This is a genomic window from Marinomonas sp. TW1 (assembly GCF_001625355.1).
Classification (GTDB): Bacteria; Pseudomonadota; Gammaproteobacteria; order Pseudomonadales; family Marinomonadaceae; genus Marinomonas.
In genome coordinates this window covers 1-115,343 of record NZ_JSEE01000001.1, presented here as the reverse complement: position 1 = coordinate 115,343, position 115,343 = coordinate 1, and the positions used below count along the sequence as shown (strand labels likewise).

At 44.6% G+C, this 115,343-nt stretch carries 102 protein-coding genes and 1 other RNA gene (1 of these 103 running past the window's edge); 57 read left to right on the top strand and 46 right to left on the bottom strand.

Annotation, left to right across the window (positions count from 1 at the left end; genetic code table 11):
- Positions 1–207, bottom strand: partial view of a hypothetical protein gene (locus tag OA79_RS00515; RefSeq protein ID WP_063331279.1) — the 5' portion only. The gene continues 378 nt to the left of window position 1, outside the view; the window shows 207 of its 585 coding nt (coding positions 1–207); its start codon is at positions 205–207; its stop codon lies off the left edge, out of view.
- A gap of 406 nt (positions 208–613) precedes the next feature.
- Between OA79_RS00515 and OA79_RS00510 the strand changes: the two genes are divergently transcribed.
- Positions 614–1,744, top strand: a complete 1,131-nt coding sequence (locus tag OA79_RS00510; RefSeq protein WP_063331463.1) for an NAD(P)/FAD-dependent oxidoreductase — start codon at positions 614–616, stop codon at positions 1,742–1,744.
- A 103-nt stretch (positions 1,745–1,847) separates the two neighbouring features.
- Here the strand turns inward: OA79_RS00510 and OA79_RS00505 are convergent, their stop codons facing one another.
- The 3 genes from OA79_RS00505 to OA79_RS00495 are packed head-to-tail and all read right to left on the bottom strand — an operon-like array spanning position 1,848 to position 6,703.
- Positions 1,848–3,206: an McrC family protein gene (locus OA79_RS00505; RefSeq protein ID WP_063331278.1), complete on the bottom strand. Its 1,359-nt coding sequence runs from the start codon at positions 3,204–3,206 to the stop codon at positions 1,848–1,850.
- A 10-nt stretch (positions 3,207–3,216) separates the two neighbouring features.
- A complete protein-coding gene (locus OA79_RS18400; protein WP_063331277.1) occupies positions 3,217–5,460 on the bottom strand; it encodes an McrB family protein in 2,244 nt (747 codons plus the stop codon).
- A gap of 10 nt (positions 5,461–5,470) precedes the next feature.
- A complete protein-coding gene (locus tag OA79_RS00495) occupies positions 5,471–6,703 on the bottom strand; it encodes a DUF6161 domain-containing protein (protein ID WP_063331276.1) in 1,233 nt (410 codons plus the stop codon).
- Positions 6,704–7,574: 871 nt separating this feature from the next.
- On the opposite strand from OA79_RS00495, the gene dld reads away from it, so the two are divergent.
- Complete coding sequence (gene dld / locus OA79_RS00490; RefSeq protein ID WP_063331275.1) at positions 7,575–9,290, top strand: D-lactate dehydrogenase; 1,716 nt, start codon at positions 7,575–7,577, stop codon at positions 9,288–9,290.
- A 225-nt stretch (positions 9,291–9,515) separates the two neighbouring features.
- Here dld and csrA (OA79_RS00485) read toward each other — a convergent pair whose 3' ends face one another.
- Positions 9,516–9,719 (bottom strand): carbon storage regulator CsrA, encoded by a 204-nt coding sequence (csrA, locus tag OA79_RS00485; protein WP_063331274.1) that lies wholly within the window; start codon positions 9,717–9,719, stop codon positions 9,516–9,518.
- A gap of 101 nt (positions 9,720–9,820) precedes the next feature.
- The gene (locus OA79_RS00480; protein WP_063331273.1) at positions 9,821–10,441 is read right to left on the bottom strand and encodes a LexA family protein; all 621 of its coding nucleotides are present in this window, start codon (positions 10,439–10,441) and stop codon (positions 9,821–9,823) included.
- Between the two features lie 86 nt (positions 10,442–10,527).
- Here OA79_RS00480 and OA79_RS00475 point away from each other — a divergent pair, with 86 nt between their 5' ends.
- Positions 10,528–10,734 carry a YdaS family helix-turn-helix protein gene (locus OA79_RS00475; protein ID WP_063331272.1) on the top strand — a complete coding sequence of 69 codons (207 nt, stop codon included), beginning with the start codon at positions 10,528–10,530 and terminating at the stop codon, positions 10,732–10,734.
- Between the two features lie 93 nt (positions 10,735–10,827).
- On the opposite strand, the gene OA79_RS00470 is transcribed toward OA79_RS00475, so the two are convergent.
- Complete coding sequence (locus tag OA79_RS00470) at positions 10,828–11,043, bottom strand: hypothetical protein (RefSeq protein WP_063331271.1); 216 nt, start codon at positions 11,041–11,043, stop codon at positions 10,828–10,830.
- Between the two features lie 390 nt (positions 11,044–11,433).
- On the opposite strand from OA79_RS00470, the gene OA79_RS00465 reads away from it, so the two are divergent.
- The gene (locus tag OA79_RS00465) at positions 11,434–11,988 is read left to right on the top strand and encodes a YaeQ family protein (RefSeq protein ID WP_063331270.1); all 555 of its coding nucleotides are present in this window, start codon (positions 11,434–11,436) and stop codon (positions 11,986–11,988) included.
- 19 nt (positions 11,989–12,007) lie between these two features.
- Here OA79_RS00465 and OA79_RS00460 read toward each other — a convergent pair whose 3' ends face one another.
- Positions 12,008–12,754 (bottom strand): dienelactone hydrolase family protein, encoded by a 747-nt coding sequence (locus OA79_RS00460; RefSeq protein WP_063331269.1) that lies wholly within the window; start codon positions 12,752–12,754, stop codon positions 12,008–12,010.
- 122 nt (positions 12,755–12,876) lie between these two features.
- On the opposite strand from OA79_RS00460, the gene OA79_RS00455 reads away from it, so the two are divergent.
- Together OA79_RS00455 and OA79_RS00450 are read left to right on the top strand one after the other, a co-directional pair.
- Positions 12,877–13,998 carry a tRNA-queuosine alpha-mannosyltransferase domain-containing protein gene (locus OA79_RS00455; RefSeq protein ID WP_063331268.1) on the top strand — a complete coding sequence of 374 codons (1,122 nt, stop codon included), beginning with the start codon at positions 12,877–12,879 and terminating at the stop codon, positions 13,996–13,998.
- Positions 13,999–14,286: 288 nt separating this feature from the next.
- Complete coding sequence (locus OA79_RS00450) at positions 14,287–15,606, top strand: YjiH family protein (RefSeq protein WP_063331267.1); 1,320 nt, start codon at positions 14,287–14,289, stop codon at positions 15,604–15,606.
- Positions 15,607–15,704: 98 nt separating this feature from the next.
- Here the strand turns inward: OA79_RS00450 and OA79_RS00445 are convergent, their stop codons facing one another.
- The 4 genes from OA79_RS00445 to OA79_RS00430 all read right to left on the bottom strand — a co-directional run bounded on the left by OA79_RS00445 (position 15,705) and on the right by OA79_RS00430 (position 20,001).
- Entirely contained in the window at positions 15,705–16,238 is a 534-nt protein-coding gene (locus OA79_RS00445; RefSeq protein WP_063331266.1) for a glutathione peroxidase, read from the bottom strand.
- A gap of 110 nt (positions 16,239–16,348) precedes the next feature.
- Positions 16,349–16,984, bottom strand: a complete 636-nt coding sequence (locus OA79_RS00440) for an ATP-binding cassette domain-containing protein (RefSeq protein ID WP_063331265.1) — start codon at positions 16,982–16,984, stop codon at positions 16,349–16,351.
- A complete protein-coding gene (locus OA79_RS00435; protein WP_063331264.1) occupies positions 16,977–18,710 on the bottom strand; it encodes an ABC transporter permease in 1,734 nt (577 codons plus the stop codon). The genes OA79_RS00440 and OA79_RS00435 overlap by 8 nt, the downstream gene beginning before the upstream one ends.
- A 91-nt stretch (positions 18,711–18,801) precedes the next feature.
- The gene (locus OA79_RS00430) at positions 18,802–20,001 is read right to left on the bottom strand and encodes an ABC transporter substrate-binding protein (protein WP_063331263.1); all 1,200 of its coding nucleotides are present in this window, start codon (positions 19,999–20,001) and stop codon (positions 18,802–18,804) included.
- A 196-nt stretch (positions 20,002–20,197) separates the two neighbouring features.
- Here OA79_RS00430 and OA79_RS00425 point away from each other — a divergent pair, with 196 nt between their 5' ends.
- From OA79_RS00425 to OA79_RS00415, 3 genes are read left to right on the top strand one after another with little or no spacing between them, the layout of a single operon-like run.
- Entirely contained in the window at positions 20,198–21,340 is a 1,143-nt protein-coding gene (locus OA79_RS00425; RefSeq protein ID WP_063331262.1) for a succinylglutamate desuccinylase/aspartoacylase family protein, read from the top strand.
- A gap of 10 nt (positions 21,341–21,350) precedes the next feature.
- Complete coding sequence (locus OA79_RS00420) at positions 21,351–23,651, top strand: ATP-dependent helicase (RefSeq protein ID WP_063331462.1); 2,301 nt, start codon at positions 21,351–21,353, stop codon at positions 23,649–23,651.
- Positions 23,652–23,671: 20 nt separating this feature from the next.
- Positions 23,672–24,625 (top strand): isopenicillin N synthase family dioxygenase, encoded by a 954-nt coding sequence (locus OA79_RS00415; protein WP_063331261.1) that lies wholly within the window; start codon positions 23,672–23,674, stop codon positions 24,623–24,625.
- 49 nt (positions 24,626–24,674) lie between these two features.
- Here OA79_RS00415 and OA79_RS00410 read toward each other — a convergent pair whose 3' ends face one another.
- The 4 genes from OA79_RS00410 to OA79_RS00395 form a co-directional block, all read right to left on the bottom strand.
- Entirely contained in the window at positions 24,675–25,460 is a 786-nt protein-coding gene (locus tag OA79_RS00410) for a class II glutamine amidotransferase (protein WP_063331260.1), read from the bottom strand.
- A gap of 90 nt (positions 25,461–25,550) precedes the next feature.
- Entirely contained in the window at positions 25,551–27,218 is a 1,668-nt protein-coding gene (locus OA79_RS00405; RefSeq protein ID WP_063331259.1) for a methyl-accepting chemotaxis protein, read from the bottom strand.
- 346 nt (positions 27,219–27,564) lie between these two features.
- Positions 27,565–27,972, bottom strand: a complete 408-nt coding sequence (gene hisI, locus OA79_RS00400) for a phosphoribosyl-AMP cyclohydrolase (protein ID WP_063331258.1) — start codon at positions 27,970–27,972, stop codon at positions 27,565–27,567.
- On the bottom strand, positions 27,969–28,832 hold the full coding sequence (locus tag OA79_RS00395; protein WP_063331257.1) for a 6-carboxytetrahydropterin synthase: 864 nt from the start codon (positions 28,830–28,832) through the stop codon (positions 27,969–27,971). The genes hisI and OA79_RS00395 overlap by 4 nt, the downstream gene beginning before the upstream one ends.
- A 323-nt stretch (positions 28,833–29,155) precedes the next feature.
- On the opposite strand from OA79_RS00395, the gene ffs reads away from it, so the two are divergent.
- An RNA gene (gene ffs / locus OA79_RS00390) (signal recognition particle sRNA small type) lies at positions 29,156–29,252 on the top strand.
- Between the two features lie 94 nt (positions 29,253–29,346).
- On the opposite strand, the gene OA79_RS00385 is transcribed toward ffs, so the two are convergent.
- Positions 29,347–29,904, bottom strand: a complete 558-nt coding sequence (locus tag OA79_RS00385) for a hypothetical protein (RefSeq protein ID WP_063331256.1) — start codon at positions 29,902–29,904, stop codon at positions 29,347–29,349.
- Positions 29,905–30,366: 462 nt separating this feature from the next.
- The gene (locus OA79_RS00380) at positions 30,367–32,061 is read right to left on the bottom strand and encodes a methyl-accepting chemotaxis protein (protein ID WP_063331255.1); all 1,695 of its coding nucleotides are present in this window, start codon (positions 32,059–32,061) and stop codon (positions 30,367–30,369) included.
- 422 nt (positions 32,062–32,483) lie between these two features.
- Between OA79_RS00380 and umuD the strand changes: the two genes are divergently transcribed.
- The gene (gene umuD, locus OA79_RS00375; protein ID WP_063331254.1) at positions 32,484–32,933 is read left to right on the top strand and encodes a translesion error-prone DNA polymerase V autoproteolytic subunit; all 450 of its coding nucleotides are present in this window, start codon (positions 32,484–32,486) and stop codon (positions 32,931–32,933) included.
- Positions 32,930–34,201, top strand: a complete 1,272-nt coding sequence (gene umuC, locus OA79_RS00370; protein ID WP_063331253.1) for a translesion error-prone DNA polymerase V subunit UmuC — start codon at positions 32,930–32,932, stop codon at positions 34,199–34,201. The genes umuD and umuC overlap by 4 nt, the downstream gene beginning before the upstream one ends.
- On the opposite strand, the gene csrA (OA79_RS00365) is transcribed toward umuC, so the two are convergent.
- Both csrA (OA79_RS00365) and OA79_RS00360 read right to left on the bottom strand, forming a co-directional pair.
- A complete protein-coding gene (gene csrA, locus OA79_RS00365) occupies positions 34,202–34,399 on the bottom strand; it encodes a carbon storage regulator CsrA (protein ID WP_063331252.1) in 198 nt (65 codons plus the stop codon). It lies immediately after the preceding gene.
- A 151-nt stretch (positions 34,400–34,550) separates the two neighbouring features.
- Positions 34,551–35,207 (bottom strand): S24 family peptidase, encoded by a 657-nt coding sequence (locus OA79_RS00360; RefSeq protein WP_063331251.1) that lies wholly within the window; start codon positions 35,205–35,207, stop codon positions 34,551–34,553.
- 87 nt (positions 35,208–35,294) lie between these two features.
- Between OA79_RS00360 and OA79_RS00355 the strand changes: the two genes are divergently transcribed.
- Positions 35,295–35,474: a Cro/CI family transcriptional regulator gene (locus tag OA79_RS00355; protein WP_063331250.1), complete on the top strand. Its 180-nt coding sequence runs from the start codon at positions 35,295–35,297 to the stop codon at positions 35,472–35,474.
- 37 nt (positions 35,475–35,511) lie between these two features.
- The gene (locus OA79_RS00350) at positions 35,512–35,907 is read left to right on the top strand and encodes a hypothetical protein (protein ID WP_063331249.1); all 396 of its coding nucleotides are present in this window, start codon (positions 35,512–35,514) and stop codon (positions 35,905–35,907) included.
- A 62-nt stretch (positions 35,908–35,969) separates the two neighbouring features.
- Here OA79_RS00350 and leuA read toward each other — a convergent pair whose 3' ends face one another.
- Positions 35,970–37,643 (bottom strand): 2-isopropylmalate synthase, encoded by a 1,674-nt coding sequence (gene leuA / locus OA79_RS00345; protein ID WP_063331248.1) that lies wholly within the window; start codon positions 37,641–37,643, stop codon positions 35,970–35,972.
- A gap of 212 nt (positions 37,644–37,855) precedes the next feature.
- On the opposite strand from leuA, the gene OA79_RS00340 reads away from it, so the two are divergent.
- Positions 37,856–38,329 carry an Lrp/AsnC family transcriptional regulator gene (locus tag OA79_RS00340; RefSeq protein ID WP_063331247.1) on the top strand — a complete coding sequence of 158 codons (474 nt, stop codon included), beginning with the start codon at positions 37,856–37,858 and terminating at the stop codon, positions 38,327–38,329.
- Between the two features lie 135 nt (positions 38,330–38,464).
- The gene (ribA, locus tag OA79_RS00335; protein ID WP_063331246.1) at positions 38,465–39,079 is read left to right on the top strand and encodes a GTP cyclohydrolase II; all 615 of its coding nucleotides are present in this window, start codon (positions 38,465–38,467) and stop codon (positions 39,077–39,079) included.
- Between the two features lie 256 nt (positions 39,080–39,335).
- Here the strand turns inward: ribA and OA79_RS00330 are convergent, their stop codons facing one another.
- Complete coding sequence (locus OA79_RS00330; RefSeq protein ID WP_063331245.1) at positions 39,336–40,529, bottom strand: DEAD/DEAH box helicase; 1,194 nt, start codon at positions 40,527–40,529, stop codon at positions 39,336–39,338.
- Positions 40,530–40,708: 179 nt separating this feature from the next.
- Between OA79_RS00330 and OA79_RS00325 the strand changes: the two genes are divergently transcribed.
- Positions 40,709–41,263, top strand: coding sequence for a DUF1415 domain-containing protein (locus OA79_RS00325; protein ID WP_063331461.1), 555 nt, complete (start codon positions 40,709–40,711; stop codon positions 41,261–41,263).
- Positions 41,264–41,321: 58 nt separating this feature from the next.
- The gene (locus tag OA79_RS00320) at positions 41,322–42,155 is read left to right on the top strand and encodes a CvfB family protein (protein WP_063331244.1); all 834 of its coding nucleotides are present in this window, start codon (positions 41,322–41,324) and stop codon (positions 42,153–42,155) included.
- 33 nt (positions 42,156–42,188) lie between these two features.
- On the opposite strand, the gene OA79_RS00315 is transcribed toward OA79_RS00320, so the two are convergent.
- Positions 42,189–43,136, bottom strand: a complete 948-nt coding sequence (locus tag OA79_RS00315; protein ID WP_063331243.1) for a ketopantoate reductase family protein — start codon at positions 43,134–43,136, stop codon at positions 42,189–42,191.
- Positions 43,137–43,218: 82 nt separating this feature from the next.
- On the opposite strand from OA79_RS00315, the gene OA79_RS00310 reads away from it, so the two are divergent.
- Positions 43,219–43,704 (top strand): YajQ family cyclic di-GMP-binding protein, encoded by a 486-nt coding sequence (locus tag OA79_RS00310; protein ID WP_063331242.1) that lies wholly within the window; start codon positions 43,219–43,221, stop codon positions 43,702–43,704.
- 97 nt (positions 43,705–43,801) lie between these two features.
- Here OA79_RS00310 and OA79_RS00305 read toward each other — a convergent pair whose 3' ends face one another.
- Positions 43,802–45,538, bottom strand: a complete 1,737-nt coding sequence (locus OA79_RS00305; RefSeq protein ID WP_063331241.1) for a BCCT family transporter — start codon at positions 45,536–45,538, stop codon at positions 43,802–43,804.
- A 234-nt stretch (positions 45,539–45,772) separates the two neighbouring features.
- Positions 45,773–46,084 carry an MGMT family protein gene (locus OA79_RS00300; RefSeq protein WP_269447806.1) on the bottom strand — a complete coding sequence of 104 codons (312 nt, stop codon included), beginning with the start codon at positions 46,082–46,084 and terminating at the stop codon, positions 45,773–45,775.
- A gap of 48 nt (positions 46,085–46,132) precedes the next feature.
- Between OA79_RS00300 and OA79_RS00295 the strand changes: the two genes are divergently transcribed.
- From OA79_RS00295 to OA79_RS00225, 15 genes are all read left to right on the top strand, one after another.
- Entirely contained in the window at positions 46,133–46,603 is a 471-nt protein-coding gene (locus tag OA79_RS00295) for an FxsA family protein (protein ID WP_063331240.1), read from the top strand.
- 126 nt (positions 46,604–46,729) lie between these two features.
- Positions 46,730–47,020: a co-chaperone GroES gene (locus OA79_RS00290; protein WP_013796108.1), complete on the top strand. Its 291-nt coding sequence runs from the start codon at positions 46,730–46,732 to the stop codon at positions 47,018–47,020.
- Positions 47,021–47,079: 59 nt separating this feature from the next.
- Complete coding sequence (gene groL, locus OA79_RS00285; protein WP_063331239.1) at positions 47,080–48,726, top strand: chaperonin GroEL; 1,647 nt, start codon at positions 47,080–47,082, stop codon at positions 48,724–48,726.
- A 375-nt stretch (positions 48,727–49,101) separates the two neighbouring features.
- Positions 49,102–49,824, top strand: a complete 723-nt coding sequence (locus tag OA79_RS00280; RefSeq protein WP_063331238.1) for an EAL domain-containing protein — start codon at positions 49,102–49,104, stop codon at positions 49,822–49,824.
- A gap of 190 nt (positions 49,825–50,014) precedes the next feature.
- Positions 50,015–52,270 carry a FimV/HubP family polar landmark protein gene (locus tag OA79_RS00275; protein ID WP_063331237.1) on the top strand — a complete coding sequence of 752 codons (2,256 nt, stop codon included), beginning with the start codon at positions 50,015–50,017 and terminating at the stop codon, positions 52,268–52,270.
- Positions 52,263–53,087 carry a tRNA pseudouridine(38-40) synthase TruA gene (truA, locus tag OA79_RS00270; RefSeq protein ID WP_063331236.1) on the top strand — a complete coding sequence of 275 codons (825 nt, stop codon included), beginning with the start codon at positions 52,263–52,265 and terminating at the stop codon, positions 53,085–53,087. The genes OA79_RS00275 and truA overlap by 8 nt, the downstream gene beginning before the upstream one ends.
- Positions 53,071–53,688 carry a phosphoribosylanthranilate isomerase gene (locus OA79_RS00265; protein WP_063331235.1) on the top strand — a complete coding sequence of 206 codons (618 nt, stop codon included), beginning with the start codon at positions 53,071–53,073 and terminating at the stop codon, positions 53,686–53,688. Before truA ends, OA79_RS00265 begins: the two co-directional genes overlap by 17 nt.
- Positions 53,681–54,892 (top strand): tryptophan synthase subunit beta, encoded by a 1,212-nt coding sequence (gene trpB / locus OA79_RS00260; RefSeq protein WP_063331234.1) that lies wholly within the window; start codon positions 53,681–53,683, stop codon positions 54,890–54,892. The genes OA79_RS00265 and trpB overlap by 8 nt, the downstream gene beginning before the upstream one ends.
- Positions 54,889–55,695: a tryptophan synthase subunit alpha gene (trpA, locus tag OA79_RS00255; protein WP_063331233.1), complete on the top strand. Its 807-nt coding sequence runs from the start codon at positions 54,889–54,891 to the stop codon at positions 55,693–55,695. Before trpB ends, trpA begins: the two co-directional genes overlap by 4 nt.
- Positions 55,696–55,727: 32 nt before the next feature.
- Positions 55,728–56,597, top strand: coding sequence for an acetyl-CoA carboxylase, carboxyltransferase subunit beta (accD, locus tag OA79_RS00250; protein WP_063331232.1), 870 nt, complete (start codon positions 55,728–55,730; stop codon positions 56,595–56,597).
- Positions 56,598–56,601: 4 nt separating this feature from the next.
- Positions 56,602–57,852, top strand: coding sequence for a bifunctional tetrahydrofolate synthase/dihydrofolate synthase (gene folC / locus OA79_RS00245; RefSeq protein WP_063331231.1), 1,251 nt, complete (start codon positions 56,602–56,604; stop codon positions 57,850–57,852).
- Positions 57,849–58,412, top strand: a complete 564-nt coding sequence (locus OA79_RS00240; RefSeq protein ID WP_063331230.1) for an SPOR domain-containing protein — start codon at positions 57,849–57,851, stop codon at positions 58,410–58,412. The genes folC and OA79_RS00240 overlap by 4 nt, the downstream gene beginning before the upstream one ends.
- Before the next feature lie 89 nt (positions 58,413–58,501).
- Positions 58,502–59,017 carry a CvpA family protein gene (locus OA79_RS00235; RefSeq protein ID WP_063331229.1) on the top strand — a complete coding sequence of 172 codons (516 nt, stop codon included), beginning with the start codon at positions 58,502–58,504 and terminating at the stop codon, positions 59,015–59,017.
- Between the two features lie 81 nt (positions 59,018–59,098).
- Positions 59,099–60,607 (top strand): amidophosphoribosyltransferase, encoded by a 1,509-nt coding sequence (gene purF / locus OA79_RS00230; RefSeq protein ID WP_063331228.1) that lies wholly within the window; start codon positions 59,099–59,101, stop codon positions 60,605–60,607.
- Between the two features lie 106 nt (positions 60,608–60,713).
- A complete protein-coding gene (locus OA79_RS00225; protein ID WP_063331227.1) occupies positions 60,714–61,889 on the top strand; it encodes an O-succinylhomoserine sulfhydrylase in 1,176 nt (391 codons plus the stop codon).
- A 109-nt stretch (positions 61,890–61,998) separates the two neighbouring features.
- Here the strand turns inward: OA79_RS00225 and OA79_RS00220 are convergent, their stop codons facing one another.
- The gene (locus OA79_RS00220; protein ID WP_063331226.1) at positions 61,999–65,193 is read right to left on the bottom strand and encodes an efflux RND transporter permease subunit; all 3,195 of its coding nucleotides are present in this window, start codon (positions 65,191–65,193) and stop codon (positions 61,999–62,001) included.
- 15 nt (positions 65,194–65,208) lie between these two features.
- Entirely contained in the window at positions 65,209–66,309 is a 1,101-nt protein-coding gene (locus OA79_RS00215) for an efflux RND transporter periplasmic adaptor subunit (RefSeq protein WP_063331225.1), read from the bottom strand.
- A 269-nt stretch (positions 66,310–66,578) separates the two neighbouring features.
- On the opposite strand from OA79_RS00215, the gene OA79_RS00210 reads away from it, so the two are divergent.
- Genes OA79_RS00210 through OA79_RS00195 form a run of 4 tightly spaced genes read left to right on the top strand, consistent with a single transcriptional unit; the run spans position 66,579 to position 73,539 of the window.
- On the top strand, positions 66,579–68,495 hold the full coding sequence (locus tag OA79_RS00210; RefSeq protein ID WP_063331224.1) for an ATP-binding cassette domain-containing protein: 1,917 nt from the start codon (positions 66,579–66,581) through the stop codon (positions 68,493–68,495).
- A gap of 3 nt (positions 68,496–68,498) precedes the next feature.
- The gene (locus OA79_RS00205) at positions 68,499–69,092 is read left to right on the top strand and encodes a DUF2760 domain-containing protein (protein WP_063331223.1); all 594 of its coding nucleotides are present in this window, start codon (positions 68,499–68,501) and stop codon (positions 69,090–69,092) included.
- Positions 69,093–69,094: 2 nt separating this feature from the next.
- Complete coding sequence (locus OA79_RS00200) at positions 69,095–70,840, top strand: Hsp70 family protein (protein ID WP_063331222.1); 1,746 nt, start codon at positions 69,095–69,097, stop codon at positions 70,838–70,840.
- Positions 70,840–73,539, top strand: coding sequence for a hsp70 family protein (locus tag OA79_RS00195; protein ID WP_063331221.1), 2,700 nt, complete (start codon positions 70,840–70,842; stop codon positions 73,537–73,539). The genes OA79_RS00200 and OA79_RS00195 overlap by 1 nt, the downstream gene beginning before the upstream one ends.
- Here the strand turns inward: OA79_RS00195 and OA79_RS00190 are convergent.
- On the bottom strand, positions 73,536–74,420 hold the full coding sequence (locus tag OA79_RS00190) for a lipase family protein (protein ID WP_063331220.1): 885 nt from the start codon (positions 74,418–74,420) through the stop codon (positions 73,536–73,538). The two genes, OA79_RS00195 and OA79_RS00190, sit on opposite strands and share 4 nt — an antisense overlap.
- Before the next feature lie 91 nt (positions 74,421–74,511).
- On the bottom strand, positions 74,512–75,012 hold the full coding sequence (locus OA79_RS00185; protein ID WP_063331219.1) for a lactoylglutathione lyase family protein: 501 nt from the start codon (positions 75,010–75,012) through the stop codon (positions 74,512–74,514).
- Positions 75,013–75,104: 92 nt separating this feature from the next.
- Between OA79_RS00185 and OA79_RS00180 the strand changes: the two genes are divergently transcribed.
- The 4 genes from OA79_RS00180 (at position 75,105) to OA79_RS00165 (ending at position 78,148) form a co-directional block, all read left to right on the top strand.
- Complete coding sequence (locus OA79_RS00180) at positions 75,105–75,995, top strand: LysR family transcriptional regulator (protein ID WP_063331218.1); 891 nt, start codon at positions 75,105–75,107, stop codon at positions 75,993–75,995.
- Positions 75,996–76,252: 257 nt separating this feature from the next.
- Positions 76,253–76,435, top strand: a complete 183-nt coding sequence (locus OA79_RS00175; protein WP_063331217.1) for a DUF1127 domain-containing protein — start codon at positions 76,253–76,255, stop codon at positions 76,433–76,435.
- Between the two features lie 162 nt (positions 76,436–76,597).
- Positions 76,598–77,437: a DNA ligase gene (locus tag OA79_RS00170; RefSeq protein ID WP_063331216.1), complete on the top strand. Its 840-nt coding sequence runs from the start codon at positions 76,598–76,600 to the stop codon at positions 77,435–77,437.
- A gap of 18 nt (positions 77,438–77,455) precedes the next feature.
- Positions 77,456–78,148 carry an alpha/beta fold hydrolase gene (locus tag OA79_RS00165; protein ID WP_082825320.1) on the top strand — a complete coding sequence of 231 codons (693 nt, stop codon included), beginning with the start codon at positions 77,456–77,458 and terminating at the stop codon, positions 78,146–78,148.
- Between the two features lie 47 nt (positions 78,149–78,195).
- Here OA79_RS00165 and OA79_RS00160 read toward each other — a convergent pair whose 3' ends face one another.
- Entirely contained in the window at positions 78,196–78,510 is a 315-nt protein-coding gene (locus OA79_RS00160; protein ID WP_197465326.1) for an ArsR/SmtB family transcription factor, read from the bottom strand.
- A gap of 172 nt (positions 78,511–78,682) precedes the next feature.
- Positions 78,683–79,495: an exodeoxyribonuclease III gene (xthA, locus tag OA79_RS00155; protein WP_063331215.1), complete on the bottom strand. Its 813-nt coding sequence runs from the start codon at positions 79,493–79,495 to the stop codon at positions 78,683–78,685.
- Between the two features lie 184 nt (positions 79,496–79,679).
- Here xthA and gorA point away from each other — a divergent pair, with 184 nt between their 5' ends.
- On the top strand, positions 79,680–81,056 hold the full coding sequence (gene gorA, locus OA79_RS00150; protein ID WP_063331214.1) for a glutathione-disulfide reductase: 1,377 nt from the start codon (positions 79,680–79,682) through the stop codon (positions 81,054–81,056).
- 40 nt (positions 81,057–81,096) lie between these two features.
- Here gorA and OA79_RS00145 read toward each other — a convergent pair whose 3' ends face one another.
- Positions 81,097–82,755, bottom strand: a complete 1,659-nt coding sequence (locus OA79_RS00145) for a pectate lyase (protein WP_063331213.1) — start codon at positions 82,753–82,755, stop codon at positions 81,097–81,099.
- 236 nt (positions 82,756–82,991) lie between these two features.
- Here OA79_RS00145 and OA79_RS00140 point away from each other — a divergent pair, with 236 nt between their 5' ends.
- Positions 82,992–84,464, top strand: coding sequence for an aminoacyl-histidine dipeptidase (locus OA79_RS00140; RefSeq protein ID WP_063331212.1), 1,473 nt, complete (start codon positions 82,992–82,994; stop codon positions 84,462–84,464).
- Between the two features lie 79 nt (positions 84,465–84,543).
- On the opposite strand, the gene OA79_RS00135 is transcribed toward OA79_RS00140, so the two are convergent.
- From OA79_RS00135 to OA79_RS00125, 3 genes are all read right to left on the bottom strand, one after another.
- Positions 84,544–84,849 (bottom strand): hypothetical protein, encoded by a 306-nt coding sequence (locus tag OA79_RS00135; RefSeq protein ID WP_063331211.1) that lies wholly within the window; start codon positions 84,847–84,849, stop codon positions 84,544–84,546.
- Between the two features lie 37 nt (positions 84,850–84,886).
- Positions 84,887–85,531, bottom strand: coding sequence for a hypothetical protein (locus tag OA79_RS00130; RefSeq protein WP_156486191.1), 645 nt, complete (start codon positions 85,529–85,531; stop codon positions 84,887–84,889).
- Between the two features lie 110 nt (positions 85,532–85,641).
- The gene (locus OA79_RS00125) at positions 85,642–86,145 is read right to left on the bottom strand and encodes a hypothetical protein (protein ID WP_063331209.1); all 504 of its coding nucleotides are present in this window, start codon (positions 86,143–86,145) and stop codon (positions 85,642–85,644) included.
- A 214-nt stretch (positions 86,146–86,359) separates the two neighbouring features.
- Here OA79_RS00125 and OA79_RS00120 point away from each other — a divergent pair, with 214 nt between their 5' ends.
- From OA79_RS00120 to OA79_RS00085, 8 genes are all read left to right on the top strand, one after another.
- Entirely contained in the window at positions 86,360–87,190 is an 831-nt protein-coding gene (locus OA79_RS00120; protein ID WP_063331208.1) for a 2Fe-2S iron-sulfur cluster-binding protein, read from the top strand.
- A gap of 21 nt (positions 87,191–87,211) precedes the next feature.
- Positions 87,212–88,519: an exonuclease subunit SbcD gene (gene sbcD / locus OA79_RS00115; protein WP_063331207.1), complete on the top strand. Its 1,308-nt coding sequence runs from the start codon at positions 87,212–87,214 to the stop codon at positions 88,517–88,519.
- On the top strand, positions 88,516–92,232 hold the full coding sequence (locus tag OA79_RS00110; RefSeq protein WP_063331206.1) for an AAA family ATPase: 3,717 nt from the start codon (positions 88,516–88,518) through the stop codon (positions 92,230–92,232). Before sbcD ends, OA79_RS00110 begins: the two co-directional genes overlap by 4 nt.
- Before the next feature lie 282 nt (positions 92,233–92,514).
- Complete coding sequence (gene minC / locus OA79_RS00105; protein WP_063331205.1) at positions 92,515–93,240, top strand: septum site-determining protein MinC; 726 nt, start codon at positions 92,515–92,517, stop codon at positions 93,238–93,240.
- Between the two features lie 51 nt (positions 93,241–93,291).
- The gene (minD, locus tag OA79_RS00100) at positions 93,292–94,101 is read left to right on the top strand and encodes a septum site-determining protein MinD (RefSeq protein WP_063331457.1); all 810 of its coding nucleotides are present in this window, start codon (positions 93,292–93,294) and stop codon (positions 94,099–94,101) included.
- Position 94,102: 1 nt separating this feature from the next.
- Entirely contained in the window at positions 94,103–94,357 is a 255-nt protein-coding gene (gene minE / locus OA79_RS00095; RefSeq protein WP_063331204.1) for a cell division topological specificity factor MinE, read from the top strand.
- A 169-nt stretch (positions 94,358–94,526) separates the two neighbouring features.
- Positions 94,527–95,750, top strand: a complete 1,224-nt coding sequence (locus OA79_RS00090) for a cytochrome-c peroxidase (RefSeq protein WP_063331203.1) — start codon at positions 94,527–94,529, stop codon at positions 95,748–95,750.
- Positions 95,751–95,849: 99 nt separating this feature from the next.
- The gene (locus OA79_RS00085) at positions 95,850–96,905 is read left to right on the top strand and encodes an aldo/keto reductase (RefSeq protein ID WP_231908769.1); all 1,056 of its coding nucleotides are present in this window, start codon (positions 95,850–95,852) and stop codon (positions 96,903–96,905) included.
- A 145-nt stretch (positions 96,906–97,050) separates the two neighbouring features.
- On the opposite strand, the gene fusA is transcribed toward OA79_RS00085, so the two are convergent.
- The 5 genes from fusA to OA79_RS00060 all read right to left on the bottom strand — a co-directional run bounded on the left by fusA (position 97,051) and on the right by OA79_RS00060 (position 103,408).
- Positions 97,051–99,135, bottom strand: coding sequence for an elongation factor G (gene fusA / locus OA79_RS00080; RefSeq protein WP_063331201.1), 2,085 nt, complete (start codon positions 99,133–99,135; stop codon positions 97,051–97,053).
- 181 nt (positions 99,136–99,316) lie between these two features.
- Positions 99,317–100,489 (bottom strand): cation:proton antiporter domain-containing protein, encoded by a 1,173-nt coding sequence (locus OA79_RS00075; protein ID WP_063331200.1) that lies wholly within the window; start codon positions 100,487–100,489, stop codon positions 99,317–99,319.
- 14 nt (positions 100,490–100,503) lie between these two features.
- The gene (locus OA79_RS00070; RefSeq protein ID WP_231908774.1) at positions 100,504–101,160 is read right to left on the bottom strand and encodes a TIGR04211 family SH3 domain-containing protein; all 657 of its coding nucleotides are present in this window, start codon (positions 101,158–101,160) and stop codon (positions 100,504–100,506) included.
- 126 nt (positions 101,161–101,286) lie between these two features.
- Positions 101,287–101,763 carry a DUF934 domain-containing protein gene (locus OA79_RS00065; protein ID WP_063331198.1) on the bottom strand — a complete coding sequence of 159 codons (477 nt, stop codon included), beginning with the start codon at positions 101,761–101,763 and terminating at the stop codon, positions 101,287–101,289.
- Complete coding sequence (locus tag OA79_RS00060) at positions 101,747–103,408, bottom strand: nitrite/sulfite reductase (protein WP_063331456.1); 1,662 nt, start codon at positions 103,406–103,408, stop codon at positions 101,747–101,749. Before OA79_RS00060 ends, OA79_RS00065 begins: the two co-directional genes overlap by 17 nt.
- A gap of 269 nt (positions 103,409–103,677) precedes the next feature.
- Here OA79_RS00060 and nfuA point away from each other — a divergent pair, with 269 nt between their 5' ends.
- Positions 103,678–104,259: a Fe-S biogenesis protein NfuA gene (gene nfuA / locus OA79_RS00055; protein ID WP_063331197.1), complete on the top strand. Its 582-nt coding sequence runs from the start codon at positions 103,678–103,680 to the stop codon at positions 104,257–104,259.
- A gap of 109 nt (positions 104,260–104,368) precedes the next feature.
- Here nfuA and OA79_RS00050 read toward each other — a convergent pair whose 3' ends face one another.
- Complete coding sequence (locus OA79_RS00050; RefSeq protein ID WP_063331196.1) at positions 104,369–105,445, bottom strand: 3-deoxy-7-phosphoheptulonate synthase; 1,077 nt, start codon at positions 105,443–105,445, stop codon at positions 104,369–104,371.
- Between the two features lie 107 nt (positions 105,446–105,552).
- Positions 105,553–106,314, bottom strand: a complete 762-nt coding sequence (locus tag OA79_RS00045; RefSeq protein WP_063331195.1) for a sulfite exporter TauE/SafE family protein — start codon at positions 106,312–106,314, stop codon at positions 105,553–105,555.
- Between the two features lie 108 nt (positions 106,315–106,422).
- On the opposite strand from OA79_RS00045, the gene cysB reads away from it, so the two are divergent.
- A complete protein-coding gene (gene cysB, locus OA79_RS00040) occupies positions 106,423–107,397 on the top strand; it encodes an HTH-type transcriptional regulator CysB (RefSeq protein WP_063331194.1) in 975 nt (324 codons plus the stop codon).
- Positions 107,398–107,478: 81 nt separating this feature from the next.
- On the opposite strand, the gene wrbA is transcribed toward cysB, so the two are convergent.
- From wrbA to OA79_RS00020, 4 genes are all read right to left on the bottom strand, one after another.
- A complete protein-coding gene (gene wrbA / locus OA79_RS00035) occupies positions 107,479–108,078 on the bottom strand; it encodes an NAD(P)H:quinone oxidoreductase (RefSeq protein WP_063331193.1) in 600 nt (199 codons plus the stop codon).
- Positions 108,078–108,419 (bottom strand): arsenate reductase (glutaredoxin), encoded by a 342-nt coding sequence (arsC, locus tag OA79_RS00030; protein ID WP_063331192.1) that lies wholly within the window; start codon positions 108,417–108,419, stop codon positions 108,078–108,080. Before arsC ends, wrbA begins: the two co-directional genes overlap by 1 nt.
- 62 nt (positions 108,420–108,481) lie before the next feature.
- The gene (locus OA79_RS00025; protein WP_063331191.1) at positions 108,482–110,209 is read right to left on the bottom strand and encodes a proline--tRNA ligase; all 1,728 of its coding nucleotides are present in this window, start codon (positions 110,207–110,209) and stop codon (positions 108,482–108,484) included.
- A gap of 36 nt (positions 110,210–110,245) precedes the next feature.
- Positions 110,246–111,115, bottom strand: coding sequence for an SMP-30/gluconolactonase/LRE family protein (locus tag OA79_RS00020; protein WP_063331190.1), 870 nt, complete (start codon positions 111,113–111,115; stop codon positions 110,246–110,248).
- Between the two features lie 84 nt (positions 111,116–111,199).
- On the opposite strand from OA79_RS00020, the gene OA79_RS00015 reads away from it, so the two are divergent.
- From OA79_RS00015 to OA79_RS00005, 3 genes are all read left to right on the top strand, one after another.
- Positions 111,200–111,643, top strand: a complete 444-nt coding sequence (locus OA79_RS00015; protein ID WP_063331189.1) for an HIT domain-containing protein — start codon at positions 111,200–111,202, stop codon at positions 111,641–111,643.
- A gap of 61 nt (positions 111,644–111,704) precedes the next feature.
- A complete protein-coding gene (locus OA79_RS00010) occupies positions 111,705–113,366 on the top strand; it encodes a DUF2786 domain-containing protein (protein ID WP_063331188.1) in 1,662 nt (553 codons plus the stop codon).
- A gap of 144 nt (positions 113,367–113,510) precedes the next feature.
- Positions 113,511–115,028: a fumarate hydratase gene (locus tag OA79_RS00005; protein WP_063331187.1), complete on the top strand. Its 1,518-nt coding sequence runs from the start codon at positions 113,511–113,513 to the stop codon at positions 115,026–115,028.
- Positions 115,029–115,343: the final 315 nt, after the last annotated feature.

Sequence of the window (115,343 nt, the reverse complement as noted above, 5' to 3'; positions counted from 1 at the left end):
GTTACTGACATTTAAATAACGCCCCTGACTTTTTTGCCATGGCATGTTCGCACCAAATGAGACATCGACTATCTGGATGTTTTGTTTAGCAAACAAGGTGCCCGTGTAATCGATAAGATCTTTTACTGGGGCGTACAGAGCGAGGACAGCAACTCCTAATAGAGCCAATTTTTGAAGGCTAGGGGCAGAAGCAAAGCGCTTGATCATAACCAAATCCTTATTTTCGTGTTAAGAATATGAATGTTTACTGTTTGTTTGTACAGTACTGTATAAGTATACAGTTTATTTGTAAAGCCTCAGAATGAGGGAATTTTAATTTTTTTAAAAAAACACTTGCTTTTGTCTTATTGCCTTTTTTGTAAAGAAAAAATAAAAAAGGTTTGATTTTGTGTAATTGATTGAAAAATATAGAAAAAAACAATCTTCCCACAAGCTTCTTCACGGATTCTGTGGAAAATAAAAAGCACAATAAAATTTTGTCTATTTTTTAACGAGGGACTGAGTAAGCAATGAAAAAATATGGCTAAGGCTCTATAATGCAGCCAAAATTAACGTGAGGTAGGTTGTGGATAAGCGAGATGTGATCATAATTGGAGCAGGCGCGTCAGGTTTAATGTGCGCCGCGACGGCGGCGTATCGAGGCCGAAATGTTTTGGTACTTGATCACGCGAATAAACCAGGAAAGAAAATCCTCATGTCAGGAGGAGGCCGCTGTAATTTTACTAACATGGATGCCGCGCCTAAGCATTTTTTATCGGATAACCCTCATTTTTGCATCTCAGCATTGCGTCGTTACACTCCGCAGGATTTTGTCGATTTAGTGGATCGCCACGGTTTAGATTATGTTGAAAAAACGCCAGGTCAGTTATTTTGTGAGCATTCTGCAAAAGACTTACTGACTATTCTGCTGACGGAATTGGAATGGTCTGGTGCAGAAGTGAAGTTGAATACGCGTATTTTAAGCGTTGATTATCAAGATGACATGACGGTAGTGACGACCAATCAAGGTGTGTTCTCTTGTGCTTCATTAGTGGTGGCTACGGGTGGTTTGTCGATTCCAACCATGGGGGCGACGGGGTTCGGTTATGAGATGGCGAAACAAGTTGGTCACGATGTTTTACCAACCCGGGCAAGCCTAGTACCGATTACGGTTCAACCAGAACGTAAAGAACAGCTTGCTGCTTTATCTGGTGTTGCTTGCGACATTACAGCGTCGTCTAATAATATGGCGTTTCAAGAGCCTATGCTCTTTACCCATCGCGGTGTCAGTGGCCCCGCAATATTACAAATTACCAATTTTTGGCAGCCTGGCGAAGACTTGCAAATTCACATCGCACCACACCTCAGCCTAGACACCTTGGTTAGAGAGCGGGATCAACAACCAAAAAAGACAGTGGAAAACTACCTGACTAACGAATTGCCAAAACGATTGGTCGACTTAATAAAAGCAGCATTCCCTTGGTTAGACCAAAAGTTTGCTCAAGTGTCTAATGAGCAAATCGAGCAACTGTTCCAATACTTGAGCCATTTTGATGTGGCGCCCAATGGTACAGAAGGCTATCGCACTGCAGAGGTCACATTAGGTGGCGTCAATACCAACGAAGTGTCTTCCAAAACCTTTGAATCGCAAAAGCAAAAAGGTCTCTACTTAATTGGTGAAGTCCTTGATGTGACCGGTTGGCTGGGCGGCTACAACTTCCAGTGGGCTTGGAGTAGTGGCTTCGCTGCTGGGCAGTATGTTTAGATGGATTGTTGGAATTAAAGTGTTAATTTTTTGGTTTGCACATAGTTGATGCGATAACTCCTTGTATACAGATTGGTCCTGTTCTTTAACTGATGGAAGCAAATTAAATAGTCAATCCAACATTAGTAACGCCTAATAAATTTAACTCAATTCGTTCATTACTATTACTTTCTCGGTATGGACTAACGTCAAAAGGTACAACCTTTAATTTCAGTCTGTTTTCATTGTCGTAATTGAAGCTATGCTCAAAAGGTTTATTAAAAATATCCGTTTTCGGATAGATCAATACCAAGTTACCTTCACCGTTAAGATACTTATAGCCATAACCGAGCATTTGGTAAAAATCATCTTGGGATAAACCAAACTTATCTTTACCCGTTTTTTTATTTTGATTGATTAACTTCCACTTGGTATCTAATACCGTATCCATACCCATGAGATCTTTAAGATATAAATCAGGCTTGAGGCGGAAATAGCTCTTATCACCATAAGTTACCAGTGATTTGCTTTGTACTTGAGAAGATAATTTTTGAGGGCTAGTCACTCGTTGCTTAAGGTATTTAGCAACAAAGTTTTCAAACACGGCTTCCATTGGAAATAACAAGGAATAAGCGTTGTTTTCACCTAACATTGACTGAGGTGAGTAGCCTTCCAGTATAAGCTGTGCCCAACTAAGCGGCACGTCATAGTGCTGCATGCCTCTTTGGAGTTTTACACTGGAAAAGTCGTTCTTGTAGTTTGTACTGAGAGGCACCTCGTCAAAAGCAAACAGCAGCTCTTGAGATAGCTTCTTATTCTTGTTCACATTGGTATAAGAGGCGACCGATTTAAGTGCTGAATGAATAAGTCGGTTTTCAGCTTTATCCATCAAATAAGCATCGTATTCGACGTAAAACTTGTGGCGATTAATAAAGTTGTGTTTAAGTTGCTGGCTGTGTAGTAACTTGCCTTTTAGATAAGCACTATTAGTCTGCTCTCGAACATAGTCACTTTTAATGCCCTTCTTAATAAGAACATTTACCGCATTTAAAAACTGCGCGATGAATATTTCCATCAACGGCATTTTTTGTTTTTTAATGCTCGCAACCTCAGTCTCAATGTGGCGGAACTGCTTTAACGATTTGAGCATCATTAACAAAGACTTTTGTGCTTCTGTGGCTGCACTTTCCTGATTATTAGCTTTAGCAATTTTAGGGAGTATTTCTATTTGCGTTCCATCAGGACAAAGAACCACACCAGCGTAATTTTGCACTTGCAGAACTTCCATGCCATGCGCAATTTTCAGCTTTAAAAAACGTGATTCCGACTCATCACATAAACAACACTTTTTAAGATATTCAAAAGCACCTTCCGATATTGATTCCACATTATCTTTTTCTGCCGCTTTAGAACTAGCACTTAAGAGTCCATACTCAAATACGGTAACGTTAGTCGTTTGTCGTCGTTTTAATCCCTTAATCATGTTGAACGATTTAACCTTCACCCTTTGGTAAATTATCAGCGCTATATATGCCTATATAGGTCAAAGGATTAGCCCAAAGCTTAGAATCAGCTTCAATCAACCTATAGTCCTGAACGTTATCGGCAACGTCACCAACATCCTCAGTATCACCAAAGAGTACCTCGTAATCGACATCTGACTGTTTAATAAGTTGATAAGCGTCTGGCTTTTGGTTGTCACCAAGAACCAAACGGATCTTTTGCCAATCTTCAAAAAAGTACTCAGCCAGTAATGGAATAACTTTATTTTGAAAGCTGTTCTTCAGCTCGTTGAGCGCTTTACCATAATCACCATCACGGACCGAGTTAACAGCGGGCATTAAAAACGCATGACCTAGCTGATGTTCCCTATCATAAAGTGCTGTTATTCTTTTGTTCAGTGTTTGCAATAGCAACGTTAAATCTATTTCAAAATCTTCACTTTCAATGCTAAATGACAATCTTTCTTCATCACGTAGAACATTGTAATCAGGCATCATCTCAACAAAGTCAAAACGGCGGCGAAGTGCAGTATCCATAAGGGCCAAAGATCTATCAGCGGTATTCATCGTGCCAATAATGTAGAAGTTATCGGGTACTGAAAACTTATCCCCTGAATACGGCAAGGTCACTTCGATAGCTTCCGACTGCCCCAAACGTTTTGATGGTTCAATTAGTGTGATTAGCTCACCAAATATTTTTGATATATTGCCTCTATTGATTTCATCGATGATTAATACAAAGTTTTTACGCTCTTTTTTAGAAGCATCATTTTGTGTTTTGAATCTATTAAGGTACTCAATAACAGCACCATAATAAGGTTGCAATCCACCTATAATTTCTTTTTCACCGTTATGAACAGCGCGTAGAGTCTTAACACTTAAAGAATGAACTGATGCGCCTTTGCTTTTATCAAATCGAATGGTGTTATTCGTTATATCTGTAATGGTAAAGTATGTTTTCTTACTTAAAGTATCTATATTAATTCCGTCATCAGCCTCAGCTAACTCTTCAGAAAACCCCTGCCATTTATCTTCAAAGGTGCTTGCAACCGTTTTTGTTTTTGCAATTTGGTGCTCTTTGGCATCTAAACATAACGACTTAAACACACCATCTTTTTCAAAGTAACTAAGTTGATCACCTTCAGTTTTAGCGCTTAAACCCTCAACGAACTCCTCATAACCATAACTTTGATGGAAAGTAACAAACTTTATGCGACCTGTATTATAGAGTTCCTTGTAAAGACGAGTTAATTCCGCTCGCTGTTCAGGAGTTGCACCTGTTCTTTCATCAATACCAAGAGCACTAAATATTTCAGGTTCCGCCGCTTTTACTGCCGCTTGAATTGAGTGATAGGTTTTTCCTGTGCCTGGTGGACCATATAAAATAGTGTTTAAAGACAAATCTGCGGAAGACGAAGGCATAGAGACACCATCGAATTCATCATCTGAATTCACAAATATTGAGAAGTCCTGTCTCGCACCGTTAAATGTAAAATCAACTAAAGCTTTTCTCTCTTTGTTATTAGGGATAACTTTCCAAATTCGAGGCTGGTATATGTACCAAGTAAGCTTTTTAAAGTCGGTTTGCCAATCTACTTTTAATGTCTTTCCATCATTCAAGTTTTCAGTGACTACACCTACCGCTTTAATATCCATCACAGATGAAATTTTACCTTTGTTATCAAATGGCAAACCATGAGTTTGTGTATAGGCAGATTTAATGGCGATTTTGTCTCCTCTTCTTATTTCTTTTACTTTATCAGTGAATTTTCCATCAGTTCCATTCTGCCAAATCCCATCTCTCAAAAACCTTTCTGTTTGATCATCGTCACCACCATATGAAGCACCTAAAAACCAGTATACATCGTCGTAACTATTTGTAGATTCACTAATATCAAAACCAAGGCTCTTTGCTTTTTTGATAAACCGAGCAATATTATCCACTCCCCATTGAGTCGTTACTAAAACATCTCTATCTGCAAGTGCGATAACCTCATCAACTTTTTTAAAATAGCGATTTTGTTTTTTATCATCTGCATCTTCAGGCAATGCGTCATACTTAGACTTCTCAATAAAAAGTCCTCGTGAACCTTGTATGTCAGCAGAAAATGTATCCAAAAGCTCCTTATAAGTAGGATTTTGATCGTCTACGTATTGCTTTATAACCTCAAGAACCAATCTATTTTTGCCTAATTTCTGTCCGTTAAATTGATATTTTGAATAGTCTCTTGCCATTGAAGTTTCCTTACTGCTTTGGTGATAGGCGGTTGATTAAATCAACGAGCTGCGTTGGACCTTGGTCATTTTTAACCATATTGGTTGTACTCGGCCTAAATAGGGTTTGAAGAATAAGTTGTCGATCTTCTTCTTTGGGTCCTTGGCCTTTTCGCGTTAGTGCAAGATAGGTGTGGATCATTGTTCTGCGCTCTTGCGCGTCAGTCGCCAAGTGCAGGTGAGACATAAATATATTGCCCACTACTTTAATTATCCAAATGCCAAACGTTGTTATCGCTGCTGCGGTTACTAAGCGGCTAACAGCCACTTCCTTGAATGGCTTATCTAAGCCATATATTGCAAATAATATAATGGTTAGCAGAACAACAGCTGTCGTTACGCCTAAAGCCTTAGCGTATAACTTAGCTTTGTCATTATGGCTATCTTGTTGAATACCCCAGTATTTGACTGCTGCGTGCAGCGCTAACTTGTCATCGTAGGTTTGTGTGAGATTCTCTAAATCAGTTTTTGCGTTTGCGAGTTCTTCTTTAAAATTTTTCTTAAACTCTTCTTTATACGTTTCTAAATCTGCCGTTTGCGTTTCAGTTTTTTCTTGCCATTCACTGATTAAGCCATCAACTTTTGAGTTTTGACGTGTAGCTTCATCAATTTTTAATTGATACTCGTTAATCCAATTGTCTCGCTGATTGGTTTGCTCTTCATCCCAACGCTCTTTTAATTGTTGCAATGAGTCAGCTTCATCTTTACTTCGATCATCACTACCCGCGAAATACTTGTCTGCTTGCTGTAAACCTTGATACATTTTGCGATCAACAGGCGACACATTAGCATCAAAAGCCACGGCTAATGCAGCGAGTCCCAATTCAGCACTTTTTTCAGCTTGGCGTTTCACGAATGGTGCAAACGTGGCTTCCTCGGTAAAGAGTTGCTTGTTGGTTAGATAAGAAGAAAAGCTATTACTAAATTGCTCTACCCGATTGTTATAGTTATCAGGGGCGTTTTTAAATCGACGCAAGCCATCGGTGATTTGCTTTTGTAAATTATTCCAACTTTGATCAAACGTATTAAATAACGGCTGCATTTGATAACGCTGGCTGACATTACCATGAAAACCATACAGCTGACGTTGTTGTTGCACCCAAGCCAACAACTTATCAGGCTCATCAAACCACTTGCTGCCTGTTTCGGTTTTGATGGTGATGCGCTTTAATTTTGTTTCTTCTTGTTCAATTTCTTCTGACATATCAACGTCCTTGGTATTCTTGTTTTAGGCTGAGAGCTATAGTTCACCAGCGAAAGCCTTTGACTCAGTGAGTTAAACTCTGAATCAATTAACTCATAGGAGCTTTAAATTTTCATTTTTAGTTGTTCTACTTTGCTTACCAACGAAATATACTGCTGCTTTTCTATTGTTAGAACAATAAAGTCAAATTCCTTAAACGTACTCATTGGTGGAAAGTTTGGTACACCGCTTCCTCTATAAACACCAAAGAACTCCCTTTTAAAATTAGGGCATTAGCCACAGGGTACTAAGGAAGGTGCGAACAAGTCCACCGGTTTCAGCGTGCGGATAACTATCTATTATTCTAGGCAAATTTCGCTGTCCAATATTGAGCATATTGGCAAGATAGTCCATACCACAGTACTTGAAGTTTATGATGCTAGTGTGAGCAAGAACGTGGTTAAGACTCGAAGGCTTAAAATAGTTTTGTCTCATGACAGGGACTTATTCTCATATTCAATAGCAAAAGGCGATGAAGTTGCGATTCCTGTTATTGCTAGTGATCTTAGGCAGTAACTAGATCGCCGAACTACTCACAAAGTAGGTTCGTTTGAACTTGTCCCATGGTATGACGAGGCCATTCTTCGATCACCACTTATTTCTGAGGCCGTTTGAAGCGGCCAAAGATTGACTGATATTGGCTTCGCTTTTACGTTGATTTCCAATCACTTTCTGGTTCTTGTGATTGCCTTGTATCCAATAAGGCGCTGCATTATTCTTACCGCATCCATTGACATACTGTTATCACCAACAAAATATTTAGAATATACGGATAGTTGGTTCCTTACTTTTGTTTTTCCATGAAATCTCGCGTTTATATATGGGCAGCCCAATGAAAAAGATGAGTTTTGATTCAAAGGATTTTTTAGTCAATCAGCGAAGAATTGTCGGTGATAAAAACGTTATTACCGATGCCAAAAAATCGGCGGCTTATGCGACCGGTTTTCGTTTTGGAAACGGAAAAGTCTTAGCGGTTATTACCCCTAGCACGCTCATCGAGCTTTGGCGTGTTGCAAAAATCTGTGTTGAGGCTGATGTGATTATGATCATGCAAGCTGCGAATACGGGTTTAACCGGTGGATCAACACCGAACGGAGAGTATGATCGAGATGTGGTGATTATTAGCACCATTCAGTTACAGTCCCTGCATTTAATTAATGAGGGAAAGCAGGTTGTCTCCTTTCCAGGCAGTCGTTTATATGAATTAGAGAAAGCGTTGGAAGAATATGATCGCGAACCGCATTCTGTTATCGGATCTTCGTGTATTGGAGCATCGATTGTGGGCGGCGTTTGCAATAACTCGGGAGGCGCTTTGCTTCAACGCGGCCCAGCTTATACGGAATTAGCTTTGTATGCCCGTATTGATGAAAATCAGCAGCTAACCTTAGTGAATCATCTAGGCATTGAATTGGGTGAGGAACCAGAAGAGATACTGAGTAAGTTAGAAAACAGGCGTTATACAGAAAGCGATATAGAATATCCTGAGCGCTTGGCCAGTGACCAAGAGTATCAAGAGCGTGTACGAGATGTCGATGCCGATACGCCGTCGCGTTTTAACAATGACAGCCGTCGATTATACGAGACTTCGGGCTGTGCCGGTAAGCTTATTGTGTTTGCCGTTCGTTTGGATACCTTCCCTAAAGTGAAGAAAGAAAAGGTATTTTATATCGGCGTCAATAACACCGATACACTCACGAGTTTAAGACGAGATATTTTAAGCGGTTTTAAGCATCTTCCCGTTGCGGGGGAGTATGTTCATCGTAGTTATTTTGACGTTTGTGAAAAGTATGGCAAAGACTCCTTTATCGTTATTCAAAAGTTGGGCAGTGAAAATATGCCCAAGCTATTTTCACTGAAAAATAAAGTCGATCGCTTTTTCAATAAGCTGCCGATGTTGCCAGACAACTTGTCCGATAAAATGCTGCAAGCGATTGCTGGGCTCTTCCCAGATCATATCCCGAAGAAGATGCGTGTTTATCGTGATGAATATGAGCATCACTTAATGCTGCAAATGTCTGATGAAGGGATAGAGGAAGCGAAAGAATACCTTAGTCAGTTCTTTGATCAGCATGAGGGGGAGTATTTCGAGTGCTCCGATGACGAAGGGAAGCGTGCGTTCTTGAATCGCTTTGTCGCAGGTGGCGCTTCGAAACGTTATTATGCGTTAAATCCGACCTTTGGGGAATTGTTGTCCCTTGATATTGCATTGCGTCGTAATGAAACCGATTGGTTTGAAACATTGCCACCTGAAATCGATAATTTGATCGAGACAAAGTTATACACGGGGCATTTCATGTGTCACGTTATGCATCAAGATTATTTCCTTAAAAAAGGGGTCGATGCGGAAAAAGTGAAGGCGCAGTTGTTGGCCTTTTTAGACCAAAAAGGGGCGGAGTATCCCGCTGAACATAATGTAGGTCAGTTGTATAAAGCTAAAGAACCACTTAAAAAGTTTTATCAAGAGAGCGACCCGACGAACAGCTTAAATCCAGGGATTGGGAAAACAGAAAAAGGAAAGTACTGGAATAATTCGAATAGTCCATTGTGATTCAATATCAAGCCTCTATAAAAAGGCGGGGAAGACAAGGGAACATACGAATAAGTCCCCGTCATGTTGTTGCTCTTGCAAATGTGTTTCGAGCTGACCAAATGATCTGCGCGGCAAAGGGTTAATCCGCTTAACAACCACTAAACGAGGTTCAATTATCTTGTTTAGTGGTAGAAAAGTGATAAACCAAACTCATTACTGACTGCAATTGGACGTTTCAGAAAATTAGGTCATGCTGCTCGACTTGATCGCATGTTCCTTCGCTTTATCGGCTTGTATACGCTTATAAATTTCGTGACGGTGCACGCTGATTTTGCGCGGCGCTTTGACCCCAATTCGGACATAGTTGCCTTGTACGCCGAGTACGGTGACTTCCATATCGTCGCCAATATTAATGGTTTCACCTGGACGTCGAGTGACTACGAGCATAATGATATTCCTTTATTTATGAGTACTGTTTAAAAATACAGTTAAAGCTGTATTTTGGTCAACAGTTTTTGTTGTTTATTTTTGTTCATTCTCATAGAGGCTTAGCGAAGTGGTCGTTTGGCTTCGGTTGCCACACCGATAATTTCCATGTCAGCGCCCAGTTGCACAGGAAGGTAGCTGGCATTAAGGGGCTTTAAATAGCGATTTCCAGCATCCATGACCAGTTGCTTAAACGTAATGTCTTGTGAGGTATGCAATTTGACCAGTACTAGGTCACCATGTGTTGGTTGGGTTTCTGGTTCAACTAAAATGAGGTAGTTTTCAGGAATGCTTAAGCCAGACAAGCTACTCATACTGTCGCCAGTTACCTTAAACCAAAACGCGTTCGGTGATACATTGCTTGGGGCTTCGAGCATGCTTTTTTCAGTTGTCGGGTCTTGTTTGCCAAACAGTGTGTCTTGATTTAACAGCGGACGCATTTGCGCAGTCGTTTGTTGATACTGGGTTTGCTTTTCACGGATCTCGTCAACATGGCCTGATAGCAGCCACTCTGGATCACAATGAAGTTGTTTGGCAAGGGACAGTAACTTACGCGGGTTTTGCGTTCGACCATCTTCGATTTTCTGCAATGATTGCTGTGTAATGCCAACACGTTTGGCTAACTCTACTTGAGTGAGTGCCAACTCCATTCGTTTTTCTTTTACGCGCTTTGAAATACTCATCTGATGATAGTTACAACTTTATCTGTATTTGACAAACAATATAAGTTGTTTTTAGATACAGCAAAGGTTGTATATAAGGAGGTAGTATGTCAGCAATAGAAAAAGCAATCGAAGTCGTCGGGAGTCAGACTGGGTTGGCTAAAATATTAGGCGTTAAGCAATCTCATGTCTGGAATTGGCTACACGTTCATCACAGGTGTCCGGCAAAGTATATCCGCTTAACCGCGTTGGCCACGAAGGGAGAAGTGAGTGAGACTGAGTTATTAATTGACCATGAAAGGCGGAATCAATAAAAACGCCTTTCGCTGCGTTGAGGGAAAGGCGTTTTATGCCGTCATGGCTTGGTGTTTACCGTCGCATCAGATCATTCTAATGCGACGGTCTGACTAGCTGTCGCTCGGTTGTTCTCCCGGCGGTATGATGTTTTTTTGCTGCAATTCATTTTCATCATGGCTTGCACCAGTAATAGGGCGAATACGGCCATTATCGCGATAAAAACCAATGTCTTTTAAGTAATGGTCATCTAGATGACGGAATACTTGGTTTGTACGACGAGCTTCGAAGTAGTCTTTAGCGGCGTTGAATAAGGCAATGATACTCATAAGTTTTCTCCAAAATAATGAAATTTAAGGCGGAACTTACGAGGTTTTTAGTAGGAATGACCGCGTAAATTCCGCGGTCAATGAGGTAAAATTACACAGACATTGAACGCGAACAGATTGAGGTTGATCGAACTTGTTTATTACAAGTTGCCATAGAAGAAGTTCGGTGAATATTCACAATAAGTGTGGTCATCTTGCTTCTCCTGATATCTGTTGGTCCATTTTGGTAATTTTGCTCGTTGAGCCTCTTGATTGAGCCCTATTATTTACCTTATGTCAAACCATTATATCGAAATAACGTATTTTATCTTTTTGCGATAAAAAGGTGTGGTTAGCATTTTTACTGTACAATGCACCGCAATTTTTCCTGTTCCTATTTGAGAAGTAATTATGGCGATTAAAGCAACGGTATATAAAGCCTCGGTACAGGTGTCTGATATGGATAGACATCATTATCAAGGATATGACTTAACCTTGGCATTGCATCCGTCTGAAACCGAAGAGCGGATGATGGTTCGACTCGCTGCTTTTGCCTTGTTGGCCGATGAAAAAGAGGGCGATGAGCAATTAAGTTTTACCAAAGGCATCAGCACAGAAGAAGAGCCTGATTTGTGGCAGAAAAATTTTTCCGATGAAATTTTGCTTTGGGTGGAATTGGGTCAGCCTGATGAAAAGCGTTTACGTAAAGCTTGCGGTCGTGCTCAGCAGGTTGTGGTGGTGAATTACAATGACAAATCAGACATTTGGTGGGAGCAAAATCGAGGCAAAAACAGCCGCTTTGATAACCTACGTGTGTTGCAATTTCCTGAGCATCAAGTGCTAGAGCTGGCCAAAATATGTGCGCGTTCAATGCAATTAAATGTGACCATTCAGGATGGTGAGATGTGGGTTTCTGGTGAGCTTGGGGAATGTGCGTTAACACCAACATGGCGTGGCGAGCAATAAGCTCACCACGTCCTTTCTGTTATACCGCTTTATTTAAGGCGCGCTGAAATAGCGCCACAGCTTTACCATAATATTCTAGAGCCAATGCCGGATCGTATCGATCTCCTTCGTCGCGCATAAAGGCATGTTGACCATTGACTTCGTACCAAGTGAATAATCGGTCTGTGTCGATCAATTGCTGATAAATTTTCTTGCGACCCTCGGTGGGCACATGCGGGTCTTGTTTCCCCCAAACCATGACTAATTCGGCCTGTATTTCGTTCGTACGGGTAAAGGAGTCGTTGCCTTCTTGGCAGGGAATGGTGTTGGAATGAATGTCGGTGGCGTACAGACAAAAAGCCGCTTGGATACGAGGGTTTAAAGCCGCTCGATACGCTAAGTGGCCACCTAGACACACCCCCATGCTGCCAAATTGACCGCTGCAATAATCTTGTTGTTCAAAGTAAGTTAGCATGGCGACAGTGTCAGAGTCGTGTGATTCCAGAGGCTTAGTGAATTTATCGTTATTGCCTTTGTCTTTACCTTCGTCATCGTAACCAAGCACAGTGCCGATCGGATTCAGTTCATGGAACACCTCCGGTACGATGACGACAAAGCCGTGTCCGGCTATGATGGCGGCGGAGCGAGCAATGGGGGCTGTTTGTTGGAAAATTTCAGAATAAAAAAAGACACAAGGAAAGCGACCTTCCGCTTGAGGGCGATAGACAGTACAACGCATTGTACCGGTCGGCGTGGTAATATCTTGGTCGTGGCGCTGAATGATCATGTGAGTCCTTAAAGGCGTTGTTGCTTTCTTACATGATAAGCGACCAGACTTCATTGAGCTAGATGCAAAGCGTGCTGTCTTGCTCAGTGTTTTCTTTTAACTGAGTAAATAATGGTCCCGTTGTGCGAATTTTAATCATCAGTGCTTACGAAGCAAACAGTCATAAAGCTTGGGCCAATGCGTTAATGAGTGGCTTAGAGCAACATGATTGGCAATATATCTCGCTGCCGGCTCGTCACTTTGCTTGGCGTATCCGTGGTAATGCCATGAGTTTCGCTTTCGATCCCAAGTTTAAAGACGCATTGCAAAAGCCGTATGATTTGGTCATTGCGACCTCCATGACCGATTGTGTCGGGCTAAAGGCCTTTTGTCCTGATCTGCAAAACATTCCTTGGATTCTTTATTTCCATGAAAATCAGTTTGCTTATCCAGCGGGTGATAACCAGCAAGGTTTGATCGAGATGCAAATGGTGACCTTGTACAGTGCTTTGGCCGCGGATCTTTGTGTGTTTAATAGTGCCTTCAATCAAACGTCTTTTTTTCAGGGAGCGAAGGCGCTGCTGAAGAAACTGCCGGACTATGTGTCACCAGATTGGTTGATGACGACAGAAACGAATTCACAGGTCATACCAGTGCCAATTGAGTGGCCGAGTCGCACTCTGCTGCAAAGGTCGTTTGGTGTAGATCGCCAAGCTGACATTTCAATAGAGGCTAGTAAGCTCAAAATAGCTTGGTCAGCGCGTTGGGAATTTGATAAAGGCCCTGAGCGGTTGTTTGCAATTCTACAAGCATTGGAAGCAACGGATCTGGAATATGAAATAGCCATCATGGGGGAGCAGTTTCGGACTGTGCCAGAGGTGTTTTCACAGATTAAGCTTCAGTTTTCACATCGTATTACTCAGTTTGGTTACGCCGAAAGTCGAGATCAATACTTTGCTATCTTGGCGTCATCAGACCTTTTTCTCTCCACCGCTTTACACGAATTTCAAGGGCTATCTGTACTGGAAGCCGTGGCCGTCGGTTGTGTTCCTGTTTTGCCTAATCGCCAAGTGTATCCTGAGTTATTTGATGAGGAATGTTTGTATCAAAGTCATCTTAATGATCTTGAAAAAGAGGCCAGTAGTGCGACTAAGCTAATACAATCCTATGCTCAATATCCGATTAAACCACCTTCAGTAACACGTTTTTGCCTAGAAAACGTGCTGGCAGGTTATCGGGAAATAATTCAAAAATTTGAATCTTAATGTATATACATTAACTTCCTTTCTAAATTTCTATCTGATCTTCTACTCATAGGGTTCTGTCATTACCTTAAGCTTAGTAAAGGTAGAAAATAGTGCGGATTTGTCTTTTTGCCCTTTATTGATGCGCTTGATCTGTGTTAAAAACCAAATTGAAAGTCAAAAACAAAAATAAATACGATCGTAAGATTAAGACATAAGGCAAAAAACTACCTTTTTTAGTTGTATATACAAATTGGTATGTTTGTTGCTTTTCTTGATGTGAACGATCACTTTTAAAGGAAATCCGTTATGAATACGAGCGATCTTAAAGCGAAAGAATTGTCTTGGTCCTCATTGATTAAGTTGGTGGTGTTTAGTGCTATTGGCTTGTTCTTCTTTTTTGTTCCTATCCAAATAGCAGGAAAAGAAACCATTCCGTTAGATCACATCGTCTCTTGGATACGTGGTCATCATCTAGAGTTGGCTAAGTTCTACGCGTTGGCTGCGGTCATTGCTGGTGGACTTTACCCTTTCTTTAAAGGGACTTGGCGAACGTCTACCACACAGACGGTGTTGTCTGTATTGAAATTGCTGGGTGTGGTGACGGCTTTCATGGCGTTTTTGTCTATGGGGCCGGATTTCTTGTTCGAGAAAGACATGTTGCCATTTTTGTTCGACAAATTGGTGGTGCCTGTGGGGCTTATTGTGCCGATTGGTGCGGTATTTTTGGCTTTCTTAATTGGCTACGGATTGTTGGAATTTATCGGTGTGTTGCTGCAGCCTATTATGAAACCGTTGTTTAAAACCCCGGGTAAATCTGCCATTGATGCGGTAGCGTCCTTTGTGGGCAGTTATTCGATTGGTTTATTAATCACCAATCGTGTTTATAAATCCGGACAATATTCGGCTAAAGAAGCCGCTATCATCGCAACCGGTTTTTCGACTGTATCAGCCACTTTTATGGTGATTGTCGCGAAAACATTGGGGTTGATGTCGGTTTGGAATGTGTTTTTCTGGGCGATCTTAATCATTACCTTTGTGGTAACCGCTATCACCGTACGAATCTTTCCTCTTAGTAGAATGGATGATACCGCCGCCAATCGAGAAACCGAAAATTTTCAACACTCACGCTTTAAGCAAGCGTTAATTGAAGGGGTGGAGGTGGCCAAGCAAGCGGATAATATTGGTCAAAACATTTTTAAAAACTTGAAAGAAGGCATGGTGATGGCAATGAGTATTTTGCCTTCTATTATGTCCGTTGGTTTATTGGGGTTGTTGTTGGCCAAATACACGCCGATTTTCGAGTGGTTGGGTTACTTGCTGTATCCGTTTGCATGGATTGCGCAATTGCCTGATCCTATGATGGTGGCGTCCGCTTCCGCAACCGGTTTGGCTGAGATGTTTTTGCCGGCTTTAATCGCGGCGAAAAGCGTTTTTGTGGTGAAATTCGTCGTGGGCGTGGTATCGATTTCATCGATTCTATTCTTCTCCGCTTCCATTCCTTGTATTTTGTCGACAGACATTCCGCTCAACATTAAACAAATGTTAATCGTATGGTATCAGCGAGCAGCATTGACCATATTAATTGCCTCTCCTGTCGCCTTTTGGGCAGAGCAATTTGTCGGCTAGAGTGTCTTCTAATGCTCTTTTGTCGAGTATTTTGATGGCGCAAGTAAAAAGCAGGAAGACGTGTATTCCTGCTTTTTTAGTGGAAGAGACGAGGGCTTCTATAAATCTACTTCGATGGCACTGACCAGTGTTTCATTGTCTGGTGTGGTATCCGGTGCAAAACGGGTTATGTCGCCATTTTTAGTGATGAGGAATTTTTCAAAATTCCAAACCACTTCTGGAGCAGCAGTTGGCTCAATTTGATGCTGTTTAAGCATACTTTCCATGGCTTCACGGTTTGGTGTGACAGGGACGGCTTTGATTAAGTCTTGGTATAAAGGGTGCTTGTCTTCACCGGTGACAACCAGTTTGCTGAACATGGGGAAGGTAACATCATAGGTAAGGCGGCAAAATTGTTGAATCTCTTCATCGGAACCGGGTTCTTGTCCTGCGAAGTCATTGGCAGGAAAGCCTAAAATTTCAAAACCTTGTTGGTGATATTTTTTATAAAGTGCTTCTAAGCCTTCGTATTGAGGGGTTAAGCCACACTTAGAGGCTACATTGACCAACAATAGAGTTTTGCCTTGGTACTGGGATAAATCGATCGGCTCGCCTTGAATGTTGTTTACGGTGTGATTCAGTACGGTGCTCATTCTGCTCTCCTTCGTGGTGGCCCTATGATATCGGGCAAATAGGATGTTTGTTAGCGTATCTTACTATCGCATCACGATGAGGTCATCAATGCGTAAACAATGCTAATTTTCTATTTTAAAGGGTCTAAGTCTAAACAGGGTCCTTGCATGGCTTTGGCGTCTTCTGGGTCATGTGTGACCAATAAGGCTGGAATATTCGACTGGCGAATTTGCTCTAGTACAAAGGCTCTCACGTCACGACGCAGGGCTGGGTCGAGTTTGCTAAAGGGTTCATCTAAGAGTAGGTAGTCTGGTTCGGCTAACAAGGTGCGCAGTAACGCCACGCGAGCTTGTTGTCCGCCAGACAGTTCTGATGGCAAGGCATTGGCTTTGTCAGGAATGCTCAGCTTTTCTAACGCTTGTAGTGCCTTTTGTTGGCGAGTTTTGCTCGGCATATGCTCAGGTATGGCGAAGAGCAAATTCTCTATGATGCTCATATGGGGGAACAGCAGTGGCATTTGTTGCAATAATCCCACTTTGCGTTTATTGGTTGGGCGATCTTGTAAGGCTTGCTTGTCCAAATACACTTGACCGCTGGCGTTAAGCGAGCGGTTTAAGGTACCGCTTAAAAAGTGCAATAGGCTGGATTTTCCTATGCCACTGGGGCCCATGATCGACAAGACTTCCCCAGGCTGGATCTGAAAGCTTAGGCCTTGAATCAGTGTTTGCTGACCTAGGGTTAATGAGAACTGATTTACACTAAGCACGAGTCGTCCTTATAAAGAGAGATTTAAAGGCCAGTCGCCATTTCGTCCAGCGTGGTGGCACCACCAACGCAAGCCAAAAGACGAAAATAGGAAACAGAGTTTGTAACAACGCCATGCTGCCCACTTGCTTTCTGTCACCGGATGCGGCCCGTGTTACTGCTTCGGTGGTTAAGGTGCTGTAACGTCCTTCGCCGGCAATCAGGGTGGGAAGGTACTGTGCCACACTGACCGAAAAGCCAATGGCGAAAGCGGTGAACAAGGCGGGTTTAAGCATGGCCAGTTTAACCGTCAGGTAATTACGCCAAACACAGGGTTTGAGTCGATTTGCTTGTTCGAGATAGGCCTGATGGTAGGCCAGATACGGGTTTTTTAAAGTGAGATAGACATAAGGTAACACGTATAAAAAATGCAGCATCATCACGGCGATGAGGTCGCCGTTTAAGTTCAGATGGATTAACAGCACATGAAGCCCAAATAGAAAACCAATTTGTGGCAACAAGATCGGCACGTAGATAAGCCAATCAAAAACATGTGATGGTCGGTTTGAGGTGTATTGTGATGAGCCATGACTGACGCGTTTGATTTCTAACATGATAAGGCTAATCACGCTCGCCAGTAACGTGCTAACCAGTGCAATGAGCAGTGTGTTGTTGGTGAGTTCCATTAACAAGGGTGTGGCGCGTTCTAAATTGTCCAATGTCCATGTGGCGGGGAAAACATCAGGAAAGCGCCAGCGTTTGGTCAGAGACCAGATGGGCAAGATGACCAGAGCCAGCAGACCAATCAGCAAACTGAAACACGCCAACATGGCGCCAAGGGACAACAGATGATCAGACAACCCTCGTCGTTTGCCATTACTTCGCTCAGCACGAGTCAGTTTCGCTAAGAAACGATGACTTAACTCCCAGCCGGCGAGCACGAAGACAATGACCAGCATTAAGCTGATGGCGCCTGCACTGGCGTTAAATCGCATCGCCAGGTCTGGATCGTTAAACCAGCGAAACAAGGTTACGGCTAAGGTAGAAGGGGTGTTCGGGCCAATAATCAACGCCAAATCCACCACCGTCAGACTAAAGCTAATGACGATAAACAAGGGCAAACGGATCAAAGGATAAAGCTGAGGAATCAGCACCTTACGCCAAGCTGTAAAACGACCATAGCCTAGTGATTGGCAAGCTTGCAAGCTGTCGCGTGCTTGAATGCTTTTCATGCTGGCCAGCATCACGAAGAGTAAGTAGGGCATCTCTTTTATGACTAAGGCAAATATTAGAGAAAGCCCATAAGGGTCTTGCACACTGATCCAATTCGGTGGTCGTTCAAAACCGGTGAGCCATGGGCTGAATAAGCGTACTAGCCAGCCAGATGGGCTGAGGAGAAACACTAAGCCGATTGCGATAGCGGCATGAGGAATGGCCAAAATAGGCGCGAGAAGGTTTTCAATGGGTCTAAAAAACGCCTTTTCATACCCCCAAGCTAATAAGGCTAGAGCCAGCCAAAGAGCAATAATAGACGCTAGAATGCCAGTGATCAGGGTGAGTTTTAAGCTGGCGAAAAATTCGGTGTTACTGAACAGATTCTGCCACGCGGCGAAAGAAAATTTGTTTTCCCCAAGTGGCGGAAAATAGTGAAAAGCAGGCAGTAAGGTGCCAACCAGTCCGGCTAAAATGGGCAGAAGTAATAACGCGCAAATCAGCCCAGTGGTCATTCGACGGTATTTGGTTGGCATAAAACAGTGACATTCCAGAGCAAAAATTGAAAAAAGCGTGTTGATGAAATGACATTCTTCAACACACGAGTTCGTTTATTCGTAAGCGGTGTTAATGTGCATAACGCTTGCGCCATTCTGTCTCGAGCGCGCTCACCCAGCTGCTGTGTGGTTCTGGCAGGGTTTGGCCAAGTTCTTCGATTGATAACGTGGCGATGCCGCGTGGTAAATCATCAAACTTTTGTTGATCTGATGCACTGAGTTTGTCATACGACAATACACTTAAATCCCCCCAGACCGTCGGGGTTTGTTTGTGGATCTGAGCTTCTGGTGACAGTAAAAAATTGGCCACAACTTGCGCCCCAGCGGTGGCGCTACTGTTATAGGGAATGGCTAAGAAATGAGTGTTGCCTATGGTGCCGTTTTGGAACACATATGAGCGAACCGTATCAGGCAAATTGCCTTGATCAATTTGCACCGAAGCGGCAGAGACATCAAAACTCAGTGCCACATCGATTTCTTGATCGTCGAGCAAGCGCATCATTTCTTCAGCACCGGAAGGGAAGTTTTGTCCACTGCGCCAAGCGACAGGGTGGAGTTGGTCTAAGTAGGCCCAGAGTGGCGCGGTGACTTTTTTGAAGTCAACTTGATCAACCGGTTGCGATAAGACTTTGCGATGCGGAGATAATTCGTAAAGCGCTTGTTTCAAAAAAGTCGAACCCAAAAATTGTGGTGGCTCAGGGTAAGTGATGCGTCCTGGATTGGCCTGTGCGTAAGCCAATAATTGAGCCATGGATTTGGGCGGTGTCGACAGGGTCTCAGTGTCATACATGAAAATGACTTGCGCCATGCCCCATGGGGATTCCATGCCGTCGACCTTAGTACCAAAATCCTGAGTCAAACTCTGACGGGCATTTTCGTCAACGTAGCGTTGGTAATTTGGTAAAGTTTGGCTAAAGGGCCCAAACAAGAGTTGATTGTCTTTCATGGCACGAAAATTTTCGCCATTTAACCAGATAAGATCAATAGAGCCTTGTTTGTCTTGTCCTGCCGCTTTTTCGGCTAATACACGGTTCACTGCATCGGCCGTGTCGGTAAGCTTTACTTGTTTTAAGGTGACTTGATATTGGTCTTCAATGCGATCAGCGGCCCATTGAATGTATTGATTAATGTTGTCTGCACCGCCCCAAGCATTAAAGTAGACGGTTTGACCTTGAGCGGCTTGCAGGGTGTCTTGCCAATCCGCTTTTGAGATTGGAGAAGTAAATATTAAGGCGCTGCTGATGGCAACGGCTAGGGTGGACTTGATCACTCTGTGCTCCTGATGTTTAAGGTCAATGTAGCATGTTCAACTTGGTATTAGGTTTTAGACGTAACACAAGAGTCATTTATTACACTGATTTTATTATAGTATTTGGTTTTTATTAACACGACGATTTAGCGTAACATGGGCAAGTTTATTTTGAGCGAAAGTTGTCATTATTACGCTCCGTCAAGTTCGAGGTTGTATGTCTTACCAAATTTATTCTCACGTCTTACCCAGTGCTTCTCCTGGCACCCAAAGAGTACTGAAAGCGCATCATTTCGGCGCGGCGGGCGCTCGCCCTAAAGTGTACCTTCAAGCAGGGCTTCATGCCGATGAATGGCCTGGGTTTTTAGTGCTGAATAAGCTGATCGCCATGTTGAAAAAAGCGGAGCAAGCTGGGCAGATTAAAGGTGAAGTGATTATTGTCCCTGTGGCGAATCCAATTGGTTTGGCGCAGAATTTCCACGGCTATATTCCTGGGCGTTTTGCTTTTTCCGATGGCGGTGGCAACTTTAACCGTAACTGGCCTCGGTTAGGGGAAAAAGTCGAGCAGCGTATTAAGGGGGATGTGGCGGCGGACACGCAAGCGAATGTATCCGTGGTACGTCAGGCGATTCGTGAAGAGTTGGCCTTGTTGCCTGACATGACGGAGTTGCAAGGGATGAAAAAAACCTTGTTGGCCTTGTCGATGGACGCAGACGAAGTGATTGACCTGCATTGTTCTGGTGAAGCTTGTATGCATGCTTATGTGCCGCAAGAATTTGAAGACTATTTTAAACCGCTATTAGGGCTTTTAAATTCGACAGTGGGTCTGTCTGAATTGGAAACTGGCGCGGCGTCGTTTGATGAAACCAATGTCAGTGTTTGGCGCTCATTAAAAGCCCATTATGCGCACTTAATTCCCTGGGGATGTCGTTCTTTGACCGTGGAATTACGAGGGGAAAATGACATTAGTCATGAGTTTGCAGACCAAGATGCGCAGGCTTTGTACGATTACCTGATATATCGAGGTGTCATACAAGGCGTTGTTGCAGAACCCGATGTGTCGGCCGTTAATTATTACCCATTGGATGCCATGGATTTGGTAAAAGCCCCTTGTGCTGGGGTGGTTTGTTATCACAAAGCCATCGGTGAGCCTGTGGAAGCAGGCGAAGTGATCGGTGAAGTGGTGAACTTGCTGGACGATGATGTGGAAGCGTCGCATTATCCATTAGTCTCTCGTGCCAACGGCGTGTTGTTTGCCAGAGTGCAACGCCGTTTGGTGATGTGTGGCGAATCGATTGCTAAGATCGCGGGTAAAGAACATCTCGCTCACCGTGAAATCGGTCATTTATTTGAAGACTAGGCCTGTTATTTTGACCGATACTCCATTTTCTACCCAGTCACTGAATTTAACCTCTGAACAATTGGCGGTGGTTCATCATGATTTGCAGCAGCCTGCGAAGGTCATTGCGGTGGCGGGCGCAGGTAAAACCACGACACTCATCTCACGTATTGAGTATTTATTATCACAAGGCATAGACGCGTCACAAATTGGCGTGTTTATGTTTAACAAAAGTGCGCAAGAAGAGTTTTCCCAACGCCTGAGTCAGCGTCTTCTGCCACAAGGGATTCGTTCGCCCAGTGTGATGACCTTTCACGCTTTTGGTATGCGCTTTTGTCGTCGCTTAGAGCAGCAAGATTGGTTGGCATCCGCTAAATTGCTGACAGACGATTTTAGCTTAATTAAGTTGTTGCGAGAGGCCATGTCACGCCTCTTGAAGCGTGGTGAAAAAGTCACCATACAAGACGAGAAAGAGTGGTTGGAAGATGTGCTGCTGTTTATCGATCAAGTAAAGGCGTCGAACTTGTCAGCAAACGATGTGTTTGAACAGCTGGGTTGGTCGAAGGAGCGACACTTTTTTGTGGCTCTGTTTGACGAATTAGACGGGCTGCGTCAGCGCCAGAATATACGTTTTTTTGCCGATTTGTTAAGCGACCCTTATCAATTGGTTAGTGATTTATCCGAAGCCGATTTACAGCGCGTACGCGCCTTAGTCCCCAATTTTCAATATTTATTGATTGACGAATTTCAAGACATCAATCCTTGTCAGTATGAATTGTTAAAACGACTTTACCCAATGCCTTGTCAATGGATGATTGTGGGTGATGTGCAGCAATGCATTTATGAATGGCGTGGCGCCAGCCCTGATATTATGGCGCGTCAATTTGATGCGGAATTTGCCAGCACCATAACCTACCCATTGAGTACCAGTTTTCGCTTTGGTCATGCCATTGGGTTAATGGCGTCAAGTGTCATCAGTGAGAACGATCCCGAGGCTTTAGTAGTGGGGCTTGGTGAACGGACACGAGTGTCTTTTGCGAAATCGCCAAAAACCGGAAAAGCCTTGTTAGGAGAGCTAAAAGCCTGGGTCGAAGAGGGCAAGGCCTTAACTGACTGTGCTGTTTTAGTGCGTTTATACAGTGATATGGTGCCAGTGCAATTGGCGCTGATGCACAAAGCCGTGCCGTATCAGTTACATGGTGATTCGCCCTTATTAGAGAACCGCCAAATCCGTATGTTAATGGCGTATCTCGCTGTGATGGCGGGCGGTCTTGAAGTGCCAAGTCACTTTTTTCATACTGACGATGTTGAGTATTTGTTAACGGTACCCAGTTTGGGTGGTGCGGTGGCGCAACGACGGCTGCTGATTCAGCAAGCGAAGCAGTCACCGCATTTGTTGCCGCAGATTGTTGAAAACATGGCCGATGCGAGTGATGGTTGGCGTGCGAAGAAGCTGTATGAAAGAGCGGATTGGTTGCGCAGTTTGAGTGCATATCGCAAGGATCCTGCGCAAGGTTTGGTGCATACGCTGGAAAAATTGGGAATTTATCGCTATTTCGAAAGTACCAGTAGTAAAGACATACAAGCACAGGAAAAAATCGCTACCTGCGAGGCGTTTATTGCTTACGTGCGAGGGGTTGGCGGCGATGCTGCGAGCATTTTACAACAACTTGCCAGCCTCAACGAAAGCCAGTCTGATGTGGCACAAGGTGTGCATCTGATGACGATCCATAAATCCAAAGGCTTGGAGTTTGGGCAAGTACTTTTGTGTGGATTGCAGGAAGGTCGGTTTCCGTATTATGAAGAAGACTTGAGTGCGATCGACAAGCAAGCAGCCAATGAATTGGCGGCTGAGCGGCGTTTGTTTTATGTGGCCATGACGCGAGCACGTCAGAAACTGGTGCTATTGGAAACGCCGAGTGCGGAAGAGAACAAACAAATGAAGCTGGGGAGCATTCCCCGAGCCGGTTTAAAATCGTTGTCATTATCCCGTTTTATATTTGAGGCTCAGCCTCATGCGGTCAGCCAGATTTGCGAAGCTTGGTATCAGGCACGCAATGGTGATGTGATTGATACGGAAAAAGGCTCTGTTTTTCAGCGCTACTTGGCGTTTGTTCAGCCTTCTCCTGATGTCACTTTCCGTCATAAAGTGGTTGGTAATGGGCGACTCAAGCCGGGGGACAAGGTACGTCATGATCAGTTTGGTCAAGGGGTGGTTGTCCGACAAGAAGAAGACGATAGGCAGATGATTATTGTTGATTTTGGCGAAGCCGGGTTGAAGCGATTTAACCCAAAACATACGAAATTAGTGAAGCTTTCTTCACGGAGTTAATCCGTAACAGGAGACGTTATATGTCCATTCCACTCATCGATTTAGCCAAATTAACTCATCAAAGCGATTCAGTACGCTTAGCAGAAGTGACCGCCTTAGATAAGGCTTGTCGTGAAATTGGCTTTTTCTATCTAACCAACACCGGAGTGCCTGCGTCCTTGACGAAGGCGTTGATGCGCGAGGCAAAGCGTTTTTTCAACCAGCCTCAAGAGGTTAAAAATGCCATTGATATCAAAAACAGCCCCAATCACAGAGGCTATGGCAACATTGGCGAAGAACAGCTTGATGAAGTGACCCATGCGGACTGGAAAGAAACCTTTGATATGGCGTTGGATTTTCCTGCGGATCATCCTTTGGTATCGAAATACCCGACCATGTATGGGCCAAACCAAAACCCAAGTGATCCTGCCACGGTTGAAGTTTTGCAAGAGTATTACGTAGAGACGTTCCAAGTGGCGCAAAAATTATTGACGGCCATGGCACAAGCCTTGTCTCTAGAAGACGATTTCTTTACTCGTTGCTTTACTGACCATGTCACTGTGTTGCGCATGATCCATTATCCGCCACGCCCTGAAGCGGCTCATGACAATGGTGCTGGAGCGCATACAGATTACGGTTGTGTGACCTTGTTGCTACAAGATCACATTGGCGGTTTACAAGTCAAAAATCGCCACGGTGAGTGGGTAGATGCGACGCCAATAGAGAATGCGCTTGTGGTCAACATTGGCGACTTAATGCAGCACTGGACAAACGACGAATATGTCTCGACGGCGCATCGTGTGCGGGCTTCTTTAGCGGATGTGCACCGTTATTCTTTTCCATTCTTTGTTGAGCCTGACTATGAAACGGAAGTGAGTTGTGTGCCAAGTTGTCAGTCTGAAAGCAAACCTGCTAAGTATGAAAAAGTCTTAGCAGGGGATTGGATTCAATCTCGATTTGACGCCACTTATGCGTATCGAGAAGATAAGCATTAAATGGTTGTTAAGAAGCGTTGACGGACGGTCAGCAATGAAATTGAGCGCGCTACGCGCTCAATTTCATTAGATCGGGTAGCGCTTGAATCTGATATTGATTGCCTTTGATTTTCGCAAGATGTCCTGCTGGCACCAATGTCCAACCTTGATTGGACAGTTCTAACGGTTCGGAACCAATGACAATGTGATTTTCAAATGCTTTGCAGTAGAGGCTAGGGGCTTGCTCGTCACTGGAAAAGCGCACGGCAATCATTTCATCACCGTTGGATACCACAGAGGTAAATCGTAAGGGTTCTTGAATGTTTTTTTGCTTCATGATGTCGAGGATCTGCGCCAAGGTATCGGCAATGGCTTGTTCAGGAGTGTGTTCTAAGCCATTGGCAATCATCAATAGAAAAATCACTTCAGAGTCTGTCGCACCTTGGCGTTCGCCATAGAGGGATTCTGGAATCAGTCGATCCAATTGATAACGAATGGATTCATAACCGCCAATTTGTCCATTGTGCATGAACAACCAATTTTTATAGCTGAACGGATGGCAGTTAGAACGGCTGGTGGCCGTGCCAGTAGAGGCACGAACATGAGCAAAAAAGAGACCGCTCTTGATGTGTCTTGCGAGACTTTTTAGGTTGCTGTCGCTCCATGCTGGCAGTATTTCATGATACAAGCCTGGTTCACTGCGCTCATCATACCAACCTAAACCAAAGCCATCGGCATTGACGGTTACTTCGGATTTTTTCGCGCTCAGACTTTGGTGAACGAGTGAATGCTCCTGTTCAAATAACAATGACTCAAGGTACACCTCGTTCCCTTGATAGGCCATCCAACGACACATATTGCTCTCCTGACTGCAAGAAGCCGATAAGGCTAGAAAGATAAAAGGGAAACGATATGTTTCCCTTTTGCTCTGCAGGTATCTTAATGATTAGACATTAAAGTAACTGATTTTGTTTGAAAGTTGTTTTGCCAAATTGGCCAGCTGCCCAGCCGACTGGCTGATTGAGTGAATCGAATTGGTGGTTTTTTCTGTAATGCTTGTGATATTCGACACATTTCGGTTCACCTCGGCAGTCACTGAGGCTTGCTCTTCCGCCGTGGCTGAAATGCGGTCGTTCATTTCTCGAATCTTAGACACAGATTGATTGATGTTTAATAACGATTCTTCTTCGTGTTTCACTTGCTCTACGGCATTGGTTGAGCGTTGATGACTTGACGTCATCGCGGCAACGGCAGAAGAGGTGCCGGATTGCAGCAGAGTAATCATCTTTTCAATCTGTTGAGTGGCATCCTGAGTATTCTGCGCGAGATGACGAACTTCGTCGGCCACCACGGCAAAGCCTCGACCTTGTTCGCCCGCTCGTGCGGCTTCAATTGCCGCGTTTAAGGCCAGTAGGTTGGTTTGTTCTGCAATGCCTAAAATCACATTAAGAATGTTGCTGATTTCATTGGTGTTCACTTGTAATTCATTGATTGTCTTGGCTGATTCGGCGATTTCTTCTGCCAATTCTTGAATGCTGTTAATGGTTCTGGTGACAATTTCTGCCCCTTCATTGGCCGCGGTTTCTGCATCATGAGCTGCGTTGCTGGCATCCGTCGTGGATTCCGAAACATGGACAGCGGTGGCCTGAATTTCGCTGATGGCTTGAGAAATCAATTGCGTTTCTTCTTGTTGACGATCCACCATGTCGGAAGATTCATCGGTAATGCGGTTCAGGTCGTTGGCGGCATTGGTCAGCATGTCACTGGACTTGGCCACATCGTGAAGAATGCTACTGAGTTGAACAACCAGTTTGTCCATAGCGGTTTCTAACAGGCCGATTTCGTCTTTACGTTTGCTGTTAACCGGTTCCTGCGATAAATCCCCAGAGGCAATGCCTTCTGCGCGACGAACCGCTTTAATAAGAGGACGACAGATACCATTGACGATTAATAAGCTGATGGTGACACCGATCATGATGAGTAATGCGGCTAAACCACCACTTGCATAAATGGTTTGGTCCAATTTACTGTTTTGATTATCAGCCACTTGGTTGCTGTATTCATTAATGGAACGGATGATGGTTTCCATCTGAGCATTCACGCTTTCAAGGCTAGCGTCAGCGATCCGACGAGCTTTATTGGCCTGTAGCGTTTTCAGTTTAATCCACCAACTGTAGGTTTCGGTACTGGCTTTTAAGAAGGTCGCTTGTTGCTCTTCTAATAGATCAATGTGCCCTAATAGGGTCGTCAGTCCATCATTTTTTGGCATCTCGTTTAGAATGCTTTTGACGCTGTCAATGCTGGTCAGTAGCTCATCTGTATAGGTCTTGAATTTTTCTTCCGATTCGGCGATCAGCTCCGTGCCATAGCCACCCATGGATTTGGCAATGGATACTTGGAAATAGCCTCGTTCAAACTCGACTGATTGTTGTAATAGTAATTGTCGGCTTTTCTCCAGGTGTTTTACCAGTTGCAAACTTTGCGATGAAAGACTTTGCAACTCAGAAGAAACGGATTTACTGGACAGTGCCGAGCTGATGCTCAAACCAATGATGACAATGGAGAAAAGGGCAATAAGTGAAAGAATTTTGGTGCGTACGGACAAATTTAGCATGTTAGCTCCTGAGTTGTCTTTGTTATGAGGTGAGCAATCCTTATGCCAGTTAAAGTTACATCCAGATACAAATGTTGTCTGTTGTTCACTGTATTTTCTTCTCCTTGTGGGAGTGGTGAAGGGCGGAAAGCCTTTTGGTTAAGGCTTTTATCTTATAATTTTTCATTATTATTACGTGTAGAGATACGATAGGCAAGGTTGTAAGAGTATGTAAACAAAAACAATGTTAGAAGATGGGAGATTCGGACGATTTTTGAAAAAAGACTGGCTTAAAAATGGGGCATGACGTAGTGCGTGTTCGCTGTCGCGCCCCATTTCTGTGCGGTCTGTCTGGCCGGTGCTCAGATCATTTTTCTGGTGCAGAGTCGATGACGACGTGATCACCTTCTACTTTGAAAAAGAAGCAATCTCGGCGATTGGTATGACAAGCCGCGCCTTTTTGCTCGACCTGCAATAAAATGCAGTCACCATCGCAATCAAAAGACATGGAAACCAGCGTTTGGCGGTGGCCTGAACTTTCACCTTTGCGCCAATAGGTTTGGCGAGAGCGTGACCAGTAGCAGACTTGCCCTGTTTCTAGTGTTTCACGAATCGATTTCTCGTTCATGTAAGCGAGCATCAAGACTTCACCTGTATCGTGTTGCTGTGCAATGGCCGCAATTAGTCCCGCATCGTCTGTTTTTAAATTGGCTAAAATAGTGTCCAGTGGCAATTGCTCACCTTTCGCCAAATTTTCATACGCTTTTAAACTCATTTTGTTACCTTATATTCAGAAATGGCGCCTTTTCCAATACCCTCAAACCCATGTGCTTCAATGAGGCTACCAACATGTTCATGGGCTAATACATAAGCGACGTGAGCCGATAAAGACTCTACTGTGGTATCGCAATCTAGCATATAGACTTGCTGACTATCTATTGTCAGTTCAAATAAGCCTTGTTGACTGGTGTAGCGGAAATAATGATGTGGGCGACCATTAATGTCGACGATTTTTTGCAAATCTTCCTGGGTGCCCAAATAAATGTCTTGCCAGCGTTTTGCCCAATCATGTTCTAATGCTGAATCAGCTTTGCCATCGCGATAGATTTCAATGGTGGATCGATGGCCGTGAGCGATACGCTGACAATTGCCGGCGTGTTTCTTTAAACCATGACTATATTGGTATTGAGCACCCGCTATCGGCTCTGGTGTGAAACGTATGCTGACCGCGTCTAATTCTGCCGGTAACAAATCGAGAATTTGTTGTTCAACCCAACGTGCCGCAAGTGAGGGGGTAATCTGCTGACAAGGTAAGGAGCAGATTGCTTGTGACGGTGCATCACACTGGAAATGTCGCCCGTCTTCATGATCGAACTGAAAAGACACGCGATCATGGTCGAGTTCAATGAGTTGGCTGCTTGGGTGTTCTGCAGGAATGGCGAGCATGTGGTCGATGTTGTCATCCAACCACTTTTTAATTTGCTTTTTTACGATACTGAAATCGCAAATCATGCTTTCATCGTTTAATTTACCAGTCAGAACAATGTCTGTCTGCCAGCTTTCACCCAACAATCCACGTTCAGCATCGTAGTAGGAAAAATCCACATGCGTTAGGTTTTTTACAAATAGCTTCAACGTGCTACTCCTTAAATTTGATGGCGCGTATCTTACCCTAAATGCCATGACGGATATAGACGAGCCTGACCCTTTAGGCGAAGAGTGGATTGTTTGAATGGTCGCCTGAAAAGATCATGAATCTAAAGGTGAAAATAAGGAGAGTAGGAAAAGCAGCCTTCGAAGAACGCGAGAGAAGGGAGGCATTGATCAAGATGAAAATCAACAAATGAGCTTGGCCGATCATTTTAACTATTTGAAAATACATAAGAATGCGGTTGATATTTCAAATTGGCTGCGTATAATCTCGCCCCAAGGTCAACAGGCCTCCTTTATGGTGTCTCTGCTGGTCCCCTCGCAACAATAAATCGTTAATCTGGTCAGGTCCGGAAGGAAGCAGCCACAGCGATGGACTTGTGTGCCGAGGTGCGGCTGGTAGAGATGCCACCTAATCTTTTCTATCCATTCTTAATCTCAGTAAAGCTTAATCAAGCCGTATTCTTTCTTCATTATCAGACTAAGCTTTTGTTGATCGTCAATACATATCATTACTTATTGATTTTAGGCACCAACCATGACTTTGAGCTTTTTTAAGCGAACGCCTTTGAAGGTCGTCACATTGGCCTGCCCAACTGGAAGCGTTAGAGCATTTCATACCGCATTGAGGGCAAATGTGATTTAGTGCTTCATTCACGATAGATCTGACCTCAAATACTTGAACACCTAATTCCAATCCAGTTAGCGCAAAGACATGATGAAGTAAATAAATGACTCTTTTACCTTGCATGCTTTCAGGTAAATTAATGTCTCCATAGCCTATGGATGACACGCTTATGAGTCTGTTTTCCCAAACCAGTTCGCTCTCGTTTTCAATTATGACGGTGACAGTCGTTCGAATATTCGTTTTCTTTTTCTTTTTCTTTTTTTCTTCCTCCTCCAATGTAGAGAGCTCGACGGTAAAGTAGATTTCTCTGTTATCCCTTTCTTTTGTGTTTCTTATGATTTTTAACTCTCCATGATCTTCATGCATAAAAAAATACATCATTTGCTGATGTTCTTGACCTTCGAAATCAATATGGTTGTTTTGATCCATCTCAGATAGTCTCCGTAAAATAAGAAAATGACGACATCACGCTGTGGTGTATTTTGGTCCGAATGCAGACATTTTTTCGCGGTCATGACGATGCATTTATAGGGGAGAATTCTGGTCGGTATGTTTATACGCTCAATTTGGAAAATGGTCTGTTGGCGGCTTTTAAATCCTTTTTGGGTTAGGTAGTGATCTATTTTGTTGGGTTCATCGTTTAATTTACGTCATGTCGAAATCACCCTTATAAGGCGATCATTATGTTAAATGCACATTTACCCGCCTTGGCCTTGGTATTGTTAGGCGGTGTGTCGTTCAGTTATGCGGATGTTGAGGTCGTATTTTTTCGATAAACGATGTGCCGGCATTGTCCACTTGGTGGAAGCCATCGCCTTGATTGTTTAGGTGATCTTAATGAGGAATACCCATGAGTCTGCCGTGGGAGACTCATGGGGGATGACGCTGGGGTTATATTTTAAATTGAGATAGTCGCTTTTTAAGGCTTTCGGCTTCTTCGGCCATGCTGAAGTTGACGGTGGCGACCTTACCTGTGTCTCGGCTGGTGGTTTGAGAAATCTCACTAATGTTTTTAACACTGTCGAGAATTTGAGTTGCTACGGTGGATTGTTCCTCGGTTGCGGCGGCAATTTGCTGGTTTAAATCGGCGATGTTATTGACGGCACTGACCACTTCTTCAAAATGTTCCGCTGTTTTTTTGCCGATAATGGTGCAGTGCTCTGTGACTTCGATGCCTTTATTCATACTGTCCATGGCTTCTTTTGCGCCTGCCTGAAGATTTTCCACCAGTTTCTGAATGTCGATTGTTGAGGTTTGGGTTTTTTGCGCTAATGAACGTACTTCATCGGCAACAACCGCGAACCCTCGGCCGGATTCCCCTGCGCGTGCGGCCTCTATGGCGGCATTCAATGCCAGTAAGTTAGTCTGTTCTGCAATGCCTTGGATTGTGTCTAAGACCACGCCGATGTTGTCTGTTTCTTTGGCTAAGTTATCAATGCTGTGGGACGTAGCTTGTACGTCTCGTGATAGTTGAGAGGTAATTCTTTGGTTTTCTTCTGCGGTAGATTTGCCTTTTTCAACGAGTTCTAGCACTTGAGTGGCCACGTCCGATGCGGAAATGGTATTTCTGGCGACTTCTTCGGTTGCGTCACTCATTTCGCTTACCGCTTCAGCGACAAGGCTGGTTTCGGTTTCTTGCTTGTCGACTGAGGAGAGGGTGTTCTGTACTATGATTGACGCTTTGGCTGAATTGTCGTCTAAGCGTGTTGAGGATTCTGCAATACCAGTGATGGTGGTTTGGAGTTTGCTAATGAAGTGATCCAGTTTACTCGCTACCTCGCCCACTTCATCTTTACGTTTGAAGTGCATTCTAAGGGTTAAGTCCCCATCCCCATTAACCAAATCGTCCAAGCGAGTTAACAGGTTTCTCAATGGTCCAATGATAGAGCGACCAATTAGGATTGGAATGATGATCCCTACCAGTATGGCAACCGCTAGGACGGTCGTAATGATATTGACAGCATGTTGTTCGTCGTCGAAAGCAATGTTGGCCGAATCTAATGCAAACTGCTGAGACTCATTCAAAATAGAAATAATGTGTTCGTCCAGCTTCTCATTTGCATGCTCGATCTCAGTGATAGAATCAAGAGCGCTTTTGATGCCGTTGTTCTTAATCGTGTCTAAAAAATTCAGAAGAATGTTTTCCAATTCAAAAAATTCAGCTTCAACATTGATAAATTCTTCTAAAATGAGGTCGTATTTTTGCTTTGCTTCAGCGCTTTCGAGACTGGCTTGTAACGTTTTTATGGTTTCTTCAACGGTGACGATTTCGCCATGTAGCTTTTTAATATTGGTTTCTAAATCGGTAATTAATGTCGTTGATTCTGGTGAGACGCCTTTGCCTTTAATGTCATCTAATAATGCGTGAGAAATGACTTTTTCGACCGCAATGGCTTGTTGTAGCTGATGTTCAGTAATGAGAGTTAAAGCTTTTGTTAAAGGGAGGTGATCGTGTGCGATTTCTTCAATTTCGTGACCGATTTTTGTAAATTGATTAATCGAAAAGCCGCCAACAACCATAATTAAAAGCAATTGTATGGTGCTCATTATGAAGAATTTATGAGAGATTTTTAGCTTAGATAACATGCAATTTTCCTCTTAATTTAGAACTACTTAATCATGAATTTCATATTCATATTGTCGAGGTCATGCTTTATGTAAGCGTTCATCATAACGTTATGAAAGTCAGAAACGACAATGGCGTGTGCGTCGAGATAACCGTTAAACCTTGTACACACATATCCTTTTTTTATTATGCGTAGTGGCTGGTTTTATTCTATTGGTGTTTGTTTTCGTTTTGTAAGTTTTGGTGTTTGATTTTTGGCTTATTGTTATTGGCCCTAATTGATGAGTGGTGGAAAGGTCATCGAATAGGTGATTTTCGATAGTTGCTTGTCGGTATCTTTCTTAATTTTTGGGCTGAAATCTGCCTTTTCACAAAAATACACTTGGTCAGTTTGAATATTGAAACTAAACTGTATGTTTATACAGTATTTTAGGTGTCGTGTATGCGTTTGACTTATCTTGGAGTGTCTGGCTCTGCTTCCTATATCGCTGAAAACAGCATTTTGATTCCCTTCTATGGTGAGGCGGTATCAGCGGGTTTTCCTTCTCCTGCTCAGGACTTTGTTGAGAAAACATTGGATTTGAATGAGTTGTGTATCCCTCATCCAGCAGCGACATTTTTTGTTCGTGCGCAAGGGGATTCTATGATCGAAGCGGGTATTCATAGTGGCGATGTATTAGTGGTGGATCGTTCATTAACAGCATGTCATCGTGACACCATTATTGCTTGCTTACACGGAGAAATGACGGTCAAGGTATTGGAGTTAAAGCCAGATGTATTGCTAAGACCGAAAAACAAAGCCTATAAAGCGATCCCCATTACTGAGGAGTCAGAATTCGAAGTGTTTGGTGTCGTTACCAGTGTGATTCGTAGGCTAGAGCGCGGGGCATGAAACGCGTGTTTGCTCTGGTGGACTGCAATAATTTTTATGCCAGTTGTGAAAAATTGTTTCGTCCAGATCTGAAAGACAGGCCTGTGGTGGTTTTATCGAATAATGATGGCTGCATTGTTGCTCGTTCGAAGGAGGCTAAAGCGTTGGGCATAAAAATGGGGGTGCCCATGTTTCAGGTGCAAGCAGATATTGAGCGGTATGGCGTGGTGTGTTTTTCATCGAACTATGCCTTATACGCGGATATGTCGAGTCGAGTGATGAGCTTGCTGGAGCAAGAGGCTCCACAAGTCGAAGAGTACTCTATTGATGAAGCGTTTTTGGACTTGAGTGGTGTCGCAGCGGCAGAAGGTCTGTTGTCGTTTGGTCAGCGCGTGAAGGCGAAAGTAGACAAATGGACAGGGATTAGCGTTGGTATCGGCATTGCTCCTAGTAAAACACTGGCTAAGTTGGCTAATTACGCGGCAAAAAAATACCCGGCGACAGGAGCCGTGGTGGATTTGATGGCCCCTGATCGACAGCGGCGTTTACTTGCTTTAGTCGGGGTTGATGAGGTCTGGGGTGTCGGACGACGTTTGAGTGGACGTTTGCGCGCACAGGGGATTCATACCGCCTTAGATCTGGCGCAAGTCGATCCTAAGCTGGTTCGTCGTGAGTTTTCTGTAGTATTGGAGCGTACGGTGCGAGAACTTAATGGTGTGTCTTGTCTGACCCTGGAGTCTGTTCGGCCCGTCAAGCAGCAAATTATCTGCAGTCGTTCTTTCGGCTACAAAATTACCGAGCAACGAGAATTGCGAGAAGCTGTGTCTAAATACGCTTGCCGTGCGGCCGAAAAATTACGTGCTGAGAGGCGTTGTTGTCGGGTGGTCAGTGTGTCTATTCGTACCAGTCCACACATTCCGAATGAGCCTTTTTATGCCAAAACCTTATCCGTTGAATTGCCTAATCCTACTGACGATACGCGAGATTTATTAGACGTCGCCAATGTTATTTTTAATCGTATTTGGCGGTCAGGGTTTCGTTATATGAAGGCCGGTGTGATGTTGTCTGATTTTTATGAACACGGAGCCTTGCCAACCGACCTTTTTGACTCTGCTACTCATAACACCAAATCAAAGCAATTGATGACAGTGGTTGACCACATTAACCAGAGTGGCTTGGGGAATCTATTTTTTGCTGCTCAGGGGGTGACTCCACAATGGTCCATGAAACGCAAGCATTTATCTCCTTGCTATACCACGCAATGGAAAGATTTGCCTTTAGTACGATGATTAAGGCCAATAGGATAGGTTATCTTCTTTTACCTTTTCCGCTTCAATGCGTTTGAAAATTTCTTCTCTGTGTACGGTGACATCTTTTGGAGCGCTGACGCCAACACGAACATGTTTCCCCTTAATGCCTAATATGGTGACTTGAATATTCGAGTCAATGTTGATGGTTTGATTGATTCGTCGGGTTAAAATCAGCATGGGGTCCTCAATATGGATGACAATGAATGGGAAGAAGTTTATAAAAATGACCCATTTAAAGTCAATAAAAATAAACTTTTAATTTATTGAAGATCCAGAACGGAAAAAAGCGAGACAGGCTCGCTTTTTTCATTAGTGGTGCAGGTGATGTTTACAGTTTCAATCTTGCTTCTCTGACAACGCCAATCACTCGACATTTATCGGTCACTTCAATGGGGCGGTAGTTTGGGTTTAGAGGCTTGAGATAGGTTTGGCCTGCATCAATGATGAGTTTTTTGAAAGTGATTTCTTTTGTCGCATCCACCTTTGCCACCACTAAGTCGCCGTTTTGAGCTTGCATACACGGGTCTACTAAGATGATGTGGGCTTCACTAATGCTGTGTCCCACAGGGGAGACCATGCTGTCACCTATGACTTTTAGCCAAAAAGCCTGATGGCTTATGGCCGCAGGCGCGTATTCCCACTCTAATTGGTCTTTCAGGCTGGCTTTATCAGTAAAGTCTCGCCAGGTCTCAGCTTGTTCGTGGCTGATGATAGGGACTTGCTTGCTGATAAAGCATGGGTTAAAGGACGTATCCTGCTGTGGGTGCGATGAGGTATGTGGCTGGGCTGATACGCCACCAAACAACCAGTTAGCATCACACTGCAACGCTTTTGTGAGCGGGATGATGTATTTACCACCAGGCGATGAAATACCGTTAAGCCATTGGCTGACCGATCCTTTCGTTGCGCCTGTCATCTTTGTTAGGTCGACAGCTCTAAGGTGATGTTCGGTCATTTTTTGTCGAATGCGATCTGAAATATCCATGTTAAGAATACTAAACTAACTTGAGTTTATTTTTATTCACTTGTATTGTTTAAAAAAACAAACTTTTAACTTTATGGTTTGGTGAAGATGCACAAGGAAAAAGTCATTCGTTATTTTGGCACTCAGCAGCAGCTTGCGGGCACGTTGAGTATCTCTAAAAGTTCGGTTTCTCAATGGGGTAATGTGATTCCAGAAAAGCAAGCGTTGCGTCTCGAGAAACTCACTAACGGTGTATTGAAATACGATCCTAAGCTATACATTCGCTAATTTGTACAAGCGTTCTGTGAAGTTTATGGAGCGTTTTGTGTTTTCAGGAGAGGAAACGGTGAACGACCAAAAGAAAAAAACACATCAAAATGCTAGAGCGAGTCATTTTTCACTGGCAAGGGCCTTGTCTGTATTAAGTGGCCAATGTTCAAGCACACTTGCTTGTTTTTATCGTTATGGTTTGGAAGATACCGATGCTTGTCAGCATCTACTGGAAACACAAAAGGCGATTGATGATGCCTTAAGAGACTCTTTGATATTGACGCCGATAGGGTCTTATGAAGCCACCTTAATCGGTGTGATGAATCACGTGAATTTCTCTGCTGAGCCTTTTTATGCGAATGTCAATTTGGCTGCGTCCAGTGTAGAGGTTGCGCGTCACCGTCATCAGAAAAAAGAGAGGAAGAGCCAAAATAAAAGCCAACCTGTTTAACCGGTTGGCTTTTGATTGGTGTCATCAGCGTCTCGAGCAACGCTGATGGGAAGCGTGTTCAGTTAGGCGACATCGGCATTCGTATTTTGTAATACTTTTTGGTTTACCGTTGCCATCAAGGCCTGCACAGAGGCCGATACGATGTCGCTGTCAATGGCAACGCCATTGAAGCGATCGCCGTCAATGTTCGCTTGTACATAAGCGATGGCTTGGGAGTCGCTGCCAACGGTTAGAGCGTGCTCTTGGTATTGAATAATGTCCACACGCATACCGAAGTGTTTGCCCAAGGCTTCGCTGAAAGCCGATAGCGCGCCATTGCCTGTACCGGTGATGCTCACTGAGCCTGATTCACTGTTTAGCTCAGCGTGGACTGTATCTACGTCGTCTTTGGCGTGATCGTATTTGCCAAGCTGGTATGGTTTATTGCCCGTCATGAAGCAGGACTCGAACAGAGCTTTCATGGATTCTGCATTCACCACGCCGCCGTCTTGCTCTGCAAATTGCTGCACGATTGGGCTGAACTCTACTTGCAACCAACGTGGTAATGCTAAGCCGTACTCTTGCTCAAGCGTATAAGCCACACCGCCTTTACCAGATTGGCTGTTAACACGAATGACTTCTTGATAACTGCGACCAACATCGCGAGGATCAATTGGCAAGTAGGCCACATCCCAAGGTTTGTCGTCGGTCTGATTCGCCAAGCACTTCTTGATCGCGTCTTGGTGAGAGCCAGAGAAAGCGGTAAACACCAATTCACCTGCGTAAGGATGGCGCGGATGAACTTGTAATAGGGTGCAAGCTTGAACCACACTTATGATGCGGTCCATGTCGCCCAACGCTAACTCTGGATCAATGCCTTGGCTGTACATGTTCATGGCCATTGTCACCACGTCCATGTTGCCGGTTCGTTCACCATTGCCTAGCAAGGTACCTTCGATACGGTCAGCCCCTGCCATAAGACCAAGCTCTGCCGCTGCTACACCGCAGCCACGGTCATTGTGGGTGTGTAGGCTGATGATCATGCTGTCACGCTGTTTTACTTGGCGACAGAAGTATTCGATCTGATCAGCAAAACGGTTTGGTGTCGCCACTTCGACCGTTGCTGGCAAGTTAATGATGATTTTGTTGTCTGGGGTTGGTTGCCATACGTCGGCAACGGCATCCACCACTTCGACGGCGAAGTCAGTTTCAGTGCCTGTGAAGCTTTCTGGTGAATATTGGAATACCCACTCTGTTTCAGGGTGTTTCGCAGCATGTTCTTTAACGCACTGAGCGCCTTTTACGGCAATCTCTTTGATGCCGTCTTTGCCTAAACGGAAGACTTGTTCACGCTGGGTTTTAGAGGTTGAGTTGTAAACGTGAACGATGGCTTTTTTTGCACCTTTAAGAGACTCATATGTGCGTTCAATCAATTCAGGGCGCGCTTGTGTTAACACTTGAATGTACACATCGTCAGGTACTTGGTTTTCTTCTATCAACCAACGCACAAAGTCGAAGTCTAATTGTGACGCGGCTGGGAAGCCAACTTCGATCTCTTTAAAGCCCACGTCCACAAGTAGGGCGAAAAACTGCTTCTTTTGTTCCACTGTCATAGGTTCAACCAGTGCTTGGTTACCATCGCGCAGATCAACACTTGACCAAATCGGAGCTTGAGTGATTTCTTGGTCAGGCCAAGTGCGGTTTTCAATGGCGACAGGCTGGAATGGGCTGTACTTAGTGTGATCAAAAGAGGTCATGATCTTTCCCTTCTTATGTTAAGGAGCGGATAAGCTCCGATGGTAAACAGTTTGCATGGTAAGGAAGCGTGGTAACTTCCTCTATGATTTCGCTATGACTATATAATAGCGAATTTTCTAGGGTAAAAGATTGCGTTTTTTATGGAAATTTCAATCTAAATAGCATTATATTGCGTACATAAAGAATAAATTGGCAATATGAGGCTTATGTTTTGGGTTTTGATAAGATTGATTTGAATATTTTGCGTGAGTTACAGCAAGATTCTAGCTTGACGAATCAAGAGCTGGCTGATCGCGTGGGATTATCGGCTTCGCCTTGCTTACGTCGCGTGAAAGCGTTAGAAGAGACCGGTGTGATTGATTGCAGTGTGACTTTATTAGATCAAAAGAAGCTGGGGCTAAAACTCACCGCTTTTATCCAGATCAGCATGGACAGGCACACACCGGAGCGGTTTGAAGTCTTTGAATCCTTAGTAGAATCCTATCCAGAAGTTAAATCCTGTAATTTGGTAACCGGTCAATCTGCAGACTATTTATTAGAAGTTGTGGTGGAAGACATGGATAAGTATCAGGAGTTTCTGCTGGGGAAATTAACGCGCATCGCGGGCGTCACAGGTGTGCATTCCAGCTTTTTATTGAGGCGTATTATTAACCGAACCGCATTGCCGTTAGATCATTTAGCGTAATCTGGTGAGCCCGCAATCAGTGAATCAAGTAGAAAAGAATGAAAGAAACAACGGATTAATATTGATTTTTTCATATTTGACCAAATGTAAGGGCGTTATACTTTGTGTCATAAATCATCCCTAGAGAGAGCAGTAATGACAGATTTGACCATTAAGCGTCGAGTAATGATTCCGGTGCGCGCCGGTGACGTGACCGCTGAGTTTATTTCCTTTAATGGTGATGACTCGGGTAAAGAGCACATAGGGATATATTTTGCAGGCAACCCTGACGAAACGAAACAAGCGGACCATGTGCCACTGGTTCGTCTGCATTCAGAGTGTTTAACCGGAGACGTCTTTGGTTCCGGTCGTTGTGATTGTGGTGAGCAGCTTGATGAAGCGATTGATCGTATTAATGAAGAAGGTGGCTACATTCTGTATTTACGCCAAGAAGGGCGTGGTATTGGTTTGTATGCCAAGCTAGAAGCCTATGCTTTGCAAGACCAAGGCTATGACACTTATCAAGCCAACGAAATGTTGCACTTACCAGACGATGGTCGTGATTTTGGGATTGCGGCGGATATGCTACTGGCGTTGGGCGTGAGCAAGGTAAGATTGCTCACCAACAATCCAGACAAGGCTCAACAGCTTAAAGAGCACGGCATTGATGTGGCTGAATTGGTGCCAACCAAGGTGCATGTAAATCAGCATAACCGTCAGTATTTAGAAACCAAAGCTAAGCGCAAACAGCATACTTTGAAGTTTGATTAATGAGCGCTTAGCGAGAAAATTAAATTTTGTGACAGAAGCCCCGAAAGGGGCTTTTTTAGGTCTTGGTGAAATGGACTCGGGACATTTTTTTTAGGTGTTTTGACCAATAGATGACCGAAAAAGCCAGATGGATCAAAAAATTGCTTTTATAAAGTGGCGTCGTAATAGAGTTATTAAAAAGGGGAAGTTAATACAAAAAGCGCCGCTTCATTGAGCGGCGTTTTTGTGTTTATCGGCTTCAGTGAGCTTAAATAGCTTACTTGGTTTTTTTCTTTTTCTTTTTGCTGCGTGGAGATCTAGCCTTAGTTTTGGCTTCGAGTCCTTCAATGCGGCCAAATTTAACGTTGGTTTGCATAAAGCGCTGAATTTTTTCAATCATCGGCAAATCATTAATGTCGATCAAAGAGATGCATTCGCCTGGAGCGCCTTCTCGTGAAGCGCGACCGGCACGATGAATATAAGAGTCTGCTTTGCGTGGCAAGCGTAGGTTGATCACTGTGTTGATTTCTGGCAAATCAATACCACGAGAGGCCACATCGGTGGCGACTAATACTTGCAGACGACCCCGTTTCATTTGTTTTAAATGCTCGCTGCGATCGCCTTGTTTCATCTCTCCGTGTAAGCCATCACACATGATGTTCATGTTGCGGATTTTTTGTACCCACACATCCACATGGTCACGATTGGAGACAAAAACCACGGTTTGTTGTACCCCTTCCTTATTGAGTAGATGCTTTAGCATGGCTTCTTTGTGCGCGTCATCGTCAACTCGATAGGCCACTTGGCGAATCTGCTCCGGAACCATACGTGATGATTCACCAAGACGAATTTGCTCTGTTTCAGCGCTTAATAAGGCGCTGGCAAAGCGGCCCATTTTTTCACCTTCTAAGGTGGCTGAGAACATTAAGGTTTGGTGTTCCTGCGGAAGCTCTTTGGCAATCTTGTTGATGGCATTAACAAAGCCCATGTCCAACATGCGATCGGCTTCATCAATGACGAAGTAGCTGACATCCGTTAAGTCTAGCCATTGCTTTTCATCAAGCTCTACCAAGCGGCCTGGTGTCGCAACTAGAATGTCACAAGGTTCGCTAAGTTGCTGTTGTTGCATCCCGTATGGCGTACCGCCAATGATCAACTGCGATTGAATGCGTGTGTGCTGTGTTAGGCCGCCAATGACATTGAAAATTTGTCGGGCAAGTTCACGACTAGGCGCTAAAATAAGGACTTTAGGGGCCGTTGTAGAGGTTTCATCACGGTCTAAAACATGTTGCACGGCGGGGGCGCAAAACGCGATGGTTTTACCTGTACCAGTGGGGGCGGTCGCCAATAGGTCGGAGCCCTCTAAAATAACAGGGATGGCTTGCTGTTGAATTTCGGTAGGTGTTTCAAAACCTAGGCTATTGATTGCTTCTTCGATCGTGTAATCTAGGTCTAATTCAGCAAATGACATGTAATCTCTCTGTTGCAATAAAAAAAGTGCCTAGCATCGGTAAACACGACAAAAGGCTAATACACAGAATGATACCTTGTTTTATGTTGTTTCGAAATCAAAAGCCATTTTAAAACAGGTGTGTTTGATTGCTTGTATTTAATCTGGTGGTTAATGTCACTATGAAAGAAGAATGTCGTATGTTGTTATCAGATGATTTGGTGGTCGGCCAGACAATGAATTGGGTGAAAGACTTTATTGTGGGCCACAATGTCTGTCCTTTTGCCAAGCGAGAAGTGGAAAAAGACAGTGTGCGCCTTGTTGTATTGCGTTCGAAAAAAACCGATGTCGCCTTAGAAGAATTGATGTCTGAAATTCAGTGGCTAGATGAGCAGGCTGAAACCGAAACCACGCTGCTCATTTTCCCCACTTTGTTTAAAGATTTTCAGCGTTACTTGGATTTTGTGGAAATGTCTGAGAACCTTATGTTTGATCAAGGGTGTGAAGGCGTTTACCAATTGGCCACCTTCCATCCAGATTATTGCTTTGCCGGTGCAGAAGAAGAGGATGTGTCTAATTACACTAACCGTTCTCCTTACCCTATGCTGCATATATTACGAGAGGCCAGCTTGGATAAAGCCATTGAGTTTTATGGTGATACGGCTCAAATACCGGATGAAAACATTGCCAAGATGGAAGCCTTAGGGCGAAATAAATTGGAAGACATTTTTAAAGCTTGTATGAATGCAAACTAATCTTGCGCTCGACTGATAAGTCAGTATAGTGCGTGAAAAATTCCTTGCCGGAGAAACCATGGCTACACAAATTGGACGCTTAAATACCTTAAGAGTCGTTAAAGAAAAAGAGTTTGGCGTCTATTTGGATGCTGATACATTAGGTGAAATTTTACTGCCAAAGCGCTACGTGCCGAAGCAGGTGGAAATTGGCCAAGAAATTGAAGTGTTTGTTTACCTTGATTCTGAAGATAAGTTGATTGCCACCACTGACTTTCCAAAAGCACAGGTTGGTGAGTTTGCGGCGTTGAAATCGGTTGCGGTCAATCAAGTCGGCGCGTTTTTTGATTGGGGATTGCCGAAAGATTTATTGGTGCCTTTTAGCCAACAAAAAAATCGTGTCGAAGAAGGTGAAACACATTTATTGTTCATTTACCTTGATCAAATTACCAATCGTATCGTGGCGACGACAAAGGTTGACCCTTTGTTGAATCGAGAAGAAGCGCCTTATCGTGTTGGTGATAAAGTCTCTGTGGTGATTGGTGATAAGACCAATATTGGCTTCAAATGCGTCATTGATAATCGTTTTTGGGGTGTGCTGTTTTTTGAAGACGCTTTTCGACAGTTGTATAAAGGCGAGAAAGCCACCGCGTATATTAAGCAGATGCGTGAAGACGGGAAAATCGATTTGAGTCTTCAGGAGGTCGGCTACAAAAAAGTACGTAACATTCTGGATGATGTATTGGACTATTTGGACTCACAAGGTGGGGAATCGGATTTGACTGATAAAGCGTCTCCGGAAGCCATCTATAAAGTATTTAAAGTGAGTAAAGCGACGTATAAAAAAGCACTCGGTGCTTTGTATAAAGATAAGAAAATCGCCCTGAGCAAAGAGAAAGTGACTAAGCTGTAATTTTCACGTTAACGGTATGTTTATCAAAAGCTGCTAAGTAAGACTTAGCAGCTTTTTTTGTACCTCAGGGCGAGAATCTGGCTGGTTGATGCCTTCGTACAGGAGGGGCTGTACGGTCAATTTGATCGGGCTATTTTTCAGTAAGAACCCTGAAATGAAATCGTTTTCGGTTTGTCTTTGCAGGCGTATGTCTTCAAACATAGAGGAACGGTTCAAGCGAGTGAGCTTGGCGATCGTGCTGACACGATTTTTTAAGTTGTCGAAAGAAAGATGCTGACTGTGCTTAGCATAAGTAAATTTAGGGTGCGTAAAGACACTTTCCAATTCTGCGAGGGTGGCGTGCATTAAGGTTTGATATTCGTCATTTAAAATATCCCCATTGTGCAGGTTGAAGATGGCGGTAATTGGATTGATAACGGCATTGACGGCCAGCTTTTCGATGATTCTTTGGTGAATGTTACGCACCCCAAACCCTTCTAGCGGAAAATCTGCGGTCGCCTCTGAGGGCAGCCAAGGGCCAAAATAGGTGTCGCCTAATCCGGTGTGTTTGATGTGATTGTGCTCGATTTTAAGCACCCCTTCACTGGTTACGCCGGCCCAGAGGGTCTGCTTAGGCTTTATTTGCTTTTGTAATTGATCCTGTGCGCCTAAACCATTGCACAGACAAATGATGTCAGCGTCATCGCTGAGGTGTTCTGACACTTGCTGATACGCTTCGACAAGGTCAAATGACTTGGTGCACAAGAGTACTTTTTGATATTGCTTTTCGAGAGTGTTGGCGGTGAACGTCTTTATTTTATAAGTGTGTGTTTCGGCTTGTTGTTGTCCGCTTTCATCCACTAAGGAATCTAGGGTGATTTTTTTTCCGGGGTCGGTGCTTCGGTAAACCAGATGCACTTTGTGGTCGAGGCTTTTAAGTTTGCATGCCCAAAATAGGCCGATGGCACCAGAGCCAACCACTAACCAAGGAGATTGTTTCATAACTTGATCCATTAGGTGTTTTATTTCAATTCTTGCTATTATCGCGCCAAACGAACTGATTGAAAATGCAAAGGAGCAGAAAATGCCATCATTTGATGTAGTCTCTGAACTGGACTGGCACGAAGTAAGTAACGCCGTAGACCAAGCAAACCGAGAAATTACAACACGTTATGACTTTAAAGGTGTCAAAGCCAGCTTTGAAATAAAAGATAAATCCAGCGTGGTTATGCAAGCCGAAGCCGAGCCTCAGCTTCGTCAATTGTCGGATATTTTAAATCAAAAGCTCGTTAATCGTGGTATTGACCTGAAAAGTCTAGAAAAAGAAGACATTGAAAAAGGCAATATGCGTGTATCGCAAGCGGTCAAAATGAAAGAAGGGCTTGAGACAGCGGAAGCGAAAAAAATTGTCAAAATGATCAAAGACAGCAAGATCAAAGTGCAGGCGCAAATCCAAGGTGACCAATTGCGTGTCACAGGTAAAAAGCGTGATGACTTACAGCAGGTGATGACCTTGCTGCGCGGTGCCGATTTGTCACAGCCAGTGCAGTTTAATAATTTTAGAGATTAAACGAGACCTTATTAAACGGTTTCAAATAAAGCCCCCCAGTCGTTGCTTAGCCAGCATTGGGGGGCTTTTTATTGGTCTGATGATGGCGGTTCCTTTGTTAGGGGGAATCGGCCATTTCTTTTGCGATCATCTTTTTAACGGTTTCTTTATCGACGATCAACAGTTCACTGTCTTTTCGCAGTGATTTTATTAGGCCTGCCATCATGGCAATAATGACGATTGAAAAAGGTAACGCCCCTGCGATAGAGGCGGCTTGGAGTCCTTGCATCGCTTCCGTTCCCCCCATTAACAAGACGATCAACGTCACCGTACCGAGTACACCACCCCAAATAACCAATTGCTGTTTTGGCGGCCGGCGTCCAAAGGCTAATAAGCGCCCTAATACTAGGGTGCCTGAGTCGGCGGCGGTGATGAAAAAAATGATCACGGCTACCAACGCGAAGGCTTTCGCAATGATGGCGATTACGCCAGGTGTTAAAACATCAAAGGAGCGATACAGGCTGCCAGCATAATCCCAATTGGTCACCGCGGCTTGATAAATGCTGATATCAGCCCCGTAGATTGATTCATAAATGCCGGCAGAACCAATGATGCTGAACCACGCCATAGCGGCTAATGAGGGCGTTAGAATCACACCAAGTATAAATTCCCGAATGGTTCGGCCTCGGGAGATTCGAGCAATAAATAAGCCCACGAATGCTGACCAAGCAATCCACCAGCCCCAATAAAAAATAGTCCAGCTGCCTTGCCAAGTACGTTCTAATGGGCTGCGAGCTGTCCAAAGGCTCATTGACATGGCATTGGAGATAAAGTCTCCCAATGTGGTCAGTGAGTTGGCAATGATGTAGTTCGTGCCGGAGCTGGCAAATAAGAAGTAAGCCAAAAGAATAAGGCAGATGTAGGTGTTCAAGGTGGATAAGGATTTAATGCCTCGCCCCACGCCGCTGGTGGCAGAAAGTGTGGCTAGGGCGGTGACCAGAACGATGGAGCAAACCGTGATGGTCTGAGAAGATTGTTCGATAAAGCCGAGGGCGACTAAGCCTGCGCCAATCTGTTGAGTGCCTAAGCCTAATGTGGTGGAAATGCCAAAGATGGTGCCGAGCACCGCCAATATATCGGCGGCATTGCCAATGGGGCCATAAATACGATTACCAATCAAAGGGTAAAGGGCTGAGCGTATTGATAAAGGTAGTCCTTTACGAAAAGAGAAATAGGCGAGAGAAAGGCCAACGAAACCATACATCCCCCACGCCACGGTTCCCCAATGGAAAAACGTCAGTGTTAGGCCTGCGGCAGCGGCATCAGAGACTAAGTCATTGGGCATCGGAAACTGAGCATCGCCAGGCATTAATCCCGCGTCCAAGGCGGCTTGCTTTGCGGTAAAGAAATCGCTTACGGCAAGTTTCGTTTCCGCGTTCATAAAAGGGTTTCCGCCGCTCCACTGACTGGCGAAATGTATCATTGGCTCGGACATAGAGAAAAACAGCATGCCAGCTCCTGTGCCACAACTAAATAGCATTGAGAACCAAGCAAAATTGGAAAATTCTGGCCGTTCATGGTCTTGCCCTAAGCGGATTTTTCCAATCTTAGAAAACATAAAATACAGACAGATGAGAAAGGCAGCGAGCATGAGGGCAATGTAATACCAGCCCAAGGTTTGCTCGATCCAGGTTTTGATGTTCAGAAATTGCGTGCTAGCTGTTTTGCCCAGCAAGATCGCATAGAGCACAAAGACAATCACTAGGCTGATGCTGGTGATTCCGAGGGTGGAATTGAGTCCTTTTAAAATGCCACGGGTCTCAATTAAATCGTCTAATTTTTGATCGCTCATCATACATTAAAGTCCTTTTGCTTATTGATGAATATTGATTTCTGTTCGTCCTTTGAATGTCATAATGCCCTGATTGAGAGGTTAATACGAACCTTTTTCAGTTGCAGGGGTGTGATGGTGAGTGAGTTGGGAAAGGGGGCACGGTTTTTTCAGAACAAAAGCGCATAGAGGTATTAAGTCGTTGATTGGGGCGAGATGTCTATTGACTCTTGTTAGCGTGCTTTTTTGCTCGAGAGGCTACGTGGGATCATTGAGAGTCAGTTTATTTCCGTTCACGACCCAGCCTTCGCTTTCTAACTTTTCTTTTTGTCGAATGTAGGCGTCCGTTCCTTCGGCAAAGCTGATGCGCTTTTGAGCATTGACGACTCGATACCAAGGTAGCTTAGTGTCTTTGGGCAATTTTTTAAGTAATTGACCAACTTGCCTGGCGTAACCTGGGAAGCCTGCCAATTTGGCGATTTCTCCGTAGCTGAAACATTCACCCGTTTGTGACTGGTGCAAGATTAGAAATACTTGAGATTTAAAATGCGTCATTGCTTGATTAGTCACGGTATTGCCCATAGTTATAGAGTAAGTCAAAAACAAAAGAAGGTAATCATGAGATTTGCGTTGTTACTATTTATCCTTGTGCCCATTATCGAAATGACCGTGTTGATTCAAGTTGGCAGTGAAATCGGTAGCTTGGCGACAGTGGGCTTGGTCTTTCTAACCGCTATTGTAGGGGTGAGTCTGATTCGTAAGCAAGGTTTAGAGACCTCTTTAAAGGCCCAAGAAAAAATGCGTCGTGGTGAACTGCCAGCATCTGAAGTCGCTGAAGGTGTGATGTTGCTGTTTGCGGGTTTGTGTTTGTTGATCCCTGGTTTTGTTACCGATGCCATTGGTGGCTTGTTGCTGATTCCGGTGCTACGTAAGTTGTTCGCAGCTGGGTTAGTGGTTAAGTTGATGAGCTCTGTTATGGCGCGAGGTACTCAGTGGCGCAGTCGTGGTTACTCTGAATCCACCAAAGAAGGTGACATCATCGAAGGTGAGTACGCCAACGAAGATAATGATTTAATTGATAAAAAATAATTTATTAGATGGGTTGAAAAATAAATTAGCAACCGTATATAAACGTTCGATAGAGATTCTCGCAACTAAGCGAGATAAGTCCTGCCAGGGGAGTCCTGGTATTGTTTTAATTGGAGAAAATGATTGATGAATATTCGTCCTTTGCACGATCGTGTCGTTGTTCGCCGTAAAGAAGAAGAAACAACAACCGCATCTGGTATCGTCCTACCTGGATCTGCTACAGAAAAACCAACACAAGGTGAGGTTTTGGCTGTGGGCACTGGCCGTATTCAGTCTAATGGCGATGTAAGTGCGCTTGCTGTTAGTGTTGGTGACACTGTACTTTTTGGTCAATACTCAGGCCAAACAGTGAAGATCAACGGTGAGGAACTGCTTATCATGAAAGAAGATGAAATTTACGGCGTTATTGAAGCCTAATTCGTCTTATCCTTCCTATTTATTTTTGTAACATTAAAACAGTTAAAAGGTATTAGAGCATGTCAGCTAAAGAAGTTAAATTTGGAGACAGTGCACGTCAGCAAATGCTGAAAGGCGTTAACGTACTAGCCGATGCGGTGAAAGTAACGTTAGGACCTAAGGGTCGTAATGTTGTCATCGAAAAATCTTTCGGCGCGCCATTAGTGACAAAAGACGGTGTGACCGTGGCGAAAGAAATCGAATTGGAAAATAAATTCGAGAACATGGGCGCACAAATGGTCAAAGAAGTGGCGTCGCAAGCAAACGACGTAGCGGGTGACGGTACAACGACGGCGACAGTATTGGCGCAAGCTTTTGTAACGGAAGGACTTAAATCCGTTGCAGCGGGTCGTAACCCAATGGATCTTAAGCGCGGTATCGACAAAGCGGCTGAAGCCGTTGTTGCTGAAATCGCAGCCTTGTCTACACCTTGTGCTGATACACGTGCAGTTGAGCAAGTAGGTACTATCTCTGCGAACTCTGACGCGTCTGTTGGTAAAATCATTGCTGAAGCAATGGAGCGTGTTGGTAAAGAAGGTGTTATCACCGTAGAAGAAGGTTCTGGCTTTGAAGATGAGCTGGCCGTAGTAGAAGGTATGCAGTTCGATCGCGGTTACCTATCGCCTTACTTCATCAACAACCAAGAAAGCATGAGTGCGGAACTTGAAAACCCATTCATCCTATTGGTTGACAAGAAAATCTCTAACATCCGTGATTTGCTACCAGTATTGGAAGGCGTTGCAAAAGCGTCTCGTCCACTATTGATCGTTGCGGAAGACGTTGAAGGCGAAGCGTTGGCGACTTTGGTTGTGAACAGCATGCGCGGTATCGTGAAAGTGGCGGCAACCAAAGCACCTGGTTTCGGTGACCGTCGTAAAGCGATGTTAGAAGACATTGCGATCCTAACGGGCGCAACTGTGATCTCTGAAGAAGTTGGTCTAAGCCTAGAAGGTACAACGCTAGAGCAATTAGGTACAGCGAAGCGTGTTACGTTGACAAAAGAAAGCACAACCATTGTAGACGGTGCTGGCCAAGCGGCGAACATCACGTCTCGTGTTGAGCAAATTCGTGCAGAAATCGCGAACTCTTCTTCTGATTACGACAAAGAAAAATTGCAAGAGCGCGTAGCGAAATTGGCTGGCGGCGTTGCGGTTATCAAGATCGGTGCTGCAACAGAAGTAGCGATGAAAGAGAAGAAAGCACGTGTTGATGATGCACTTCACGCGACTCGCGCAGCCGTTGAAGAAGGTGTTGTTGCGGGCGGTGGTGTTGCTTTGGTTCGTGCATTGACCAAAGTGGTTAGCCTAGAAGGTGACAACGAAGATCAGAACGTTGGTATTGCACTAGCACTTCGTGCTATGGAAGCGCCAATGCGTCAGATCGTGACTAACGCAGGTGACGAAGCGTCTGTTGTGGTAGACAAAGTGAAGCAAGGCGAAGGTAACTACGGTTACAACGCGGCCACTGCTGTTTACGGCGACATGTTGGAAATGGGTATCCTAGATCCAGCCAAAGTAACTCGTTCTGCGCTACAAGCCGCAGCGTCTGTTGCAGGTCTAATGATCACCACTGAAGCGATGATTGCTGATCTTCCAAAAGAAGACGCGCCAGCGATGCCAGATATGGGTGGCATGGGCGGAATGGGTGGCATGGGCGGCATGATGTAAATCAGCCCCTAACACCTCAGCCTAGCTGAAAATGAAGCCCCGCTGCCGGAAGGTAGCGGGGCTTTTTTGTGTTCGTGTCATTAATGAAGTCTGCTAGGTATTTAAATGTCTCTTGGGTGAGTTGATTCAATTTTATACCCTGGTGTTTTGCTGATTTCGAGGGAAAAGTGAAGGGATGCATTTTTCATGCTAGGTCGATAATCGGAATGCTTGATTCTGAAGGGTGAAGTGCTGCTGATTTGAACGTCTTTTTTTTTGCTAACATTTTGAAAATACTTATAAAAATATGGTTTTTGGTCGGATTGGCTTGCCTTTTTTCTATGTGAGTATCATTATCATTGGCCTTTTTTAGTGGTTAGATATGGCTTGTTTAGAATGTTATCCAATAGAAAGTTATTAGAATTAATTGAGTCACAGCGCTTTGGCTGCGAGTTTCAGCCTATTGTGGAATTAAAGAGCGGTGATGTGTACGCCTATGAAGCATTGTCGCGTTTTAAAATGGCGGATGGCAGTTTGATTCGCCCTGATTTCGTTTATGCCGCTTTGCATGACAACCCCTTGTTATTATTGCAAGTGGAATTGGCGCAAAAGCGCATTCAACTAGAAGGGTTGTCTCGTCAGCAAAGGGTGTTTGTGAATCTGGATCAGGATGCCTTTTATGCGTGTGGCACAGACGTTGAAGAGAATCCTTTCATAGAGTTGATCCAAGATCATGACCGCGATCGGGTAATTGTTGAGTTAATTGAAAACTCTGAAATGAGCGATGCTTTGATGAGTTTGTCCATGATTGAAGTATTCAATAAGCTTGGCGTTAGAACGGCTTTGGATGATTTATGTAACCCCAAATCCATGTTGTCGGTCGCGGTACTGCAATTGGTTGAGTGGGTTAAATTGGATAAATGTGTGCTGGAACAAAGATTAGATGCTAATTTTATGGTGTTCGTCGAGAAAATGATCGACTTTGCTAAGGTGACTGGTAAAAAAGTAGTATTGGAAGGGGTGGAGAAAGAATCAGACTTGGCGTTTGCTCGTCAGATTGGCGTGGATTATGTGCAAGGTTTTTATTTTAAAGAGCGTTTTATATCGGAGTGGACTTAGCGTTTTAACGGGGGATTCGAGAGAGGCAGTGCGTGTTTTAAGAATGCGTCTTTTGTGTAAATATTGAACGAAAAAGTCAGCCTAACTCATTTAGTCCAAACCATTGATTCTAAAGCTATTGATAAATACTCACCTGTGTAAGATACTTGTTTAATATTTGTGTCCGTTATTTGTAAATAAAGGGAAGCTTATGCTCAGAAAAACCCTCGTCAGTATTGCTGTGTCTGGAGCTTTGTATGTCTCCAGCAGTTACGCGCTAGAGTTGGGTGAGTTAACCTCGCAGTCAAGCTTAAATGAGCCATACCGCGGGAAAATTGAGCTTTCTGATGTGGGCGCATTAACCAGTGACGATATTTTGGTGCGCTTAGGCAGCGAAAGTGAATTCCGTCAGGCTGGCTTTTTGCCGACGCGTGTTTTATCTCAATTGACGTTTGAAGTAGAACAGGAAAGTGGTGACTTTGTTGTTTCTGTTTCCTCTGATCGTCCTTTGATGGTGGATGAGTTGCATTTTGTGCTGGCCGCACGTTGGCCGAGCGGTCAGGTGGTACGAGAATACCAAGTGCCGCTTAATCAAACCGCCTTGGTGGATAAAGCACAAAGTGAAGTGGTGCAAGCGGCACCTGTGACATCGGCGCCTACGACAAACCAAACCACAGATACATCCGCGTTTGCTGAGGCCACCGCAGCGGCTGAAAACATGCCTATGCAAGCGGAATTAGATGTCGTCAAAGGGAATACCCTTTGGTCTATTGCTGGTCGTAATCGCCCGTCTAATCAATTGACCATTTATCAAACGATGATGGCAATCCAAGCGTTGAATAAAGACGCGTTCTATTCTGAAAACATCAACTTGCTCAAAGAAGGCGCGGTATTGCGCCTGCCAACACAAGAGCAAATTGCCCTGTTTAATAACAATGTTTCCAAAGCCGAATTTCAGCGTCAGCATGATGCTTGGATGGCTTTAAAGGCCGCGAAAGGTGATCAAGGGAACGTTGAACAAGCACAACTTAATACTCAAGCCGAAGCCAAGCCTGCAGCGACTGCTGCTGATAAGACGGGTGATCAACTCACCTTGGCATCCGGCCAAAGTGTGTTGCCAGAAAAAGAATCCAGTTCGAACGCAGGTGACAGCAACAGTGCGATGGTAAACTCATTGAAGAGTGAGTTGTCTGCGTCGCAAGAAATGCTAGACAAAGAGCAGCGTGAGAAAGGTGAGTTATCTGACAAGCTAACAGACTTAAATAAACAGTTAGAAACCCTTGAAAAGCTGATCAGTCTGAAAGATAAACAAATGGCGGAATTGCAGCAGCAATTCGCCAGTGCTCAACAGGCTCTACAAGAGCAAAAAAATACGGTTGATCAGCTTTTAGAGGCGGACCAAATTCGCCGTGAGAAAGAGCAGGCGGAAGCGGACTCCCTGATGAATACCATTTTTGGTAATCCGATTATTTTATCAATCGGGGCGGGTGTCTTACTGCTTTTAGGTTTCTTGATTGGCTTAATCATGCGTCGCTCAGGAAAAAAGCAAAATGAGGATGTCGACAGCGCAAAAAAGGATGAATTTGATTTGTCTACTGCAGCAGCGGTAGCCACACCGGTTGCGGCGGCAGTGGCGTTAGATGAATCAATGGATGAGGCAGAAGCAAACGAAGAGTTAGCGGAAGAAGACCCTTTTGCATTCGACTTTGATACGCCAGAAGAAGAGCCTGAGGATTTTAATGCTTTTGACGAAGAGGTTGCTTCAACTGATTTCCCAGAAGTGGCCGATGACATGGATATGGGCTTTGAGGACGAGACAGCAGCCGAAGACATTCTTGAAAATGCTGATGAGCCAGAAGAAGAGTTCCCAGGTTTCGAAGACATAGACGATTTGCCTGATCCTGTATTGGATTTGGCCGATGAAGAGAGTGCTGCTGAAGAAGCGTTTGATGATATTCCAACCATGGAGCCTGAACTGGATGAGTTTGATGCGTTAGATGAACCAGAGGCAGAAGCGGAAGACGATTTATCTGAATTCACGGCACCAGACGATCTGCAAATTGACAGTGAAGAAGAATCGTTTGTTTCAAATTTGTTAGAAGACACTGAGCAAGAAGATGTCGATGAATCTGCGATCTTTAATGGTGTGCCAGACGACAGTGTTGAAAATTCGATTGAAGAAACGCTGGCTGAAATGCAGGACGATGTCGAAGAGATCGATGTGCCCGCATTTGGCGAGGCCGAAGCGGCTTCGGATGAAGAAATCAGTGATGACGAAGAGGAATTTGATTTCTTTGATGCCAGTGGTGATGAAGTTGCGACCAAGCTTGACCTAGCCAGAGCCTATATGGATATGGGTGACGAAGAGGGTGCTCGTGTGATTTTAGAAGATGTGGTTGAATCCGGTAATGAACAGCAAATTGCCGAAGCGCAAAGTATGATGGAGCGGATGTTCCCAAGTGACTAAGAAAGTGGTATTGGTCGTTGAGTATAACGGCTCAGCGTATAAGGGCTGGCAAGCCCAAAAGTTTGATGTTCCAAGTGTTCAAGAAAAATTAGAAAAAGCCTTGTCTGTGATCGCCAATCATACGGTAAAAGTAGTATGTGCAGGGCGCACAGACTCGGGTGTTCATGCTAGTGCACAAGTTGTGCATTTTGAGACCCAAGCAGAGCGAAATGAGCGATCTTGGACTCTGGGTGTTAACACCTACCTTCCTGAAGATATTAGCGTTGTGGCAGCTCGTCACGTAGACGATGACTTTCATGCTCGATTCAGTGCATTAAGTCGTCGCTATCGTTATGTAATTTATCAAGCGGATTTTTGTCCCGCTATTTTGGCGAAAGGTGTTACTTGGAGTTACAAGTCACTTGATGTCAATGTCATGCGGCAAGCCGCTGCGACCTTTATTGGTACTCATGATTTTACGTCTTTTCGTGCGGTTGGTTGCCAAGCCAAAACGCCAGTTCGAACTATTTTAAATTTTGATGTTCATCAACTCGGTCAGTACATCGTTTTGGATGTACGAGCGAATGCGTTTCTGCATCACATGATACGAAATTTTGCTGGCGTGTTGATGACGATTGGTGCTGGTGAGCAGCCGTTGGAATGGGCGCAACAAGTATTGGACGCTAAAGACAGGACAAAAGGTGGCATTACTGCATCGCCTTATGGTTTGTATTTTGTCGATGCGGAATACCCAAAACATTTTAATGTGCCTGTGTGCAAATTAGGCCCTCATTTTTTACCCTTTGTAGACGAGTCCTGTTATGAGTTGTCGAGTTAAAATCTGTGGAATAACCAATTTAGCGGATGCGCTGTCGGCTTGCGAAGCGGGTGCGGATGCTTTGGGCTTTGTGTTTTATGAAAAAAGTCCACGTTATGTGAGTCCTGATGTGGCGAACGACATTGTTGCTCAGTTGCCGCCATTCGTGGTGCCAGTGGCGTTGTTCGTTGACGCTGAAAAAAGTTTGATTGAGTCGGTTATTAGCGCCAGTGCTCGTTGGATGATTCAGTTTCATGGTAATGAATCTGAGGCGGAATGTGTGTCTTATCAGCGTCACTATATGAAAGCCTTACGGGTGAAAGAGGGTGATGACATTGCCCACAGTGTGTCACAATACCCCAGTGCAAGTGCCATTCTGTTGGATGCTTATAAGAAAGGGGTTCCAGGTGGCACAGGTGAAACCTTTAATTGGTCTTTGATACCAAGTGATTTGCCTAAACCTATTGTATTAGCGGGTGGCTTAACACCGGATAACGTTACTCAAGCGGTGGCCCAAGTGGTGCCTTATGCAGTTGATGTGAGTGGTGGTGTTGAGCAATCAAAAGGCATCAAAAATAATATGAAAGTGACAGAGTTTATAACGGGAGCAAAACGTGGATAGCAAGAAAGATCATATCAATTTGCCAGATGAGCACGGGCGTTTTGGTGATTATGGTGGTGTGTTTGTTTCCGAAACACTGATGTCGGCATTGGATGATTTGTCAGAAATGTATGAAACCTTATCAAAGGATGCGGCTTTCCAAGCCGCGTTTGATTACGATTTGGCTCATTACGTGGGGCGGCCTTCTCCTTTGTACTTTGCTGAGCGTCTGACACAAAAAGCCGGTGGCGCGAAAATTTATTTAAAACGTGAAGACTTGAACCACACAGGTGCGCACAAAATTAACAACACCATAGGTCAAGCCTTGTTGGCGAAACATATGGGTAAGCCCAATATTATTGCAGAAACTGGGGCTGGGCAGCATGGTGTCGCTTCGGCAACGGTTGCTGCTCGTCTTGGCTTAAAATGTAAGGTGTTTATGGGGGCCGAGGACATTCGTCGTCAGTCGCTAAACGTCTATCGTATGAAACTATTGGGCGCAGAGGTGATTTCGGTTGAATCTGGTACGCAAACGCTGAAAGATGCTTTGAATGAAGCCATGCGTTACTGGGTTGGTAATGTGGATGATACCTTTTACATCATAGGTACGGCCGCTGGCCCTCACCCTTATCCTAAGTTGGTGCGCGATTTTCAGGCCATTATTGGTCGTGAGACAAAACAGCAATGTATTGAGCATGAAGGGCGTTTACCAGATGCGCTTGTCGCCTGTGTCGGTGGCGGTTCCAATGCAATCGGTATGTTTCATCCTTTCATTGAGGATGAGTCTGTGGCCATGTACGGTGTTGAAGCTGGCGGAGATGGTCTTGAGACGGGGCGTCACGCTGCGCCGCTATCTGCTGGTCGTCCTGGTGTCCTGCATGGTAATCGAACTTATGTCATGGCGGATGATGATGGGCAAATTATCGGTACCCACTCTATCTCGGCTGGATTGGATTACCCTGGCGTAGGGCCTGAACATGCCTGGTTGAAAGACGTAGGGCGTGCCAATTATGTGGCCATTAATGATGATGAAGCCATGGACGCGTTCCGTGATTTAACGCGCCTTGAAGGCATTATGCCAGCATTAGAGTCCAGTCATGCCGTGGCTTATGGTATGAAACTCGCGGCAACCATGTCTGCAGATCAAGTGGTCGTTGTGAATTTGTCTGGGCGTGGCGATAAAGATATTTTGACGGTTGCTGAATTGGATGGAATTGAAGTATGAGTCGCATAAAGCAATGTTTTGAAAATTTAGAAAAATCTGGTAAAAAGGCGCTCATTCCATACATCACGGCAGGCGATCCATCTCCTAAGCACACAGTAACCATTATGAATGCTTTGGTGGATGCGGGTGCAGATGTGATCGAGATTGGTATGCCATTCTCTGATCCGATGGCGGATGGTCCTGTTATCCAGCTGGCTTGTGAGCGCAGCTTGGCAGCGGGTACCAGCGTTCGAAAAGTATTGGACATCATTGCTGAGTTTAGACAAGGCAATAGCACGACACCCATTGTTTTGATGGGGTATTTAAACCCAATTGAGTTTTTTGGTTATCAAAAATTTGCCGATGCAGCAAAAGAAGCTGGGGTAGATGGCGTTTTATTAGTAGATCTGACTCCAGAAGAGGCGACAGATGTAGTAGAATGCTTCCGACAAAATGAGATTGATCTAATTTACTTATTGTCACCGACCACCACACTTGAACGAGCAAAGAAAATTTGTGACTTAGCGTCTGGCTATGTGTATTACGTTTCAGTAAAAGGCGTAACAGGTTCTAGTGAATTGGATGTAGACAGTGTTAAACAGCATGTGGATACCCTACGTACTGTGACATCTTTACCCATCGGGGTAGGTTTTGGTATTCGTGATGCCAAAACCGCAGCGGCCGTAAGTCGTTGCTCTGATGGTGTCATTGTTGGCAGCGTATTAGTGAATTGCATTGCTGAAAATAAAGATCAACCAAAAGAATATATAGCTGACGCTCTGGGGGGTATTTTGACTCCCATGCGTAGTGAAATGGACGCCTGAGTGGCAGCAAATACAGAAGTATGGAGAAGTAAATGAGTAGCTGGTTAGATAAGTTTGTACCTTCTATTGTGCGTAGTGAATCACGACGTACATCATCTGGTTCTGTGCCAGAAGGTCTTTGGAAGAAGTGCCCAAAATGTGAAAACGTTTTGTATCGCCCAGAGTTAGAGAAAAATTTGGATGTTTGCCCTAAGTGTAATCATCATTTGCGTGTCAATGCGCGTCGTCGTTTGGACATCTTTTTAGATAAAGAAGGTCGTACTGAAATTGGTGCGCACCTAGAGCCAGAAGATAAATTGAAATTCAAGGACTCTAAGCGCTACAAAGATCGTATCGCTGATGCTCAAAAAGCAACGGGCGAAAAAGACGCTTTGGTCGCGATGCAAGGTGAATTGAACGGCATGCCTGTTGTGGCGGTGGCGTTTGAATTCAGTTTCCTTGGCGGCTCCATGGGCGCCATCGTGGGCGAGCGCTTTATTCAAGCGGTAAATGTTTGTCTTGAAAAGCGTATTCCATTGGTGTGTTTTTCTGCCAGTGGTGGTGCACGTATGCAAGAAGCCTTGATTTCTTTGATGCAGATGGCCAAAACCAGTGCTGGTCTTGAGCGCATGAAGCAAGAAGGTATCCCTTACATTTCTGTGATGACAGACCCTGTATTCGGTGGTGTATCGGCTTCGTTGGCCATGTTGGGTGATTTGAACGTGGCTGAACCCAATGCCTTGATCGGCTTTGCTGGTCCTCGCGTTATCGAACAAACGGTTCGTGAGAAGTTGCCAGAAGGTTTCCAGCGCAGTGAATTCCTATTGGACAAAGGGGCGTTGGATACCATCATCAAGCGTGAGGAAATGCGTGATCGCCTGTTTAATGTATTGTCGTTGTTGACCAAACACAAGGTTGCATAATTAAATGACGCCAACGTCATTAGCGGATTGGCTCTCATACATTGAGAGCCAACACCCCTCTGAGATCGAATTGGGTCTAGAAAGAGGGAATAAAGTCTTAGCAAAACTGGGCTTAAAACGTCCTAAGCATAATGTTATTACCGTTGCTGGCACCAATGGCAAAGGTTCCACTTGTGCCATGCTGACCCAGTATTTGGTGTCTCAAGGGCATTCTGTCGGTACTTATACTTCCCCGCACTTTCTGCATTTCAATGAGCGTATCGCTCTGAACAACCAGCCTTGTGAAGACGCTTTGATTTGCCAAGCGTTTGAGTTGATCGAGCAGGTGCGTGCTGATATTCCCTTAACCTATTTTGAGTTTAGTACGTTAGCTGCCCTTTGGGTGTTTGACCAATCTGAACTGGATTACTGGGTATTGGAAGTGGGCTTAGGTGGACGACTGGATTCGGTAAACATGATTGATGCGGATGTGGCGGTGGTGACCTCCATTGCACTAGATCATGTTGATTGGCTGGGGGATGATATTAATGTCATTGCTTGCGAAAAAACAGGCATCGCACGTGAAGGGAAATTGTTAGTCAGTGGTGTCGTGAACCCACCTCAGGGGATTGCAGATACCGCCGCTGATATAGGTGCTGTGCTAAAGCAAAAAGGCGTTGATTTCCAATTTTCAGCTCAGCAAAAGACATGGTCTTGGCAGAATGAAGAGCATCGATTTGAAGCCTTACCGATTCCATCATTACCTTTGCAGAATGCCGCGACCGTCGTGGCTGTGTTGACCTACATGGGATTAGAACCCCAAACATCCGCTTTAATTGAGTTGTTTGCCAGCGCAGAGTTGACGGGGCGTTTTCAAAAAGTGTCTCAGCAGCCTGATGTGTATATTGATGTGGCCCATAATCCAGAGGCCGCTATTGAGTTACAACAACGATTGGCAGTGTTGGATGCGCAGCCCATTGCGGTGTGTGGTATGTTGCATGACAAAGACATCGGCTCCGTGATGTCTATTCTTGCGGATTCTTTTGAGACTTGGCATTGTGCCGACTTAGCCGGACCTAGAGGGGCGAAAGCGCAAGACTTAGTGGCATATTTAGCCCCGCTTGATATCAACACTCAGTGTTACTCTAGTATTGCCCTGGCTTTGCTTGGTGCGATTGAGCAAGCAAAGCAAGAAGGGCGTCCGTTAGTCGTATTTGGGTCTTTTGTAACGGTTTCTGACTATCTGCAATTCGCCAAGGGAAAGAATGATTTATGATTGACAGACGTTTAACTTATCGTTTGATTGGCGCAGGCTTGATGGTAGTGTCTGCTGCCATCGTGTTGCCATTAGTCTTGGATGGCGAGCGACCACCTGAGCTGGATATGCAAGTGGCGGTTTCTGAACCTCCGGCGTTTGAAGTGGTAGAGATTGCGCCAGTTAAGTCGGCTCAAGAGATTGCTGCAGAAGAAGCCGAAAAAGCCCCGCAAGACATTCAGCTTATTCCTCTGGCTAAGTCGGTTTCGTCTTCAACGACTCAGCCTAAACAAGAAGTGAAAGCCCCCGTGCCGGTGAAAAAAGCGGCAAAGGTTGAGCCTAAAAAAGTCGCGGATCGATGGGCGGTTCAAATTGCCACCTTTAAAAGTAAAAGTAATGCGACGCGTTTGGTTGAGAAGTTAAAAAAAGCTAATTATGACGCCTACAGTATGACGACTAACGCCTTATACAAGGTCTTTGTAGGGCCTGAGTTCAAACGAGATACGTCGAAAAAAATTCGTGATGACATCAAAAAAGAATTTGGTTTAGCCGGTCTTGTGGTGAAGTATTCAGTGAATTAATGTCACTTGTCTTTAACGGTATTTGGAATCAAGTGATCATCTGATACACTCCCTCGCGATTTAAGCATGTTCATGGAGCAAGGTAATTAATGGCAACAGTTGATTGGTTGATCATTGCAGTAGTGGTGATGTCTTCTTTGTTAAGTTTGAAAAGAGGCTTTGTCAAAGAGGTGTTGTCCTTATTAACTTGGGTGATTGCCTTTGTGGTGGCCGTGAAGTTTTCGGATCAGATGCAATCTCTGCTGGTTGAGCAGGTACAAAATGATCAGATTCGGTATATCGTCGCCTTTGTTTCTTTGTTCGTCGCTTCCTTAGTGGTTGGTGCTTTGGTGAGCTTTTTATTAGGCTCATTGATTCAGGTGACGGGATTATCCAGTACCGATCGAGTCATGGGTATGTTGTTTGGTTTTGCGCGCGGTAGTTTAATTGTCGTGGCGTTTGTCTCCTTGTTCAGTTTGAGTCCAGCCATTCAAGAAACAGATTTTTGGAAAACATCGCAATTGATCCCTCAATTAGGGCAGTTGAATGATTGGACGCGTGATATGTTAGGCAAGAGTTCGGAACTGATTGATCCGGCTCTCATTGAGCGCGCCCTAGGTAATTGATCGCTTAATAAGTGATTAAAAATTAGAGAGAAAATCGTGCGGCTTATCAAGCCGCAATTCCCCAACACGAGGATCTAGATAATGTGTGGTATCGTTGGTGTCGTAGGCACGTCGGTGGTTAACCAGTCAATTTTTGATGCGTTAACTCTTCTTCAGCATCGTGGGCAGGATGCTGCAGGTATGGTGACTAGCCATAATGGACGTTTATGTTTGCGCAAAGACAATGGTCCGGTGAGTGAAGTATTTCGCACTCGTCATATGAAAAAATTATTGGGTAACATTGGTATTGGCCATGTGCGTTACCCAACCGCTGGTACCTCTAGTTCAGCAGAAGCTCAGCCATTCTATGTAAACTCACCTTACGGTATTTCGTTGGCGCACAACGGTAATTTAACCAATACGGCTAAGTTGAAGCAGGAAGTGTTTGAGTCTGATTTGCGTCATATCAACACGACGTCGGATTCAGAAGTTTTGGTCAATGTTCTTGCTCATGAACTTCATGAAGAAGGCAAGTTAGTGCCCAAACCTGATGATATTTTTAATGCTTTGGAGCGTGTTTATCATCGTATTGAAGGCGGTTATGCAGTCGTCGCATTGATTACTGGCTATGGTATTCTCGCTTTCCGTGACCCAGACGGCATCCGTCCTTTGATTTATGGTTCACGCCAGACGGAGAATGGTATCGAATACATGGTGGCGTCTGAAAGTGTGGCGCTGGACGCGGCTGGTTTCAAGCTAGAGCGTGACATAGAGCCAGGCGAAGCCATCTTTTTTGATGTTAATCATAATGTGCATGTTCGTCAGTGCACACCGAAAAAAGCGCCACGTCCTTGTTTGTTTGAATACGTCTATTTTGCTCGCCCCGACACGGTGATTGATCGTATTTCGGTTTACAAAGCACGCATGAACATGGGGGATCGTTTGGCTGAAAAGATCCGTCGCGAGTGGCTGGATCACGACATTGATGTGGTGATTCCGATTCCAGACACCAGTCGCACCGCTGCGTTACAAATTGCGCAGACATTGAATATCCCATTTCGTGAAGGCTTGGTGAAGAACCGTTATATTGGTCGTACTTTTATTATGCCGGGTCAATCGGTTCGTAAAAAATCGGTTCGTCAGAAATTGAACCCAGTGCCATTTGAATTCAAAGACAAAACGGTTCTATTGGTCGACGATTCCATTGTGCGTGGTACCACTAGTAAAGAAATCATCGAGATGGCAAGGGAAGCCGGAGCGAAAAAAGTTTACATCGCCTCGGCAGCCCCGGAAGTCCGTTACCCGAATGTGTACGGTATCGATATGCCCGCGGCGAAAGAGCTGATTGCTCACAACCGTAATGTCGATGAGATTTGTGAGTTAATTGGCGCGGATAAATTGATTTTCCAAGACTTACAGGATTTGATCGAAGCGTGCATCGATGAGAAGCATTCAGACGTAAGAGAGTTTGATACCTCGGTATTTGACGCGACTTACATTACCGGCGACATTGACTTAGAGTATTTGGCTAAGTTAGAAGGTAGCCGTAATGATGAAAACAAGGCTTCTGTTGAAACTGTGCAAGCTAATGATATGATGCATCCTATGTAATAGTCATTGGGCCAATTAGTGTACATTCTAAGCCAGGTCTAACCTGGCTTAGTTTTTTTGAAAGCGTTATTAATAAAGTGTTTTAGATTGTTTGGTGGAGAACAAAATGTCGGCTTATAAAGACGCAACGAATGCGATTCATGCGGCTACGCGTCAAACTCAAGAGCAAGAAAACAGTGAGGCCATTTTTGTCACTTCCAGTTTTGCTTATGCCAGTGCAGAAGAAGCGGCAGGCAAATTTTCGGGTGATGAGGACGGTAATGTTTATTCACGTTTTACCAACCCAACGGTAGAGCTGTTTGAGAAGCGTTTAGCAACGTTAGAGAAGGGCGAAGCAGCGATTGCCACCAGTTCTGGTATGGCGGCGTTAATGACCTTGGCATACAGTTTGTTGAGCGCGGGCGATAGAGTGGTTTGCTCCCGTAACATTTTTGGCTCTACTGTGAAGTTCTTTAACACTTACACGACCAAGTTCGGAGTGGAAGTGGTGTATGTTGACGCCACAGATTATGACGCATGGCAAGCAGCGATCAATGACAAAACTCGCTTATGTTATTTTGAGACACCATCGAACCCATTGTATGAGGTTGTTGATGTGGCCAAGGTGGCGGAATTTGCTCATGCGAAAAATGCTTTGCTGTGTGTCGATACTGTGTTGGCCACGCCTGCGTTGCAAAATCCGTTGACGCAGGGTGCGGATATTGTCATGCAGTCAGCGACAAAATTTATTGATGGACAAGGTCGTTGCTTAGGTGGCGCGTTAATTGCCAGCCAAGAGATTGTGGATGTCTTCACTGCCTTTATGCGCAGTGCTGGGCCTTGTATGAGCCCTTTTAATGCTTGGGTGTTGCTGAATGGTCTTGAAACCTTATCTTTGCGAATGAAAGCCCATTCCGCCAGTGCGTTACAATTGGCGGAATACCTTGAAGCGCATCCTAAAGTACTCAAGGTAAATTATGGCGGTTTGCCCAGCCATAAATATCATGAGCTGGCGAAGCAGCAACAAAAAGACTTTGGCGGTTTGTTGTCTTTTGAATTAGACGGTGGGCGTGATTCTGCTTGGGCATTTATTAATGGCACCAAGTTAATGTCAATCACAGGCAACCTAGGTGACAGTAAGACGCTGGTAACGCATCCGGCGACGACCACTCATGGTCGTCTAAGCGATGAGGAAAAGGCCAAAGCAGGCATTGCTGAAGGTCTGGTTCGTGTTTCGGTGGGACTGGAAGACATAGAAGACATTATTGCCGATGTTGAAGCCGCATTATCACAACTGGCTTAATGGCATAAAGTAAAAAAAACGGGCTTAGAATTTTCTAAGCCCGTTTTTTTTGTGTCTGTCCTGTGGGTTTCAATCGCCGTGATTGAAACCCACACAGTAAGGACCATGGTTAAGTTGACTGAGGTGTGGTCGACTCAGTGGGTGTCATGTCTATGTCTATGTCGCTGTTGTCAGCTTCGTCTGCCGCTTGCAAGGCTTCAAGCTGTTTGCGTTCCTTACGGCGATAGCCTAATACCAAAAGACAAGGTGTCAGGATCAAAGTCAGCGGTGTCGCGAACGTTAAGCCGCCAGCAATGGCTGTCGACAGTTGTGTCCACCATTGAGCGGAAGGTGCGCCAACACTCAGTGACTGATGAACCAAATCGATGTTTAATTGGAATACCATAGGTACTAAACCAAGAATGGTAGTAATGGTCGTCAAAATGACAGGGCGCAAACGCTGAACACCTGTGCGAATGGCGGCTTCTCTTACCTTCATGCCTTGTTTGCGTAAGCCATTGAAGGTGTCGATCAGGACAATGTTATTGTTCACCACAATGCCGGCTAAGGCAATGACGCCAACGCCACTCATCACCACGCCGAAAGGTTGCCCTTTCACCATTAAGCCGATGAAAACCCCCATGGTTGAAAACACCACCGCACTGAGGATAAGTAGACATTGGAAGAAGTTATTGAACTGGGTCACCAAGATAATAGCCATGATGAAAAAGGCCACGCCAAAGGCTTTGGCCAAGAAAATCATCGATTTTTGTTGTTCTTCGGTGTTTCCTCGGAATTCATACGTCACCGTTTGATCCAGATCTGAGGCGTCCAGCTTGGCTTTAATTTTCTTGATGACTTCATCCACAACCAGTCCGTCGACCACGTCAGCATCAATGGCAATGGTTTTCTTTCCATCGGTACGGTTTACCACTCCTTGTTTCGGTGCGGCATAACGATGGATAAAGTTACTGGCAGGAATGCTGCCTTGGTTGGTCGGTATTTGCAGTTGATCTAGTTGATCTAGGCTGCGTTGGTTAACCGGGTAGCGTAAGACGATGTCAATTTTATCGTCCGCGCCTTCTGGCAAGAAGTCACTTAATGTAATGCCTGTGGTCACCAGTTTAACGACATTGCCTAAACTGTTTACGTCGACACCGTAGCGGCTTGCTTCCTCACGGTTAATATCAATTCGCCATTCGATTCCGGGCAAGGAGCGGTCATCACTAACGGTGACGATTTCATTCCGTTGCAACAGCTCTTTGGTGATTTGGTCAGCAGCCATATTCAACGCTTCACTGTAATTGGAGCTAAGCTGTAACTGAATATCGGCACCTGATTGTGGGCCACCTTGTTCTTTTTCAGCACTGACTTCAATGCCTGGGATTTGCTTGGTTTTTTCGCGTATTTTGTCCAAAATCTGGCTGGCGGAAGGTCGATCATACCAATCAACAAATTCCATGCTGATGGAACCAATGCTGTCTGGTGCTGAACTGTTACCCGGTGTGGCATAGGACCTTACCACAACACTCTTTAATTCTGGTGTGCCAAGTACTTGTGCTTCTACTTGTCTGACTAACGCGTCTTTTTCATCCAGAGATAAATCGCCGCGGGCGCGAATGTCTAAGTTTGCTGACACCGGTTCTACATTAGGAAAGAACTCCACGCCTTTACCGAATTTCCCGTAACCGGCGAGCACACAAATCAGTAGCGTGATAGTGAAGAGCAAAACCCAGATTGGGTGCTCTACTAGACGAGTGAGCATGCGACCATATGCACCTGTAAAACCACTTAGTTGGCTAAGATCACCGGTTTCGGTGATGCGCAACGTGTTCATGGTTTTTTGGCTGTAAGCGCCTTTTTTGCCAATGATTGAGCCAATGGTTGGTAGCACAATCAAGGCCATCACAAGGGAAGAGGCGAGCGTAGCAATAATGGTGATGGGCATAAAGCGCATAAATTCACCAACGATGTCTGGCCAGAACAACAACGGCATAAACACAGCCAAGGTTGTGGCCGTCGATGCCGTAATAGGCCAGGCCATGCGTTTCGCGGCTTCACTGTAAGCTTGACGTTTAGATGCCCCTTCTGCGAGTTTACGATCAGCGTATTCCGTCACGACGATAGCGCCATCTACTAACATCCCAACGCTCAAAATCAAAGCAAACAAGACCACCATGTTGATGGTGAATCCTTGTAAGTTGAGCAATAGAATGCCTGCTAGAAAGGCTCCAGGAATGGCTAGGCCGACTAAAATTGAGCTGCGTATGCCCAGCGCCCAAACAATAACGATCATCACGAGTAAGGTGGCGGCCAGAACATTATTGAATAGGTCATTGAGTGACGTCTTAATATCAACCGACTTATCACCCGTTAAGCTGTATTGCACCCCATCAGGCCAAGACTCACTTTCCTTTTCAACTACGGCTTTGACGGCTTCGATGGTTTCAATGATGTTGACACCAACACGCTTAGAAACGCCAAGCGTAATGCTGCGCTTACCATTCACACGAGCATAGCTGTTTGGGTCTTCAAACGTCAGTTCACCGGTTGCGATGTCGCCTAATAAAACGACCTGATCTCCGTCTACTTTGACGGGCAGATTGAGAATGTCTTCTTTGGTTTTAAGCAAGCCTGGGACTTTCAGAGAAAAACGACCTGCGCCCGTGTCCAGATTGCCCGCTGCCACAAGACGGTTGTTTCCCGCCACAAAGTTGGCGACTTCGGTCAAGGACAAATTATAGGTTTCAAGCTGTTCAGGTCGGACAATAATTTGTGCTTGTTGGTCACGATCACCACTGATATCGGCTTCCAAGACACCATCAATGGCTTCAATGGCGTCTTGTAAGTGTTGTGCTGTTTGACTGAGCGTGGCGAAATCAACGTTACCAGACAAATTGACTCGAATGACAGGAAAGGTGGAGAGATTGATTTCGGTGACGGTAGGTTCTTCGGCATCATCAGGCAGTTCGCTTTTTGCACGATCGACCTTGTCTCGAGTGTCGCTTATGGCCTGATCGATGTCCACGCCGGATTCAAACTCCAGCATAATTGAAGCGTGACTTTCAGATGCGGTGGATTTGAGTTCTTTTAAGCCTTCTAGACCTTGTAGTTCTTTTTCAAGTGGATGGACTAATAAGCTATCGGCGTCTTCCGGTGAAATGCCATCCAATGTTACTGAAACGTAGGCCATTGGGATGGTGATGTCTGGGTCATTTTCTTTAGGGATTTCAATGTAGGAAACGGTGCCCATAATCAGCACCAACACAAAGAACATCATAACGGTTCTAGAGCGGGCTAAAGCGGCTTCAATTAATGTTTGCATAGGGTAAAAGCCTCGTTAATCCTGGTAATGTGCGTTAACGGTATCGCCTTCGGACACAAAGCCCTGACCGACGGTGATGATATTCACATTATTTGGTAGGCCTTTGACCCATATTTGATCGCGTTCTGATTTGACGATAACGACTGGCATGGTGTTTACTTTATTATCAATGTCGATGGTTTTTACAGCTGTATGGCCCGAATCATCTAGCGTAAGAAGGGCGGGTGAAAAAGCATGCGCTTTCTGTGCTTCCAAAATAAAGTCCACGCTGGCGGTTAACCCAGCGGCGATTTTGTTGTCAGGATTATCCACTTCCATTTCAACTTGGATGGTACGGCTTGATGTGTTGGCGGTCGTGTTGATAAAAGACACAGCGCCTTCGGCTTCGTAGCCTGATTCTAGTGTGACGTGACCAAGGGTTCCGAGCTGAATTTGTTGGATTTTATTCTGTGGAATGTTCACGCTGATTTTAATCGGATTTAATGACACCAAACTGCCAACCTGTGTTCCGACAGACAATACTTGCCCTTGTTTCACATCTAAGCTGTTCACAATGCCGCTAAATGGTGCCGTTAGAGTGGCATTTTCAAGATCAATTTCTAGTGCTTTTAGAGCCGATTTTGCGGAAGCGAGATCGGTTTCAGCTTGGGCTAAATTTACTTTTGAACTGAAATTGCCCGCGTTCAATTTCTTGATGCCGTCTAATTCCAATGCTCGTTGCTTAACTAAGAGTTGAGCTTGCTCGATCTGGGTTTTTAAGGTTCGTGTGTCGATGGCGAGAATGGCTTGACCTTGTTTGACCGAATCGCCTTTTTCAATGGCTAACTTAGTCACTTTGCCTTGGTAGTTGTTAACGAGGGTTAGGGTCTCATTGGCGGCTGTTTGGCCACTTAATGGTAGATGGACTTCGATGATTTGCGCGCTCAGTGTTTTGGCTTGTACCGAGTAAGCGGGTTGGCTTTCGTTGGTTTGAGTGACAAGGGTCTTCTCTTGCGGTGCATTGTTTGTGTTAGTTGGACTGACAGTAATGCCGTTTCCGCCAAGTACCATCCAAGCGACAGCGGCACAGGTTAAACCGATTGCCGTAATCATCCCCGTCTTACTTTTTAATTCCATCTACCACTCCGTGAATTTTAAATGTGTAGTTATAACGAAATAATTATATTAAATAATATAAAGAAAAACTGTTTTAGACATATAGAATGTCGTTATATCAGTTATTTATTTTTTCCGCATGTCTGAAATTGCTCCCAACACACTCTTAATGTCGGCTAAAAAACTTTTTAATCTTAAGTTCTTACTTAAAGGCAAGCTCTAAGCTAAACCTTCCAAAGGAAGAGTGATATGATAGCGCCACAAATTTTCCCTATTATAACTGGATAGATATGAGTCTATTGTCTTTAGAGCAGGTAAGTGTTGCATTTGGGCATAACCCGCTGTTATCAAAAATCAGTTTTTCCGCCGAAGCGGGTGAACGTGTTGCAATCATTGGTCGTAATGGCGCTGGCAAATCAACCTTTTTAAAAGTGGTATCTGGCGAACAAATTCCAGATGAAGGTGTGGTGCGTCTTGAGGGTGGAATGCGCATTGCGCAATTGCCACAAGAGCTACCAGAAGCAAATGGTAAAACGGTACGCGAAGTAGTCAGTGAAGGCGCGGGCGAAATACATCAATTGATGACGCGATATTTTAAGTTGCTAGAAGACTTCGAACAGGATCATTCTGATGAACTGGGCCACATTCAAAATGATCTCGATCGTTTACAAGGTTGGGATTTAGAGCAGCGCGTCAATCACATGATTCAGCGTTTGGCGTTACCGGCAGATAAGTTGATGTCTGAATTGTCTGGCGGTTGGCGTCGTCGAGTCATTTTAGCGCAAGCTTTGATTTCGGCACCAGACGTCTTACTACTGGATGAGCCAACCAACCATTTGGATGTACCGACCATCGAATGGATGGAGCAGCAGCTATTACAGTTTCGCGGTTTAATTCTGTTTATTACCCACGATAGACGCTTCCTTGAAAAATTGGCCAATCGTATTGTCGAATTAGATCGCGGTAATTTGTTGTCTTTTACTGGCAATATTAATGAATTTTTAGTCTTCAAAGAAAAGCTCTTGGAAGAAGAAGAGCGTGCCAATGCCTTATTCGATAAACGTTTGGCCGAAGAAGAAGTTTGGATTCGACAGGGGATCAAAGCTCGTCGAACTCGTAATGAAGGTCGAGTCAGAGCATTGAAGGCCTTGCGAGTTGAGCGTTCAGAGCGCATTGATCGTCAAGGCAACGCTAAAATGTCGATTGAGACCAAAGAGAAATCCGGTAAGTTGGTCGCTGAGTTTGCGCAAGTCGGTCATGCATTCGAAGACAAAGTGATTCTGCAGCCAATGGACTTCATGGTTAATCGCGGTGATCGCATTGGTTTAATCGGTCCGAACGGTTGTGGTAAGAGTACTTTCTTAAAAATCCTGTTAGGGGATTTAGAGCCGAGTTCAGGCACAGTGCGCCAAGGTACGAAACTCAACGTTGCGTATTTTGATCAGTTACGAGAGCAGCTTAACCCAGAACAAACCGTGGCGGAAAACGTCGGTGAAGGCAAAGAAACCATTGAAATCAATGGCCAGAATAAACACGTCATTGGTTACCTAGGGGACTTCCTGTTTCCGCCAGAGCGAGCACGTACTCCGGTGAAAGCGTTATCCGGTGGTGAGCGAAACCGCGTCTTGCTGGCGAAACTCTTTACTAAGCCTGCGAACCTTTTGGTGATGGACGAACCGACCAATGACCTAGACGTTGAAACTCTTGAGTTACTGGAAGAGTTATTAATGAACTACGATGGTACCTTGTTATTGGTGAGTCACGATCGTGCTTTTCTAGACAATGTGGTGACCAGCGTTATTGCCTTTGAGGGTGAAGGGCGAGTACGAGAATACGTGGGCGGTTATCAAGATTGGATTCGTCAGGGCGGTAAGTTCCCAACAGAATCAACGTCACAGACGACGGAGACAAAGCCCAAACAAAAAGCGGATACATCGACTGGTGATGTCAACAAACCAGCTGAGGTCAGCAAAGTAAAAAACAAACTGAGCTATAAATTACAACGAGAGTTTGATGGCATGCCAGATGCCATTGCTAAGTTAGAAGCTGAGCTGGAAACCTTTCAGCAAATAACCGGCGCAGCAGATTTTTACAGCGGCGATGCGCAAAAGGTACAGGACACCTTAGCGAAAATGGCCGAAAAAGAACAAGAACTGGAGACAACAATGGAGCGTTGGCTTGAGTTAGAAGAAATGCAGAACGGATAAAACATGAGTCAAACATTAACAAAAGTGTCTTTTATTCCGCGCTTATTTGGCGCCTTTGGTCAGTTTTTTAAATATTTGAGCAATGGTGATTACGCGGCGCGTTGTCTTGCCATTGGGCAAGGCGAAAAGTTGGCCTTTGAAGTCGAACCGAAAGTCATTACCGAAGAGGTGGAAGTGATTCGCGAGATCGAGGTAGCACCACCGACTCTCGCATCGGTTAATACCGATGGCGCATTGCAATTGCTGCAACTTTTACAGCAAGAAGCGCGTTTTATCGACTTCATACAGGAAAGCATCGACGCCTATTCTGATGAAGAAGTGGGGGCTGCAGCGCGTCAAATTCACGCTGCTAGCCACAAGGTTTTGGCGCAAAACTTTACTATAGAAGTGGTCAATTCAGCCCCTGAAAATACCTCGGTGACTGTCCCTGTGGATTATGATGCCCAGCAAATTAAGCTGGAAGGTCGTGTCGAAGGAATGGGGCCATATACGGGGAGTTTGATTCACCCAGGCTGGCAAGTGACAGACGTACGCTTGCCTAAGGTCAGCCAAACCCAAACCTTATCTATTCTGGCGCCTGCTGAAGTCGAGGTGTAATCATGAGTGACTATGTCATTGGTATCGATTTAGGTACCACGCATTCGGCTGTCTACTTTTCAGAGAAAAAGAAGGCGCTAGGCTTACAACAATTACTGATTCCTCAATTAAGTGCCGCAGGGCAGGTGGTAGAACGTCCATTATTGCCGTCCTTTGTGTATTACCCCCATGCCACGGAATTTCTTGAAAGTGACTTACAGTTACCATGGGGGAAAACTTCAAGCATTCTTGGTCAACTGGCTCGTGAGTTAGGGGCAAAGTCATCTGGTCGTATGGTGCAAAGTTCGAAAAGTTGGTTATGCCATTCGCAAGTTGGGCCTGACGAAGCGGTATTGCCAATCGATGCTTTGGACGAAGTCGACAAGGTGTCACCAGCACAGGTGACTGAGAGCTTGCTTGATCATTTAGTGTCTGCTTGGAATCAGGCTTTTCCAATGGCACCTATGTCACAGCAAGAGGTCGTCATCACGGTTCCTGCATCATTCGACCCAGCGGCTCGCACCGTCACTGAGCAAGCGGCCGAGAAAGTCGGGTTAAGGGCGCGACTCATCGAAGAGCCTTTGGCGGCCTTTTACGCTTGGTTAGCGGATCAGCAGGATTGGCAAAGTCAGTTAACGCTAGGCGAACAAATTCTTGTGGTTGATGTCGGTGGGGGCACCACTGACTTATCTTTGATTCAAGTGACTGAAGAGTCTGGTTCGTTGGGCTTAGAGCGCATTGCCGTTGGTCGTCATATTTTACTTGGCGGCGATAATATGGACATGACCTTAACTTACCATTTGGCTGGGCAATTGGCGCAACAAGGAACCCAGTTTGAGGCGTGGCAAATTAGCGGTTTGACTCAAGCATGTCGCGATGCGAAAGAGCGTCTGTTAGCCAATCCAGAGTTAACGGAGACTTCGGTTGTGGTACCAAGTCGTGGGCGCAGTATTTTCAACAAAAGCATCAAAGCGACGTTAACGCAAACGGATGTTCAGCAGTTATTAATTGACGGCTTTTTCCCTGCGGTGAGTGCGGGTGAGCAAGCTCAAAAAGTAGCTCGATCTGGTATCAGTACAATCAATTTGGATTACGAAAGTGATCCTGCGATTACTCGGCATATCAGTGAGTTCCTAGGTCAACATCAGGCGAAACCGGGCAAAGTCTTGCTAAACGGTGGTGTGTTTAACGCCTCGCCTATGGTGACAAGTTTGTCTTCTCGACTGAGTGAGCTGCTTGACGGCGCTGAATTTACTATGTTGACGCCTGCTCACCTAGATCATGCGGTGGCGAAGGGCGCGACTTATTATGCTCAGGTGCAAGCCAATGGTGGCGTCAAAGTAAAAAGCGGTTTAGCGGCAAACTATTACATAGGGGTTGCCAGTCCCATGCCGGCGATACCGGGTATGCCACCTCCAGTGGATGCTATCTGTGTGGCACCTTTTGGGTTGGAAGAAGGCAGTGATGAACAAATGCTGCCAAATGAGTTTTCATTGGTTGTGGGTGAGCCCGTTCATTTTCGCTTCTTTCAATCGCCAAAAAGTGAAGCCGAACCCTTGGGTAAGGTCATTTCTTCTTTCTCCTTGGCGCAGCTAAACGAATTGAACCGATTAAGCATTCAACTGAATGAGGGGCATTATGACAAAGGTGAGATGGTGCGTGTTTACGTTACCGCGCAAGTGACGGACTTAGGTTTGTTGCTGTTACAAGCTCACGATACTCGTTCGGATTTGCAGTGGAAAATTGAGTTTCAGGTGAGGGAAGGTTAATGTCAAAAGGCGCTTATCGAGTTGGTATTGATCTAGGGACGACAAACTGTGTGGTGTCTTATTTAGCCCCAGACTCGTCCGCTCCCTTGTTATTATCCATGCCGCAATTTATGGCAGATGCCTCGGTACAAGCGTTCGACTATCTGCCCAGTGCCATCTACCTTTTAGCCGACGATGAACAGGGTAAAATTGACCCTGTTTTACCTTGGCATAATAGCCAAGAGAAACACTACATTGTTGGTGTAGGCGCCTTGGCATTAGGTCAGCGTCGGGCTGGACAATTGGTGCAAAGTGCAAAAAGTTGGCTCAGTCATCGTCAAGTGGATCGCCGTGCGGGTATTTTGCCGTGGGGAAGTGAACTGAAAAATAAAATCAGTCCACTCAAAGCCAGCGAGCTCTTGTTGCAGCACATTCGTCAAAGTTGGAATCAGCAATTTTCCGATGCGCCTTTAGAGCAGCAGCAAGTGGCGTTAACCTTACCGGCATCGTTCGATGAAGAAGCCAGAGCATTGACGCTAGAAGCGGCTAAGAACGCTGGTTTGAACGAACTGTTTTTACTAGAAGAACCGCAAGCGGCGTGTTACCACTATATTAGCGACGATCAAAAACGTGCTGGCCTAGCCGATAAAAAGATGTTGCTGGTGGTTGATATTGGTGGTGGTACCAGTGACTTTAGTTTGGTCTCAATTTTACCTGGCACAAAGAAAAATCACCTTGCCTTAAAGCGAATTGCCGTTGGTGAGCACCTGTTATTGGGTGGTGATAATCTTGATCAAGCCTTGGCCTTTCAGTTGGACCCGAAGCAAATCTCTGCTTTATCAGCCTCCCGATTAGCAGCCTTGGTGCAGCAAACCCGTCGAGCAAAAGAAACCTTGCTCAGTGATAACGCCCCTGATTCCTTGAGCATTACGGTACTAGGCGGTGGCAGTCGATTGATTGGTGGCGCACAAAAATTTGATGTCTCCCGTGCCGCATTATTAGATCAAATTCATTCTGGCTTCTTCCCTATGGTCGCATTGGACGATAGCGTGCATAAAAGCGCATATGCAATGCATACTCTGGGTTTAGCCTATGAATCTGATCCCGCTTTTACGCGTCATGTTGCGGATTTTGTTCGACAACACCAAGCGGATATTCAACAGGCGACTCAGTCATCTATGCCGGATGCGGTGCTCTTTAATGGTGGTTTATTTAACAGTGAGCTTCTAAAAAATCAGTTGCTTAAGCAGTTAAATACCTGGACTGAACAGCCGATTTTAGAATGTCATGCGGACGCGCCGAACGAAGCGGTGGCCAAAGGGGCGGCTTGGTACCTGAAGGCATTGGCTGGAGAAGGTCATCGGATTGAGAGTGGTGTAGCGCATAGCTTGTATTTAAAACTGGCAGAACAGCAGTTTGTTTGTATCTTACCGAAAGGCACATTGACGGCTGAAAGCCTGTCTTTGCCACGGGATTTTATGGTGACCTTGGGAGAGGAAGTGCAATTTCCTCTTTATCGTGCGGATGACCATATTATAGCCAGTCTTGGTGAGGTGCGTGACGAGTCCGGTCTGCATTATATTTCTACCTTGGCCACTGAGTTGGATGCTCAGCAAGACAGTAAAGAAGTCTTGGTCAATGTCGCGGCACAAATGACGGAAGTCGGTGTTTTACAGTTGGAATTGGTTGGCGTTGGCTCAGCTGACAAATGGCAGTTAGATTTTTCAACACAAGCATCAGAAGACAGTGATAGCCGTCAAAGTGAAGGTCTGCTCGCTGCCAAAATGGGTGAAGCAGAAGAGCATTTGGCACGATGCTTTTCCAATGCCGGCCAAAAGCAATCGCCGGATTTGGTGAAATCGTTAAAACAAGATTTGGATCAATTGCTTGGTGCTCGTGATGATTGGAGTTTGGCGACGTCTCGCCGGGTGGTGGATAAATTACTGGTATTAAAGTCCGGTCGACTGAAAAGTGCCCAACATGAACGCCAGTGGCTTCAGTTGTTAGGCTACTGTTTACGACCAGGTTATGGTGCCGAAGGTGATGAAAACCGAGTTCAGCAAGTCATTAACTTAACCAAAGCAGGTACTCAGTTCGATAGTGCGGCCGTTTGGGGGCAATATTGGACGTTATACCGTCGTGTTGCGGGCGGCTTGTCTTTAGATCAACAAATGACCTTGTTTAAGCAATTTAGTCAGTTTTACTCGCCTGCTGGGCAGCGTTCAAGAGAGAAGATGAAAGCGCTGGCAACCCGTTCTAGTGATGATCTAATCCGATTGATGGGCGCGTTGGAAAGTTTGCCACTGTCAGAAAAACAAACGTTGGTTGAGTGGTTGTTGAAGCGCTTGGCGAAATCGTCTGAGCCTGATACCGCTTGGTGGACGCTAGGACGAATTGCTTCTCGCCGTCTATTGTCTGGGCAAGCGTCTGATCGGCTGCCTGAGTCAGATTTGCCGGTCATTTTGGATCGAGCACTAAAAGAAGATTGGAAGAAGCGTAAGCAAGCTGGCTTGGCCGCGGTATTAATGTGTCAGATATCCGCTGGAGAAACGGATTGGCTGTCTGACTATCGTCAGAAAGTGTCTAAAAAGTTAGTGAAAGACAAATGCCCATCACAATGGGCAAGTCGTCTTGATAGTCTGGTCGAAATCAGCTCGGAAGAGCTAAATTCGTTAGTGGGCGAGAGTTTACCCATTGGTTTACGCTTATCTTCTGATTAGTCAATGGAGATGCCAAATAGCTTGATGTCCATGCGATAGGGAATGGCCTGTCTGCTCTGCTGTAATTGGTCTAATAAGCTCAAATATTGCGCCATGGTATGGGCGAGCAAGTTAGCGTCACTTGGTAATTTATGGGTGAATTTGGTTGCTCTCATGGCGCTTTTTAGACCACGGGTAATGGCATATTGGTGAGGCGAGAGTAAGATGATTTCTTCGCCTATGTGCCAAAAAATGTCCAAATTCCGAATTTGTAATGGGCTGATGGGCGGCACTAAGGGGACAATGTCGTCTTGGGTTACGACACGGATCAGAGGCAAGTCTGCAAACTGTTTTGCGCCACCGACATTGGTTACTTTAGGTTGCCCAAATGTCGTAATTTGGGCAAGCGGTAGGGACTCCTGTTGCACCAACATGCCTAATACCACCGCAATCGCGCCACCTAAACTATGGCCTGTAATACGAATCGGTTTGTTGTTTTTTAAGTAGGGTCGAACGTCTTCTAGCACCTGTTGAGCGGCTGTGGCAAACCCTTGATGTAGAAGAATGCCCAGTGCTTTATTGGGTTGCAGAGAAACCGTCAAATCCACAATGACATTATTTAGGTTTGCGGTGCCACGAATCGCGATGGTTTGGTATTGGTCATTTTCCGATAAAAAATACAGCACATCCGAATTGGGTATGACGGAATCGTGTAATAAGACTTCGTCTTGTTGTGCTAGCCTATTGGCTAAAGCGGTGGTGTTGAGGTCTTCTTGCTGAGCCGCTTCATAGGTATCAGAAGAAAGTTGTGCCATGTGTTTTATGTGGACAAAGTCAGGTTCGGCCAGTGCTGGATTAAAGGCACTGATCAGTACAATGGAAAGCAGTATTACGACACGCATCAGCTTGTTTCATTCTCAATTAATAAAGGTCAAGCTTACGTGAAAATCACTTGATCGAACAGGCTAGGGCAGCCTGTTCGGTTGTGGAGTATTAGTAAGCACCAGCACTGTAGATTAATTCGTAGCTGTGGCTATAAATTTCCAAAATATTACCAAATGGGTCTTCCATGTAAATCATGCGATAAGGTTTTTCTCCTGGGTAATAGTATCTTGGTTCTGGCATGCGTTTTTTACCGCCTGCCGCGACGATTTTATCGGCTAATTCTTCTACATTGGGATCTTGCACACAAAAATGGAAGATGCCGGTTTTCCAATATTCAAAATTGTTCTCAGGGTTTTGTTGGTTTTCAAATTGGAAAAGTTCCACCCCGATACGATCACCTGTGGAAAGGTGGGCGATGCGAAATGAATGCCAGCCAGCGCCAAACACATCAGTACACATTTCCCCTATGGCGCTGTCATCTTCCGTAATGTTTGTTGGCTCCATGATGAGATACCAACCCAATACTTGAGTATAAAATTCAACGGCTTTTTCTAGATCTGGAACGGAAACGCCGATGTGAGAGAAACTTCTTGGATATTGCTTTTGCATTAATGATCTCCTTCGTTTGATGGAAGGCAGGTTACAACCCCACTTTAATTCTGTAAAATTATTAAAAATGATGTATTTGAGTATATTTTGTAATGATTAATCCGGTTTGGCTTAAAACATTTGTTACCTTGGTGGACGTTGGGCATTTCACGAAAGCGGCGGACAGTTTGCATATGACGCAGTCTGGAGTCAGCCAGCAAGTGAAAAAGCTAGAGGATCATTTGTCTGTTGAATTGTTAATGCGGGAAGGTAAGCGTTTCAGCCTAACAGACAAGGGGCAAAAACTTTATCAAGAGGCGAAGCTGTTATTAGAGTCGTTGAATAACCTTGAGCGTAAAGTTATTGCCGATCCGCCTTATGAAGGGGTGGTGAGTATCATGTCCCCAGGCAGTGTTGGATTAAAGTTATATCCTCAACTACTGGATCTACAGCAGTCCCATAAAGAATTGGTGTTAGAGTACCGCTTTTCTTCAAACGAGGATGTTGAGACGGCGGTTTTGGAAGACAGCATAGATTTTGGTTTGATGACATACCCGGCGAAAAGTCTTGATGTCGTTTCAAGTCAATTAGCAGAAGAAGCCTTGCTATTGGTAACACCGGCTGAATGTTGTGAGGTGACTTGGCAAAACTTATTGTCACTGGGTTTGGTGGATCATCCTGATGGTAAGCATCATACCAGTCTATTGCTGTCGGCGAACTTTGAGGACTTTCAACATGTCGGACAAATTCCCCAAAAAGCATTCTCTAATCAAATCAGTTTGATTTTAGAACCCGTTAGTCGAGGAATTGGTTTTGCGGTTTTGCCTAATTATGCGGTAAAAGCGTTCGCAAAACAGGATTTAATCCGTGTTCATAGTCTGTCTAATCGTGTGACTGAGCCCTTGTATTTAGTACAGAGAAAAGGTCGTTTACAACCCAATCGGGTGAAACATTTGATGAGCGAGGTCTATCGATCTGTTGGTTGTAAAATGCAGACGAGTTAATGACCAAAAAGTATGAAAAAAGTGTGTTTTAAGCGGTAAAAGACTAGACATTAAACTGGTTAGAATTTAATCTACACCCAACTTGATCAAGTGGTGATTTTACCACATTCCATTGTCAAGACGTTCGATAAAGCCTCAGAAAAATAACAATTGCCGCTCGGCAGCCTAAAACGAACCTTGTCATGCATTTGAAGCAACCTTTCAAGATGCAATTGGGGTCAAGATTGTTTAATTCAATCATTCATATGAGGCTCAATATGACTAAACTAACGACTTTTTTCGCATCCCTTGTTTCTCTTTTTAGCACAAAAAATCATTGTGAAACGAAACAAGCGATTAATGAATTGAAATCTTACTCAGATCGCGAATTGGCTGAGTTGGGTATTTCTCGATTTAACATTAAAGATGCGGTTCAGTATGGCCGTCAGTCCGCTGTGTAACCCCGAATCTTTTTATGTCTAAAAGCCAAGCAATTGCTTGGCTTTTTTGTGCGCGCGTTTAACAGAGAGACAGTTTTTGCTCAAAAATTGCTAAACAGCGTCAAATACTTTAGTTTTGTCTGTAGGAATAGACAAGGTTGAAATGATCTCAAGGAGTGAGATATGTGGATTAGATTTTTTTTGATTGGGTTTTTGCTAACCCTTCCCGCCTTAAGCATTGCGCAGATAGACGTGCAATTAGCGACTCAATTTAGTGACGAAGCTCGCGTTCAAGATTACCTTATCAGTGAAAAATACGATGGCATTCGAGCGATCTGGACTGGATCTAAGCTGATTACTCGCAAGGGCAACGAAATTAATTCACCGCAATGGTTCACGGAAAAATTGCCCAATATTTGGTTGGATGGTGAGCTTTGGACTCAGCGGAATGACTTTGCCAAGGTTATGTCCATTGTGCGAAAGAAACAGCCCGTTGACCAAGAGTGGCGACAGATAAAATACATGATCTTTGATGCACCAGACCAAGAGCGAAGCATGACGTTTGAACAGAGGTATGCTCGTTATAAACGTATCTTAGAGCATCTTGGTTTGTCTCATGTGATTCCAGTAAAACAATTTTCGGTAGCGAGTTTGTCTGAGTTGTATGATCGACTTAATGAGTATGTTGCATCCGGCGCAGAAGGTTTGATGCTACATCGTAAAATGGCGGTGTTTGAAAGTGGCCGAACTGACAATTTATTGAAGCTCAAACCTTATGAGGAAAAAGAAGCAAAAGTGGTTGCTGTGTTGCCCGGTCAGGGCAAATATGAGCATAAAATGGGGGCGATTTTGGTTGAAATGCCGTCTGGTGTGCGTTTTAAAATTGGCAGTGGCTTTAGTGATCAAGAAAGAGAAAATCCTCCCAAAGTGGGCTCGACCGTTATCTTCAAGCACAGTGGTTTCACCCTGCGAGGTATTCCTCGTTTTGCGGTCTTTCAAAGGTTAAGATACCCCATCTATTAAGTGAATAAAGAGTGAACCGTGACGGAAATACATTGTTTACCTGGCACGATGTGCGATGATCGACTCTGGCAGCAAGCCAGTCGATATCTGGATCAGAGTACGGTTTTAACTCATCAAGCGATTCCATTAGAAAATTCATTGGATGACATGGTGGCTTGTTTGTTAACGCGATTGCCTGAATCGCCAGTGAATTTACTGGGGTTTTCGATGGGGGCGTACTTGGCAGCGGCATTGACGGTAAAACACCCACATAGAGTCAAACGTTTGATGCTGGTTTCTAATCTTGCAACAGGGTTGCCAGAAGCAGAACGTCAACAAAGGCGAGTGGCGCTCAATTGGGTGGCCAAGCAAGGTTATTCTGGTATACCAAGAAAGAAAGCGCAGTCGATGCTGGGGCTGTCTTGTCAAAATAATGAGCATTTAATTGCTCTGATACAGGCGATGGATGAAACTTTGGGTGAAGCATCTTTGGTGCAACAGTTAACAGCCAGTTTAGAACGACCGGATTTAATTGCTCTTCTTAAAGAATTAACGATACCTGTTCATGTCTTGGTTGGAACGGAAGATGGTTTGTTGTCAGCATCGGATCGACAAAGGTTTAAGGACAGTCAAACCGCAGAATGGGTTGATATCGATGATTGTGGTCATATGATACCGATAGAGCAACCTCCGCTGTTTGCCAAATACGTGCGGGCGTGTTTTGTCGAATAGCGGTCATGCCGATTGAACTAACGCTTCACGAGATTCGCTGGTGGCTTTTACAATGTTGGACAAAACAAACTGTGCATGGTTTCAATCAAGGTTTTTACTCGCTGGTCGCCTAAGCTGTAATAGATGGTTTGGGATTCGCGACGAGTAGCGACCAGATTGTCTTTTCGAAGCACTGCAAGGTGTTGCGATAAGGCCGATTGGCTCAGCGGTAGTTTTTCATTCAAGGCCGTTACTGACATTTCCCCTTCCAGCAAATGGCATAAAATTAACAATCGGTTTTCATTGCTTAGTGCTTTTAAAAACACGGCAGCTTGAGACGATTGTGTGATCATCTCCTGCATTGTCATTGAATTGTTGGCCATACATCTTTCCTTTCTGTCGCATTACTTTGCATTGTTTCATAAGGTGCAAAGTCATCCACAATGTCTGTGGATAAATCTGGGGGTAGTGTTAGTTACTATATATTCTCATCAAGTAAGACGGCCTCTGTCTGATTTGTTTAAAAAACAAACAGTGGCCGTTGTGGAATCTTGATTATTTAAAGTCGAAACGTGTCCAAATAGGTGCGTGGTCTGATGGTTTTTCCAGACCTCGCAATTCATAGTCGACGTCAGCGTCGGCCACATAAGGCGTTAAGCCAGCTGAGGATAAGATAACATCAATTCGAAGACCTCGTTTTGGGTCATCATCAAAGCCTTTCGAACGGTAGTCAAACCAGCTGAATCGGTCATTTTTAGAGGGGTTCAGATGACGGTAGGTGTCTGTGAATCCCCAATCTAGTAAGGTTTTAAACCATTCTCTTTCTTCTGGTAAGAAGCTGCATTTCCCTGTCTTTAACCAGCGCTTAGCGTTATTTTCACCAATGCCTATGTCGAGATCCGTTGGTGAGATATTAATGTCACCCATGACAATGATTTTTTCATCCGCAGTATGGTTTTCAAGGTAGTTCATTAAGTCGGCGTAGAACTTGCGTTTCGCGGGGAATTTTGTCTCATGATCGCGATTTTCACCTTGTGGAAAATACCCATTCAAAACCTTGACTGGTCCGTGAGGCGTGTCAAAAGTGGCAATGATCATACGGCGTTGCGCGTCTTCATCATCACCTGGAAAGCCGTATTCAACTTGAGTGGCTTGTTGCTTGCTGAATATGGCGACTCCGTAATGAGATTTTTGACCATAATAGTAAGCATGATAGCCAACGGCTTGAGGGATTTCATGAGGAAAAGCGTCGTCGTGGACTTTGATTTCTTGTAAACCAATGACATCAGGTTGATGTTTTTCCACTAAAGCATCAATTTGGTGTGGTCGAGCGCGCAGACCATTAATATTAAAAGAGACAAATTTCATAGCAGGCTTCCAACTGTATTTTTGCCAATAATAGCAGATGTGGCTACGTCAATCTTGTCTTTGCCTTGCACATTTAAATGCTTTTTTCGATCGCCCTAATAGAATGATTCTTTTGAACTTTTTTGCCTAGCCCTGCTACACTGGCGAGATAGATTTATAAAGCATGATGTTGGAGAAATACACAATGGCTTATCAATACGATTTATTTGTTATCGGTGCTGGCTCAGGTGGTGTAAGAGCAAGCCGAGTGGCGGCGTCAAAAGGTTACAAAGTCGCGGTTGCGGAAGGCAGCGCATTAGGCGGAACGTGTGTGAACATTGGTTGTGTGCCCAAGAAACTCTTTGTCTATGGCTCAGAGTTTGGTCATGGGTTCGAAGAGGCGGCGGGCTTTGGTTGGCAGCACGAAGGCGTATCATTTGATTGGTCTGTGTTGCGTGATAACAAGAGCAAGGAAATTGAACGACTCAATGGCATCTACGGTAACTTATTAAACAATGCGGGTGTGGATTTGATCAAAGGCTATGCGCGCTTTGTTGATGCTAATACCGTCGAAGTAAATGGCCAAACTTATACGGCCGAGCGTATTTTGATTGCTGTTGGTGCGAAGCCATTTATTCCTAACTTTGACGGCAATGATCTGGTGGTCAGTTCCAATGACATGTTTTATTTAGAATCCCTTCCAAGTAACGTATTGGTTGTCGGCGGTGGTTACATTGCCGTTGAGTTTGCCGGTATTTTGAATGGCTTGGGGGTAAAAACCACATTAGCGTATCGTGGTGATCAACTGCTTCGTGGTTTTGATGAAGATGTACGCAACTTTGCCAGCGTCGAATACGAGAAATCTGGCATTGATGTGCAATTAAACACGGATGTGGAGCGTATTGAGTTGGTTGATCCTAAGCAACCAAAGGGGTCACGTTTAGTGCACTTTAAAGATGGACGCAGTGAAGAATTTGGTTTGGTTTTATATGCGACGGGCCGAGTGCCCAATGTGGACTCTTTAGAACTTGATAACGCCAATATCATCACAGGTAAAAATGGTGCGGTAGTCATTGATAGTAACTTCACCACCTCTGCGTCAAGTGTCTTCGCACTTGGCGATGTGACCGACAATATTCAATTAACACCTGTGGCCATCAAAGAAGCCATGGCCTTGATTGATTACTGGTTTGAAGGTACACCCGTTAAGTTCGATTATGACAATATTCCGACTGCGGTATTCAGTCAGCCGGCGATTGGTACTGTGGGCTTGAGTGAGCAAGAAGCCGAAGCCAGAGGTTTAGATTTCCGCGTTTATCAAACGGATTTCCGTCCAATGAAACACACGTTAAGCGCCAGCACCTCTCGGTCATTAATGAAGCTTTTGGTAAACAATGCGAACGACAAAGTGATTGGTGCTCACATGGTAGGGGATTATGCCGGTGAAATCATTCAAGGTCTGGGCATTGCCATTAAAGCGGGTGCGACCAAAGCCGATTTTGATGCAACAGTTGGGGTTCACCCTACCAGCGCAGAAGAATTTGTGACTTTCTCGGAAGGCTCGTTGAAAAAGCGTGATTAATCGAATCGTAAGTTATAAATAACCACCTCTAAAAAGACGCCTAGTGCGTCTTTTTTGTTGTTTTCTGTTCATAAATAAACTTCACGTCCATGATGTTTTTCACCTCTCCATTATCAAGCAATATGTCCCCATGAATGTAGCCACCGCGGCTGCGATAAACCGGTATTTGGTTATATGTCCCGTTTTTATGGGCGATCCAAGTAAGCAGGGCGAGGGGGGTTACATCATCAAAGCGGCAATAAATGTGCTCCGATGAAGGAGTAAATAACCCTTGATGGGCTGTTTGTTCGAACAGTTTGTTTGCCAATTGATCCGCCAGTGCTAAAAAGAACGCTTGCTGCGTTGTGCGGTACATTTCTAAGCTGGCAAAGAGTAAAAGCGGATCGCTTTGTCCATCAAATTTGGCATCTTGTCGTGTTTGCCAATTCCCTAGACCAAAATGTTGGGCCATGGCGCAAATGCTCGGCCAGAGTGCTTCGCTTTTTGACTCACACCAGTTAGTAACATAGGCAAGGAATACGTGAACTGGCAGAGGGCGGCGGATTAGTTCTTGGCCTTTTTGACCATAGTAACCAAAGCGAGGGATCCTGTGCCCAGTGAGGTCTTTGCCATCGGCAAACATGGGTTTGATTTCATTGGTTTGGTGATCGTAAGCGTATTTCGCCCACGTTTCTAGGCCTTGTGTGGTCCAATCCAGTAGTTGCTTCCCTTTTGCGTCGACACCTTTTGTTCCTAGATCGCGAGCCAATAAGGTTTGAGCCAGTGCGGAATCTCCGTAAATGCCTTCAGGTCCATTGAGCGCGTCTTCGTCCGCTTTGAATAGCACCCAGGCTTCTTTGGCGACATCGCCATATTCTGGTCCAAATTGTCTTTGTGCTCTGTCGCCCCAAAACGAAAAAGTGTATTGAGGGTGGTGTTCATCGATTGGTGCGTCGCCGGTTTTAAGGGGTTGGTTATATTGATAACAACCAAGCTGAGTGTCAGGGTGGCGACTGTTAACATACTGACTCATCAAATGTTCCGCCCAAGATAAGGCTTTTTCATCACCATCCATGGCGTATAGCAAGCCAGCACTGAACACCAGATCATTGCCAATATTCACGAAGGACAAGCCTTTCATTTCTCGTAACGGTGATAAGTTGGCTTGCTTTGGTTTGTCCCAAACGCTTAATTCATCGAATTCCAAGCCGTATTGACCATGACGGGACATTGCCATCTGTTGCCAATCGGTGACGTGGGTGTTCCAGATGGCTTTGATGAGTTTGCGAGTCGCTGGCGCATCGGTTTCGTACATGAGTTCATAAAATGGGCAATGGTGTTTGAGTTCATGCACCATGTTTTTGTTTTCAGGACCGACTGAGTCTAGGGTTTTCAAATCAATAAAAGAGTGCCCCCCCCAGCGGATCAAACCACTGGAATCGGCATGATCAAAATGCCATTGAATGACGCGTTGAGCGGCTTGTTTGTACTTGGGGTCTTGAGTGATATTGGATAGACCAACAAAAAAACGAAATAGGTTTTGTTGACTGGCAATATTGGAAGGTTGCCAAATTCGACCATCGGTATTTTTCCAAGCAACGGCTTGTTTGCTGTGAAGCTCACAACCATCAAAAAACAAAGGCGTGCCATGATAAGGGTCGCGATAATCGCGCAAAAGAGTCTCCGCGTATTGAGTAAGATAGTCCAGTACAACTTGCATAATGACGTCCTGTTTTTTCTTTATTTGTATTATTTGAGAGACGGTGTTGAGTATTCATACTAGCGAAATATCAAATGCGATTCCATAAAATAAAACGCCATTTCATATTTATTCTTGGTTAGATTGGGCAAGTTTGGTCGCATGCGTTTTCTGTATAGGGCTAGTCTTAATTTCGATTGCCTCAGTAGTGAGGCTTCTTTACCCTAGTGGAAAATCGACCATTGTAAGAGTATCTAATGAATCAAGTATTAAGCACTTTGCAACCTGAGGCCATTTGGCGGCACTTTCAAACGCTTTGTAATATTCCAAGGCCATCTTTTCATGAAGCTCAGTTACGAGATCATTTGATTTCTTGGGCAGAGCAACTTGGTTTGACGACTTATGTCGATCCAGTGGGTAATTTGTTGATTCGTAAGTCTGCTAGTAAGGGAATGGAAGACAGACAAACCGTCGTGTTACAAGGTCATTTGGACATGGTGGCGCAAAAAGAAGCGGATCTTGAACATGATTTCACCAAGGATCCAATTCAAACCCAAATTATCGACGGTTGGGTGTCGGCAAAAGGTACGACTCTGGGAGCGGATAATGGTATTGGCGTTGCAGCCGCCTTGGCGGTATTGGAGTCTACTGACGTTGCCCATGGGCCAATCGAAGCCTTGTTTACCATAGAAGAAGAAACCAGCCTACGAGGTGCTTTGCAGCTCGAGGAAGGGATCTTAAAGGGTAAAATCCTACTTAATTTGGATTCCGAAGATCGAGGCGATGTATACATTGGTTGTGCTGGTGGGGTCGATATCAACATCGATAAGCTTTATACGCCGATTCCGGCGACAGCAGACAAGAAGGCGTATGAAATTAGGGTTTCCGGCTTACGCGGCGGTCACTCAGGCTTGGACATTCAAAAAGGGCGTGCCAGTGCCAATGTATTAATTGTCAGGCTGCTAACCTTGTTGAAAGAACAATGTGATTTTGGGCTAAGCGCGTTTTCTGGTGGCACCCTTCGTAATGCCATTGCGCGTGATGCCAAGGCGACAATTAATCTGGAAGCCAGAGACGAAGCCATCTTATTTCGCTTTATTGAAACATTTGAGAAACGCTGCAAACTTGAATTTTCGGTCATTGAGCCAGATTTAAAAGTGGGCTTAACGCCAGCGACACTCGACTCTGAGCTGGATGCTGCGACCACAGACCGTCTATTAAATGCCTTATACTGTGCGCCTCATGGGGTTCATAGAATGAGCACCGAGTTAGAAGGGGTGACAGAAACATCGTGCAATTTAGGCGTCATCAACCTCAGTCACGCGGCATCAGGGAAAAAGAAATTTGATGCCTGTTTGTTGGTCCGTTCATTAGTCGATTCAGCTGTGGAACATCAAGCTCATGTTGCCAAGTCGGCATTTTCTTTGATTGATGCTCAAGTTCGTATGGTAAATGGTTATCCTGGTTGGCGACCAGATCCGAATGCCGGCTTACTGAAAGCGTTTTTGCAAGTGCATAAAGAGGTCATGGGCTATGAGGCGAACGTTAAAGTCATCCATGCGGGTTTAGAATGCGGCATCATTGGGGCAAAGTATGCCGGTATGGAAATGGTATCTTTTGGTCCCAATATACGTGGTGCGCATTCGCCAACGGAGCGAATGGAAATTGATTCCGTCTCGGATTTTTGGGGTTTATTGATGGCCTTATTAGCGTCAACGCCAAAAGCGTAAGGCGCTGTTATAGTGCCATCTTTAATGGATTTAAAGGGTGGCACTCAGGAGAGAAGCTTAATCAAGATTAGAAAATTGATTAAGGCATTGTTTCTAAACGTACGGACTCAATTAGCATTGGGGTACAGCTACCTTTAGAAATGTGTTGATAATGGACTGTGTATTTCTGCCCCTTTATGGGGGGTGAAGAAAATAGATTGTGCGCTGTTTCAAACTGGTTATGCTCATTGCTTAACATTACATAACTCTTATCGACATGCGAGACGGTTGCTTGCTCAGCGCCATTAATGTACTGGCAAGCGCCACCTACTTTTGCTTCACAAGCGGTCATTAATAGTAGTGTTGTAAAGCAAATGCTCAGAGTAGGTATCTGTATTTGGCACATCGATTTTATATCCTTTAGTGAAATGGCTTAATACGCGTCAGATAAGTGGTTCAAAGTAAGGATAGGCCTCTTCAAAAAACATCTCATGTAGTGTGCTAAACGCCATAGCCTGCTTGTGATCTTGTTTAAAGCATTGTTGACTGACGTTTTCCCATGCTTGCGATGCCCAGTAATACGTTAATGAGACCTGATTTTGGCTAACTTCGAGTCCAGCAAATGTGTGCTTTTGCTCAGCGAGGGATTGGCTAAGACGTGCTGCTCGACTTAGGCTGATGGCATTTTTTAGAGGCATCCCGCAATCTTCTATAAGCGTTATTGGCAGCGCAGTTTGTAAATCCTTGCCCAGCATGAATGGTGCTTTTTTATAGTGTGTTTCAATGGGAAAAAGACCGAGATGAAAGTCCGGGTCTTGGTCGTCAAAAGCCAAATGTCGGCCGCTGAAACGCAGCGTTCTCTGCTCTAACGAAATGTCCATGTGATAGGTTTTAGCCATGCTGGCCGCGGGCAGTTTGAAACTGAATTCTTGTGTTGTGGCAGGCAACTTAAAGAAACCATCTGAATCAGTCAGTGTTGAGTTAAGAGAGGTTAAGTCGGTGACCTTAATGCCAGATAACGGTTTTCCCGTTTCCATATCAATCAGGGTGCCAGTCCAGCTCGGCGATACGAATTCAGTTCGAAACACGGGAACGCAAGCCGATATTAAAAGTAGCAATATAGAGAGCACGAAGGCGATTAGGCCAGTGTGGAGAGATCGCAAACAGAGGCGTGAGAAAGAATGGTTTGATTTTGTCATTATGCACAGCCTTCGATGTATAACACGCTTGGCACAAGCCCAGCCTTGATGACATCTATTTGATTATTAATGTAATCCACGACGATGGCCTTGGTTTTGTTTGGATTATACCAGCGTAAATATACACCATTTTCATATTCATGAGGTTCTACTTCAATGTCAGGGTATTTGCTAGAAAAGTCAGTCAAGCTAAGTGATTTTGACGCCAATTCATAGAAAGGGCTATCTGTATCAATGACATTGAGTTGGTTGCTATCAATGCGTTCAATAACATGGTTAACGACCATGACGGACACATTTGGGTAGGCGTCGAAGCGAATATATTGGCAATCATCAACAAGCCTTGATTGGACGGTAAACGCTAATTGGGTGTCCGTGAGTGGCTCGCCAAACATAAGACGGCCGAAATGATCATGGTGTACTTTAGGCGAATCTTCGTATTTAACCTGATGATTCGTCGCGGCTAGGTTGCTAATACCAAAACAGGTTAGCGTCACAATCATACTGTAGATGGCTTTACTATATTGGATAACAACCTCCGACGGTTTGTTTGTAAGCGCGATGGATGGGATTTGATTACTCTTACAGATTAGTGATTTAGGCGTATAAAGCAAGTGACAGTAAAATGAAATTGGCGTGATATCCTGAGAATAGGATCCAAGCTTCCCCTTATAAACTGTGTCATAATCTTAGCTTTCAATTCGGTTAGGTTTGATCATGGGGTCGCAAGGACTGACGATAAGTCTGAATGGTAAGAAGGTTGGCGTAGCGTCGGGTGAGAATTTACTGACGGCGCTGCTTGCGAATCAATTCGACGTTCACTATGGCTGTCGTGCTGGGGCTTGTGGCGCATGCCGTTTGTACGATCAAAATAATGGTGAGTCGATCTTGGCTTGCCAAACTCAGCTTGTTTCTTCCTTATCATTGACCACGCAACCTGTGTCAACAAGCATTCCTTTCTCCTTAATTTCCAAAAAGCGGCTAGATGAAGCCAGCATTGAATTAACCTTGATGGGGCCAAGCGATGAATCCTTTGGGGATCGTCTGCGTTTATCATTTGATCAAGAGGGTTTGGCTGAAGAATTCATGGCTTTAAATGCGGCAGGGCAAGCCTTGACGCTGGTGTTATTAAAGTCTCAGTTATCGGCTGCGGACTGGCTATTGGCTTTGAATCTTGTCCCTGCGGATCGTGTTTTTTTACAGCTTCAACAGGGCGTTCGAAAAGGCCGTTTGTTGTATGAATTAAGGGTAGATCAAGGACCTTGGCTGGTGGTTTTGGCTGCGGAAAATATCGCTTATGAAAAGCATTGGCGAGAGGTGCTTGCTAACGAAAACTGCGATCTATTAGCCTGTTGTACGTTATCTGATGAGTCTGACAACCTAGCGGAGCAGGTTGTTTTAAAAGAAGCCTTTTCGCAAGTTTTGAGTAAAACTAACTCGACTGATTTAAACATTCTGTATCATGGTCAAAAACGTTCCCTGCAACAGTGGGAAGACTATTTAAGACCATTACGTATTCGAACTCATCAGCTGCATTTCGTGCGCTGAACAATCAAATTAGGTTACCAGATGAAGATTTTACACACCTCAGATTGGCATTTGGGGCAGCATTTCATGGGTAAATCCCGTCGTGAAGAGCATAAGGCATTTATTGAGTGGCTTTTGACTGTGGTAGAGCGAGAGTCTATTGAGGCGGTTATTATCGCCGGTGACGTGTTTGATACCGGCTCACCACCAAGTTATGCCCGTGAAATATACCATCAATTGGTGTTGGAGATGCGTGCTAGAGAGTGTCAGCTGGTGGTGATAGCGGGCAATCATGACTCAGTGAGTATGCTCAACGAGTCGAAGAGTTTATTGGCCTATCTGGATGTTCAAGTCATTTCTCAAGCGGATTTAACTGACTTGGATTCACACGTCGTGCCTCTAAAGGATCGTCAAGGCAATGAAGCGGCTTGGCTTTGTGCTGTGCCATATTTGCGTCCAAAAGACATGATGCAAAGCCAATCAGGGCAATCAGAGCAAGACAAGAAAGAAGGCTTGCTGCAGCAAATTAAAGATTTTTATCTTAGCCTTTATCAGCGAGCAACACAGCGTAATGCCGATAGAAAAAAGCAATTGCCCATCATTGGAACGGGTCATCTTACTGCGTTTGGTAGTCAGTTAAGCGAATCGGTGCGTGACTTGTATGTGGGCACTTTGGATACCTTACCCACCTCGGTTTTCCCACCTTTTGATTATCTTGCGTTAGGCCATATTCATCGCCCACAAGCGATCGGTAATAATGGTTGTTTTCGTTATTCCGGCTCGCCCATCGCACTGAGTTTTGATGAACTGGGGCGTGACAAGTCGGTGGTTATCCTTGATACGGAGTTACTGTCTACGGCCATGCTTTCTAAAGACAGCAATGTCATGACGGACCTGTTTGCCGAGCAAGAAGAGCCTGTGGTGTTAAAACCGATTCCGTGTTTTCAACCCATGGTCAGCTTACAAGGGGATCTACAAAGTCTGCTGTCTCAGATAGAAGGTCTGTCCTGTGAAGAAGGCAAAACCATTTGGCTGGAAGTGTCTGTCTTAGCGGACGAATATTTAAGCGACTTGCATAAGCAATTATTACAAGCGGTGGAAGGAAAGCCCATTGAGTTGTTAAGGGTAATGCGTAGGCGAACGCAAGGCGAAACATCAATGGCATTTATTGAGCGACAAACCTTATCTGAGTTATCGGTTGAAGAGGTTTTTGATCGCAGTGTTACTGCCAGCTTAGATTTAAAAGACGAGGAAAAAACCGCTTTGTCGCAACTCTTTCAACAATGCTTAGAAGACGTGAATGAGCACACGGAAGGCCATGGCAAGGCGCAAGAGGAAGCGGTCGAATGAAAATTTGTAAGTTACGACTCAAGAACCTCAATTCTCTAAAAGGCGAATGGCAAATTGATTTTACCAAAAGCCCATTTGACGACGCGGGTGTGTTTGCCATTGTCGGGCCCACTGGTGCAGGCAAATCCACCTTATTGGATGCCATTTGTTTGGCCTTGTATCATGAAACACCTAGATTAAAGGTCTCGCCCAGTCAAAATGATGTTATGACTCGCCATACTGCGGAATGTCTGGCAGAAGTGGAATTTGAAGTAAAAGGTAAAGGCTATCGGGCTTTTTGGTCGCAAAGACGAGCACGCAATGTCAGTGATGGTAAGCTGCAACCCATGAGCTGTGAACTGAGTGAGATCGATGGCAGCATCATTACGACCAAGATAAACGATAAAATCGACAAAATTGCTGAAATAACAGGGCTGGATTTTGCGCGTTTTACTAAGTCTATGCTGCTGGCACAAGGTGGTTTTTCGGCTTTCTTGAATGCCAAGGCCAATGAGCGTGCTGAATTATTGGAAGAGCTCACCGGCACGGAAATTTATGGGCAAGTATCGAAATGGGTGTTTGACAAGCACAAGCAAGAGAAACAAGCCATTGCGGCTTTAGAACTGGCCAGTCAACAAACACCTCTAATGTCAGCCGATGATCTGCAAGCTTTACAGCAAAAAGAGACAGAGTTTACCGAACAAGACACGACTTATACCAAGCAAGTGGCGCTTCATCAAACGGCTTTTGAGTGGCAACGAAAGCAAGCAGAGCTCAAACAACAAGAGCACAATGCGGTACGGTCATTGGCCGACACAGAAGCCTCAGTGCAGGCCTTTGCCGATCAGAAAAAAGCGTTGGAACAAGCTCAAAAAGCGCAAAGTCTTGAGGCAGATTTTACCAAGCTGGTGGATGTTCGTGATGCGTTGTCTCAGCTCAAAGAAGAGCAAGTTTCACTGGAAAAGAGCAAACAAGAAACGTTTGAAACACAACAAGAGGTCACCAAAAATCTTGAGGTCAGTACAGAGAATTTGGTGGCGATCAAGAAGGAAGCTGAGCAATTACAGCAACAGATCCAGCATAGAATTCAGCCATTGGTCTTGCAAGAGCAAACGTTATCTAGCCAGTTAGAAGAGCAAAAGGCTTTAGTTGAGCAAGCTCATCAGAAGCATCAATTGCTGTTAGATGAAGAAACGCAACGAGAAAATGTCTTCGCTCAAACCAAGGCTTCTATTGAGCATAACCTGCAACAGCTTGACCAATACCAAGGTATGGAAAAGATTGAGGCGGAGTTGGCCAATTGGCAACATCAATTAGAGAGTCTGTCTGCAAATCATCAGACATTAGCGCAATCGTCATCCTTGGTGCAGGAAAAGCAGCAAGCCTATGAAGATGCACTGGGTCAGCAACAACAGCATGTGATGCTTGGTGAGACCTCAAGTCATGCCTGGCAAGTCAACCAACAACAGCATGCAGAAGCTTTGCTAGCCTTTCATGAGCTTACTGACGGACAAGATTGGCAGACTTGGTCGGATCAGGCTTTGCAGGTAGAAAGGCAAGCGCAAATTAGTCGGCAGATAGAGCAATTATTGCAGGACTATCAGTCTAACGACCTTGAGCAAAATCAGCTTGAAGAAAAGATCCGTCAATTAAACCATCAAATAGCAAGCATAGAACAACAGTTGGTGAAGGCGCGACAGTCTTATAAAGAAAAAGCAGCGCATCAGAAAACTCTTGAGCAATTGGTTGAAGCGGAACGTCATATTACCGCGTTAACCACGCTTCGAGATCAACTTCAGGAAGAGCAAGCTTGTCCATTGTGTGGCTCTCAACAACACTATTTGCATCAAGCCTTGTACCAGCAAGATTCCGGTCATCAACAGCAGTTGATGGCTTTGAACCAGTCTTTAGAAGAAGCGAAGCAACAAGGTCAAACGTTAGCGGCAGATGAGAAACTGTTAGCAAAAGAGGTGGTCTTACTCGGTCAGCAGTTAGTGGCTTTGCAAGAACAACAAGAGCAAAGAAAACAACAAGTTTTGCCTTTGTTGTCTAACTTAGGTTTGTCACCTCATTATCTAGAAAATAGCCAAAATGATCGACTTGATGTTGTGGGCAATCAGCAACAGATCTTACCTTTTATGCAAGCTTGGCAAACGGTTCAGCAAACACAAGCTAGTGTTCAAGAAAAGTACAATGTTGTGATGCAGCTCGAAAAAGAGCGACAAGCTTTGCAAGAGCAGCGTCAAAACTATGATGCTCGATTCGCCGAATTGGATGCCCATCTGCAGTTAGCCAAACAAGCGTTAGAAACAGAGCAAAGCCGACAGAAAGAGGTGATGAAGAACATCGCTCAAGCAGAGCAAGCGCTTCAGCAAGCCATGCAGCAGGCTGGTGTGCCGCCGTCTTTGTTTGATCGACCTATGACTCAAGCGATCACATGTTTACAGCAAGATGTTATGGCGTGGAAAGCGGTTAAAGCGTCACAGGATAAGCTTATTCAAACTCGAGAGCAGGCGCAGTTCGAGCTGGCCAAACTAAAATCTGTCCTAGAAGAAGGTCAGAGTAATGTGAAAAAAGCCGAGGACAAGCTGAGTGAACTAAATCAGCAGAGTACGACGCTTCATGCTGCCTTATCTGATTTGCTTGGGGGAGAGTCGATTGACTCCCTACAGCTGGCTATGAACGAGAAATTAGCAAACGCTGAGCAGGAGCAACAAACGCAGCAAACTCAGTGGCAGGACTTGCAGGATGCCTTATTGGCTCTGACTACCCAGCTTAAATCCATGCAAGCTAATATCGAAAAACAGGTGGAAAAAGAACAAATTTTGCAACCTAAATGGTTGGCAAGCCTTGAACAGACCGGCTTTATGGATGAACAAAGCTGGCAAGCGGCGCGTGTTTCAGAGCAGCAGCGGCAAGATTGGCAAGCAACGGATAAAACCTTACAGACTCGCTTTGCTGAGCATCAAACTTTGCTCACTCAAGCACAGCAGAACTTGCAGCAGCACCAAGAAACGCAAGAAAAAATAGCCGATCCATCTTTGTTATCGATTAATTTGGACGCATTAAAAGCAAAACGTGATGAGCTGCAAGCTCAACAACAAGCCTTGCATCGCGAATGGGGCGTGGTCACTGAACAGTTGAAACAAGAAGCGCAGCGCAGCAAGCAGGTGGCGAGTTTGCTTGAGGCGCTGGAGAAAAAACGAGCTGATTTTGTTCATTTAGAGCGTCTCAATTATGTTATTGGTTCGGCAGATGGTGCTAAGTTCAGACGTTTTGCGCAAAGCTTAACGCTGGATCATTTGGTGTATTTGGCCAACCAACATTTGCAGGTATTGCATCGTCGTTATCAACTAAAACGTCGTGAGCAAGATACTCTTTCCCTTGAGGTTGTTGATACTTGGCAGGCGGATGCCAGTCGAGACACCAAAACCTTGTCCGGTGGCGAGTCTTTCTTGGTGAGTTTGGCATTGGCGTTGGCACTTTCTGATTTGGTGTCTCATAAAACCAGCATTGATTCTTTGTTTCTTGATGAAGGGTTTGGCACGCTGGATAGTGAAACGCTGGAATCGGCTTTGGACGCATTAGACAATTTGCATTCTTCGGGTAAGACCATTGGCATCATCAGCCATATTAGTGCACTGAAAGAACGAATTCCGGTGCAAATTAAGTTAACGAAACAAAGTGGTTTGGGTGTGAGTCGATTGGGCTCTGAATTTTTCGTTGCAGATTGATTCTCTATGGTGCAAAAGTTTTCCCCAGTTTAATGGGAACAAGTATGTAAGTAACTTGTAAAAAACTAATGGAATCAAAAGGTTAAAATATCGCTCAATATTGAGCACTCAAGCTGCATGAGGCACTATAAGGGAGCAAATTATTGTGTTTCTTTATTGTAAAAATACGGTTTATTAGCGTTTCTTTCGTTGACGGCCTTGGTAGAATGCTGCGGTATTAAGGTTGTGTGCTATTTCTTGTGTATGTGGCCCTGTTTAGACTGTTTAATAAGGATAATGTAGATGACTGATTCTGGCTTCCAATTAAAAGGAAGTGTGGTTACTACTATTTTGTTGGAGATTCGCTCATTTTCATTAGAGGGGATTGTTACTCAATTAGAGCAAAAAATTGCACAAGTGCCGAATTTCTTCAATCAAGCACCGATTATCATAGATCTGTCGAAGATGAAGCGTGGCATTCGTATCGAAGAGTTTGAGGCATTAATACAAGCTATTTCGACGCTTGGACTAAGTGTCATCGGTTGGCGATGTGATCCTGAAGCGCTGCCGGTATGGCATGCGCAGGTGTCGATTGCTTTGTTGCCTGCCAGTAAAGCCCGTGCGATCAATATGGCGCCAGTGTCGTCAGACGAGGTCAGCCCAGATGTTGTGGTCAAAACGGTTGTGGAAGAAAAGCGGGTTCCGCAAGCCACAAAAGTCATTACTAAGCCGATTCGTTCAGGTCAGCAAGTGTATGCGGAAGGGGATTTGATTGTATTAACCCAAGTCAGTGCCGGTGCTGAAGTGTTAGCTGATGGCAATATTCATGTTTATGGTGCATTGCGTGGCCGTGCTTTGGCGGGCGTGAAAGGGGATACGGAAGCACGTATTTTTTGCAAAAGTATGGAGGCCGAGTTGGTCTCGATAGCGGGTAATTTTATGCTGAGTGATGCATTGCAGAAGATCGTATGGAAAGACAGCGCTCAAGTATATTTAACGGACGAACAATTAGAAGTGGTTCCGTTGTAGATTGATAGATTAATTAAAATGGTTCATTTCGAGTCATTGGAGGATAAAACATTGGCAAAGATTATTGTCGTTACCTCGGGTAAGGGTGGTGTTGGGAAAACAACGTCTAGTGCAGCAATTGGTACTGGCATTGCAATGAAAGGGCATAAAACCGTCATCATCGACTTTGATGTGGGGTTGCGTAATCTTGATTTGATTATGGGTTGTGAGCGTCGAGTGGTATATGACTTTGTTAATGTCATCAATAAAGAAGCAACCCTGTCACAGACATTAATTAAAGACAAACGTACCAAAGATTTGTTTATTCTGCCGGCGTCTCAAACCAGAGACAAAGATGCATTAACAATCGAAGGGGTTCAAGAAGTTCTGGAAGCGCTTTCTAAAGAGTTTGATTACATTATTTGTGATTCCCCAGCCGGTATTGAGAAAGGGGCTCAGATGGCCTTGTATTTTGCTGATGCGGCGATTGTTGTGACAAACCCTGAAGTGTCTTCGGTCCGAGACTCGGATCGTATTTTGGGTATTTTACAAAGTAAGTCAAAACGCGCTGAAGAGGGTAAAGAGCCAATCGAAGAGCACCTGCTTTTAACTCGTTACCATCCAGAACGTGTTGCGCTGGGTGAAATGTTGAGTGTGTCTGATGTGGAAGACATTTTGGCGATTCCTCTATTGGGTGTTATTCCGGAATCTGAAGCCGTCTTAAAAGCATCAAATCAAGGTACGCCAGTGATTTTAGAGACTGAGTCCGAAGCGGGCTTAGCCTATACTGATGCGGTTGATCGCTTAATGGGTGAAGAAAAACCATTTCGCTTTTTAGAAGTTCAAAAGAAAGGCTTTATCAAGCGCCTGTTAGGAGGTTAGTGTGGGGATTTTTGATTATTTTAAGAGCAAAGCTGAACCAAGTTCGGCTTCTGTAGCAAAAGATCGGCTGCAAATAATCGTAGCGCATGAACGCACTAAGCGACAACAGCCAGATTATTTGCCACAAATGCAGCAAGAAATTATTGATGTCATTCGCAAGTATGTGCAAATTGGCAGTGAAGATGTACAGATTCAATTAGACAATACAGATGAATGTTCTGTTTTAGAATTAAATGTGACCCTTCCCGACCAATAATGCGTATGTAATCCATACCAGTGTAAGGGCATTTGTTACCTTGTTTGATTTACATCGTGGTAAATGCTTTCTTTGGAGGAAATTGGATAATAATGATTGTCATTGTTTTACTGATATTTGTCTTGGGTGTATTATGCCCTCACAATGGAAACAGAGTGCTGAGTAGTCAATGATATTACGAATTTCTTTGGGCATCACCGCTGCTATTGTTTTGGCTGCTTGTGGCGAGTCAAATCAGGTTGCCAGTCAAACTAAAGCGGTAAATCACGCCAAAACGTCTCAGTCTCAGGCGTCAAACGAGTTACCAATTCCCCTAACCGATCCTAAAGCTTTGTTGGGATCGCTGTTGTTTTTTGATACCAACTTATCCAAAGAGCGAAATCAGTCTTGTGCGACCTGTCATGCGATTGCCACGGCGTTTGTCGATAAACGCTTAGATGCGGTTGGTGGGGCTGTTTCGTTGGGCAGTGATGGGCATTCAATGGGTGGGCGTAATACACCAGCGGCGGGTTATGCTGCCTTCTCTCCCGCTTTTCATAAAATGTCTAATGGCGAATATCGTGGTGGGCAGTTCTTAGATGGTCGGGCTTCAGGGTTAGCGGAGCAGGCTCAAGGTCCATTTGTAAATCCTGTTGAAATGGCGTTGTCAGATGGCGATGCGGTGGTTCAGCGAGTGAAGGAAAACCCACAGTATCAGCAGACGTTCAATGCGTTGTATGGTGACGGGATATTGGATGACCCTAAAGCGGGTTATGACGCCATTGCTGACGCCATTGCTAGCTTTGAAAAAACCGAACTCTTTATGCCATTTGACTCGAAGTATGACAGAGCGTTACGCGGAGAGGTGACATTAACGTCACAAGAAGAGTTAGGAAAAACCTTGTTTTTCTCACAACAATTTACCAACTGTAATGCTTGCCACCAATTAAATAGTTCGCCATTTAATTCGCAAGAGACGTTTACAAATTACGAATACAGAAACATTGGTGTGCCTGCTAATCCGGCTTTAGTGGCACAGAGTGGCGGTGTTATTGATCGAGGGTTGTTGGATAATCCTGATATTAATGATCCTAAGCAGGCGGGTAAGTTCAAAGTTCCTTCTTTGCGAAACGTCGCGGTTACTGGGCCTTACATGCACAATGGCGTATTTAAAGATTTGCGGACTGTGGTCTTGTTCTATGACAAATATAACAACCCAACTCGCACAATTAACCCAGAAACAGGCAAACCTTGGGCAGAACCGGAAGTGTCTGAGAATATTGATTTTGTCGAATTGGAAAAAGGGCCGGCATTGCCCGATCAGCGAGTGGATGCCATTGTCGCTTTTCTAAAAACGCTAACAGATCAGCGTTATGAGCCTCTATTGGACGATTCCGCTGCCGTAGGCGACTAGCTTTTTATTTCACGTCCTCATTGTTTTCATTGATAAAACTGGTCTGATGACCAGTTTTTTGTTTTCATGGATACTTTCTTTTTCCTAAGAAGGATATGAATGATGAAATATGTGCCATTAGGTCGAACAGGTTTAGAGGTTTCTAGGGTCTGTCTAGGGACCATGACTTGGGGGACTCAAAACACGCAGGCGGACGCAGATGAGCAGATTGAATATGCGTTAGACAACGGCGTTAATTTTATGGATACGGCGGAAATGTATTCGGTTCCGCCAACCCCAGAATCTTATGGTAAGACTGAAACGATTATTGGTGATTGGTTATCGCGACATCCTTCTAAGCGAGAGGATTTTGTGCTGGCTACTAAAATAGCTGGGGCTGGATTGAAGTACGTTCGTGATGGCGGTCCGATTACTGGGCAGGCTGTAATTGAGGCAGTGGATGCGTCTCTGAAGCGTTTGCAGACGGATTACATCGACTTGTATCAATTGCACTGGCCTAATCGTACATCTCCTCATTTTGCCAAGCACTTTCCGAATCACATTCGTTTCACTGATGTGGATGGTGTTGAGCACTCCAATCAGATGTTAGATATCTTACAAGGCATTGATGCGTGTATAAAAGCAGGCAAAATTCGCCACTTTGGATTGTCTGATGATACTACGTGGGGCATTAATGAATATCTTCGTTTGAGTGAAAAGCATAACTTGCCAAGAGTGGCATCCATTCAAAATGAGTTCAGTCTATTGCATACCAAAGATTGGCCATACTTGATTGAAAACTGTGTCCATGAAGATGTGGCTTATTTGCCATGGTCTCCCCTCGCTGCTGGAGCGTTAACAGGTAAATATCTTGGTGGTGCCCGCCCTGAAGGGAGTCGTTGGAGCTACGCACAACGGAATGGTATTTTTCGTGATACGCCGTTAGTGGATAAAGCTGTGTCAGCGTATTTAGAGGTGGCTCATACATATAATATGACGCCAGCGCAACTGGCATTGGCTTGGTGTGACCAAGTGGATGGTGTCACGTCGACCATCATCGGTGCTACTTCGTTAGATCAGTTGAAAGAAGATATGGCAGCCTTTGATATGACGCTTAGTGATCAGTCATTGAAAGACATTATGACGGTCTTTAAAGAGTACCCAGTTCCTTTCTAAGGCTTTACTCTATCTTTTGTGACTTATGAAAAGCTGGCCGCATGTTATGCGCCCGGCTTTTTTATTGCCTGGTTTCATTAAAGCCAACCAATAGGGCAAAAAAAAACCGATGCAAGCATCGGTTTTTTTATTCGCTCAAGAAAGATTAGTCTTGGCTTTTCTTCTCTTTTTGCGCAGCAATAACAGTTTCTGCTACGTTTGATGGACATGGTAGGTAGTGAGAGAACTCCATAGAGAACTGACCACGACCTGATGTCATTGTACGTAGTGTGCTGATGTAACCAAACATTTCAGAAAGAGGAACGTCGGCTTTAATGCGAACGCCAGTTGCGCCTTTCTCTTGGTCTTTGATCATGCCGCGACGACGGTTCAAGTCACCGATTACGTCACCAACGTGATCGTCTGGCGTGAATACGTCAACTTTCATGATAGGCTCGATCAACTGAGGACCGGCTTTCGGGATAGACTGACGGAAAGCGCCTTTAGCAGCGATTTCGAAGGCAATAGCAGAGGAGTCAACTGCGTGGAAACCACCGTCGAACAGCTCAACTTCAACGTCTAGTACAGGGAAGCCTGCTAGAACGCCTTCTTCCATCATAGACTTAAAGCCTTTTTCAACTGCTGGGAAGAATTCTTTTGGTACGTTACCACCCACAACAGAAGAAGAGAATGTGAAACCAGAACCTAGCTCACCTGGTTTGATGCGGTAATCGATCTTACCGAATTGACCAGAACCACCAGACTGTTTCTTGTGCGTGTAGGTATCTTCAACTTCTTTCGTGATGGTTTCACGGTAAGCAACCTGTGGTTGACCAACAACTAGGTCTACGCCGTAAGTACGCTTCAAGATGTCTACTTTGATGTCTAGGTGAAGTTCACCCATACCACGAAGGATGGTTTCACCAGAATCTTGGTCAGTTTCTACACGGAATGTTGGATCTTCAGCAACCATTTTACCGATTGCAATACCCATTTTCTCGTTACCACCTTTATCTTTCGGTGTTACAGAGATGGAGATAACTGGCTCTGGGAAAACCATGGCTTCAAGCGTACAAGGGTGTTTAGGATCACAAAGAGTGTGACCAGTTTGTACGTTTTTCATGCCTACGATTGCCATGATATCACCCGCTTGCGCACGGCTAATTTCTTTACGGTCATCCGCTTGCATCTCAACCATGCGACCAACACGTTCTGTTTTGCCTGTGAAGCTGTTTAGAATCGTGTCGCCTTTGTTGATTACACCAGAGTATACGCGTACGAAAGTCAAGGCACCGAAACGGTCATCCATGATTTTGAACGCAAGCGCTTTAAATGGTTCGTCAGCAGAGACAATGGCTTTTTCGCCGTTTGCATTACCTTCTTCATCTGTTAGGTCTTGTGGGACCACGTCAGTTGGGCTAGGTAGGTAATCAACTACGGCATCAAGAAGAAGCTGCATGCCTTTGTTTTTGAAGGCAGAACCACAGTAAGTTGGGAAGAATGCAAGGTCGCGTGTACCAGTACGGATACAACGTTTAAGGTCTTCCAAAGATGGCTCTTCGCCTTCCATGTAAGCCATCATTAGGTCGTCGTCTTGCTCTACCGCAGTTTCAATCAATGCTTCACGGTATTCTTCAACTTTATCAACCATGTCAGCAGGAACGTCTTCAACTTTGTAGTTTTCAGGTTGTCCACTTTCGTCCCAGATGTAAGCTTTGCGAGTAAGCAAATCAACAACACCAACGAATTCGTCTTCTGTGCCGATTGGTAGAACCATAACTAGAGGCGTTGCACCAAGAACGTTTTTCACTTGGTCAACAACACGGTAGAAGCTTGCACCTAGACGGTCTAGTTTGTTAACAAAGATCAAACGTGCAACTTCAGATTCGTTCGCATAGCGCCAGTTAGTTTCTGATTGTGGCTCAACACCACCAGAACCACAGAATACACCAACACCACCGTCAAGAACTTTAAGGGAACGGTATACTTCTACTGTGAAGTCAACGTGTCCAGGTGTGTCGATGACGTTGAAACGGTGGTCTTTCCAGAAACAACTAACCGCAGCAGACTGGATGGTAATACCACGCTCAGCTTCTTGTTCCATGAAGTCTGTAGTAGATTCACCTTCATGAACTTCACCGATTTTATGGATAATACCAGTAAGTTTAAGAATACGTTCTGTTGTGGTTGTTTTACCCGCGTCTACGTGGGCAAAAATACCGATGTTTCTGTATTTTGATAAGTCAGCCATTACATTACTCTAAATAAGTGAGGACGAAATTTGCGCGTTATTATACAAGACTTCTCGATAAGAGTCAGGTATTTCGCGCTATTCTATTATATTTTGTGTGACTAAAGAAAGGGTTAGATTGAAGCAATTGATATTTGTTGGTTTAGTCTTTGTTAAGCCTAAGAAAATAGTGTGCTTGGGGTTAATCTCTTCTAAGTTTGTCTGAGATGGCGATAGGGGTTGGGTAATTGAGAATCACAACATAGGTTGAGAAAGCAAAGCTAAAAATGGCTGTGGCCTGAATAACATGGGAGGCCTCTTGTCCAAGTAAGCCAATGTTGGCGGCTAAATAAGCAATTAATAACGAAAACTCACTCACTTGTCCAAGACGAAAGCCGGCTTCCCAGGCGGTGCTTGAGTCTTCTTTCATGCCTTTTAGAAGATAGCGGAAGATAACGGGTTTAATAAGCATAGCGCCAATGGCTAAAACCAAAGCCGGTACGATAACGGCGCCTAGTAAGTCTAAATTGAAGCTGGCACCAATGGAGAAGAAGAAAAGTATTAAAAAGAAATCCCGTAGGGGTTTTAGATGGGTTGCTATGTATTGTGAAATAGGACTTGTGGCTAAGCTCACGCCGGCAATGAATGCCCCCATCTCAGCAGACAGTCCTGCCGTCTCGGCGAGTACTGCCATGGATAAACACCAGCCGATGGACACGAGAAAAATGTATTCGTGAAAGCGATCAAAGCGAGTAATCAATTTTAATAACACGTATTTAACGAATAAAAAAGACGCGCAGATTAAAATGGGCAAACCAATGAGAGGTTTCAAGTAGTTCATCACGCCAGCGCTGTCATTGCCAGACATGCTATATAAGACAAGTAATACCGCAATAGCAATTAAGTCCTGAAGCAGTAATAAGCCGACAACGAGTTCACCTGTGTGTTTGTGGTGTAATACGGTCGTAGGCAACAGCTTGATGCAGACTATGGTGCTAGAGAACATCATAGCCACACCAATAATAAGACTTTCGGTCTGGCTGTAGCCGCACAGGAAGGAAACCAGATAACCAAGCGCTGCGAATATGGCGGAGCTTAAAAGTGCCACCCAGGACGCTTTCTTTAGCATATTAAGAAGGTGGCTAGGTTGCATATCCAGCCCTAGCAAGAAAAGCAGAAAAATGATGCCAATATGGCTCATTTCATCCATTAGTTTGGGTTCATTAATTAAAGATAGGGCGGAAGGTCCCAGTAGAATGCCGAGGGCTATGTAGGCAATGATCATGGGTTGACGGGTGTACAGTGCGGCTGTCGCAACGACTGCTGCTCCTGAAAAAATCAGAAAAAAGGAGTGAACAATCGAAACGTCAGCCATTTATGTATGCTCTCTTACCAGTTGCCGGTGCCTGCTTTTTTTCGTCTTAACAAGGGGAGAAGGGTGCCAAGTAATAACCCTCCGAACAGTGTGGCGGCTCCTATCATGAACCACTTTTGTTGGTGACTATTTTGTAATTGCTGACTGGCTTGCTCGGCAATGCTAGCTTGTTGCTTTAGGCTTTCTATCTGATACGTAACTGTGTCGTTTTGCGATACGATGATTTCTGCTTTTTCTGCAATAGATTGAACATCTTCTAATTGTGCTTTTAGCGCTTGGTTTTCTTGTTGCAGTTCGGTTTGAGTGTTGAGTAATGCCTGAGCTTCTGCTTGGCTCTCTTTCAACTCATTGTTGATGTTGTTACGACGCTGAATGGCGGTGGTGAGGCGTCTTTGCAATTCCTCTAGTTGATCACGGGTGACCATATCGTCGGATAGATAATAATCGGCTACCCAGCCTTCTGCTCCAGTTGGTGTGCGTACTTTACTGTAGCCATTGGATTGCTCCAACACCTCCAATGGCGTGCCGCTTTTAATGCCTCGCTCGACAGCTCTGGTGCTATTGTCTTGTCCTTCTCGAATAGCTACAAACTGAATGTCGGAAACATATACTGTTACTGCAGAAGCAGAAGCGGATAGAACACTGCCTACCAATAGGCTGATTAGGTGCATCTTTGTCACGTGTTATTCCTTTCACAATGAATCGATCTTTTACAACGATAATCATGACTTAGGCAAGACGCAATAGAAAAAGGCCATCGAAATGGCCTTTTATGTGACAAATAGTTAATGAGTGGCTTAGCGGCGTAAAAATATCGGTCTAGGATCTGCCACATCACCTTGGTAGGCGACTGAAAAAGGCTTGTGCAGTAACAAGGCTTTTTCCAAATCCACTTCTTCGGCAAATTGAAAGCTGTTAAAGCCGACACGCAATAGATAGCCTAATTGATCCGGAATGAAACCGCCCAGAGCACGTACTTCGCCTTGATAATTAAAGCGTTCTCTTAACAGTCGTGCATAGCTGAATCCGCGACCATCAGCAAAAGCAGGGAAGTGGATCCCAATGACATCAAACTGGTTCAGGTCAATGCCTTCTAAGATATCAGTACCATCACCAGCTTCCAGCCAGATGCCCGCTACTTTGCCGATTGAGTCTTTCTCTGCTAGCCACTGTTGAGCCGCCACTATGCTGTTTTCGTTAGCGGTGGTTTCTGCGTCTTGTTGCCATTCGTACTGATTGTCGACAATGGCGCCATCTTTAATTAGTTTTGGCATAAGCAGCCTCCTTAAATGCAGCAATACCGATACGGCGGAAAGTGTCAATAAAACGCTCCTCTGCAGAGCGGTTATCGACATAGACTTGCATCAGTTTTTGAATGACGCTGCTGATTTCTTCTTGTGCAAAAGAAGGGCCTAAGATTTTACCAATGCTGGCATCGTGACCAGAGGCACCGCCAATAGAGACTTGATAAAACTCTTCGCCTTTCTTATCAACGCCTAGAATACCGATGTTACCTACATGGTGGTGTCCACAAGCATTCATGCAGCCTGAAATGTTTAGATCGATATTGCCTAGGTCATACAGGTAATCTAGATCGCTGAATGTGTCTTGAATTTGTGCCGCGATAGGAATGGACTTGGCATTGGCCAAAGCGCAAAAATCACCGCCTGGGCAGCAAATCATATCAGTGAGTAAGCCAAGTGTTGGTGTTGCAAAGCCTGCTTCTTTTGCGGCTTCCCAAAGTTCAATTAATTGGTCTTGACGAACATCCGCTAGGACCAAGTTTTGTTCATGGCTGACGCGCAATTCGCCGAAACTGAAACGATCAGCAAGGTCGGCGGCTTTTTCCATTTGCTCTGATGTTGCGTCGCCTGGCGCTTGTCCTGCTTTTTTCAGTGTGAGGGTCACGATGCGGTAACCGGCTTGTTTGTGATCAAACGTATTACGCTCATACCAACGTGCAAAGCCAGCACTCTCTGCAAGCTTATTGCTTAGTTCAGCGGGTTGATTGCTCAACGTCTGATAAGCCGGTTCTGTAAAGAAAGTCGCTAAACGTTCAAACTCACTCATTGGTACCGTGCTTTCTTTGCCTCGGAGGTGCGCCCATTCCGCATCAACGCGACGGCGGAACTCTTCAATGCCTAGTGCCTTTACTAAGATCTTGATACGGGCTTTGTATTTGTTGTCGCGGCGACCTTGCTGATTGTAGACACGGATAATGGCGTCAAGGTAAGTCAATAAATCTTCACGAGGAACAAATTCACTGATGGTAACGCCAACCATTGGAGTACGACCTAAGCCACCACCAACAATGACTTTGAAGCCAATTTCGCCTGCGTCATTCTTTTTAATGTGCAAACCAATGTCGTGTACTTGAGTGGCTGCACGGTCAGCGGACTCAGTGGCATTGACGGCAATTTTAAATTTACGCGGTAAGAACGCAAATTCAGGATGGAAAGTAGACCACTGACGAATCAGTTCGCAATATGGGCGAGGATCAACCACTTCGTCTGAGATGACACCAGCATACTGATCTGTGGTGGTGTTACGGATACAGTTACCACTGGTTTGTACCGCGTGCATTTGTACTTCAGCCAACTCAGCTAGAATGTCTGGAACATCTTCTAGTTTCGGCCAGTTTAACTGTAGGTTCTGGCGGGTACTGAAGTGACCGTAAGCTCGGTCATAACGACGACTGATGTCAGCCAGTTTACGAAGCTGAACACTAGACAGCATACCGTATGGGATGGCAATACGTAGCATAGGCGCATAGCGCTGTACATATAAACCATTTTGTAAGCGCAATGGCAGGAATTCCTGCTCGCTTAGTTCTTTGTTTAGATAGCGACGAGTTTGGTCGCGAAACTGGGCAACACGCTCTTCAACAAGCTGTTGGTCAATGGCGTCGTATTGATACATATTGAATTGAACCGTGATTAATAAAATTAAGTAAGCGAATACTAGCAAAAACTCTTTATTCTAAAAATGAATATTTATCTATATCTTTAGGGGTTTTCCTAATAAGGCTTATTCGCATATTTTTGTTGGGAAAGGCTCTTAAATGCTGTTGATAAGCACTCTCAGTAAAAAGAGGAAAAATACCTTAGTTTTTTACTGGGTCTTTGGTTTTATCCTTTAACTGAGTTAATATAAGCCTTATTAATCGTCACCTAGATTTAAGGTTGTATATGAACATTACTATTACCGATGCCGCTCAAGAATACCTTGCTTCTTTATTAGAAAAACAGGGTGTTGAAGGTATGGCTGTGCGTATTTTTATCCAACAACCGGGTACACCATACGCAGAAACTTGTTTAGCTTATTGTCGCCCTGATGAAGTGAATGAAACGGATGAAATTCTGAATCTGCCAAAATTAAAAGTTTATATTGAGAAAAATTCAGTTAACTTTTTAGATGAGGCTTTCGTGGATTATGCCACTGAAAAAATGGGCGGCCAGCTTACGATTAAAGCGCCTAATGCAAAAATGCCGAAAGTAACAGAAGACAGTCCGATTGAAGATCAGATCAATTATGTTTTGTATTCTGAAATCAATCCTGGCTTGGCGGCTCATGGCGGTGAAGTTAGTTTGATTGAAGTGATTGATGGTGAAGTGGCTGTGTTGAAATTTGGTGGTGGCTGCCAAGGGTGTAGTGCCGTTGATCTGACCTTAAAAGAAGGTGTCGAAAAAACCTTAATTGAAAAGGTTGCAGGTTTGACTGCAGTAAAAGACTCTACCGATCATACCGTGACAGACAACGCCTTTATGTAATTTGTTTTACTTTTATTTAAACAATAATAAAAGCGAAACAGAATTCAGGATAATAAAAACGCGAACCTAGGTTCGCGTTTTTTGTTTTAAGTCACTAACGCCAAAAGAATTAGCTTCGTTGGCGTTTCGGTAATGTGCTGCGAAGTTCGTCTGCCATGTGAGTTAAGGCTTTTTCTGTGGCTTCCCAGTCAATACAAGCATCGGTAATTGAAACGCCATATTCCAGATCGCTAAGATTGGCAGGGACTTTTTGATTGCCCCAGCCGATATTACTCTCGATCATTAAGCCCATAATGGATTGATTGCCCGCCAGAATTTGCTGGGTTGAGTCTTCCATTACGGTTATTTGGCGTTCTGGTTGTTTGTTCGAGTTTTCGTGTGAACAATCCACCATGATGTTGTGTTTTAGGTTGGCTTTCGTTAACGCGGCTTCGCTCAACGCAACGTTGGCGGTATCATAGTTTGGTTTGCCATTTCCACCTCGCAGTACTAAGTGTCCGTATGCATTGCCTTTTGTGTTAACGATGCTGACTTTGCCGTTTTCATTGATACCAAGGAATGAATGACCATGAGAAACGGATTGCATGGCATTTACGGCGACGGTCATGCTGCCATCGGTACCATTTTTAAAGCCAACTGGGCCAGATAAACCGGAGGCCATTTCACGGTGAGTTTGTGATTCAGTTGTACGTGCGCCAATGGCGGACCAACTAATAAGGTCTTGAATGTACTGAGGTGAAATGGGGTCAAGTGCTTCCGTCGCGAGTGGTAGACCCAGTTCCGCTAGATCAATCAGTAATTTACGACCAATGCGGATGCCTTTGTCGATGTCAAACGTGCCGTCTAGATTTGGATCGTTGATTAAGCCTTTCCAGCCTACCGTCGTACGAGGTTTTTCAAAATAAGCGCGCATGATGATGTATAGCGTGTCGTCTAATTTTTCTGACAGCAATTTCAAGCGCTTCGCATAGTCCAAAGCGGCTTCTGGGTCATGGATGGAGCATGGGCCAATCACGATCGCTAGGCGATGATCTTTGCCGTCCATGATGTTTTTGATCGTGTCACGAGATTCGGCAACGTGATTGCTGACAATGTCGCTGACTGGGAGTGCTTGTTTCAGTTCACTTGGGGTTACCAAGGAGTCAAAAGAAGCGATGTTTAGGTCTTCAAGACGCTTGTTACTCATTGCGGGGGATTCCTGCTTGCTGCTTTTTTAGTTATGGCGGTCAACCATATCCTTTTTTTTAAATCGAATGAACCTTTGAGGGCGATTTTTCTCTATTTATAGGCCTTTTAGAAGAAAAGGTATTTTACGCCAAATGAAAGTAGGGCGGTCGCTAAAATAGGCTGTAATATTTTGTTGGGAACACGGGTTGCAATGCGTGTCCCTAAATAGATGCTAGGAATTGAGCCAATCAATAAAGCGACTAATAACGCGTAGTCTACATTGCCTAAAAAAATGTGCCCTGTGCCAGCGATAAGTGTTAGCGGGACAGCATGAGCGAGATCGGTGCCAACAATGTTTTTGGCGCGCATTAGTGGGAATAAGAGCATCATAATGGCGGTGCCTAACGCGCCAGCGCCGACCGACGTCAGTGTCACTAATATGCCCAGAATGAAGCCACAAACCATAATAATTTTTCGGCTTTTGTGTTCAGTGAAATTGAGCTTGAGTGACTGAATAAGTTTGTTTCGAAATAGCACAACAATGGCCGTCAGTGTGAGCATTAAGCCTAAACTTGTGGTGAGAATTTCTTGATAGTGATCCGGTTTGTCAAATTGCGATAACAGCCAAATGGTTAAAATTGAAGCGGGGACGCTGCCTGATGCCATGGCAAATACGATGCTCCAATTTACATTGCCACGTTTGGCGTGCATCACAACACCAGTGCTTTTTGCAATGCCGGCATACATCAGATCGGTCCCAACCGCGATGTGTGGCGGAAAGCCAAAAAGCAGCAGCAATGGCGTCATCAATGAACCGCCACCAACCCCAGTGATGCCGACGGCTAAGCCAACGGCTGCACCAGCAAAAATATACCAAATAAAATCCATCGAATTGCCGTAAATAAATGATTTGAGCTGGCAACCTTAGAGCTTTTTTACTATTCTATAAAGTAATATTTTCTTATGTTTTTAACTCTTTTTAGAATAAGGTAGTCGATGAAGTTACAGCAGCTTAGATATATATGGGAAGTAGCGCGTCATGACTTAAATGTGTCGGCTACTGCGCAAAGCCTTTATACCTCTCAACCCGGTGTGAGTAAGCAAATTCGTTTATTGGAAGATGAGTTGGGTGTTGAGGTGTTTGCAAGAAGTGGCAAGCACTTAACACACATCACGCCAGCCGGTGAAAAAATTATTGCTTTGGCGGGTGAAGTGCTTAATCAGACACAGAATATCAAACGTGTCGCGAGTGAATTTAGTGACGAGCGCAAAGGCTCATTAGACATAGCAACGACACATACTCAGGCAAGATACGCATTGCCAAAGGTTATTAATCAATTTATCGAAGGTTACCCGGAAGTCAGCCTGCACATGCATCAGGGGACACCCATGCAAATCGCAGAAATGGCCAATGATGGTGTGGTGGACTTTGCGATTGCAACAGAAGCATTGGAGTTGTTCGGTAATTTGGTGATGCTGCCTTGTTACACTTGGAATCGTTCTGTCGTTGTGCCAAAAAATCACCCTTTGGCTGGTATTGGTGAATTGACTCTAGAAGCGCTCGCGGCCTACCCCATTGTGACTTATGTATTTGGTTTTACGGGGCGATCTCAGTTAGATGAAGCTTTCCAGCGGGCTGAGTTAGAGCCAAATGTCGTTTTTACTGCGGCGGATTCAGATGTCATTAAAACTTATGTGCGTCTCGGTTTAGGTGTCGGTATTGTCGCGTCCATGGCTTATGATGAGTCATTGGATTCAGATTTGGTAGCGCTTGATGCATCGCACTTATTTGCGGATAGCTGTACTAAAATCGGAATACGAAGCAATACCTTTATTCGTGGCTATATGTACAAATTTATCGAGTCTTTCGCACCGCATTTGACCAAAGACTTAGTTGTGGCGGCTATGGAAGCGCCTAATCGCCAAGAAGTTGAGCAATTATTTGAAGGCATTGTACTGCCTCGTCATTAACGAATCTTGCATAAAAAAAGCGCCTTCATGAAAATGAACGGCGCTTTTTTTATGGCTGTTGCTGAATTATGCGGGGTACTTTTAGGTAAGCTTAAGTGCCATGATGGCAATTCGCTCACCTTGAGCCTCACACAGTTTCTTTTCCTCTGCAGTCAGGGTGTTTTCCTGTGTGCTGCTGGCTAAGTGGCTTGCGCCATAGGGAGTGCCACCGCTGGTAGTACTGATCAATTCTTTATTTTTGTAAGGAAGCCCAAGCCAAATCATGCCGTGATGAATAAGTGGCGTCATCATGCTGTGTAGGCATTGTTCTTGCCCACCATGCATTGTGCTGGCGCTGGTAAAACCGCAAGCGGGTTTGTCGATCAGTTGTCCTGTCATCCACAAAGTCGAAGTTTGATCGATAAAGTGCTTGAGAGGGGCGGCCATGCTACCAAAGTAAGACGGTGAACCCATTGCTAGACCCGCGCACCCACTCAGTTCTTCTAAGGTGCAGTAAGGTGCGCCTTCATCTGGAAGAGCGGGCTCGGTTGATTCCGTATTACTCGAGACATTTGGTACTTGGCGTATTTTAGCTTCCACCCCAGTGACTTTATTGACGCCACGAGCAATGTGCTTAGCCATCTCGGCAATGGAGCCATGTCGGCTATAGAAGAGTATTAAGATATAAGGCGATGAAGTCATCAAAATAAATCCAATACATTTTCTGGTGGTCTGCCCAGCTTAGCCTTGTTGCTGTGAACAACAATAGGACGTTCAATTAGACTTGGATTATTAAGCATGGCTTTAATGCGCTCTTCGTCTGAGCTGTCTTTGTTCAAGCCAAGTTCTTTGTAGATCGCTTCTTTAGTACGCATAAGCTCAATGGGTTGAATGTCTAGTTGCGCAATAAGCTGTTCAAGTTCACTCTTGTTGAGTGGCTCTTTTTGATAGAGGCGAATGTCAGGTTGAATGCCGTTTTCTTCCAACAGCGCCAAAGTTTGTCGTGATTTAGAGCAGCGTGGGTTGTGGTAAATTGTCGTCATAGTTGAGTCGCTTAATCTGCTTTAAAGAAAAAACGCCACTCAAAAGAATGGCGTTTGGTTTGTTATTTCTTCGTGGACAGTATGAAGTCACATGCCTGATCAATGGCGATGTCTTGGTTTTCGCCATGAATACGATTCTTGTATTCAAAGGTATTGTTCGCCAAACCTTTGTCACCAATCACAAAACGATGTGGGATGCCAAGCAGTTCACAGTCCGCAAATTTAACACCTGGGCGTTCTTTGCGATCGTCCAGTAGCACGTCCAGCCCTTTTGCCGTCAACTCTTGATAGAGTGTTTCGCAAGCTTCACGAACGGCTTCAGATTTGTCGTAATTCATTGCCACTATGGCCACGTCAAACGGTGCGATGCTTTCTGGCCACAAAATGCCTTTATCATCGAAGTTTTGCTCGATTGCTGCGGCAACAATGCGAGAAACGCCGATGCCGTAACAGCCCATGTGCATGATTTTTGCTTTGCCGTTTTCATCAAGAACGCTGGCGTTCAAGGCTTGAGCGTATTGTTGGCCAAGTTGGAAAATATGGCCAACTTCGATGCCGCGCTTGATCACGATAGTACCTTGACCGTCCGGAGAAGGATCGCCTTCTACTACGTTACGCAAATCGGCCACTTCAAACTCGGGGCAGTCGCGCTCCCAGTTGATGCCGGTAAAGTGATAATCGTCTTTGTTAGCACCCGCACAGAAATCAGACATCACTGCGGCGGATCGGTCAGCGATAATGCGAATGCCTTTTTCTTTTAGGCCTTTTGGCCCGATGGAGCCTGGCGCGCAACCAATTTTATTAATGATGTCACTTTCGCTGGCAAACTCAAATGGTGAAACAACCCCATCCAGTTTTTCGACTTTTAATTCATTAATATTGTGATCACCACGCAGAACAAGTGCCACGATGGTTTCTTGTTCGTTATCGTCAATGCCCTTAATGAGCATGGTTTTGACTGTTTTTGTGACGTCTAATTTTAAAAACTCAGCCACTTTCTGAATGGTTTTACAATCAGGGGTAAGTACTTCTGCTAGTTCTTGCGTCGCTGGGTTGGCCTTTTCTTTTAGGCAAATGGCTTCTGCTAATTCCACATTGGCTGCGAAGTTTGAGCTGTCGCTAAAAGCAATGTCATCTTCACCGGAATCCGCTAGTACATGAAACTCATGAGAATAGGCGCCACCAATGCTCCCAGTGTCCGCGAGGACTGGACGATAATCCAAGCCAATGCGGTCAAATACATTGCAGTAGGCTTGGTGCATGACATCATAGGTTTCTTGCAGTGATTCTGGGCTAACGTGGAAAGAGTAAGCGTCTTTCATACTGAATTCACGTGAGCGCATGACACCAAAGCGTGGGCGAACTTCGTCTCGAAATTTGGTTTGAATTTGGAAGAAGCTAATGGGGAGTTGCTTGTAACTGGTTAGTTCATTACGCGCTAATTCTGTAATGACCTCTTCATGAGTAGGGCCAACACAATAGTCGCGATCATGGCGGTCTTTAAGGCGCAGTAATTCTGGGCCGTATTTTTGCCAGCGGCCGGATTCTTGCCATAGTTCTGCTGGTTGTACCCCCGGCATGATGACTTCAAGTGCACCGGCTTTTTGCATTTCGTCACGGACAATGCTTTCGACTTTGCGAAATACTTTTACGCCAGTGGGAAGCCAAGTATAAAGACCTTTAGATATCTGGCGAATCATGCCAGCTCGCACCATAAGTTGATGGCTTGTTACAACCGCATCGGTTGGGGCGTCACGTAATGTGGAAAATAAATAATTGCTAGCGCGCATAGTAATATAAGTTCTTTAGATTAATTTGAGTAACGGTTAGCCTGCAAAGCGAGGCTCAACCTGTCCTGTTACGGACGTTTCTAGTGCAAAGATACCGCCAGCCTGCGGGAAAATTTGCAATTCTTCTGCTGTTTGTGCAGCGCGACAAGTGCTGACATACAAGGTGCTCATGTTTGGTCCACCAAAGGCCACCATGGTGGGATACGTCGCTGGTACTGGGTGTTCTTCCAAGATTTCACCTGCTGGACTTATTTTAACAACTCTTTGGCCTTGATATAAGGCCGACCAATAGTTTCCGTCGGTATCAACGGCGGCGCCATCTGGTCGTCCGTTGCCATGTGGAAAACGGATGAATTCACGTTTATTGGTTGCTTCGCCTGTCTCAATGTCGTAATCAAACTGATACACCACGTGATTTGGTGTGTCGGAGTAGTACATGATGCTTTGATCTGGAGAAAAAGCTAAACCGTTTGATGTCCAAGCCGCTTGATCCAGCACTTTTTGTTGGCCACGACGAAATTGGTAAAGCGCACCTTTAAAAGCGTCTTTCGGAGAATACATGGTGCCGGCTAGAAAGCGTCCTTTTGCGTCACAGCGGCCATCATTGAAACGAGTGGTTTGCTGGTCGTAATCGGCTTTCCAATATGACTTTAGTTCGGCATCGAATTGGTCGAATGTGTAGACCCCGGAGCGGAAAGCGGCAATGAATCCACCGTTTTCGGCTAATGAAAAGCAGCCAATTTCTTCATCAAATTTACGATTGCTTAGGGTTTTCGATTGTGTGTCGTAGGCGTATAGTACAAAAGAGTCTATATCGACAAAATACAAGGTTTGTGTACGTTCATCCCAACGTGGGCATTCTGCTAATTTTGCTTGTGCGTCCACAGCACATTGCATATCCGTCATGGAAGCTCCGAGTCACTGAGTGTTTTTGAAATAGGGTGCTATAGTGCTTATGAATGAGATTTTTGTAAATAGGAATGTGTGAAGATGTTTCAGTTAGATCCTGTGTTGCGCCGTGATTCCATTATGGTGGGAAACTTGCCTTTGTGTGAATTGCGTCTAATAAATGATGCTCAATTTCCTTGGTTCATTTTGGTGCCTAGGCGTAACAATATTACTGAAATTTATCAGTTGGTTGATGAGGATAAGCAACAATTGATGGCAGAAAGTTGCCTGCTGGCGGAAACTCTGCACGATGCTTTTACCGCAACTAAGCTAAATGTTGCCGCTTTGGGGAATCAGGTGCCACAATTACATATTCACCATATTGTTCGTTACGATACGGACTCTTGCTGGCCGGGGCCTATTTGGGGGAAATTTCCTGCGGTTCCATATTCTAAAGAAAAGTTGGCTGAGATTTTGCAAAAGGTTCAAGTATTGTTAAGTGATGATTTGCAATTGCCTAGTGATGAAGCCGATTTATATTATTAGGTTGTTGGTGTAATTCATTTTTTGTCTTTAATTTGACTAAGCCCATTTGGAAGCCTGTTTTATGAGCACACGCAGAAGAAAGAAGGCCATTCAGAAAGTTGTTAAACTGCTTAATCTTGCGACATCGAGCAACTTGAGTGAGTCTAACTTAGCATTGCGACATGCTGAGTCTTTAATTCGACAATATTGCATCGCACAGCGAGAATTGCCGATATTGCAGCTGTGTGATCGATCTATGCTTTATAAAGTGAGTTGGGGTAATAGTGCGCCGAGGTTTGTAAAGGAACCTTCTCCGAAAAATGAGCAATCTGATTCTGTATACCAACGTCGTTTTAGTGAAAAAACAACGGTGGATCCAAATCGTGCTTATGAGTCAGTTAGAACGATTTTAGACGACATGCAAGACGGTATGAGCGGTGATGCTCATTCTGATCATCCTTTCAATTCAAAAGAAAGTGATCAAGATGCTTTCGGGGCGGATTTTTCGACCGAGACACTTGATCCGGTTTCGGATGTCGATGCTTATATTTTAGATGATCAGGATATGGATGATATGGCTGCTGAAAGCTTTGTTGATGATGTTGAAAATTCCAGCAAGCAAGACGAAGTAGAGGGCATGTCCTCAGCGAATGCATTTAACGATAACGTCATTGATGCAGCGCAGGCATTCCGTCCGGCTCATGCTAATTTTGGCGAAGCGCTTAAAACCCAATATTCGACTAGCGATCCCAGTGTGCCGTTTTCAAAAGATGAGTACTGGTCTGGTGTATACGAAAAATTGGCGGATTTTGATGAAGCAAAAATTCAGTCTGATATTGAAGATTTAAGTACCCAGTTGACTTTGGCTCAAGAAAATCTCCAGTTAAAGAAAACTAAGCGTCACGAGCATGAGCAGGAAGAAGTGCTTGAGCGTGCCGAAAGAGCTCGAATAGAGCAAAGTTTTGAGGAGGCGATTGAGCGTGCCTTTCAAGCTAGGGCGAGATCTTATGAGGCGTGGGAGGCGAGTTGTAATAATATTCGCATGGATCGACTAAGAGATGAGCAAGAAGCGATTCAGGGTTATGAATCAGTGAGTAAGGCGCTTGAGCAAAACAAAGATGCCTTTCAGCAGCATTTGCAGAGAAAAGAAGATTATCGTGCGGCCAAGATTATGCACGAGTTGCGTCGGCAGTTAATGTTATCTGTTTCAACTGGAAGTGAAGCGAGTGCTTCTTATGATCGAGTGATTGATATCATGGAAGAAAACGGCTTATCCCTAAAGGATCTTGAGTTTTCTGATATTAAAAATAAGAGTTTATTCATTCGTCTGCTAGAGCGTGAGTCAGCGCTTATTTCTGATGTCCAGGAGCGTGAAGGTTACACAGAAGAGATGTTGGATAAGTTTTTAACGTCAAATTACAGCAAAAAAGAATCGAAAAGATCCGAGAACCCTGTTCAGCAAATTCAAAGGTTATTGGTGGCAGCAAGTGAAGGTGGGCAGTTTGAGGCTCAGAAGAGCTTGGAACAAGTGCTTTATTTGATGGAATCAAATGACATTGGGGTTCGTGATATTGGCTATCAATATATCAAAAAGTATTCTGTGTTCATTCGTTTGATTAACTGGGAAGCCGAGCAGATAGTGTCGTTGCCTGAGCGTGAAAAATTTACTGCAAAAATCTTAGAAGAGTACATTCAGCACTCTGTGCAAAAGCCCAGTTCAACGAAAGAACATAAAATCAATTAGTTATCTTTTCTGGATATACCCCTTATTCATGTCAATAATAAGGGGTATATCTTTTCAAAACCTTTCATAAAGCTTTCTTTGCGGCCCCGCATCTTTTACCATTTCGATCTTTGATTCATTCATAATACTCGGCAGGAGAGAAGCATGAGCATTATTAAAGAAGATGATTTGATTGATAGCGTAGCTGACGCGCTGCAATTTATCTCTTATTACCATCCACTCGATTTCGTTAATGCGGTTCATGAAGCTTACGAGCGCGAAGAGAGTCAGGCGGCGAAAGACGCCATGGCACAGATTCTAATTAACTCTCGTATGTGTGCGGAAGGTAAGCGTCCTATTTGTCAGGATACCGGCATCGTTACCGTGTTTGTTAAAGTCGGCATGAACGTGCAGTGGGAAAGCACGAAAAGTGTCGCTGACATGATTAACGAAGGTGTGCGTCGTGCTTATCTTCATCCTGATAATGTTTTGCGTGCGTCAATTCTAGATGATCCTGCTGGTGCTCGCAAAAACACCAAAGACAATACGCCAGCCGTAATTCATATGGAGATTGTGCCAGGTGACACAGTAGAAGTGCATGTGGCAGCGAAAGGTGGCGGTTCTGAAAATAAATCTAAACTTGCTATGCTAAATCCATCGGACGACATTGTAGAATGGGTTAAAAAAACAGTACCAACAATGGGCGCGGGCTGGTGTCCACCTGGTATGTTGGGCATAGGTATTGGCGGGACAGCAGAGAAAGCCATGGTGATGGCAAAAGAATCTCTAATGGAGCCGATCGATATTCATGAGCTAAAAGCACGCGGCCCGCAAAACCGTGTAGAAGAATTGCGCTTAGCCATCTTTGAAGAAGTCAATAATTTAGGTATCGGTGCGCAAGGTCTGGGCGGTTTAACGACGGTATTAGACGTTAAAATCATGGATTACCCAACGCATGCTGCTTCTTTGCCTGTTGCTATGATTCCTAACTGTGCCGCGACTCGTCATGCGCACTTTGTGTTAGATGGTTCTGGTCCTGCGGATTTGGTGCCACCATCTTTAGATGATTGGCCAGAAATTACATGGGAAGTGGGTGACAGTGTTCGTCGAGTGAATCTTAATGAAATCACGCCAGAGCAAGTTAAAGAGTGGCAACCTGGTGAGACTGTTTTGCTTAATGGCAAAATGTTAACAGGTCGAGATGCTGCTCATAAGAAAATGGTAGAAATGATCGCGAATGGCGAAGAGTTGCCCGTGGATCTAAAGGGTCGCTTTATCTATTACGTTGGTCCTGTGGATCCTGTAAGAGATGAAGCGGTTGGTCCTGCTGGCCCAACAACAGCAACTCGGATGGATAAATTTACTCGTACAATCTTAGATGAAACGGGTCTACTTGGCATGATAGGTAAATCTGAACGTGGCCCGATTGCAATTGAAGCGATTAAAGAGTTCGGTGCGGTTTATCTGATGGCTGTTGGCGGCGCTGCGTACTTGGTTTCTAAAGCCATCAAAAAAGCAGATGTGATTGCCTTCCCTGAATTAGGGATGGAAGCCATTTATGAATTTGACGTCGTGGATATGCCTGTCACGGTTGCCGTTGATTCTCAAGGTACGTCAGTACACATTACTGGCCCTGCAGAATGGAAGTCTAAAATCGAAGCTCAAGCGATTGAGATTAAATAAAAACGCTTTATTTAATGATCCATTTGGCTAACTCATTGAAATGCCGTTAGTTATGAAATTAACGGCATTTTTGTTGTAAAAAGTGCTTGCATCTCAAATAGAAAACCGTAATATACACGACCTCGCCACGATGTAGTGGCAACGCTCTTTAAAATAGATAATCAGATAATTTGTGTGGGCGCTCGCTGGGGCTTCAAAAAAGAAATTGAAGTCTTACGAGAGTCAAACACGTCAATTCGCTTTATTAAGTAAAATTGTGAGTGTTTCGAATTTGAGTGAGCAAGCTTTTTAACTGAAGAGTTTGATCATGGCTCA

What these genes read in the sequence shown, in the direction of transcription:
- csrA (WP_063331252.1), bottom strand. Translation starts at nt 34,399, where the DNA reads ATGCTGATTTTAACCCGACGAATCAATCAAACCATCAACATTGACTCG.
- OA79_RS00170 (WP_063331216.1), top strand. Translation starts at nt 76,598, where the DNA reads ATGTGGATTAGATTTTTTTTGATTGGGTTTTTGCTAACCCTTCCCGCC.
- OA79_RS00045 (WP_063331195.1), bottom strand. Translation starts at nt 106,314, where the DNA reads ATGGATTTTATTTGGTATATTTTTGCTGGTGCAGCCGTTGGCTTAGCC.
- ribA (WP_063331246.1), top strand. Translation starts at nt 38,465, where the DNA reads ATGACAGATTTGACCATTAAGCGTCGAGTAATGATTCCGGTGCGCGCC.
- OA79_RS00275 (WP_063331237.1), top strand. Translation starts at nt 50,015, where the DNA reads ATGCTCAGAAAAACCCTCGTCAGTATTGCTGTGTCTGGAGCTTTGTAT.
- OA79_RS00280 (WP_063331238.1), top strand. Translation starts at nt 49,102, where the DNA reads ATGTTATCCAATAGAAAGTTATTAGAATTAATTGAGTCACAGCGCTTT.
- purF (WP_063331228.1), top strand. Translation starts at nt 59,099, where the DNA reads ATGTGTGGTATCGTTGGTGTCGTAGGCACGTCGGTGGTTAACCAGTCA.
- OA79_RS00220 (WP_063331226.1), bottom strand. Translation starts at nt 65,193, where the DNA reads ATGCAAACATTAATTGAAGCCGCTTTAGCCCGCTCTAGAACCGTTATG.
- OA79_RS00320 (WP_063331244.1), top strand. Translation starts at nt 41,322, where the DNA reads ATGGCTACACAAATTGGACGCTTAAATACCTTAAGAGTCGTTAAAGAA.
- OA79_RS00205 (WP_063331223.1), top strand. Translation starts at nt 68,499, where the DNA reads ATGAGTCAAACATTAACAAAAGTGTCTTTTATTCCGCGCTTATTTGGC.
- OA79_RS00020 (WP_063331190.1), bottom strand. Translation starts at nt 111,115, where the DNA reads ATGACGGATATGCAATGTGCTGTGGACGCACAAGCAAAATTAGCAGAA.
- OA79_RS00295 (WP_063331240.1), top strand. Translation starts at nt 46,133, where the DNA reads ATGAGATTTGCGTTGTTACTATTTATCCTTGTGCCCATTATCGAAATG.
- OA79_RS00475 (WP_063331272.1), top strand. Translation starts at nt 10,528, where the DNA reads ATGTCAGCAATAGAAAAAGCAATCGAAGTCGTCGGGAGTCAGACTGGG.
- OA79_RS00290 (WP_013796108.1), top strand. Translation starts at nt 46,730, where the DNA reads ATGAATATTCGTCCTTTGCACGATCGTGTCGTTGTTCGCCGTAAAGAA.
- OA79_RS00135 (WP_063331211.1), bottom strand. Translation starts at nt 84,849, where the DNA reads ATGTGCCAAATACAGATACCTACTCTGAGCATTTGCTTTACAACACTA.
- wrbA (WP_063331193.1), bottom strand. Translation starts at nt 108,078, where the DNA reads ATGACTTCATCGCCTTATATCTTAATACTCTTCTATAGCCGACATGGC.
- OA79_RS00160 (WP_197465326.1), bottom strand. Translation starts at nt 78,510, where the DNA reads ATGGCCAACAATTCAATGACAATGCAGGAGATGATCACACAATCGTCT.
- OA79_RS00505 (WP_063331278.1), bottom strand. Translation starts at nt 3,206, where the DNA reads ATGATTAAGGGATTAAAACGACGACAAACGACTAACGTTACCGTATTT.
- OA79_RS00435 (WP_063331264.1), bottom strand. Translation starts at nt 18,710, where the DNA reads ATGCCAACCAAATACCGTCGAATGACCACTGGGCTGATTTGCGCGTTA.
- OA79_RS00425 (WP_063331262.1), top strand. Translation starts at nt 20,198, where the DNA reads ATGTCTTACCAAATTTATTCTCACGTCTTACCCAGTGCTTCTCCTGGC.
- OA79_RS00265 (WP_063331235.1), top strand. Translation starts at nt 53,071, where the DNA reads ATGAGTTGTCGAGTTAAAATCTGTGGAATAACCAATTTAGCGGATGCG.
- OA79_RS00090 (WP_063331203.1), top strand. Translation starts at nt 94,527, where the DNA reads ATGATATTACGAATTTCTTTGGGCATCACCGCTGCTATTGTTTTGGCT.
- OA79_RS00200 (WP_063331222.1), top strand. Translation starts at nt 69,095, where the DNA reads ATGAGTGACTATGTCATTGGTATCGATTTAGGTACCACGCATTCGGCT.
- OA79_RS00075 (WP_063331200.1), bottom strand. Translation starts at nt 100,489, where the DNA reads ATGGCTGACGTTTCGATTGTTCACTCCTTTTTTCTGATTTTTTCAGGA.
- OA79_RS00050 (WP_063331196.1), bottom strand. Translation starts at nt 105,445, where the DNA reads ATGAGTAACAAGCGTCTTGAAGACCTAAACATCGCTTCTTTTGACTCC.
- fusA (WP_063331201.1), bottom strand. Translation starts at nt 99,135, where the DNA reads ATGGCTGACTTATCAAAATACAGAAACATCGGTATTTTTGCCCACGTA.
- xthA (WP_063331215.1), bottom strand. Translation starts at nt 79,495, where the DNA reads ATGAAATTTGTCTCTTTTAATATTAATGGTCTGCGCGCTCGACCACAC.
- OA79_RS00210 (WP_063331224.1), top strand. Translation starts at nt 66,579, where the DNA reads ATGAGTCTATTGTCTTTAGAGCAGGTAAGTGTTGCATTTGGGCATAAC.
- OA79_RS00070 (WP_231908774.1), bottom strand. Translation starts at nt 101,160, where the DNA reads ATGCACCTAATCAGCCTATTGGTAGGCAGTGTTCTATCCGCTTCTGCT.
- OA79_RS00010 (WP_063331188.1), top strand. Translation starts at nt 111,705, where the DNA reads ATGAGCACACGCAGAAGAAAGAAGGCCATTCAGAAAGTTGTTAAACTG.
- nfuA (WP_063331197.1), top strand. Translation starts at nt 103,678, where the DNA reads ATGAACATTACTATTACCGATGCCGCTCAAGAATACCTTGCTTCTTTA.
- OA79_RS00315 (WP_063331243.1), bottom strand. Translation starts at nt 43,136, where the DNA reads ATGAAACAATCTCCTTGGTTAGTGGTTGGCTCTGGTGCCATCGGCCTA.
- OA79_RS00120 (WP_063331208.1), top strand. Translation starts at nt 86,360, where the DNA reads ATGGGGTCGCAAGGACTGACGATAAGTCTGAATGGTAAGAAGGTTGGC.
- OA79_RS00060 (WP_063331456.1), bottom strand. Translation starts at nt 103,408, where the DNA reads ATGTATCAATACGACGCCATTGACCAACAGCTTGTTGAAGAGCGTGTT.
- OA79_RS00185 (WP_063331219.1), bottom strand. Translation starts at nt 75,012, where the DNA reads ATGCAAAAGCAATATCCAAGAAGTTTCTCTCACATCGGCGTTTCCGTT.
- OA79_RS00310 (WP_063331242.1), top strand. Translation starts at nt 43,219, where the DNA reads ATGCCATCATTTGATGTAGTCTCTGAACTGGACTGGCACGAAGTAAGT.
- umuC (WP_063331253.1), top strand. Translation starts at nt 32,930, where the DNA reads ATGAAACGCGTGTTTGCTCTGGTGGACTGCAATAATTTTTATGCCAGT.
- OA79_RS00380 (WP_063331255.1), bottom strand. Translation starts at nt 32,061, where the DNA reads ATGTTATCTAAGCTAAAAATCTCTCATAAATTCTTCATAATGAGCACC.
- accD (WP_063331232.1), top strand. Translation starts at nt 55,728, where the DNA reads ATGAGTAGCTGGTTAGATAAGTTTGTACCTTCTATTGTGCGTAGTGAA.
- OA79_RS00360 (WP_063331251.1), bottom strand. Translation starts at nt 35,207, where the DNA reads ATGGATATTTCAGATCGCATTCGACAAAAAATGACCGAACATCACCTT.
- OA79_RS00235 (WP_063331229.1), top strand. Translation starts at nt 58,502, where the DNA reads ATGGCAACAGTTGATTGGTTGATCATTGCAGTAGTGGTGATGTCTTCT.
- OA79_RS00215 (WP_063331225.1), bottom strand. Translation starts at nt 66,309, where the DNA reads ATGGAATTAAAAAGTAAGACGGGGATGATTACGGCAATCGGTTTAACC.
- OA79_RS00015 (WP_063331189.1), top strand. Translation starts at nt 111,200, where the DNA reads ATGTTTCAGTTAGATCCTGTGTTGCGCCGTGATTCCATTATGGTGGGA.
- OA79_RS00005 (WP_063331187.1), top strand. Translation starts at nt 113,511, where the DNA reads ATGAGCATTATTAAAGAAGATGATTTGATTGATAGCGTAGCTGACGCG.
- OA79_RS00465 (WP_063331270.1), top strand. Translation starts at nt 11,434, where the DNA reads ATGGCGATTAAAGCAACGGTATATAAAGCCTCGGTACAGGTGTCTGAT.
- folC (WP_063331231.1), top strand. Translation starts at nt 56,602, where the DNA reads ATGACGCCAACGTCATTAGCGGATTGGCTCTCATACATTGAGAGCCAA.
- gorA (WP_063331214.1), top strand. Translation starts at nt 79,680, where the DNA reads ATGGCTTATCAATACGATTTATTTGTTATCGGTGCTGGCTCAGGTGGT.
- OA79_RS00480 (WP_063331273.1), bottom strand. Translation starts at nt 10,441, where the DNA reads ATGAGTATTTCAAAGCGCGTAAAAGAAAAACGAATGGAGTTGGCACTC.
- groL (WP_063331239.1), top strand. Translation starts at nt 47,080, where the DNA reads ATGTCAGCTAAAGAAGTTAAATTTGGAGACAGTGCACGTCAGCAAATG.
- hisI (WP_063331258.1), bottom strand. Translation starts at nt 27,972, where the DNA reads ATGAGTTTAAAAGCGTATGAAAATTTGGCGAAAGGTGAGCAATTGCCA.
- OA79_RS00330 (WP_063331245.1), bottom strand. Translation starts at nt 40,529, where the DNA reads ATGTCATTTGCTGAATTAGACCTAGATTACACGATCGAAGAAGCAATC.
- OA79_RS00405 (WP_063331259.1), bottom strand. Translation starts at nt 27,218, where the DNA reads ATGCTAAATTTGTCCGTACGCACCAAAATTCTTTCACTTATTGCCCTT.
- arsC (WP_063331192.1), bottom strand. Translation starts at nt 108,419, where the DNA reads ATGACGACAATTTACCACAACCCACGCTGCTCTAAATCACGACAAACT.
- OA79_RS00305 (WP_063331241.1), bottom strand. Translation starts at nt 45,538, where the DNA reads ATGATGAGCGATCAAAAATTAGACGATTTAATTGAGACCCGTGGCATT.
- OA79_RS18400 (WP_063331277.1), bottom strand. Translation starts at nt 5,460, where the DNA reads ATGGCAAGAGACTATTCAAAATATCAATTTAACGGACAGAAATTAGGC.
- OA79_RS00190 (WP_063331220.1), bottom strand. Translation starts at nt 74,420, where the DNA reads ATGCGTGTCGTAATACTGCTTTCCATTGTACTGATCAGTGCCTTTAAT.
- OA79_RS00495 (WP_063331276.1), bottom strand. Translation starts at nt 6,703, where the DNA reads ATGTCAGAAGAAATTGAACAAGAAGAAACAAAATTAAAGCGCATCACC.
- OA79_RS00410 (WP_063331260.1), bottom strand. Translation starts at nt 25,460, where the DNA reads ATGTGTCGTTGGATGGCCTATCAAGGGAACGAGGTGTACCTTGAGTCA.
- OA79_RS00510 (WP_063331463.1), top strand. Translation starts at nt 614, where the DNA reads ATGTGCGCCGCGACGGCGGCGTATCGAGGCCGAAATGTTTTGGTACTT.
- OA79_RS00225 (WP_063331227.1), top strand. Translation starts at nt 60,714, where the DNA reads ATGTCGGCTTATAAAGACGCAACGAATGCGATTCATGCGGCTACGCGT.
- OA79_RS00125 (WP_063331209.1), bottom strand. Translation starts at nt 86,145, where the DNA reads ATGATTGTGACGCTAACCTGTTTTGGTATTAGCAACCTAGCCGCGACG.
- OA79_RS00445 (WP_063331266.1), bottom strand. Translation starts at nt 16,238, where the DNA reads ATGAGCACCGTACTGAATCACACCGTAAACAACATTCAAGGCGAGCCG.
- OA79_RS00450 (WP_063331267.1), top strand. Translation starts at nt 14,287, where the DNA reads ATGAATACGAGCGATCTTAAAGCGAAAGAATTGTCTTGGTCCTCATTG.
- OA79_RS00085 (WP_231908769.1), top strand. Translation starts at nt 95,850, where the DNA reads ATGATGAAATATGTGCCATTAGGTCGAACAGGTTTAGAGGTTTCTAGG.
- OA79_RS00140 (WP_063331212.1), top strand. Translation starts at nt 82,992, where the DNA reads ATGAATCAAGTATTAAGCACTTTGCAACCTGAGGCCATTTGGCGGCAC.
- umuD (WP_063331254.1), top strand. Translation starts at nt 32,484, where the DNA reads ATGCGTTTGACTTATCTTGGAGTGTCTGGCTCTGCTTCCTATATCGCT.
- OA79_RS00460 (WP_063331269.1), bottom strand. Translation starts at nt 12,754, where the DNA reads ATGATCATTCAGCGCCACGACCAAGATATTACCACGCCGACCGGTACA.
- OA79_RS00175 (WP_063331217.1), top strand. Translation starts at nt 76,253, where the DNA reads ATGACTAAACTAACGACTTTTTTCGCATCCCTTGTTTCTCTTTTTAGC.
- OA79_RS00415 (WP_063331261.1), top strand. Translation starts at nt 23,672, where the DNA reads ATGTCCATTCCACTCATCGATTTAGCCAAATTAACTCATCAAAGCGAT.
- dld (WP_063331275.1), top strand. Translation starts at nt 7,575, where the DNA reads ATGAAAAAGATGAGTTTTGATTCAAAGGATTTTTTAGTCAATCAGCGA.
- sbcD (WP_063331207.1), top strand. Translation starts at nt 87,212, where the DNA reads ATGAAGATTTTACACACCTCAGATTGGCATTTGGGGCAGCATTTCATG.
- cysB (WP_063331194.1), top strand. Translation starts at nt 106,423, where the DNA reads ATGAAGTTACAGCAGCTTAGATATATATGGGAAGTAGCGCGTCATGAC.
- minC (WP_063331205.1), top strand. Translation starts at nt 92,515, where the DNA reads ATGACTGATTCTGGCTTCCAATTAAAAGGAAGTGTGGTTACTACTATT.
- csrA (WP_063331274.1), bottom strand. Translation starts at nt 9,719, where the DNA reads ATGCTCGTAGTCACTCGACGTCCAGGTGAAACCATTAATATTGGCGAC.
- OA79_RS00065 (WP_063331198.1), bottom strand. Translation starts at nt 101,763, where the DNA reads ATGCCAAAACTAATTAAAGATGGCGCCATTGTCGACAATCAGTACGAA.
- OA79_RS00195 (WP_063331221.1), top strand. Translation starts at nt 70,840, where the DNA reads ATGTCAAAAGGCGCTTATCGAGTTGGTATTGATCTAGGGACGACAAAC.
- OA79_RS00145 (WP_063331213.1), bottom strand. Translation starts at nt 82,755, where the DNA reads ATGCAAGTTGTACTGGACTATCTTACTCAATACGCGGAGACTCTTTTG.
- trpA (WP_063331233.1), top strand. Translation starts at nt 54,889, where the DNA reads ATGAGTCGCATAAAGCAATGTTTTGAAAATTTAGAAAAATCTGGTAAA.
- OA79_RS00240 (WP_063331230.1), top strand. Translation starts at nt 57,849, where the DNA reads ATGATTGACAGACGTTTAACTTATCGTTTGATTGGCGCAGGCTTGATG.
- leuA (WP_063331248.1), bottom strand. Translation starts at nt 37,643, where the DNA reads ATGACCTCTTTTGATCACACTAAGTACAGCCCATTCCAGCCTGTCGCC.
- OA79_RS00355 (WP_063331250.1), top strand. Translation starts at nt 35,295, where the DNA reads ATGCACAAGGAAAAAGTCATTCGTTATTTTGGCACTCAGCAGCAGCTT.
- OA79_RS00325 (WP_063331461.1), top strand. Translation starts at nt 40,709, where the DNA reads ATGTTGTTATCAGATGATTTGGTGGTCGGCCAGACAATGAATTGGGTG.
- OA79_RS00385 (WP_063331256.1), bottom strand. Translation starts at nt 29,904, where the DNA reads ATGGATCAAAACAACCATATTGATTTCGAAGGTCAAGAACATCAGCAA.
- OA79_RS00180 (WP_063331218.1), top strand. Translation starts at nt 75,105, where the DNA reads ATGATTAATCCGGTTTGGCTTAAAACATTTGTTACCTTGGTGGACGTT.
- OA79_RS00110 (WP_063331206.1), top strand. Translation starts at nt 88,516, where the DNA reads ATGAAAATTTGTAAGTTACGACTCAAGAACCTCAATTCTCTAAAAGGC.
- OA79_RS00470 (WP_063331271.1), bottom strand. Translation starts at nt 11,043, where the DNA reads ATGAGTATCATTGCCTTATTCAACGCCGCTAAAGACTACTTCGAAGCT.
- OA79_RS00025 (WP_063331191.1), bottom strand. Translation starts at nt 110,209, where the DNA reads ATGCGCGCTAGCAATTATTTATTTTCCACATTACGTGACGCCCCAACC.